The 88,939-nt window shown below is 56.3% G+C and carries 88 protein-coding genes, 1 tRNA gene and 2 rRNA genes (1 of these 91 running past the window's edge); 52 read left to right on the top strand and 39 right to left on the bottom strand.

Annotated features, from left to right (window positions below; genetic code table 11):
• From rrf (ACQUTP_RS21635) to rrf (ACQUTP_RS21625), 3 genes are all read left to right on the top strand, one after another.
• Window positions 1-103 (top strand): 5S ribosomal RNA (gene rrf, locus ACQUTP_RS21635); the annotation flags it as partial.
• Window positions 104-117: 14 nt separating this feature from the next.
• Window positions 118-193, top strand: a tRNA-Thr gene (locus tag ACQUTP_RS21630).
• A gap of 38 nt (window positions 194-231) precedes the next feature.
• Window positions 232-347, top strand: a 5S ribosomal RNA gene (rrf, locus tag ACQUTP_RS21625).
• A gap of 226 nt (window positions 348-573) precedes the next feature.
• Here rrf (ACQUTP_RS21625) and ACQUTP_RS21620 read toward each other — a convergent pair.
• From ACQUTP_RS21620 to ACQUTP_RS21610, 3 genes are all read right to left on the bottom strand, one after another.
• Window positions 574-795: a membrane protein gene (locus tag ACQUTP_RS21620; protein WP_004206262.1), complete on the bottom strand. Its 222-nt coding sequence runs from the start codon at window positions 793-795 to the stop codon at window positions 574-576.
• A 293-nt stretch (window positions 796-1,088) separates the two neighbouring features.
• Window positions 1,089-4,199 (bottom strand): efflux RND transporter permease subunit, encoded by a 3,111-nt coding sequence (locus ACQUTP_RS21615; RefSeq protein ID WP_004206260.1) that lies wholly within the window; start codon window positions 4,197-4,199, stop codon window positions 1,089-1,091.
• Between the two features lie 12 nt (window positions 4,200-4,211).
• Complete coding sequence (locus ACQUTP_RS21610; RefSeq protein WP_049093701.1) at window positions 4,212-5,351, bottom strand: efflux RND transporter periplasmic adaptor subunit; 1,140 nt, start codon at window positions 5,349-5,351, stop codon at window positions 4,212-4,214.
• Window positions 5,352-5,726: 375 nt separating this feature from the next.
• On the opposite strand from ACQUTP_RS21610, the gene envR reads away from it, so the two are divergent.
• Window positions 5,727-6,380 carry an acrEF/envCD operon transcriptional regulator gene (gene envR / locus ACQUTP_RS21605; protein ID WP_064150915.1) on the top strand — a complete coding sequence of 218 codons (654 nt, stop codon included), beginning with the start codon at window positions 5,727-5,729 and terminating at the stop codon, window positions 6,378-6,380.
• An 84-nt stretch (window positions 6,381-6,464) separates the two neighbouring features.
• Here the strand turns inward: envR and fis are convergent, their stop codons facing one another.
• From fis to msrP, 10 genes are all read right to left on the bottom strand, one after another.
• Window positions 6,465-6,761 carry a DNA-binding transcriptional regulator Fis gene (fis, locus tag ACQUTP_RS21600; RefSeq protein ID WP_000462905.1) on the bottom strand — a complete coding sequence of 99 codons (297 nt, stop codon included), beginning with the start codon at window positions 6,759-6,761 and terminating at the stop codon, window positions 6,465-6,467.
• Between the two features lie 24 nt (window positions 6,762-6,785).
• Window positions 6,786-7,751 carry a tRNA dihydrouridine synthase DusB gene (gene dusB, locus ACQUTP_RS21595; protein ID WP_004144972.1) on the bottom strand — a complete coding sequence of 322 codons (966 nt, stop codon included), beginning with the start codon at window positions 7,749-7,751 and terminating at the stop codon, window positions 6,786-6,788.
• Window positions 7,752-8,108: 357 nt separating this feature from the next.
• Window positions 8,109-8,990 (bottom strand): 50S ribosomal protein L11 methyltransferase, encoded by an 882-nt coding sequence (prmA, locus tag ACQUTP_RS21590; protein ID WP_064178170.1) that lies wholly within the window; start codon window positions 8,988-8,990, stop codon window positions 8,109-8,111.
• Between the two features lie 11 nt (window positions 8,991-9,001).
• The gene (gene panF / locus ACQUTP_RS21585; RefSeq protein ID WP_004206255.1) at window positions 9,002-10,453 is read right to left on the bottom strand and encodes a sodium/pantothenate symporter; all 1,452 of its coding nucleotides are present in this window, start codon (window positions 10,451-10,453) and stop codon (window positions 9,002-9,004) included.
• The gene (locus ACQUTP_RS21580; RefSeq protein ID WP_004206253.1) at window positions 10,443-10,685 is read right to left on the bottom strand and encodes a DUF997 family protein; all 243 of its coding nucleotides are present in this window, start codon (window positions 10,683-10,685) and stop codon (window positions 10,443-10,445) included. The genes panF and ACQUTP_RS21580 overlap by 11 nt, the downstream gene beginning before the upstream one ends.
• Before the next feature lie 110 nt (window positions 10,686-10,795).
• Window positions 10,796-12,145, bottom strand: a complete 1,350-nt coding sequence (accC, locus tag ACQUTP_RS21575) for an acetyl-CoA carboxylase biotin carboxylase subunit (protein ID WP_004174096.1) — start codon at window positions 12,143-12,145, stop codon at window positions 10,796-10,798.
• Window positions 12,146-12,155: 10 nt separating this feature from the next.
• Window positions 12,156-12,623 (bottom strand): acetyl-CoA carboxylase biotin carboxyl carrier protein, encoded by a 468-nt coding sequence (gene accB / locus ACQUTP_RS21570; RefSeq protein ID WP_004206250.1) that lies wholly within the window; start codon window positions 12,621-12,623, stop codon window positions 12,156-12,158.
• A gap of 22 nt (window positions 12,624-12,645) precedes the next feature.
• The gene (gene aroQ / locus ACQUTP_RS21565) at window positions 12,646-13,098 is read right to left on the bottom strand and encodes a type II 3-dehydroquinate dehydratase (protein WP_285755821.1); all 453 of its coding nucleotides are present in this window, start codon (window positions 13,096-13,098) and stop codon (window positions 12,646-12,648) included.
• 232 nt (window positions 13,099-13,330) lie between these two features.
• Window positions 13,331-13,930, bottom strand: a complete 600-nt coding sequence (msrQ, locus tag ACQUTP_RS21560) for a protein-methionine-sulfoxide reductase heme-binding subunit MsrQ (RefSeq protein ID WP_004206245.1) — start codon at window positions 13,928-13,930, stop codon at window positions 13,331-13,333.
• Window positions 13,930-14,931, bottom strand: coding sequence for a protein-methionine-sulfoxide reductase catalytic subunit MsrP (msrP, locus tag ACQUTP_RS21555; RefSeq protein WP_065696773.1), 1,002 nt, complete (start codon window positions 14,929-14,931; stop codon window positions 13,930-13,932). Before msrP ends, msrQ begins: the two co-directional genes overlap by 1 nt.
• 231 nt (window positions 14,932-15,162) lie before the next feature.
• Between msrP and ACQUTP_RS21550 the strand changes: the two genes are divergently transcribed.
• The 9 genes from ACQUTP_RS21550 (at window position 15,163) to tldD (ending at window position 27,704) form a co-directional block, all read left to right on the top strand.
• Window positions 15,163-15,354 (top strand): hypothetical protein, encoded by a 192-nt coding sequence (locus tag ACQUTP_RS21550; RefSeq protein ID WP_017899936.1) that lies wholly within the window; start codon window positions 15,163-15,165, stop codon window positions 15,352-15,354.
• A 79-nt stretch (window positions 15,355-15,433) separates the two neighbouring features.
• Window positions 15,434-17,374: an RNase E specificity factor CsrD gene (gene csrD, locus ACQUTP_RS21545; RefSeq protein WP_004206243.1), complete on the top strand. Its 1,941-nt coding sequence runs from the start codon at window positions 15,434-15,436 to the stop codon at window positions 17,372-17,374.
• A 305-nt stretch (window positions 17,375-17,679) separates the two neighbouring features.
• Complete coding sequence (gene mreB, locus ACQUTP_RS21540) at window positions 17,680-18,723, top strand: rod shape-determining protein MreB (RefSeq protein ID WP_002918653.1); 1,044 nt, start codon at window positions 17,680-17,682, stop codon at window positions 18,721-18,723.
• A 70-nt stretch (window positions 18,724-18,793) separates the two neighbouring features.
• The gene (mreC, locus tag ACQUTP_RS21535; protein ID WP_004206242.1) at window positions 18,794-19,786 is read left to right on the top strand and encodes a rod shape-determining protein MreC; all 993 of its coding nucleotides are present in this window, start codon (window positions 18,794-18,796) and stop codon (window positions 19,784-19,786) included.
• A complete protein-coding gene (gene mreD / locus ACQUTP_RS21530; protein WP_002918648.1) occupies window positions 19,786-20,274 on the top strand; it encodes a rod shape-determining protein MreD in 489 nt (162 codons plus the stop codon). The genes mreC and mreD overlap by 1 nt, the downstream gene beginning before the upstream one ends.
• A gap of 7 nt (window positions 20,275-20,281) precedes the next feature.
• Entirely contained in the window at window positions 20,282-20,863 is a 582-nt protein-coding gene (locus tag ACQUTP_RS21525) for a Maf family protein (protein WP_004206240.1), read from the top strand.
• A 2-nt stretch (window positions 20,864-20,865) separates the two neighbouring features.
• A complete protein-coding gene (rng, locus tag ACQUTP_RS21520; RefSeq protein WP_004206239.1) occupies window positions 20,866-22,335 on the top strand; it encodes a ribonuclease G in 1,470 nt (489 codons plus the stop codon).
• A 37-nt stretch (window positions 22,336-22,372) separates the two neighbouring features.
• Window positions 22,373-26,170, top strand: a complete 3,798-nt coding sequence (gene yhdP / locus ACQUTP_RS21515) for an AsmA2 domain-containing protein YhdP (protein ID WP_004206237.1) — start codon at window positions 22,373-22,375, stop codon at window positions 26,168-26,170.
• 88 nt (window positions 26,171-26,258) lie between these two features.
• Window positions 26,259-27,704, top strand: a complete 1,446-nt coding sequence (gene tldD, locus ACQUTP_RS21510; protein ID WP_004206236.1) for a metalloprotease TldD — start codon at window positions 26,259-26,261, stop codon at window positions 27,702-27,704.
• Window positions 27,705-27,739: 35 nt separating this feature from the next.
• Here tldD and aaeR read toward each other — a convergent pair whose 3' ends face one another.
• Entirely contained in the window at window positions 27,740-28,669 is a 930-nt protein-coding gene (aaeR, locus tag ACQUTP_RS21505; RefSeq protein WP_004206235.1) for an HTH-type transcriptional activator AaeR, read from the bottom strand.
• A gap of 131 nt (window positions 28,670-28,800) precedes the next feature.
• On the opposite strand from aaeR, the gene aaeX reads away from it, so the two are divergent.
• The 4 genes from aaeX to ACQUTP_RS21485 all read left to right on the top strand — a co-directional run bounded on the left by aaeX (window position 28,801) and on the right by ACQUTP_RS21485 (window position 32,266).
• Complete coding sequence (aaeX, locus tag ACQUTP_RS21500) at window positions 28,801-29,004, top strand: p-hydroxybenzoic acid efflux pump operon protein AaeX (protein ID WP_002918640.1); 204 nt, start codon at window positions 28,801-28,803, stop codon at window positions 29,002-29,004.
• A gap of 7 nt (window positions 29,005-29,011) precedes the next feature.
• Window positions 29,012-29,944, top strand: coding sequence for a p-hydroxybenzoic acid efflux pump subunit AaeA (gene aaeA, locus ACQUTP_RS21495; RefSeq protein WP_004206234.1), 933 nt, complete (start codon window positions 29,012-29,014; stop codon window positions 29,942-29,944).
• Window positions 29,945-29,949: 5 nt separating this feature from the next.
• Complete coding sequence (aaeB, locus tag ACQUTP_RS21490; RefSeq protein WP_032456666.1) at window positions 29,950-31,917, top strand: p-hydroxybenzoic acid efflux pump subunit AaeB; 1,968 nt, start codon at window positions 29,950-29,952, stop codon at window positions 31,915-31,917.
• A 79-nt stretch (window positions 31,918-31,996) separates the two neighbouring features.
• Window positions 31,997-32,266, top strand: a complete 270-nt coding sequence (locus tag ACQUTP_RS21485; RefSeq protein ID WP_285755824.1) for a barstar family protein — start codon at window positions 31,997-31,999, stop codon at window positions 32,264-32,266.
• 50 nt (window positions 32,267-32,316) lie between these two features.
• Here the strand turns inward: ACQUTP_RS21485 and yhcN-B are convergent, their stop codons facing one another.
• The 3 genes from yhcN-B to argR form a co-directional block, all read right to left on the bottom strand.
• Window positions 32,317-32,583 carry a DUF1471 family stress response protein YhcN-B gene (gene yhcN-B / locus ACQUTP_RS21480; RefSeq protein ID WP_002918627.1) on the bottom strand — a complete coding sequence of 89 codons (267 nt, stop codon included), beginning with the start codon at window positions 32,581-32,583 and terminating at the stop codon, window positions 32,317-32,319.
• 97 nt (window positions 32,584-32,680) lie between these two features.
• On the bottom strand, window positions 32,681-32,944 hold the full coding sequence (gene yhcN, locus ACQUTP_RS21475; protein WP_017899932.1) for a peroxide/acid stress response protein YhcN: 264 nt from the start codon (window positions 32,942-32,944) through the stop codon (window positions 32,681-32,683).
• 371 nt (window positions 32,945-33,315) lie between these two features.
• Window positions 33,316-33,786 carry a transcriptional regulator ArgR gene (argR, locus tag ACQUTP_RS21470; protein WP_002918625.1) on the bottom strand — a complete coding sequence of 157 codons (471 nt, stop codon included), beginning with the start codon at window positions 33,784-33,786 and terminating at the stop codon, window positions 33,316-33,318.
• Between the two features lie 414 nt (window positions 33,787-34,200).
• On the opposite strand from argR, the gene mdh reads away from it, so the two are divergent.
• Window positions 34,201-35,139, top strand: coding sequence for a malate dehydrogenase (mdh, locus tag ACQUTP_RS21465; RefSeq protein ID WP_004206230.1), 939 nt, complete (start codon window positions 34,201-34,203; stop codon window positions 35,137-35,139).
• Window positions 35,140-35,274: 135 nt separating this feature from the next.
• On the opposite strand, the gene degS is transcribed toward mdh, so the two are convergent.
• From degS to zapG, 3 genes are all read right to left on the bottom strand, one after another.
• The gene (gene degS / locus ACQUTP_RS21460) at window positions 35,275-36,333 is read right to left on the bottom strand and encodes an outer membrane-stress sensor serine endopeptidase DegS (RefSeq protein WP_004206229.1); all 1,059 of its coding nucleotides are present in this window, start codon (window positions 36,331-36,333) and stop codon (window positions 35,275-35,277) included.
• A gap of 87 nt (window positions 36,334-36,420) precedes the next feature.
• Window positions 36,421-37,788: a serine endoprotease DegQ gene (degQ, locus tag ACQUTP_RS21455; RefSeq protein ID WP_017899931.1), complete on the bottom strand. Its 1,368-nt coding sequence runs from the start codon at window positions 37,786-37,788 to the stop codon at window positions 36,421-36,423.
• A 174-nt stretch (window positions 37,789-37,962) separates the two neighbouring features.
• Window positions 37,963-38,361 (bottom strand): Z-ring associated protein ZapG, encoded by a 399-nt coding sequence (zapG, locus tag ACQUTP_RS21450; RefSeq protein ID WP_004206227.1) that lies wholly within the window; start codon window positions 38,359-38,361, stop codon window positions 37,963-37,965.
• Between the two features lie 190 nt (window positions 38,362-38,551).
• On the opposite strand from zapG, the gene zapE reads away from it, so the two are divergent.
• The 12 genes from zapE to nanQ all read left to right on the top strand — a co-directional run bounded on the left by zapE (window position 38,552) and on the right by nanQ (window position 47,810).
• A complete protein-coding gene (gene zapE, locus ACQUTP_RS21445; RefSeq protein WP_004206226.1) occupies window positions 38,552-39,679 on the top strand; it encodes a cell division protein ZapE in 1,128 nt (375 codons plus the stop codon).
• Between the two features lie 265 nt (window positions 39,680-39,944).
• Window positions 39,945-40,373, top strand: coding sequence for a 50S ribosomal protein L13 (rplM, locus tag ACQUTP_RS21440; RefSeq protein WP_002918559.1), 429 nt, complete (start codon window positions 39,945-39,947; stop codon window positions 40,371-40,373).
• Between the two features lie 15 nt (window positions 40,374-40,388).
• Entirely contained in the window at window positions 40,389-40,781 is a 393-nt protein-coding gene (gene rpsI / locus ACQUTP_RS21435; protein ID WP_000829818.1) for a 30S ribosomal protein S9, read from the top strand.
• Window positions 40,782-40,838: 57 nt separating this feature from the next.
• A complete protein-coding gene (locus ACQUTP_RS21430) occupies window positions 40,839-41,123 on the top strand; it encodes a hypothetical protein (protein ID WP_136023330.1) in 285 nt (94 codons plus the stop codon).
• The gene (gene sspA, locus ACQUTP_RS21425) at window positions 41,093-41,731 is read left to right on the top strand and encodes a stringent starvation protein SspA (RefSeq protein WP_002918467.1); all 639 of its coding nucleotides are present in this window, start codon (window positions 41,093-41,095) and stop codon (window positions 41,729-41,731) included. The genes ACQUTP_RS21430 and sspA overlap by 31 nt, the downstream gene beginning before the upstream one ends.
• 3 nt (window positions 41,732-41,734) lie before the next feature.
• Complete coding sequence (gene sspB, locus ACQUTP_RS21420) at window positions 41,735-42,229, top strand: ClpXP protease specificity-enhancing factor (RefSeq protein ID WP_002918465.1); 495 nt, start codon at window positions 41,735-41,737, stop codon at window positions 42,227-42,229.
• A gap of 93 nt (window positions 42,230-42,322) precedes the next feature.
• Entirely contained in the window at window positions 42,323-43,102 is a 780-nt protein-coding gene (gene nanR / locus ACQUTP_RS21415; protein ID WP_004206225.1) for a transcriptional regulator NanR, read from the top strand.
• Window positions 43,103-43,250: 148 nt separating this feature from the next.
• On the top strand, window positions 43,251-44,144 hold the full coding sequence (nanA, locus tag ACQUTP_RS21410; protein WP_004206223.1) for an N-acetylneuraminate lyase: 894 nt from the start codon (window positions 43,251-43,253) through the stop codon (window positions 44,142-44,144).
• Window positions 44,145-44,248: 104 nt separating this feature from the next.
• A complete protein-coding gene (locus ACQUTP_RS21405) occupies window positions 44,249-45,736 on the top strand; it encodes an MFS transporter (protein ID WP_285755827.1) in 1,488 nt (495 codons plus the stop codon).
• Window positions 45,737-45,785: 49 nt separating this feature from the next.
• Window positions 45,786-46,475, top strand: coding sequence for an N-acetylmannosamine-6-phosphate 2-epimerase (locus tag ACQUTP_RS21400; protein ID WP_065802882.1), 690 nt, complete (start codon window positions 45,786-45,788; stop codon window positions 46,473-46,475).
• Window positions 46,472-47,356 (top strand): N-acetylmannosamine kinase, encoded by an 885-nt coding sequence (gene nanK, locus ACQUTP_RS21395; protein WP_285755831.1) that lies wholly within the window; start codon window positions 46,472-46,474, stop codon window positions 47,354-47,356. The genes ACQUTP_RS21400 and nanK overlap by 4 nt, the downstream gene beginning before the upstream one ends.
• Complete coding sequence (gene nanQ / locus ACQUTP_RS21390; protein WP_285755832.1) at window positions 47,343-47,810, top strand: N-acetylneuraminate anomerase; 468 nt, start codon at window positions 47,343-47,345, stop codon at window positions 47,808-47,810. Before nanK ends, nanQ begins: the two co-directional genes overlap by 14 nt.
• 71 nt (window positions 47,811-47,881) lie before the next feature.
• On the opposite strand, the gene gltD is transcribed toward nanQ, so the two are convergent.
• The gene (gene gltD / locus ACQUTP_RS21385) at window positions 47,882-49,300 is read right to left on the bottom strand and encodes a glutamate synthase subunit GltD (RefSeq protein WP_004206218.1); all 1,419 of its coding nucleotides are present in this window, start codon (window positions 49,298-49,300) and stop codon (window positions 47,882-47,884) included.
• Between the two features lie 9 nt (window positions 49,301-49,309).
• Window positions 49,310-53,770, bottom strand: a complete 4,461-nt coding sequence (gene gltB / locus ACQUTP_RS21380) for a glutamate synthase large subunit (protein ID WP_428902431.1) — start codon at window positions 53,768-53,770, stop codon at window positions 49,310-49,312.
• 673 nt (window positions 53,771-54,443) lie between these two features.
• On the opposite strand from gltB, the gene ACQUTP_RS21375 reads away from it, so the two are divergent.
• Complete coding sequence (locus tag ACQUTP_RS21375) at window positions 54,444-55,379, top strand: TIGR01212 family radical SAM protein (RefSeq protein ID WP_004206216.1); 936 nt, start codon at window positions 54,444-54,446, stop codon at window positions 55,377-55,379.
• 52 nt (window positions 55,380-55,431) lie between these two features.
• Here the strand turns inward: ACQUTP_RS21375 and ACQUTP_RS21370 are convergent, their stop codons facing one another.
• Together ACQUTP_RS21370 and ACQUTP_RS21365 are read right to left on the bottom strand one after the other, a co-directional pair.
• Window positions 55,432-56,715 (bottom strand): MFS transporter, encoded by a 1,284-nt coding sequence (locus tag ACQUTP_RS21370; RefSeq protein ID WP_004206215.1) that lies wholly within the window; start codon window positions 56,713-56,715, stop codon window positions 55,432-55,434.
• 76 nt (window positions 56,716-56,791) lie between these two features.
• The gene (locus tag ACQUTP_RS21365; protein ID WP_108433410.1) at window positions 56,792-57,808 is read right to left on the bottom strand and encodes a Zn-dependent oxidoreductase; all 1,017 of its coding nucleotides are present in this window, start codon (window positions 57,806-57,808) and stop codon (window positions 56,792-56,794) included.
• Window positions 57,809-58,105: 297 nt separating this feature from the next.
• On the opposite strand from ACQUTP_RS21365, the gene uxuA reads away from it, so the two are divergent.
• The 4 genes from uxuA (at window position 58,106) to mtgA (ending at window position 63,267) form a co-directional block, all read left to right on the top strand.
• The gene (uxuA, locus tag ACQUTP_RS21360; protein WP_025999212.1) at window positions 58,106-59,170 is read left to right on the top strand and encodes a mannonate dehydratase; all 1,065 of its coding nucleotides are present in this window, start codon (window positions 58,106-58,108) and stop codon (window positions 59,168-59,170) included.
• A 148-nt stretch (window positions 59,171-59,318) separates the two neighbouring features.
• Complete coding sequence (gene arcB, locus ACQUTP_RS21355) at window positions 59,319-61,658, top strand: aerobic respiration two-component sensor histidine kinase ArcB (RefSeq protein ID WP_017899921.1); 2,340 nt, start codon at window positions 59,319-59,321, stop codon at window positions 61,656-61,658.
• Between the two features lie 233 nt (window positions 61,659-61,891).
• Window positions 61,892-62,545: an isoprenoid biosynthesis glyoxalase ElbB gene (gene elbB, locus ACQUTP_RS21350; RefSeq protein ID WP_004206211.1), complete on the top strand. Its 654-nt coding sequence runs from the start codon at window positions 61,892-61,894 to the stop codon at window positions 62,543-62,545.
• Window positions 62,542-63,267 carry a monofunctional biosynthetic peptidoglycan transglycosylase gene (gene mtgA / locus ACQUTP_RS21345; protein ID WP_017899919.1) on the top strand — a complete coding sequence of 242 codons (726 nt, stop codon included), beginning with the start codon at window positions 62,542-62,544 and terminating at the stop codon, window positions 63,265-63,267. The genes elbB and mtgA overlap by 4 nt, the downstream gene beginning before the upstream one ends.
• Before the next feature lie 62 nt (window positions 63,268-63,329).
• Here the strand turns inward: mtgA and npr are convergent, their stop codons facing one another.
• From npr to ACQUTP_RS21290, 11 genes are all read right to left on the bottom strand, one after another.
• On the bottom strand, window positions 63,330-63,602 hold the full coding sequence (gene npr / locus ACQUTP_RS21340; protein WP_002918431.1) for a PTS phosphocarrier protein NPr: 273 nt from the start codon (window positions 63,600-63,602) through the stop codon (window positions 63,330-63,332).
• Window positions 63,599-64,453 carry an RNase adapter RapZ gene (gene rapZ, locus ACQUTP_RS21335; protein WP_004206208.1) on the bottom strand — a complete coding sequence of 285 codons (855 nt, stop codon included), beginning with the start codon at window positions 64,451-64,453 and terminating at the stop codon, window positions 63,599-63,601. Before rapZ ends, npr begins: the two co-directional genes overlap by 4 nt.
• Window positions 64,454-64,498: 45 nt before the next feature.
• On the bottom strand, window positions 64,499-64,987 hold the full coding sequence (gene ptsN / locus ACQUTP_RS21330) for a PTS IIA-like nitrogen regulatory protein PtsN (protein WP_004144926.1): 489 nt from the start codon (window positions 64,985-64,987) through the stop codon (window positions 64,499-64,501).
• A gap of 70 nt (window positions 64,988-65,057) precedes the next feature.
• Window positions 65,058-65,345, bottom strand: a complete 288-nt coding sequence (gene hpf / locus ACQUTP_RS21325) for a ribosome hibernation promoting factor (RefSeq protein ID WP_004206206.1) — start codon at window positions 65,343-65,345, stop codon at window positions 65,058-65,060.
• A 22-nt stretch (window positions 65,346-65,367) separates the two neighbouring features.
• Window positions 65,368-66,801 carry an RNA polymerase factor sigma-54 gene (gene rpoN, locus ACQUTP_RS21320; protein ID WP_032456660.1) on the bottom strand — a complete coding sequence of 478 codons (1,434 nt, stop codon included), beginning with the start codon at window positions 66,799-66,801 and terminating at the stop codon, window positions 65,368-65,370.
• A 47-nt stretch (window positions 66,802-66,848) separates the two neighbouring features.
• On the bottom strand, window positions 66,849-67,574 hold the full coding sequence (gene lptB, locus ACQUTP_RS21315; protein ID WP_004206203.1) for an LPS export ABC transporter ATP-binding protein: 726 nt from the start codon (window positions 67,572-67,574) through the stop codon (window positions 66,849-66,851).
• A gap of 6 nt (window positions 67,575-67,580) precedes the next feature.
• Window positions 67,581-68,126, bottom strand: coding sequence for a lipopolysaccharide ABC transporter substrate-binding protein LptA (gene lptA / locus ACQUTP_RS21310; protein WP_002918415.1), 546 nt, complete (start codon window positions 68,124-68,126; stop codon window positions 67,581-67,583).
• On the bottom strand, window positions 68,095-68,670 hold the full coding sequence (gene lptC / locus ACQUTP_RS21305) for an LPS export ABC transporter periplasmic protein LptC (protein ID WP_069135628.1): 576 nt from the start codon (window positions 68,668-68,670) through the stop codon (window positions 68,095-68,097). Before lptC ends, lptA begins: the two co-directional genes overlap by 32 nt.
• Window positions 68,667-69,233: a 3-deoxy-manno-octulosonate-8-phosphatase KdsC gene (gene kdsC, locus ACQUTP_RS21300; RefSeq protein WP_017899917.1), complete on the bottom strand. Its 567-nt coding sequence runs from the start codon at window positions 69,231-69,233 to the stop codon at window positions 68,667-68,669. Before kdsC ends, lptC begins: the two co-directional genes overlap by 4 nt.
• A gap of 14 nt (window positions 69,234-69,247) precedes the next feature.
• Complete coding sequence (kdsD, locus tag ACQUTP_RS21295) at window positions 69,248-70,252, bottom strand: arabinose-5-phosphate isomerase KdsD (protein ID WP_075201808.1); 1,005 nt, start codon at window positions 70,250-70,252, stop codon at window positions 69,248-69,250.
• Window positions 70,249-71,226 (bottom strand): calcium/sodium antiporter, encoded by a 978-nt coding sequence (locus ACQUTP_RS21290; RefSeq protein WP_004206198.1) that lies wholly within the window; start codon window positions 71,224-71,226, stop codon window positions 70,249-70,251. The genes kdsD and ACQUTP_RS21290 overlap by 4 nt, the downstream gene beginning before the upstream one ends.
• Before the next feature lie 209 nt (window positions 71,227-71,435).
• Here ACQUTP_RS21290 and mlaF point away from each other — a divergent pair, with 209 nt between their 5' ends.
• From mlaF to murA, 7 genes are all read left to right on the top strand, one after another.
• Window positions 71,436-72,248, top strand: a complete 813-nt coding sequence (gene mlaF, locus ACQUTP_RS21285) for a phospholipid ABC transporter ATP-binding protein MlaF (RefSeq protein ID WP_004206196.1) — start codon at window positions 71,436-71,438, stop codon at window positions 72,246-72,248.
• A 7-nt stretch (window positions 72,249-72,255) separates the two neighbouring features.
• Entirely contained in the window at window positions 72,256-73,038 is a 783-nt protein-coding gene (gene mlaE, locus ACQUTP_RS21280; protein ID WP_004150949.1) for a lipid asymmetry maintenance ABC transporter permease subunit MlaE, read from the top strand.
• Between the two features lie 4 nt (window positions 73,039-73,042).
• The gene (mlaD, locus tag ACQUTP_RS21275) at window positions 73,043-73,594 is read left to right on the top strand and encodes an outer membrane lipid asymmetry maintenance protein MlaD (protein ID WP_004206195.1); all 552 of its coding nucleotides are present in this window, start codon (window positions 73,043-73,045) and stop codon (window positions 73,592-73,594) included.
• An 18-nt stretch (window positions 73,595-73,612) separates the two neighbouring features.
• Window positions 73,613-74,248 (top strand): phospholipid-binding protein MlaC, encoded by a 636-nt coding sequence (gene mlaC / locus ACQUTP_RS21270; protein WP_004206194.1) that lies wholly within the window; start codon window positions 73,613-73,615, stop codon window positions 74,246-74,248.
• Window positions 74,248-74,538, top strand: a complete 291-nt coding sequence (mlaB, locus tag ACQUTP_RS21265) for a lipid asymmetry maintenance protein MlaB (RefSeq protein WP_004206192.1) — start codon at window positions 74,248-74,250, stop codon at window positions 74,536-74,538. Before mlaC ends, mlaB begins: the two co-directional genes overlap by 1 nt.
• A 136-nt stretch (window positions 74,539-74,674) precedes the next feature.
• Window positions 74,675-74,929 carry a BolA family iron metabolism protein IbaG gene (ibaG, locus tag ACQUTP_RS21260; protein ID WP_004144910.1) on the top strand — a complete coding sequence of 85 codons (255 nt, stop codon included), beginning with the start codon at window positions 74,675-74,677 and terminating at the stop codon, window positions 74,927-74,929.
• Between the two features lie 53 nt (window positions 74,930-74,982).
• On the top strand, window positions 74,983-76,242 hold the full coding sequence (gene murA, locus ACQUTP_RS21255; protein WP_080847426.1) for a UDP-N-acetylglucosamine 1-carboxyvinyltransferase: 1,260 nt from the start codon (window positions 74,983-74,985) through the stop codon (window positions 76,240-76,242).
• A 54-nt stretch (window positions 76,243-76,296) separates the two neighbouring features.
• Here murA and sfsB read toward each other — a convergent pair whose 3' ends face one another.
• The gene (gene sfsB, locus ACQUTP_RS21250) at window positions 76,297-76,569 is read right to left on the bottom strand and encodes a DNA-binding transcriptional regulator SfsB (RefSeq protein ID WP_004206189.1); all 273 of its coding nucleotides are present in this window, start codon (window positions 76,567-76,569) and stop codon (window positions 76,297-76,299) included.
• A 197-nt stretch (window positions 76,570-76,766) separates the two neighbouring features.
• Complete coding sequence (gene ispB, locus ACQUTP_RS21245; RefSeq protein WP_004206188.1) at window positions 76,767-77,738, bottom strand: octaprenyl diphosphate synthase; 972 nt, start codon at window positions 77,736-77,738, stop codon at window positions 76,767-76,769.
• 260 nt (window positions 77,739-77,998) lie between these two features.
• Between ispB and rplU the strand changes: the two genes are divergently transcribed.
• The 4 genes from rplU to cgtA all read left to right on the top strand — a co-directional run bounded on the left by rplU (window position 77,999) and on the right by cgtA (window position 80,841).
• Complete coding sequence (rplU, locus tag ACQUTP_RS21240; RefSeq protein WP_002918379.1) at window positions 77,999-78,310, top strand: 50S ribosomal protein L21; 312 nt, start codon at window positions 77,999-78,001, stop codon at window positions 78,308-78,310.
• A 20-nt stretch (window positions 78,311-78,330) separates the two neighbouring features.
• Entirely contained in the window at window positions 78,331-78,588 is a 258-nt protein-coding gene (gene rpmA, locus ACQUTP_RS21235; RefSeq protein WP_002434222.1) for a 50S ribosomal protein L27, read from the top strand.
• A 93-nt stretch (window positions 78,589-78,681) separates the two neighbouring features.
• Entirely contained in the window at window positions 78,682-79,647 is a 966-nt protein-coding gene (locus ACQUTP_RS21230; RefSeq protein ID WP_004206187.1) for a DMT family transporter, read from the top strand.
• A 15-nt stretch (window positions 79,648-79,662) separates the two neighbouring features.
• A complete protein-coding gene (cgtA, locus tag ACQUTP_RS21225; RefSeq protein WP_004206186.1) occupies window positions 79,663-80,841 on the top strand; it encodes an Obg family GTPase CgtA in 1,179 nt (392 codons plus the stop codon).
• A gap of 52 nt (window positions 80,842-80,893) precedes the next feature.
• Here the strand turns inward: cgtA and dacB are convergent, their stop codons facing one another.
• Complete coding sequence (dacB, locus tag ACQUTP_RS21220; protein ID WP_004206185.1) at window positions 80,894-82,327, bottom strand: serine-type D-Ala-D-Ala carboxypeptidase; 1,434 nt, start codon at window positions 82,325-82,327, stop codon at window positions 80,894-80,896.
• Window positions 82,328-82,562: 235 nt separating this feature from the next.
• Between dacB and greA the strand changes: the two genes are divergently transcribed.
• On the top strand, window positions 82,563-83,039 hold the full coding sequence (gene greA / locus ACQUTP_RS21215; protein WP_002918375.1) for a transcription elongation factor GreA: 477 nt from the start codon (window positions 82,563-82,565) through the stop codon (window positions 83,037-83,039).
• A gap of 152 nt (window positions 83,040-83,191) precedes the next feature.
• Here greA and yhbY read toward each other — a convergent pair whose 3' ends face one another.
• Complete coding sequence (yhbY, locus tag ACQUTP_RS21210; protein WP_002918374.1) at window positions 83,192-83,485, bottom strand: ribosome assembly RNA-binding protein YhbY; 294 nt, start codon at window positions 83,483-83,485, stop codon at window positions 83,192-83,194.
• A gap of 123 nt (window positions 83,486-83,608) precedes the next feature.
• Between yhbY and rlmE the strand changes: the two genes are divergently transcribed.
• The 5 genes from rlmE to secG form a co-directional block, all read left to right on the top strand.
• Window positions 83,609-84,238, top strand: coding sequence for a 23S rRNA (uridine(2552)-2'-O)-methyltransferase RlmE (gene rlmE, locus ACQUTP_RS21205; protein ID WP_002918373.1), 630 nt, complete (start codon window positions 83,609-83,611; stop codon window positions 84,236-84,238).
• A 99-nt stretch (window positions 84,239-84,337) separates the two neighbouring features.
• The gene (ftsH, locus tag ACQUTP_RS21200; protein ID WP_004206183.1) at window positions 84,338-86,272 is read left to right on the top strand and encodes an ATP-dependent zinc metalloprotease FtsH; all 1,935 of its coding nucleotides are present in this window, start codon (window positions 84,338-84,340) and stop codon (window positions 86,270-86,272) included.
• Between the two features lie 96 nt (window positions 86,273-86,368).
• Window positions 86,369-87,217: a dihydropteroate synthase gene (folP, locus tag ACQUTP_RS21195; RefSeq protein ID WP_004206182.1), complete on the top strand. Its 849-nt coding sequence runs from the start codon at window positions 86,369-86,371 to the stop codon at window positions 87,215-87,217.
• Window positions 87,210-88,547, top strand: a complete 1,338-nt coding sequence (gene glmM, locus ACQUTP_RS21190) for a phosphoglucosamine mutase (protein WP_004206179.1) — start codon at window positions 87,210-87,212, stop codon at window positions 88,545-88,547. The genes folP and glmM overlap by 8 nt, the downstream gene beginning before the upstream one ends.
• A gap of 229 nt (window positions 88,548-88,776) precedes the next feature.
• Window positions 88,777-88,939: the start of a preprotein translocase subunit SecG gene (secG, locus tag ACQUTP_RS21185; RefSeq protein WP_002918369.1), read on the top strand. The gene runs 167 nt beyond the window's last position; only the first 163 of its 330 coding nucleotides appear in the window; its start codon is at window positions 88,777-88,779; the stop codon falls past the right edge of the window.

Here is an 88,939-nt window from a genome sequence, read left to right as displayed (position 1 = left end):
GCGCGGTGGTCCCACCTGACCCCATGCCGAACTCAGAAGTGAAACGCCGTAGCGCCGATGGTAGTGTGGGGTCTCCCCATGTGAGAGTAGGGAACTGCCAGGCATCAAATTTAGCGTGCTGATATGGCTCAGTTGGTAGAGCGCACCCTTGGTAAGGGTGAGGTCCCCAGTTCGACTCTGGGTATCAGCACCACTTTTTAGGTTAAAGTTCGGCACGTTGTAAAGAATTTGCCTGGCGACAATAGCGCGGCGGTCCCACCTGACCCCATGCCGAACTCAGAAGTGAAACGTCGTAGCGCCGATGGTAGTGTGGGGTCTCCCCATGTGAGAGTAGGGAATCGCCAGGCATCAAATAAAGCAGAAGGCCCAGTCGAAAGACTGGGCCTTCTGCTTTTGTGTTATCTGTTATCTGTTGATAAACAGTCCTGCCACCAGGGGAAACCCGTCAAAGTCGATTTGCTCGTAATGCAGCAAGGGACAGAGAGTTTATTTGCCCGGTTGTCATGTGGATGATGCGCAGAAGAGCAGATACAGGTTCGACGCTAGCCCCAGTATCTGCTGGTCGGGGGTGAATTAGCGGGTCAACGCAACGATCCCTAACGTGAGACCGGCTACCGCGGCGGCCCCCCCGGCGATCGCGCCTGCCGTGTCCCAATTGTCTTCTGTTGTGCCCTTCATACAGGTATTGGTGTGGACTAAGCGGCCTTGCGAGTCATAAACCGGCACGCAGGGAGAGTCATGGGCACAGCCTGCCAGCAGAGAGGCCAGCAGCGCCACGATTAAATACTTTTTCATGATATTACCTCTGGATAATCCGCAGGGTTGTACTGAGAGCCAGTGCAGAACGGAATGGCTTATTTTATCACCGCGGATTGTCCGGCCCGGATGCCGAAATCATCTCAATATATGAGCCACGTAAATATCGTGAAGATAAGCAGGGGAATATGCAGAAAAGATGGAGAGAAAGATCGTCTCCCCGCGCTGCCGCACGCGATAGAGGTTGTCAGATAGCGGGAAGCTGAGCGGGTTGCTAATATGCCAGGCGAAAAAAAAGCGCCCGCAGGGGGCGCCTTTAAAACCAGGCCGGGTTATTCAGCGTGCCGGGTAAAACGTCGTCTGACGACCACAAAGAAGACCGGAACAAAGAAGATCGCCAGCAGTGTCGCGGTTAGCATCCCGCCCATGACGCCGGTACCTACCGCATTCTGCGCCCCGCTGCCGGCACCATGGCTAATCACCAGCGGCATGACTCCGAGAATAAAAGCCAGAGAGGTCATCAGAATGGGTCGCAGGCGCATCCGCGATGCCTCCAGGGTTGCTTCAATGATCCCTTTCCCCTCTTTCTCCATCAGATCCTTGGCGAATTCGACGATCAGGATCGCGTTCTTCGCCGACAAACCGATCGTGGTCAGAAGGCCTACCTGGAAGTACACGTCATTATTCAGCCCACGCAGCGTGGCGGCTAACAGCGCGCCGATCACCCCCAGCGGAACCACTAACATGACTGAGAATGGAATCGACCAGCTCTCATACAGCGCCGCCAGGCACAGGAAGACGACAATCAGCGAGATGGCATAAAGCGCGGGAGCCTGGTTGCCGGAAAGGCGTTCCTGGTAAGACATCCCGGTCCAGTCGTAACCAATGCCGCTCGGCAGCTTACTGGCCAGCGCTTCCATCAGCGCCATGGCTTCCCCGGTACTTTTACCCGGCGAGGCTTCACCGAGGATTTCCATGGAGGGTAAACCGTTGTAGCGTTCCAGACGCGGCGAGCCATAAATCCAGCGCGAAGTGACGAAGGCGGAGAACGGGACCATTTCGCCATTGGCGCTACGAACATACATATTGTTAATGTCGCTCGGCAGCATACGGAAATGGGCATCAGCCTGGACGTACACTTTCTTGACGCGACCACGGTCAATAAAGTCATTGACGTAGTACCCGCCCAGCGCGGCTGATATCGTTTCATTGATATCGGAGAGCGATACGCCCAGCGCCTGCGCTTTTTCCTGGTCGACATCCAGTTTGAACTGCGGCGTATCTTCCAGCCCATTAGGCCGTACCCGCACCAGCTGATCCGGATGCTGTTTCACCATGCCCAGCAGTTGATTGCGCGCCTGCGTCAGGGCGGTATGACCTAGCCCGCCCTGGTCGATCAGCTCAAAGTCGAAGCCGGTGGCGGTACCCAGCTCAATAATGGCAGGCATGTTGAACGGGAAAACCATGGCGTCCTTGATCTGGCTGAAGGCCACGGTGGCTCGCTTGATGATGGACTCCACGCTGTTTTCATCACCGCTGCGCGCTTCCCAGGGTTTCAGGCTGACAAACGCCATGCCGGAGTTTTGTCCCTGACCGCTGAAGCTGAAGCCGTTAACGGTAAATACGCTGTCGACGTTAGCCTTCTCGTTATGCAGATAGTAGTCGGTCACGGTATCCAGCACTTTCTGTGTCCGCTCCTGGGTGGCGCCGGAGGGCAGCTGGATCATGGTCAGGAAGACCCCCTGGTCTTCATCGGGTAGAAAGGATGTCGGGAGACGCATAAACAGCACGGCCATTCCCACGACGATCAGCAGATAGATCACCAGGTAACGGCCGGTTCCACGCAAAATACCGCTGACGCTGTTGGTGTAGTGGTTAACGCTCTGGTCAAAGCGGGCGTTAAACCAGCCGAAGAAACCTTTTTTCTCATGGTGTTCGACCGAGGACGGCTTTAACAACGTGGCGCAGAGCGCTGGCGTCAGGACCAGGGCAACCAGCACGGAGAGCGCCATGGCGGAAACGATGGTGATCGAAAACTGGCGATAAATCGCGCCGGTGGAACCGCCGAAGAAGGCCATCGGCACGAATACCGCAGAGAGCACCATGGCGATACCCACCAGCGCCCCCTGGATCTGCGACATCGACTTTTCCGTCGCTTCTTTTGGCGAGAGTTTTTCCTCAACCATCACGCGCTCAACGTTTTCCACTACGACGATAGCGTCATCGACCAGCAGACCTATCGCCAGCACCATGCCAAACATCGTCAGGGTGTTGATGGAGTAGCCAAACATCGACAGTACGGCGAAGGTGCCCAACAGCACGACGGGCACGGCAATGGTCGGAATGAGCGTTGCGCGCATGTTCTGCAGGAACAGATACATGACAAGGAAGACGAGAATAATCGCTTCAAATAGCGTTTTGACCACTTCGTGAATAGAGATTTTAACGAAAGGGGTCGTATCGTACGGATAGACCACCTTCATTCCCTGGGGGAAGTAAGGCTGCAGTTCGGCTAGCTTCGCTTTAATCGCCGTGGCGGTATCCAGCGCGTTGGCGCCGGTCGCAAGCTTAATACCCAGACCAGAGGCGGGCTTACCGTTAATTCTGGCGACGACGTTGTAGTTCTCTCCGCCCAGCTCAATGCGGGCGACATCTTTCAGATGGACGACAGAGCCATCGGCATTGACCCGCAGCGTGACCTTGCCAAACTCCTGCGGATCTTTAAGCCGCGTCTGGGCAATGATCGACGCATTGAGCTGCTGGCCTTTTAGCGCTGGCGTACCGCCCAGCTGGCCGGCGGCGATCTGATCGTTCTGAACCTGCAGCGCATTAATGACATCCACTGGCGTCAGGTTGTATTTGTTCAACAGGTTGCCATCCAGCCAGATGCGCATGGCGTACTGTGCGCCAAACAGCTGGACATCGCCCACACCGTTGAGGCGGCTGATGGGATCTTTAACATTAGAGGCGACATAGTCGGAAATATCGTCCTGGGTAGTGACCGGGTTATCAGAGATAAAGCCGGCCACCAGCAGGAAGCTGCTGCTGGACTTTTCTACGCTAATTCCCTGCTGCTGGACTTCCTGAGGCAGCAGCGGGGTGGCCAGCTGCAGTTTGTTTTGCACCTGCACCTGGGCGATATCCGGATCGGTGCCGGACTTAAAGGTAAGCGTGATGGTTACTGAGCCGGCGGAATCGCTGGTCGACGACATATACATCAGGTTGTCGATACCGTTCATGTTCTGCTCAATAACCTGAGTGACCGTGTCCTGCACGGTCTGGGCATCCGCACCGGGATAGGTAGCGGAGATCGCCACCGCAGGGGGCGCTATCGTCGGATACTGCGCTATCGGCAACTGCAGAATGGCCAGACCTCCGGCAATCATCATGATGATCGCCAGCACCCAGGCAAAGACTGGTCGATGGATAAAAAACTTAGACATGGCTGGGTATCCTTATTGTGCGACCGGTGCCGCATGCTCCGCTTCTGCTTTCACGGTGACGCCTGGACGGACTTTCTGTAAGCCGCTGATAATCACCTTATCGCCCGGCTTCAGCCCGCTGGTGATAAGCCACTTATCGCCCACGGCCTGGGAAGCTACCACCTGACGGGTTTCAACCTGGTTTTTGTCATTCACCAGCATGACGGAGGCATCGCCCCGCGGCGTACGGGTCACCCCCTGCTGCGGCACCAGGATGGCCTGCGGATCGGTGCCTTCATCGATGCGGGCGCGAACGAACATTCCCGGCAGCAGGACATGCTGTGGGTTAGGGAAGATAGCGCGCAGGGTAATTGAGCCTGTACTTTCATCGACAGTCACGTCGGAGAACTGCAGCGAACCCTTAAGCGGATAGGCCTGACCGTTCTCCATCACCAGCTCAACGCTTTTGGTGTCGCCGCCGCGTTGCAGGCTTTCCTGCTTAAGGCGCATGAAGTCATTGCTGGATTCCGTCACGTCGACGTAGATCGGATCGAGCTGCTGGACGGTAGCCAGGGCATCCGACTGACCGTTGGTGACCAACGCTCCCTCGGTGACGCTCGATTTACCGATGCGTCCGCTAATGGGAGAAGTCACTTTGGTGTAGGCCAGGTTGATGCGGGCGCTTTCCACGGAGGCTTTGGTGGCGATGACGTCAGCGTCGGCCTGGCGGGCGGTGGCCACCGCCTGATCGTATTCCTGCTGACTGATATACTTGGTGCCCAGCAGCGGAACGTAGCGTTTCACCGTTAAGTGGGCGATGGCGGCTGCGGCTTCGGCTTTTGCCTCATCGCCCTTGGCGCTGTTCCACGCCGCCTGGTAGGTTGCCGGATCGATCTGATAGAGCGACTGGCCTGCTTCGACATCGCTTCCTTCAACAAAGTTACGCTTCAGGATGATACCGCTTACCTGAGGGCGGACTTCCGCCACGCGAAAAGCTGAAGTTCGGCCTGGCAGTTCGGTGGTGACCGACAGCGGCGCGCTGTTCACGACATGGACCGTCACCTGCGGCGCCTGGGCATGGGGTTGCGGGTTGTCCGAATTATCGCAGCCGGTAAGCAATAAGGCCGAGATAATTAAACCGGATAAAAGTGTCACTCTGGCGTGAGTTGTCATGGCGGTTCCTTATAGATTACGTGCCAAATTCGGCGGCGAATCTGTGAAAGAAAGAGGGAATTAAAAAGCAGTTTGCCATCCTACAAATAAACGCCGCTGGATGTAAGGGATACTTATTTTTGAGCAATCAGCAAGGCACGCAAAAACAAAAAAGCGCGCAGGATTTTTTTGCTATTTACCTCAATTGTAAAACTTAATAAATAGACATCAATTCAGTGAATGGGTTATTTATTAATATTCTTTTGGGTAATTTATTTGGCGGCAGCTTCAGAATTAACTTGTCTGCATTTTTGCTAAAAAATATTCCATGACAAATGTTAGGTTAAGCGATCTTCAGAAAATCCTGAATAACCTGTCTGACGGGAAGGGGCTTGTATGGCTAGAAAAACGAAAGAAGAGGCGCTACGCACGCGGCAGCTCCTGATTGAGTCCGCGATCCAGCAGTTCGCCCTGCGGGGAGTGACCAATACAACCCTGACGGATATTGCTGATGCGGCGGGAGTGACCCGCGGCGCCGTATACTGGCATTTTGCCAGTAAGACCGAGCTGTTTAATGAAATGTGGCAGCAGCAGCCACCGCTCAGGGATTTGATTCAGCATAGCCTCGTAGCAGAGAATGAACAGGAGCCGTTAAATGCATTGCGCGAGCGGTTTATTACCGGGCTCCGCTATATTGCTGCGAATCCTCGCCAGCGTGCGCTGATGCAAATTCTTTATCAGCGCTGCGAGTTTGCCAATGATATGCTTTCGGAAAACGAAATTCGCCAGCGGATTGGCTTTAATTATTCGCTGATTGGCGGCATGCTTCAGTGCTGTGTGCGTAACAATATATTGCCAGCCGAAACAAATATTGAAGTGATATTAATTGTTTTACACAGCGCCTTTTCCGGACTGATTAAAAACTGGCTGCTCGATCCGCAACGCTTCGATCTTTATCAGCAGGCGCCTGCGCTGGTGGATAATATTATGGCGGTAGTCTGTGCTGCTCATGTATCGGAGGCGCCGGTACTGCGGGCGGTGAATCAGTGATGTGTCCCGCTGTCGCAGGTAATAAAAAAGGCGCTTCCCCATGCCGAAGAGCGCCTTTTATATCAAGCAAGCAACTGACTAGTATCAGTTCATGCCGTATTTTTTCAGTTTTTTACGCAGCGTACCGCGGTTGATGCCCATCATCAGGGCAGCGCGGGTCTGGTTACCACGGGTGTATTGCATCACCATGTCCAACAGGGGCTGTTCAACTTCAGCCAGTACCAGCTCATACAGGTCATTCACATCCTGACCGTTCAGTTGAGCAAAATAGTTCTTCAGTGCCTGTTTAACCGAGTCACGCAGGGGCTTTTGAGTTACCTGATCCTGAGAGTTAACGGTAGAAACGGTCAGTACGTCAGAATTTACGCGTTGTTCGAACATAGTTCTGTCAGCTCTTTATTTCTATTACGCAAAATTTTCGAAGTATGCCTCCAACGCCTCCAGCTGTTCGCTGGCATCCTCAATGGCGTTGAATGTGCGCCGAAACTGGTCATCTGGAGCATGTTCCTGAAGATACCAGGAGACGTGTTTACGCGCGATTCGGTACCCTTTTGCCTGACCATAAAAGTCATGCAATTCCCGAACGTGCGCACAAAGCAAGCGCTTAACCTCTGCCAGCGGCAGCGGGGGCAGCAGCTCTCCAGTGTCCAGATAATGCTGGATTTCCCGAAAGATCCAGGGTCTTCCCTGAGCTGCACGGCCTATCATCAGGGCATCAGCCCCTGTATAGTCGAGCACAGCTCTGGCTTTAAGCGGGTCAGTAATGTCGCCATTCGCGATAATCGGAATGGAAACTTTCTGCTTAACTGCCCGAATACTGTCGTATTCAGCGTCTCCGTTAAACAAGCAGGCGCGGGTGCGTCCGTGAATAGTCAGAGCCTGAATGCCACACTCTTCGGCCAGTTGGGCAATCTCTACGCAGTTACGATGTTCCGGTTCCCAACCGGTGCGAATCTTGAGAGTCACAGGAACGTCCACCGCATTCACGACCGCCGTCAGGATCGACTTCACCTGGTCGGGGTACTGCAAGAGGGCTGAACCTGCAAGCTTGCGATTCACCTTTTTCGCCGGGCATCCCATATTGATATCAATAATCTGGGCGCCGCTTTCCACGTTAATCCGCGCGGCGGCAGCCATCTCTTCCGGCACGCTACCGGCGATTTGCACGGTACGAATACCGGGCTCATCAATATGCACCATCCGTAAACGGGACTTGTCGCTCTCCCACACCTGTGGGTTAGAGGACATCATCTCGGAAACGGTTAAACCCGCTCCCATCTCGTAGCACAGCGTCCGGAATGGTCTGTCAGTAATGCCAGCCATGGGCGCTGCGATCAGGCGATTTCTGAGCTGGTGGTGTCCGATGCGCATGAGTTAAGAAATGACCATACTGTGACTGCAAGGCGGCGTATATTACGCATTTTTTGCACGAGATGAAAGGCCAAACTTTGAGCAATCCTCTGTTGCAGATCAATGAATCCGGGACTAACGTAAAAGGGATGAATAAATACTTATATTAATCATTGATTTAATGGCTGATGGATAATTTGTGTCCATTTATAAAATCATAAAACTTCTCGATTTTTCTTAGACAAACTCGCTACCGGGCGATATAAAACGCTGTTTTTATAGTCAAAAAAGTGCTCTGTAGTGCGATCTGCCTCTCATTTCCTGGCATTATTTGGTGGCTACTGGAAACAAAAATGCGGCCCACAGGCCGCATTGCACTTAGTTTTTCCGGCCGGTGATCCGGCACCACTCCTCTTTCTCGACCACCGGGTCAAGGGTGAAGATATCGGCGTAGGCTTCACAGACGCTCTCCGCCTGGCTGGCAAGGATGCCGGAAAGCCCCAGCAAACCGCCTGAAACGGGCAGGACGCTGATTAACGGCGCCAGCTCACGTAACGGGCCAGCCAGGATATTGGCGACCACGACGTCGGCTTTCATCGACTCGGGCTGGTCCTGAGGAAGATAGAGCTCCAGACGCTCAGAGACGCCGTTACGCTGTGCGTTATCGCGGCTGGCCTGAATAGCCTGCGGGTCGATATCAATGCCGATCGCTTTTGCGGCTCCCAGCTTCAGCGCGGCAATCGCCAGGATGCCGGAACCGCAGCCGAAATCAATGACCGTTTTTCCGTTGAGGTCGAGTCCATCGAGCCACTGCAGGCACAGGGATGTCGTCGGGTGCGTGCCGGTACCGAAGGCCAGACCCGGATCGAGCATCACGTTGACGGCATTTTCATCCGGAACGTCGCGCCAGCTCGGGCAGATCCACAGCCGCTCACCGAAGCGCATCGGATGGAAGTTATCCATCCATTCCCGCTCCCAGTCTTTATCTTCCAGCTGCTCGATCTTATGCGCGAATCCGGCGCCCAGCAGCGGGTGCTGCTCCAGTTGGGCAACGACCGCTTTCATATCGGTTTCGGCATCGAACAGGCCGATCACGTCGGTGTCGCCCCACAGCCGGGTTTCCCCGGGTAACGGCTCAAATACCGGCGTATCGTGCGTATCCTGGAAGGTGATCGAGACCGATCCGGCCTCCATCAGCGCATCGCTAAGATCTTCAGCGTTCGCGCCGGTGGTATTTAGTTTCAGTTGGATCCATGGCATAGCAAAACTCTTTATTTATCAGTAGTCAAAATAGGTGGCTGTGGTGCGGGACGGCCGAAACGATTCCCTGCCACAAACGCCAGTAAACTCAGCAGCAGCGCGGGAACGATCGGATGGAAGCCGAGAAACTGCACTTTCAGCGTGGCAAGTACGGCATACAGTACACCACCCACGATCATCGCGCTCAGCGCGCCAGCCGCGTTGGCACGTTCCCAATACAGGCCCAGCACCAGCGGCCACAGAAAGACGGCTTCCAGGCCGCCGAAGGCCAGCAGGTTCAGCCAGATAATCATCTCTGGCGGTCGCCAGGCCGCGAGCAGCAGCAGGACACCCAACAGGAGCGTAATGCCGGCGGACATGCGTTTTAGCCGCTTTTCGTTAGTCGCCTGATCCGGACGCCAGTTCAGATACAGATCCTTGATGATCGTAGCGGAACTTTGCAGAAGTTGGGCATTGATCGTCGACATAATCGCCGCCATCGGCGCGGCCAGAAAGATCCCTGCCGCAAAGGGCGGGAGCACTTTGACCATCAGCGTCGGGATCACCAGATCCGGTACGGTGAGGTCAGGGATCACCGCCCGACCTAACGCGCCGGCCAGGTGCATGCCAAACATCAGGATCGCCACCACGATGGTGCCGATAATGATGCCGCGATGCACGGCTTTGCTGTCTTTGTAGGAGATACAGCGCACGGCGGTATGCGGGAGGCCTATCACGCCGAAGCAGACCAGCACCCAAAACGAGGCCATAAAGGTTGGCGAGAGGATATCTTCCGCCCCCTGAGGGGACACCAGCTTGACATCGATCGACTGCAGGGTCTCTACCGCATGGCCAATCCCGCCGGCGGCGTGGATCACCCCCACCAGCAGCACGATCGTGCCGATCAGCATCACCATGCCCTGCATGGTGTCGTTGAGCACGCTGGCGCGAAAGCCGCCATAAGCGGTATACAGCGCGATGCTGATGCCGAAGATCAGCAGACCGGTATCGTAGGGAATACCCGCAGCCGTCTCCAGCAGGCGGGCACCGCCGATAAACTGGACGGTCATGGCGCCAACGAAGGCTACCAGCAGACTCAGGCTGGCCAGCCAGACCAGCAGACGACTCTGGTAGCGCGCAAACAGCATGTCATTGAGGGTGACGGCGTTGTAACGGCGCGCAAGAATGGCGAATTTTTTTCCCAGTACGCCCAGCGACAGCCAGATGGCGGGAAGCTGGATCATTGCCAGCAGCACCCAGCCCAGGCCGTATTTATAGGCGGCGCCGGGTCCGCCGATAAATGAGCTGGCGCTGATATAGGTGGCGGTTAGCGTCATGGCCAGCACGAAGCCGCCCATCGAGCGGCTGCCGAGAAAGTACTCATTCAGAAAGCTTCCTGAGGCTCGTTTTCGCATGGCGTAAAGGGATAAGCCGAACACCACCACCAGATAGGCGATCAGGGGAATAATGACCTCAAACTGCATCATCGTCCTCCAGAGGAATGTCGCGAAAAACCAGTTTGACCATCGCCCAGCACAGCAGAATAAACAGCAGCGGAACCAGCAGGCAGGCCATTTCAAACCAGTGGGGCAGGCCGGTAAAACCGATAGCCACCCCCGGCAGATAGGCGGCGGCCAGCCAGGCGGCAAGATAGAGAAGGGTCAGCCACAGCGCCCAGCGCGCTTCTTTGTGGGCCTGAACAAAGCGTTTGTCCATTTTTTGTCCCTTGAGGATGAAGAAAGCGGGGATTGTACCGCATGGTATAGATGAGGAGAGAGAAAAAGAAAAAAGGCCGGAAAATCCGGCCTTTTGCTGAGAATGCAGAATTATTTTTCCTGCAAGCCGAGTTTTTTCTCCAGATAGTGGATGTTGGTGCCACCATGCTGGAAGTTCTCGTCGCTCATAATGCGCATCTGCAGATCGACGTTGGTCTTGATGCCATCGATGATCAGCTCCTGCAGCGCATTCTTCATGCGGGCAATCGCCACGTCACGGCTTTCGCCGTAGCAGATCAGTTTGCCGATCATGGAGTCATAGTACGGCGGTACGGTGTAACCGGCGTAAATATGGGACTCCCAGCGCACGCCAAAGCCGCCCGGCGCGTGGAAACGGGTAATTTTACCCGGGCTCGGCAGGAAGGTGTTCGGGTCTTCGGCGTTGATACGGCATTCCACCGCATGGCCGCGAACCACCACTTCATCCTGCTTGATGGACAGCGGCTGACCGGCTGCGATACGCAGCTGCTCTTTGATCAGGTCAACGCCGGTGATCATTTCAGTTACCGGATGCTCTACCTGGATACGGGTGTTCATTTCAATGAAGTAGAACTCGCCGTTTTCGAACAGGAACTCAAAGGTACCCGCCCCGCGGTAGCCGATATCGACACAGGCTTTCGCGCAACGCTCGCCGATGTAGCGACGCAGTTCCGGGGTGATGCCCGGCGCCGGCGCTTCTTCGACCACTTTCTGGTGACGGCGCTGCATGGAGCAGTCACGTTCAGCCAGATAGATAGCGTTACCCTGACCGTCCGCCAGCACCTGAATTTCGATGTGACGCGGGTTTTCCAGGTATTTCTCCATGTAGACCATGTCGTTGTTGAAAGCCGCTTTGGCTTCCGCTTTGGTCATGGAGATGGACTGGGCCAGTTCAGCATCGCTGCGCACAACGCGCATACCGCGACCGCCGCCGCCGCCGGAGGCCTTGATGATCACCGGATAGCCGATGCGTTTGGCATGGGCGCGGTTAGCGTCCATGTCGTCGGTCAGCGGGCCGTCAGAACCGGGTACGGTCGGGACGCCGGCTTTTTTCATGGCGGTGATCGCGGACACTTTGTCGCCCATCAGGCGGATAGTGTCGGCTTTCGGGCCGATGAAGATAAAGCCGGAGCGCTCAACCTGCTCAGCAAAGTTGGCGTTCTCAGAGAGGAAGCCATACCCCGGGTGAATTGCTACCGCGCCGGTGATCTCAGCGGCGCTGATGATAGCCGGGATGTTCAGATAGCTTTTTACGGACGGAGCCGGACCGATGCAGACCGTCTCATCCGCTAACAATACGTGTTTTAGATCGCGATCCGCGGTGGAATGCACAGCAACGGTCTTGATGCCCAGTTCTTTACAGGCACGCAGGATGCGCAGTGCGATCTCGCCACGGTTAGCGATGACAATTTTATCCAGCATGTTCGCCTCGTTACTCGATAACTACCAGCGGCTCGTCGAATTCTACCGGTTGGCCGCTTTCGATCAGAATGGCTTTCACCACGCCGGCTTTGTCGGCTTCGATCTGGTTCATCATTTTCATCGCTTCGACGATGCACAGGGTGTCGCCCACGTTAACTTTCTGGCCAACTTCCACAAACGCTTTCGCGTCCGGGCTTGGCGTACGATAGAAAGTACCAACCATCGGGGAACGTACGATGTGACCACTGATTTCCGCTTTTGCCGGCGCTTCTGCTGCTGCAGCTGGCGCGGCAGCCGCGGCGGCAGGTGCCTGAGGCTGCATCATCGGCGCAGCATAAGCCTGCTGCATAACCGGATAGCTTGCGGCCGGTGCAGAGCGGCTGATGCGAACAGACTCTTCGCCTTCAGAAATTTCCAGTTCGGAGATACCTGATTCTTCAACCAGCTCGATCAGTTTTTTAATCTTACGAATATCCATGAGTGGGTTCCGTACTCTTTGTTTAGTGTGATTGTGACAGGCGTTTTACCGCCGTCTGTAAAGCGTATGAATAGCCGTCCGCCCCCAGTCCGCAGATAACGCCAGCGGCGATATCTGACAGATACGAATGCTGGCGGAAGGGTTCGCGTGCATGCACATTGCTCAGGTGAATCTCGATAAACGGGATGTTCACGGCAAGCAACGCGTCACGGATTGCTACGCTGGTATGCGTGAACGCGGCCGGATTAATCAGGATATAGTCCACGTTGTCTTTAGCCTGATGAATTCGGTCGATTAACGCATGCTCCGCGTTGGACTGCAGGTGATCCAGGCTCACATTCAGCGCCGCTGCTTCAGATGTTAAATGGTTAACAATCTCATCCAGCATGAGAGATCCATACTTCTCTGGCTCGCGGGTACCGAGCATGTTAATGTTTGGACCATTCAAAAGCAAAATGTGAAACTTGTCTGCCATCGTGTGGCCATCTCCTGCCATTTTCGGGTAAAAAACAACATATACCTTCAATGCGCCCTTGTCACCTTTTCAGGGTCAGAAAACCCTGTCAGGAAAGCCAAAGTCGCACATTATAACGATTTCGTAGCAATTGGCAGCTAAATACTGGTCTTATCAGGGAAGATTATCAACCGCTATCTTAAAAAGAGTCGCGGTTGATAAAGGATCTGCGGGAAACTGCACATTACCGGATTCAGCGCCACCACTGGCGAAACTTCTTGTAACGCCATGCCAGGAGCGCGACTGCCAGCAGGGCATAAATGATGGGCTGCGGTGAGAGGATCTTCACTGACCACAGGTAGTGAATCGGCGCGAGGATCGCCACCAGATAGACGAAGTTGTGTAAAAGTTGCCAACGGCGGCCCAGTTTTCGCTGCATCGCCTGCGTCGACGTCGCCGCCAGCGCCAGCAGGATCGCCCAACTGACCATGCCTAACGTCAGATAGGGGCGGTTGATAATCTCCGAGCCCAGTAGCGCCAGATTGTTAATGCCCAGCTCCAGCAGGGTATAGCTGGTCAGGTGCAGGGTCGCCCAGGCGAAACACCATAAACCTAACAGGCGGCGAACGCGAATCAATAATGGCTGTTTCGCGTAGCGCGCCAGCGGGGAGACCAGCAGCGTCGCCAGCAGAAACTTCAGCGCCATCCTGCCGGTAAAATGCTGGATATCCTTGGCCGGATCGGCGCTAAAGTAGCCCTGGTGCCCGGCCCAGAATAACCAGACCAGCGGCAAAAACCCCGCCAGATGAAGTAAAACCTTCAACCAGGCGATCTGTTTGACGGTGAAACGCACTAGAAGTTCTCCCGCAGATTCATGCCGCGATACAGCGACGCCACCTCGTCGGCATAGCCGTTAAACAGCAGCGTCGGTTGACGTTTCACATCGAGCACGCCGCCGGCACCGATAAACCGCTCGCTAGCCTGTGACCAGCGGGGGTGATCGACGTGCGGATTGACGTTGGCGAAGAAGCCGTATTCGTCCGGCGCCGCGAGGTTCCAGGTGGTCGGTGGCCGCTCGCGGGTCAGTTCAATGCTGACGATGGATTTAATGCCTTTGAAACCGTACTTCCACGGCACGGTAAGGCGGACCGGCGCGCCGTTTTGCGGCGGCAGCGCTTTGCCATACACCCCGACGGTGAGCAGCGTCAGCGGGTGCAGCGCTTCATCCAGCCGCAACCCCTCCACGTAAGGGTAAGCGAGCCCGCCGCCGATAAACCGATCTTTCTGCCCGGGCATTTGATCCGGGGCATAGAGGGTTTTGAAGGCCACATAGCGCGCGTTGCTGGTGGGCTCCACCAGCGCCAACAGCTTATGCAGCGGGAAGCCGACCCAGGGGACCACCATCGACCAGGCTTCCACGCAGCGCATACGGTAAATACGCTCTTCCAGCGGGAAGCGTTTGGTCAGATCGTCATGGTCAAGGGTCAGCGGCTTCGCCACCTCACCGCCGATGGTCAACGTCCAGGGATCGGTGCGCAGGCTACCCGCGTTCGCCGCCGGATCGGCTTTATCGAGGCCGAATTCATAAAAGTTATTGTAGCCGGAGACTTTATTTTCCGGAGTAAGCGTCAGGTTAGCCTGCCATTCAGCGGGTTTAGCAAAGTCCAGGGCCTTGCCCGCCGGGGCTGGCGGACGGTCGTGGCCTTTAAACCAGTCCAGCAGGTCGGCCTGTGCGGCGGCGGGAAGCGAAAGGGCGGTCGCGCTGATGCCCAGCATTTTCAGCACCTGGCGCCGCTGGAGCATAAAAACGGATTCGGCCGTGACGTCGGCTTCCGTCAGTTTTTTTCTTTTCATGGTGTCCTCCGTCATGCGTTTCCCTAAGCATGACGGAGGCGGCGATGAATCGCGAATATGTCACGAAAAATTGCACATTAGGCGCATTCGCCACCGCCGAAGCTGGGGCGCGGTCGTCCAGGAATCATCGGAAAGTGGCGCAAGACGTTTCCTTTAACGCGCCTGACCCGGCATCTTTAGCAGGGGAAAAAAGCGGGCGGGAGGCTGGCAGGATGGAAAATTAGCAATAATGTGCGCCGCTGGCGCGGGTTTGCCATCCAGCGTCTAAAATTAAAGCGCTTCTGGCGCAGGCCGCAGGCGGGCGGCGTTTGGCAAATTTTTTCTGCCGACTATACTCGCTATCGGCATACTTTCGCCGATAATACGCATTCCATTGCCAGACTCGCCATCTTTGATAGTATGCGTCGCGCTTTAAAAGGTTAATGCTAGCGTCAAGGCGCGCGCCGGCACGGGAGCCTGATGGTTCATCGGGCAGTCATTCACTCGCGGAGTTAACACAGGGATGCGATTAACGACGAAGTTCTCAGCCTTTATCACGCTGCTAACTAGCCTGACCATCTTTGTCACGCTGATTGGCGCTTCGCTGAGTTTTTACAACGGCATTGAGAACAAGGTCGAAAACCGGGTTCAGGCGGTGGCGACCATGCTGGATAACAGGCTCATCACCACCTCTTTTGATAAGCTTGAGCCGCAGCTGGATGAGCTGATGACGCCGATAGAGATCGTGCATATCGATTTCATGCTTAACGGTAAACCGCTCTACAGCCACTCCCGAACCGACAGCTACCGCCCGCTGGGCAGTCATGAGCAATTCCGTGAGATCACGGTCCCGTCGTTGAAACATCCCGGTATCACCCTGCATCTGGTCTACGTTGACCCGATGGTGAACTATTTCCGTTCGCTGTCAATCACCGCCCCGCTGTCGATCTCCATCGGCTTCATGGTGGTGATTATTTTCTTCGCCGTCCGCTGGATACGCCGCCAGCTGGCAGGTCAGGAACTGCTTGAGCTTCGTTCCACGCGCATCCTGAGCGGCGAGCGCGGGCCGCAGGTGCGCGGGTCAGTCTATGAATGGCCTGCCAGCACCAGTAGCGCGCTGGATATGCTGCTGTCGGAGCTGCAATTCGCCAGCGATCAGCGCAGCCGGATGGATACGCTGATTCGCTCCTATGCGGCACAGGATTCCAAAACCGGGCTGAACAATCGCCTGTTTTTTGACAATCAGTTGGCCACGCTGCTCGAAGATCAGGAGAAGGTGGGGGCGTACGGCATCGTGATGATGATCCGTCTGCCGGAGTTTGATCTGCTGCGGGACAACTGGGGACGAGCGGCGGCCGAAGAACATTACTTCACGCTAATCAACCTGCTCTCTACCTTTATTATGCGTTACCCTGGCGCGCTGCTGGCCCGCTATCACCGTAGCGACTTCGCCGTGCTGCTGCCGCACCGCACGTTAAAAGAGGCGGATAGCATCGCTGGACTGTTGCTGAAGGCCATGGACGCGCTGCCTCCGACGCGCATTCTCGATCGTGACGATATGATGCATATCGGCATCTGTTCTTTCCGCAGTGGACAATCGGCGGCGCAAGTGATGGAACATGCTGAAGCAGCAACGCGCAACGCGGTGCTGCAGGGCAGCAACAGCTGGTCGGTCTATGACGATACCCTTCCGGAGAAAGGCCGCGGCAACGTTCGCTGGCGGACGCTGATCGAACAGATGCTGAGCCGCGGCGGGCCGCGGTTGTATCAGAAACCCGCCGTCACTCGCGATGGCCGGGTGCATCACCGTGAACTGATGTCGCGGATGTACGACGGTAAGGAAGAGGTGATCGCCGCCGAGTATATGCCGATGGTGCTGCAGTTTGGCCTGGCGGAGGAGTATGACCGCCTGCAGGTGACGCGCCTGCTGCCATTTTTAGGCTTCTGGCCCGAGGAGAATCTGGCGCTCCAGCTGTCGGTGGAGTCGCTGATCCGTCCGCGATTCCAGCGCTGGCTGCGTGATGCTCTGATGCAGTGTGAAAAATCGCAGCGTCAGCGGATTATTTTTGAACTTGCTGAGGCAGATGTTTGTCAATATATCGGCCGTCTGCAGCCGGTTATGCGGTTGGTTAACGCGCTTGGCGTTCGGGTGGCGGTGGTTCAGGCAGGGTTAACCCTGGTGGGAACTAGCTGGATCAAGCAGCTGGATGCGGAGCTGATCAAACTGCATCCGGGGCTGGCGCGCAATATCGAAAAGCGCAGCGAGAACCAGCTGCTGGTGCAAAGCCTGGTGGAAGCCTGTAAAGGCATGCCTATGCAAGTTTTTGCGACGGGCGTACGCAGCCGCAGCGAGTGGCTGGTACTGTCCCAATGCGGTGTCACGGGCGGGCAGGGGGAATTTTTTGCCGCCTCACAGCCACTTGACACAAATGTGAAAAAATATTCGCAAAGATACTCGGTTTGATCTGCCGTTTAGCGTGATTTCACGTAGAATAACGCGCGCCATCGTGAAGGGGGTGTGCTTGTCTACCTGCCGGATCATCGCAATGTAAATGCCAGTGACCCTCCTTTGACAGGTTACAAATTCAGGCGTGGAGCGCTGCTGAAGATTTCAGCAATGAACGGAGTCGGAAAAATTTGTAACAAAGGAAATGAACTGCACTAATTTTCACCGCAGCAGGTGATTTTTGCGCCTTGTCGCTGCTGCGTGTGGTTGGTAAAGTAAGCGGATTTTGTTTTCCGCCCCAGCTTTCAGGATTATCCCTTAGTATGTTAAAAAAATTTCGTGGCATGTTTTCCAATGACCTGTCCATTGACCTGGGTACCGCGAATACCCTTATTTACGTAAAAGGACAAGGCATCGTATTGAATGAGCCTTCCGTGGTGGCCATTCGTCAGGATCGTGCCGGATCGCCGAAAAGCGTCGCCGCCGTGGGTCATGAAGCGAAGCAGATGCTCGGCCGTACCCCGGGTAATATCGCGGCGATTCGCCCGATGAAGGACGGCGTTATCGCTGACTTCTTCGTGACGGAAAAGATGCTGCAGCACTTTATCAAACAAGTGCACAGCAACAGCTTTATGCGCCCGAGCCCGCGCGTACTGGTCTGCGTGCCGGTTGGCGCCACCCAGGTTGAGCGTCGTGCTATCCGTGAATCCGCGCAGGGCGCAGGCGCTCGCGAAGTGTTCCTGATTGAAGAACCGATGGCGGCCGCGATCGGCGCTGGCCTGCCGGTTTCTGAAGCGACCGGTTCCATGGTGGTGGATATCGGCGGCGGTACCACCGAGGTGGCGGTTATCTCCCTGAACGGCGTGGTTTACTCTTCTTCCGTGCGTATCGGCGGCGACCGTTTCGACGAAGCCGTCATCAATTACGTGCGTCGTAACTACGGCTCCCTGATCGGTGAAGCGACCGCTGAGCGTATCAAACATGAAATCGGTTCGGCTTACCCGGGCGATGAAGTGCGTGAAATTGAAGTGCGCGGCCGTAACCTGGCGGAAGGCGTGCCACGCGGTTTCACCCTGAACTCAAACGAAATTCTTGAAGCGCTGCAGGAGCCGCTGACCGGCATCGTGAGCGCGGTCATGGTTGCCCTTGAGCAGTGCCCGCCGGAACTGGCGTCTGATATCTCCGAGCGCGGGATGGTTCTCACCGGCGGTGGTGCGCTGCTGCGCAACCTGGACCGTCTGTTAATGGAAGAAACCGGTATTCCAGTCGTGGTTGCTGAAGATCCGCTGACCTGCGTAGCGCGTGGCGGCGGCAAGGCGCTGGAAATGATCGACATGCACGGCGGCGACTTGTTTAGCGAAGAGTAGTCAGCCTGAAGGTCCGGGGTGGCTTACGCGCTGCCCCAGGTCTTTACTGACACGAGAATACGCATAGCCTATGAAGCCAATTTTTAGCCGTGGCCCCTCGCTACAGATTCGCCTTATTCTGGCGGTGCTGGTGGCGCTTGGCGTGATTATCGCCGACAGCCGCCTGGGTACGTTCAGTCAAATCAGAACGTACATGGATACAGCCGTCAGCCCTTTCTACTTTGTCTCTAATGGTCCCCGGGAACTGCTCGACAGCGTATCGCAGACGCTGGCTACCCGTGACCAGCTCGAACTGGAAAACCGCGCGCTGCGTCAGGAGCTGTTGTTGAAAAACAGCGATCTGCTGATGCTGGGCCAGTACAAGCAGGAGAACGCACGCCTGCGTGAACTGCTTGGCTCGCCGCTGCGCCAGGACGAGCAAAAAATGGTGACCCAGGTCATCTCAACGGTCAACGACCCCTACAGCGATCAGGTGGTTATCGATAAGGGCAGCGTCAACGGCGTCTACGAAGGCCAGCCGGTTATCAGCGATAAAGGCGTGGTGGGGCAGGTCGTGGCGGTAGCGAAAATGACCAGCCGGGTACTGCTGATCTGTGATGCCACCCATGCGTTGCCGATCCAGGTCCTGCGTAACGACATTCGCGTCATTGCCGCCGGTAACGGCTGCACCGACGACCTCCAGCTTGAGCATCTGCCGGCCAATACCGATATTCGCGTCGGCGATGTGCTGGTGACCTCCGGTCTTGGCGGCCGTTTCCCGGAAGGGTACCCGGTTGGGGTTGTCTCTTCAGTGAAACTGGACACCCAGCGCGCCTACACGGTGATCCAGGCGCGTCCGACGGCCGGTCTGCAGCGTTTGCGCTATCTGTTGCTGCTGTGGGGCGCCGATCGCAATGGCGCTAACCCGATGACTCCGGAAGAGGTTCATCGCGTGGCTAACGAACGCCTGATGCAGATGATGCCGCAGGTGTTGCCTGCGCCGGATGCGATGGGGCCGCAGATGCCGGCGCCCGCCACCGGGCTGACGCCGTCTCAGCCGTCGCAGCCTGCAGGGGGGCAATAGTGGCAAGTTACCGTAGCCAGGGACGCTGGGTTATCTGGCTCTCGTTTCTTATCGCGCTATTGCTGCAAATTATGCCCTGGCCGGCGGACATCAGCGTTTTCCGGCCCAACTGGGTATTATTGATCCTGCTGTACTGGATCCTCGCGCTGCCGCACCGGGTGAACGTGGGGACGGGCTTCGTGATGGGGGCTATTCTTGATCTCATCAGCGGCTCGACGCTGGGCGTTCGCGCGCTGTCCTTAAGCATCGTCGCCTATCTGGTGGCGCTGAAGTATCAGCTGTTCCGTAACCTGGCGCTGTGGCAACAGGCGCTGGTGGTCATGCTGTTATCCCTCGCCGTGGATATCATTGTTTTCTGGGCAGAGTTTTTAGTGATCAACGTCTCTTTCCGTCCGGAAGTATTCTGGAGTAGTGTAGTAAACGGTATCCTCTGGCCATGGCTCTTCCTGCTGATGCGTAAAGTGCGTCAGCAATTTGCAGTGCAATAAGGTTGATATGACAACTCTGTATCTTGCTTCTGGTTCCCCGCGTCGGCAGGAACTGCTGACTCAGCTTGGTCTCGCGTTCGAGCGTCTGGTTCCTGGTATCGAGGAGCAGCGCCAGCCGCAGGAGAGCGCACAGCACTATGTCGTCCGTCTGGCGCGTGAAAAGGCGCAGGCCGGAGTGGCGCTGGCATCGCGGGATTTGCCGGTGTTGGGAGCGGATACGATTGTTATTTTGAACGGCGAAGTGCTGGAAAAACCGCGCGACGCCGAACACGCTGCAGCGATGCTGCGCCTGCTTTCCGGCCAAACCCATCAGGTCATGACCGCGGTGGCGCTGGCGGATAAGCAGCAGACGTTGGATTGTCTGGTGGTCACGGAAGTGACCTTCCGAACGCTCAGCGAGCAGGATATCGCCGATTATGTGGCCAGCGGCGAGCCTTTAGATAAAGCAGGTGCATACGGTATTCAAGGGTTGGGTGGCTGCTTCGTCAGGAAGATTAATGGCAGCTATCACGCCGTAGTCGGCTTACCGCTGGTGGAAACGTATGAGTTGCTCAGTAACTTTAACTCACTGCGTAAAGAAAAGGGATAAAGATGACGGCTGAATTATTAGTGAACGTAACGCCATCCGAAACGCGCGTTGCGTATATTGATGGCGGTATTCTGCAGGAAATCCATATTGAGCGTGAAGCGCGACGCGGAATAGTAGGCAATATCTACAAAGGTCGTGTTAGCCGAGTGCTGCCGGGAATGCAGGCGGCTTTTGTAGATATTGGTCTGGATAAGGCGGCGTTCCTCCACGCCTCCGATATCATGCCGCATACCGAATGCGTTGCCGGTGAGGAGCAAAAGCAGTTTACCGTGCGCGATATTTCGGAGCTGGTGCGTCAGGGCCAGGACCTGATGGTTCAGGTGGTTAAAGATCCGCTCGGTACCAAAGGCGCGCGTCTGACCACCGATATTACCCTGCCTTCCCGCTATCTGGTTTTTATGCCAGGCGCCTCCCACGTGGGGGTCTCTCAGCGGATTGAAAGCGAAGCCGAGCGCGAGCGGCTGAAAAAGGTCGTGGCAGAGTACTGCGACGAGCAGGGCGGGTTTATCATTCGCACCGCCGCGGAAGGGGTCCACGAGCAGGAGATGGCCGCCGATGCCGCCTATCTTAAGCGCGTATGGACCAAAGTGATGGAGCGCAAAAAGCGCAACCAGACCCGCTATCAGCTGTACGGCGAGCTGGCCCTGGCTCAGCGCGTGCTGCGGGATTTTGCCGATGCGCATCTCGATCGTATTCGCGTCGACTCGCGGCTGACCTATGAGGCGCTGCTGGAATTTACCGCCGAATATATTCCGGAAATGACCAGCAAGCTGGAACACTACAGCGGCCGTCAGCCGATATTCGATCTCTTTGACGTTGAGAACGAAATTCAGCGCGCGCTGGAGCGTAAAGTCGAGCTCAAGTCCGGGGGCTATCTGATCATCGACCAGACCGAGGCGATGACCACCATCGATATCAACACCGGGGCGTTTGTTGGGCACCGCAATCTTGACGATACTATCTTCAATACCAATATCGAAGCCACCCAGGCGATAGCCCGCCAGCTGCGTTTGCGTAACCTCGGCGGCATTATCATCATTGATTTCATCGACATGAACAATGAAGACCATCGCCGGCGGGTGTTGCACTCCCTGGAGCAGGCCCTCAGCAAAGACCGGGTGAAGACCAGCATCAACGGTTTCTCCCAGCTGGGTCTGGTGGAGATGACGCGGAAACGCACCCGCGAAAGCGTGGAGCATGTGCTGTGCAACGAATGCCCGACCTGCCACGGACGCGGAACGGTAAAGTCCGTGGAAACGGTATGCTATGAGATTATGCGTGAGATCGTTCGCGTGCATCATGCTTATGATTCCGATCGCTTCCTGGTCTATGCTTCCCCTGCGGTGGCGGAAACCCTGAAAGGGGAAGAGTCGCATGCGCTGGCGGAAGTGGAGATCTTTGTCGGCAAGCAGGTGAAGGTACAAATTGAGCCGCTCTATAATCAAGAGCAGTTCGATGTGGTTATGATGTAATACACCGCGTCATTGTGCGGCTGACAAGGAGAGAGGCGTGAGGCGACTGCCCGGGATTTTATTGCTCACCGTGGCAACATTGATTGTTATCGTCGCGCTGCTGGTGAGTGGCTTGCGTCTCGTGTTGCCGCAGCTCGACGCCTGGCGTCCGCAGCTGCTGGAGAAAATCTCCGCCCTCACCGGCACGCCGGTGGATGCCTCGCAGATCGCCGCCAGCTGGCAAACTTTTGGCCCAACATTAGATGTCCGCGATATTCATGTTGGGCTGAAGGATGGCGGGACAATGGCGGTCAAGCGCGTGACCCTGGCGCTGGACGTCTGGCAAAGTCTGCTGCATATGCGCTGGCAGTTTCGCGATCTCACCTTCTGGCAGCTGCAGGTCCATACCAATACCCCGATTCAGACCAATGACGGCGGCGAAAGTCTGAAAACCGACCGCATCAGCGATCTCTTTTTACGTCAGTTCGACCACTTTACTCTGCGCGACAGCCATCTGAGCTTCCTGACCATTTCTGGTCAGCGGGCGGAGCTGGCGGTCCCGCAGCTGACCTGGCTTAACGGCAGGAACCGTCACCGCGCCGAGGGGCAGCTCAGCCTTTCCAGTCTCACCGGCCAGCATGGCGTCATGCAGGTGCGGATGGATCTCCGCGATGAGGATGGCCTGCTGAATAAAGGCCGGGTCTGGCTGCAGGCTGACGATATTGACGTCAAACCCTGGCTGGGCCGCTGGATGCAGGACAATATCGCGCTGAAAAGCGCCCGCTTCAGCCTCGAAGGCTGGATGACTATTGAAAAAGGCGATGTAGCCAGCGGCGACGTATGGCTGAAAAAAGGGGGCGCCAGCTGGCAAGGGGATAGCGAGGTTCATCATCTGTCAGTGGATAACCTGACGGCGCATCTCTCTCACGACAAGCAGAGCTGGGGCTTCTATATTCCCGATACGCGGATCGCGATCGACGATAAACCGTGGCCAAGCGGCGCGCTGGCGATGGCGTGGATCCCGGGGCAGGATGTCGGTGGCGACGGTCATCAGCGTAGCGATGAATTACGTATTCGCGCCAGCAATTTAGCGCTCAGTGGCCTGAGCGGATTGCAGCCGTTTGCCGATAAGCTGGCGCCTTCTTTGGGCGAACTCTGGCGCACCACGCAGCCCAGCGGCAAAATTAATCTGCTGGCTCTCGATATTCCCCTGCAGGCGACGGAGAAAACGCGCTTTCAGGCGCAGTGGAGCGATCTGGCGTGGAAGCAGTGGAAACTCCTGCCGGGAGCGGAACACTTTTCCGGCAGCCTGAATGGCAGCGTGGAGCACGGGGAACTGCGCGCCCGCATGACGAAGGCGCAGATGCCGTATGCCGGAGTTTTCCGGGCCCCGCTGGAGATCGCCGCTGGCGAAGCCACCCTCAGCTGGGTGAAAAATGACAAAGGCTTTATGCTTGATGGCCGCGATATTGACGTGCAGGCGACGGGGGTACGCGCCCGCGGCGGCTTCCGCTATCTGCAACCGCAGGGGGACGATCCGTGGCTGGGCATTCTGGCGGGGATCAGCACCAACGATGGCGGCCAGGCGTGGCGTTACTTCCCGGAAAACCTGATGGGCAAAGCGCTGGTGGACTATCTCAGCGGCGCGATTAAAGCCGGGCAGGCCCGCGATGCGACGCTGGTATATGGCGGTAACCCACATCTGTTCCCGTATCCGCACAATGAAGGCCAGTTCCAGGTTTACGTCCCGCTGAAGAATGCCACTTTCGCTTTTCAACCGGACTGGCCGGCGCTGACCGGGCTGAATATCGACCTCAATTTTATCAACAGCGGCCTGTGGATGCGGGCGGATAAAGCGATGCTCGGCAATGTGACCGCCAGCAATCTCGATGCCGTGATCCCGGATTATGCGCAGGAAAAACTGCTGATTGATGCTGACATCAAAGGCCCGGGCAAAGAGGTGGGCCCTTATTTCAACACCACGCCATTGAAAGCGTCGCTCGGGGCAGCGCTGGATTCCCTGCAACTGGATGGGGATGTGAGCGCTCGCTTACATCTGAATATCCCCCTCGACGGCGAGATGACCACCGCGAAAGGCGATGTACGGCTGCAGAATAATACCTTGTTTATCAAACCGCTAGATACTACGTTGCAGAACCTGAGCGGTAATTTCAGCTTCGTGAATGGCGATCTTAATAGTCAAACGTTGAGCGCGACCTGGTTTAATCAGCCGCTGAACCTCAATTTTTCCACCCGCGAAGGCGAAAAAGCGTTTCTGGTGGATGTCGGGATGAATGCCACCTGGCAGCCGTCGCGCACCGGGCTGCTGCCGAAAGCGGTTAATGAGACGCTGAGCGGTAGCGTTCCGTGGGAGGGCAAGGTCGCTATCGAGCTGCCGTACCATGGCAATCCCAGCTATAAGGTTGATATCAATGGCGATCTGAAGAATGTGAGCAGTCACTTACCTTCACCGGTCAACAAGTCCGCTGGCGAACCCCTGCCGGTCAAAATTAACGTCGCCGGCGGTCTGAGCAGCTTCGACCTGACCGGATCCGTTGGCGCGAAGAATCATATCAACAGCCGCTGGTTGCTGAACCGTAAGCTGACGCTGGACAGAGCGATCCTCACGACGGATAGCAAAGGCCTCTCTCCGCTGCCCGACCAGCCCGGCGTTGAACTCAATCTGCCGCCGATGGATGGCGCGCAGTGGCTGGCGCTGTTCCAGAAGGGCGCGGCGAATGAAGTCAGCAGCAGCGTCCTCTTTCCACCGCGCATTGTGCTGCGTACGCCGTCGCTGGCGCTGGCCGGCCAGCAATGGAACAACGTCAGCCTGATGTCGCAGCCGGTCGCCGGCGGCTCGCAGGTTGAGGCGCAGGGGCGTGAGATCAACGCCACCCTGACGATGCGCGACAATGCCCCGTGGCTGGCAAATGTGCGTTATCTCTATTTCAACCCGGCCAGCGCCAGCGGCAAGGGCGGAACGGAGAACGTGACTTCTCAGGCGGAGACGCGGCTGGATTTCCACGGCTGGCCCGATCTGCAACTGCGCTGCGCGGAATGCTGGCTGTGGGGGCAAAAATATGGCCGCATCGACGGCGATGTGACGATCAAGGGCGATACCTTAACGCTCTCCAACGGCCTGGTGGATACCGGGTTTGGCCGGCTGACGACCGACGGCGTGTGGGTTAACGCCCCTTCCGGGGTGCGCACCTCGCTGAAAGGCAGACTGCATGGCAATAAAACGGATGAATTTGCGGATTTCTTTGGCGTTTCCACACCGGTGAAGGATTCGCCGTTTGATATCGACTACGATCTCCACTGGCGCGCGCCGCCCTGGTCACCCGATGTCGCCTCGCTCAATGGGATCATTAAAAGCCACCTCGGCAAGGGGCAGTTTACCGACCTGAGTACCGGACATGCAGGCCAGCTGCTGCGTTTGCTGAGCGTCGATGCCCTATTGCGCAAACTGCGCTTCGACTTCAGCGATACCTTCAGCGAAGGTTTTTACTTTGACTCGATTAACAGTACGGCATGGATTAAGGATGGCGTACTGCATACCGATGATACGCTGGTGGATGGTCTGGAGGCGGACATTGCCATGAAAGGGTCGGTCGATCTGGTGCGTCGCCAGCTGGATCTGCAGGCGGTGGTCGCGCCGGAGATCTCCGCGACCGTCGGCGTGGCGGCGGCTTTTGCTGTCAACCCGATTGTCGGCGCGGCGGTGTTTGCCGCCAGCAAGGTGCTGGGGCCGCTGTGGAATAAAGTCTCGATACTGCGCTATCGCATCACCGGCCCGATTGACCAGCCGCAGATCAATGAAGTGCTGCGCCAGGCGCGCAGCAACAAAAAGCAATGATTTGACGATTGCCGGGAATTGCCGCAATCTCAATAGATAGCCTTCTGTATTTCCGCCTGTCAGGCGGCAACAAACGAGTAGCATAACGATGAGTCTGAACCTGGTAAGTGAACAATTACTGTCGGCAAATGGCCTGAATCATCAGGACCTGTTTGCCATTCTTGGTCAACTGACCGAGCGCCGCCTCGATTACGGCGATCTTTATTTTCAGTCGAGCTATCACGAATCCTGGGTTCTGGAAGACAGCATCATTAAAGATGGGTCGTACAATATCGACCAGGGCGTAGGCGTGCGCGCCGTCAGCGGCGAAAAAACGGGCTTTGCCTACGCTGACCAGATCAGCAAGCTGGCGCTGGAGCAGAGCGCCCAGGCGGCGCGGACCATTGTGCGCGAGACCGGCAATGGCAAAGTACAGACGCTCGGCGCCGTAGAGCACAGCGCCCTCTATACCAGCATCGACCCGCTGCAGAGTATGAGCCGGGAAGAGAAGCTGGATATTCTCCGCCGGGTCGACAAAGTCGCTCGCGCGGCGGATCAGCGTGTGCAGGAGGTTTCGGCCAGCCTGAGCGGCGTCTATGAACTGATTCTGGTGGCCGCCACCGACGGCACTCTGGCCGCGGACGTTCGTCCGCTGGTGCGCCTCTCGGTCAGCGTACTGGTGGAAGAGGACGGCAAACGCGAGCGCGGCAGCAGCGGCGGCGGCGGGCGTTTTGGCTATGACTATTTCCTCGCCTCTCAGGAGGGCGAAGTGCGGGCCGACGCCTGGGCGAAAGAAGCGGTGCGCATGGCGCTGGTTAACCTCTCGGCGGTCGCCGCCCCGGCGGGAATGCTGCCGGTGGTGCTCGGCGCCGGCTGGCCTGGCGTCCTGCTGCACGAAGCGGTCGGTCATGGCCTGGAAGGCGATTTCAACCGTCGCGGCACCTCGGTCTTCAGCGGCCATATGGGGGAATTAGTCGCGTCTGAACTGTGCACCGTCGTGGACGACGGCACCATCGTCGACCGTCGTGGCTCGGTGGCTATCGATGATGAAGGCACGCCGGGTCAATACAATGTGCTGATCGAAAATGGCATCCTGAAAGGCTACATGCAGGATAAACTCAATGCGCGTCTGATGGGCGTCGCGCCGACCGGCAACGGCCGCCGTGAATCCTATGCCCATCTGCCGATGCCGCGTATGACCAACACCTATATGCTGGCGGGCCAGTCCACGCCGCAGGAGATTATCGAGTCGGTGGACTATGGTATCTTCGCGCCTAACTTCGGCGGCGGGCAGGTGGATATCACCTCCGGTAAGTTTGTCTTCTCCACCTCCGAGGCCTATCTGATCGAAAAAGGCAAGGTCACGAAGGCGGTGAAAGGGGCTACCCTGATCGGCTCCGGGATTGAGACCATGCAGCAGATTTCGATGGTGGGTAACGATCTGCGTCTGGATAACGGCGTCGGCGTCTGTGGCAAAGAGGGCCAGAGCGTGCCGGTGGGCGTTGGCCAGCCGACCCTGAAGGTCGATAATCTTACCGTCGGCGGCACCGCCTGATCCTGACCGGGTTCCCGGCGTCGCCGGGAACCGCTTCAGCGGGCGATCCCTCTCCCGTGCATCCCCTGATAGATCTTCGCCACGTCGACAAAATATTCCGTCAGATAGTTGATACAGACCTGCACTTTCAGCGGCAGTTTATCCTTTTCGGTGTACAGGGCGTAAACCGGCCGCGGATCGGACTGGTAGCTCGGCAGCAGGATCTCAAGCTCACCACGATTGATCTCTTCGATCGCCCACATCAACGGCACATAGGCGATACCCACCCCGGCGGTCAGCCAGCGCACCAGCGTCATGGGGTCGTTGGTCACAAAGCGCCCCTGTGGGGTCAGGCGGGTTGAGATCCCTTCCGGCGCGATAATGACAAACTCATTGTCCGGCCGCACGCTATATTCCAGCCAGGCATGCCCGGTAAGATCGGCCGGTTTCTCCGGATTGCCAGCCTGCGCCAGATAGCTTTTCGCGGCGCATAATACCATCGGCATTGATCCCAGGCGGCGGGAAAAAAGGCTGGAATCCTGCAGGGCACCCACGCGGATCACCACGTCAAGACCGTCGGCGATCAGGTCCGGCGCAGGTATGCCGGTGACCAGATTGACGGAGAGCCCGGGGTATTCTTTCAGCATTTTCGCCGTTATGCGCGCCAGAACATTCTGTGCCATAGTTGAAGAGCAGCCGATACGCAGCGTCCCGATGGGGGTGTTGTTAAATGCGTATAATTGCTCATGGACATCCTGCGCTTCAAACAGCATCCTACGGCAGCCCTGATAGTAAATTTTACCCGCTTCCGTTAAGCCAAGGCTGCGGGTGCTGCGGTTGAGCAGCTTCACCTGCAGTTCATCTTCCAGTTTGGCGACGGTCTGACTGATTGAGGAAACGCTCATCTGAAGCTGGCGGGCCGCTGCGGTGAAGGAACCTAATTCGACCACTTTGGCGAAAACGGACATGCGCTTTAATCGTTCCATTATTCACTCTGGCTTAAAAGTGATTTAGATCACACATTGTAGATAATGCGGCAATCGTTACGTTAATATATTGTTAGCTACATAATAAACGCATCTGCTCACTACCTGTACGCTTCTTATTCAAGGTCATCATGAGTCTGTTTCCTGTCATCGTGATTTTCGGCTTATCGTTTCCGCCGATCTTCTTCGAGTTGCTGTTGTCGCTGGCCATCTTCTGGCTGGTGCACCGATTGCTGGTTCCGACCGGCATTTACGATTTTGTCTGGCACCCTGCACTGTTTAATACGGCGCTATATTGCTGCCTTTTTTATTTGATATCGCGCTTGTTCGTTTGAGGTTGATGTGAAAACACTAACAAGAAATATCCTCCGTACTGCTATTACCGTGATACTGGTCATTTTGGCCTTCGTAGCGATTTTCCGCGCCTGGGTTTACTACACCGCCTCGCCGTGGACGCGGGATGCGCGCTTTAGCGCCGACATTGTGGCCATTGCCCCCGACGTCTCCGGGCTGATCTCCCAGGTAAACGTCAAGGATAACCAACTGGTTAAGAAAGACCAGGTATTGTTCGTTATTGACCAGCCTCGTTACCAAAAAGCGCTGGCGCAGGCGGAAGCCGATGTCGCCTACTACCAGACGTTAGCCCAGGAAAAACGTGTCGAAGCCGGTCGGCGTAATAAGCTTGGCGTCCAGGCGATGTCGCGGGAAGAGATTGACCAGGCGAACAATGTGCTGCAGACGGTTGAGCATCAGCTGGCGAAAGCGGTGGCCAGCCGCGACCTGGCCAGACTGGACCTGGAGCGCACGGAGATTCGCGCCCCTGCGGATGGTTGGGTAACCAACCTTAACGTCTATACCGGGGAATTTATCACTCGCGGCTCCACGGCGGTGGCGCTGGTGAAAGAGAATACATTTTACGTCATGGCCTATCTGGAAGAGACCAAACTGGAAGGCGTCCGTCCTGGCTATCGGGCGGAAATTACCCCGCTTGGCAGCAGCAAAACCATTAAAGGCACGGTGGACAGTATCGCTGCGGGGGTAACCAACGCCAGCAGCAGCAGCGACTCGAAAGGGATGGCCTCGGTGGATTCCAACCTTGAATGGGTGCGTCTGGCGCAGCGTGTGCCGGTACGTATTCGTCTTGACCACCAGCAGGGGAATCTGTGGCCATCGGGCACCACGGCGACGGTGGTGATCACCGGTAAAGAAGACCGTGATACCAGCCAGGCCAACTTCTTCCAGAAACTGGCTATGCGCCTGCGCGAATTCGGTTAATCGCTATGGGGACATATACTATTGCTCCCCAGCATCTCCGCTTTGCCATTAAGCTTGCATGCGCGGTGGTGCTGGCGCTGTTCGTCGGCTTCCATTTTCAGCTCGAAACGCCACGCTGGGCGGTGCTGACCGCGGCAATCGTCGCCGCTGGCCCGGCCTTTGCCGCCGGGGGAGAGCCGTACTCCGGCGCGATCCGCTATCGCGGCATGTTGCGTATTGCCGGGACCTTTATCGGCTGTATTGCGGCGCTGGTTATCATCATCCTGATGATCCGCGCCCCTCTGCTGATGATGCTGGTATGCTGCCTGTGGGCAGGGTTTTGTACCTGGGTTTCGTCGCTGGTCAAGGTCGAAAACTCCTATGCCTGGGGGCTGGCCGGCTACACCGCGCTGATTATCATTATTACCATCCACACCAATCCGATGCTGGCGCCGCAGTTTGCCGTTGAGCGCTGCAGCGAAATTGTCATCGGGATTGTCAGCGCCATCGTCGCCGATCTGCTTTTCTCCCCGCGTTCGATTAAAAAAGAGATCGACCTTGAGCTGGATAACCTGCTGATTGCACAGTATAAGCTGATGCAGTTATGCGTTGCGCACGGCGAAAAAGAGGAAGTGGATCAGGCCTGGGGTGCGCTGGTGCGTCGCACCACCGCGCTGGAAGGCATGCGCAGTAACCTGATTATGGAATCCTCTCGCTGGGCTAAGGCGAATCAACGCCTGAAGGCGATCAATACCCTCTCGCTAACGCTTATCACCCAGGCTTGCGAAACCTACCTGATTCAGAACTCGCGACCGGAAATGGTGACGGACGACTACCGCGAGCTGTTTGCTGAGCCGGTTGAGACAGTGCAGGATGTTCACCAGCAGCTGAAGCGTATGCGTCGCTTCCTGACCTGGAAAGGCGAGCATAATACGCCGGTCACCATCTACAGCTGGGTAGGCGCAGCCACCCGTTACCTGCTGCTTAAGCGTGGCGTGGTGGGCAATACCAAAATCAGCCGTATCGAAGACGGTGTATTGCGCGGCGAAACGGTGGTTAAAGTGGAGTCCGCCGAGCGTCACCACGCGATGGTGAACTTCTGGCGCACCTCCGTCTCCTGTATCCTCGGGACGCTGTTCTGGCTGTGGACGGGCTGGACCTCAGGCAGCGGGGCGATGGTAATGATTGCCGTGGTTACCGCGCTGGCGATGCGTCTACCTAACCCGAGAATGGTGGCGATAGACTTCCTCTACGGTACTCTGGCGGCGTTACCGCTGGGTACCCTGTACTTTCTGGTGATCATGCCGGCGACGCAGCAGAGTATGCTGCTGCTCTGTATCAGCCTGGCGGCGATGGCGTTTTTTATCGGTATCGAAGTGCAGAAAAGGCGCCTCGGATCGCTGGGAGCGCTGGCGAGCACCATCAACATTCTGGTGCTGGATAACCCGATGCAGTTCCAGTTCAGCCAGTTCCTCGATAGCGCGCTGGGGCAGATCGTCGGCTGTTTCCTCGCTCTGATGGTTATTCTGATTGTCAGGGATAACTCCCGGGCCAGAACCGGTCGGGTGCTGCTGAACCAGTTTGTCTCCGCGGCGGTCTCTTCGCTGACCACCAACTCGGCGCGTCGCAAAGAGAATCATCTGCCCGCGCTCTATCAGCAGCTGTTTTTGTTGCTCAACAAATTTCCCGGCGATGTCGCCCGTTTCCGTCTGGCGTTGACGTTAATCATTGCCCACCAGCGCCTGCGCGATGCGCCCGTGCCGGTGAACGAGGATTTGTCGGCGTTCCATCGCCAGCTGCGACGTACTGCGGATCATGTCATCTCCGCCGGGAGCGATGATAAGCGTCGGCGCTACTTTACCCGGCTGCTGGCGGAGCTTGATGTTTATCAGGAGAAGCTGCGGGTCTGGGAGGCTTCGCCGCAGGTGACCGAGCCGGTACGGCGACTGGTTGAGATGTTGCACAAGTACCAGCATGTGCTGACCAGCAGTTAACCCATAAACCGACGCCCAGGCGTCGGTTTTTTTATCGCTATACTTAACGGCGACAGGAAGAGAAGCGGGAGGGGCTGTCATGACCACCTATACGTTTGATTTTGACGAAATCGCCGAGCAACAGGATTTCTACCGGGAGTTCTCCCGGACCTTCGACCTGGCTCAGGATAAGGTCAACAACCTTGATTCGCTATGGGACGCGGTGACCGGTGGGCCGCTGCCGCTGGACATTGAGTTCATCCATTTAAATGACAAGCAGCGTCGGCGCTTTGGGGCATTAATTTTATTATTTGATGAAGCAGAGGAAGAGCTGGAGGGGGAGTTACGTTTTAACGCCCGGCAGGCATAAAAAAGCCCCCGGCAGGCGGGGGCAAGTCGTCGAAATAAGACGACGAGGGTTTATTTGTACAGCTCAGCGGTGGCGTGCCAGCTATCGCCGGTACGTGCTTCAATAATACGGTAGCTGCTGGCGCCTTCTTTCTCGGCTTTAGCGGCCAGTTCCTGACGCATGTCCATTGGCGCACTACCTACCTGGGAAACCGAGATGGTGCCCATGGACTGCAGGTTTTGTGCTTGTTCAGCGTTCACTTGTTGAACGGCCGCACTTGCGCCGAAAGAGAGAAGGGAAGCCAGGCCAAGGGATGCGATGATCATTGCGCGTTTCATAATCTTTACTCCAGTCTTTGTTTCGCCGCGGCGGGCGATGAATGGGGCCGGGCCGCGGTAGAGAATTTTTGTCGGTTAATCGTTGACGATCTAAAACTTATTTATACAGCTCAGCAGTGGCATGCCAGTGGTCGCCAGTGCGGGCTTCGATAATGCGGTAAGAAGAAGCTCCTTCTTCCTGCGCTTTTTTGTTCAGCATTTCATGCATATCCATCGGGGATGATGCTACCGCGCCGACGGATACTGTGCCGATGGCCTCGCGGCCCTGGGCCTGCTCGCTGTTGATAACGTCAGCGGCGAAAGCGCCAAACGACATGACGGACAGGATGCTGAGAGCTGCTACAGTGGTTTTGATTTTCATGATGTTCACCTCGTCGAATCTTTTTGTTGAGGGTCTTTGTTTCGTGACCCTCATCACAAAAACAAGTATACACTAATCACCAAAAATATTAATACCGTGCTAATTGTTTTGTGCGTTAATAGTCACAATGGATTGCGCTTTTTATAACCGATAAGAATTAAAAATGACAAGTCGTAGACGGAGATAAGTTTTATTTCTAATAAAATCATAAAGGTATACGATTTTGATCTTTTGTGCGTTTTAGGCGTTTGCCTTACGTAAAAGAACGTATAGACAGGCTAAATCACACAAAATGTTAAATTTTTGTTGAGTTGAAAGGGGGGAGAGAAGAGGGAGTAATCCACCCTCTGACGGTTGCCAGAGGGGAATGCTCAGAGTTCCTGTTCGAACAGTACCAGGATAGCGTCGTGCAGATCTTTTACTGTGAAACCACGCGCTGGCGTGGTGAAGATGGTGTCATCCCCGGCGATGCTGCCAAGAATACCTTCCGCCTTGCCCAGCGAGTCGAGAAGACGGGCGATCAGCTGCGCTGCACCGGGGCTGGTATGGATCACCACGACGGCATCGTTATAGTCGATATCCAGCACCAGATTTTTCAGCGGGCTGGAGGTGGTCGGCACGCCAAGCTCGGCAGGCAGGCAATAGACCATTTCCATTTTGGCGTTACGGGTACGAACCGCGCCAAATTTGGTGAGCATGCGGGAAACCTTCGATTGGTTGATATTCTCGAAGCCCTCTTCCTGCAGCGCCTGAACGATCTCTCCCTGCGAGCTGAATTTCTCTTCTTTAAGCAGCGCTTTAAACGCTTTAACCAGTTCTTCTTGTTTTGCCGAACTTCGCATAAGTCACCCAGATTATGGTGGTAAAATCAACATCATTATGCATAACCGTGAATTTTTATGCAAATAATCCGCGAAGGGATAGGTCAATAATGTTATGAAGGGGGCATATTTTAGCAAAAAAACCGTATAAGGAACATGTTCTCATCACAACGCTTAAAGCCATGTAAAAGTAAATGAAATGTTATTGAGTTGGTGTTGTTTTGCGCAACTGGCTGGGTGTATTGTAACCAATAGTCGATCCGGTACTTCGCTTTGCTGGATGGTCAGTCAGGAAGCATAACGTGCGCCGCTGTTCTATTGCTACGCACAATCATGCATTCTTCAGCCATAATCATTGTAATTGTTCATCTTGTGAATTAAGGTCCAGGCGACGGAATAACGAAAGACTAAATTAACCATAATAAGGAGTTTAGGATGAAAGTTGCAGTCCTTGGCGCTGCCGGTGGTATCGGCCAGGCGCTTGCCCTACTACTTAAGACCCAACTGCCTTCAGGTTCAGAGCTCTCGTTGTACGACATCGCTCCGGTTACGCCGGGCGTGGCGGTAGATCTAAGTCATATCCCCACAGATGTAAAAATTAAAGGATTTTCCGGTGAAGATGCTACCCCAGCGCTGGAAGGCGCTGATGTGGTGCTGATCTCCGCGGGCGTAGCGCGTAAGCCCGGCATGGATCGTTCAGACCTGTTTAATGTGAATGCGGGTATCGTTAAGAACCTCGTGCAGCAGATTGCCAAAACCTGCCCGCAGGCCTGCATCGGCATTATCACCAACCCGGTGAATACCACCGTGGCTATCGCCGCCGAAGTGCTGAAAAAAGCTGGCGTGTACGATAAAAACAAACTGTTCGGCGTGACTACGCTGGACATCATCCGCTCCAATACCTTTGTGGCGGAGCTGAAAGGTAAATCGGCAACCGAGGTGGAAGTCCCGGTTATTGGCGGTCACTCCGGGGTCACCATTCTGCCTTTACTGTCGCAGATCCCGGGCGTCAGCTTTAGCGATCAGGAAGTGGCCGATCTGACTAAACGCATTCAAAACGCCGGTACCGAGGTCGTGGAAGCGAAAGCGGGCGGCGGGTCGGCGACTTTGTCGATGGGTCAGGCGGCTGCGCGCTTTGGTCTCTCTCTGGTTCGCGCCATGCAGGGAGAAAAAGGTGTAGTGGAGTGTGCCTACGTGGAAGGCGACGGCGAGTATGCGCGTTTCTTCTCCCAGCCGCTGCTGCTGGGGAAAAACGGCGTGGAAGAGCGTCAATCTATCGGCAAACTCAGCGCCTTTGAGCAACAGGCGCTGGAAGGCATGCTGGACACCCTGAAGAAAGATATCGCGCTCGGCGAAGACTTCGTTAACAAGTAACCTCGCACGTGCAAAAAAGCCGGAACCGTTGTTCCGGCTTTTTATTGCCTTGCATTCATGGTGACCGGGTTTCTGGTCAGATTCCCGGCCGATCCGGCATCTAGCAAATAACGTAGCCCCCAGCCGGAGAGCCGCTTAGTTGGTGGCCGGGTATTCCTGGACGGCGATATGGAGCGTGATTTTCTTATCATCACGCATGATGACTACCGGAATTTCCGATCCCGGACGGATCTCGGCCACCTGATCCATCGTTTCCAGTGCAGAGACCGCAGGTTTGTCATTCACGGAGATGATCACGTCGTTGGCGCGGATCCCCGCCTGTGCGGCCGGTCCGTCCGGCGCGACATCGTTAACCACGATCCCCTGGATCTGATCGATCCCGCCGCCCTGCGCGTGTAGCGGGGCGATCTCCCGGCCGCTAATGCCGATATAGCCGCGGATCACCCGGCCATCCCGGATCAGCTTATCCATAATTTTGGTCGCTAACTGGAACGGGATCGCAAAGCCAATGCCTTCCGGCGTTTCGCCGTCATTGCTTTTGTCAAAGGAGAGGGTGTTAATGCCCATCAGCTCGCCGAGGGAGTTCACCAGCGCCCCGCCGGAGTTACCGTGGTTGATCGACGCGTCAGTCTGCAGGAAATTCTGGCGCCCGGTGGGGTTGAGGCCAATGCGCCCTGTGGCGCTGATGATCCCCTGAGTGATGGTCTGCCCCAGGTTATAGGGGTTGCCAATCGCCAGGACGACATCGCCAATATGCGGCGTGCGTTTCGGGTTGATCGGGATCACCGGCAGCCCGCCGGTGGCGTTGATCTTAAGCACGGCGAGGTCAGTCAGGGTGTCGGATCCGACCAGCAGCGCTTCGAAGACGCGGCCGTCCTGCAGTGCGACAATGATCTGATCGGCATCATTGATAACATGCTTGTTGGTCAGGATATAGCCGCGCTGATCCATGATCACCCCGGAGCCAAGCGTCAGCTGATTATGGCTGGTGCTGTTCAGGGCGCGGTTATAGACGTTCACTACGGCGGGCGCCGCGCGGCGTACGGCGGCGTTATAGCTCGCAGGGGAGTCGTCTGCCGTATCGTTCTGAGTGGTCGGCGCCAGCTGCCACTGGCGCAGCGAAGGCATCAAGGCCAACAGCAGGCCCCCGACAAGCAAACCGATGAGTACTGAACGTAATAACTTTCCAGGCATGATGCAGATATCGTTAATGAATGGTCAGGCGCAGCATAGCATGAGTTGTCCGGACATCGCACATGGCGGCGATGTCCGGGGAGACAATCAGCGCAGCAGCAGATAGATGCTTTCGTTGCCGCGGATCACGTTCAGGGCGATGACCGGCGGTTTGCCTTCGAGCACTTTGCGTAGTTCGGCAATCGAATGAATACGCTCCCGGTTAAGGCCAATGATAATGTCATCCTTATGCAGGCCGACCTGGGCGGCGGCGCTGCCTTTATCGACATTATCGATCACCACCCCTTTGGTACCATCTTTCATCTGACCGTCGCTAAACGAGGCACCCTGCAGAGCCGGGATAATCAGCTCAGCGCTGGCGGTGGAGGAGGTGCTCTTATCCAGCGTCACTTCGACATCGACCGGTTTTCCGTCGCGCAGCAGGCCCAGTTTGACTTTGGTCCCCGGCTCGGTAGTGGCAATGCGCGAGCGCAGCTCGGCAAAACTGTTCAGCGGTTTGCCGTTCAGGCTAACGATGACGTCGCCGGATTTGATCCCCGCTTTGGCGGAGCCGGAGTTTGGCAGCACTTCACTGACGAAGGCGCCGCGCTGAACGTTGAGGTTCATCGCCTTGGCGATATCGGCGCTCATTTCCATGCCTTTAATGCCCAGCAGGCCGCGCTTGATTTCGCCAAACTGAATGAGCTGGTCGGCGAGGGTTTTCGCCATGTTGCTCGGGATGGCGAAGCCGATGCCGATGCTGCCGCCGCCCGGCGCCAGGATCGCGGTGTTGATCCCGATAAGCTCGCCGTTGAGGTTCAACAGCGCGCCGCCGGAGTTGCCGCGGTTGATGGAGGCATCGGTCTGGATGAAATTCTCCAGCCCTTCAAGGTTCAGGCCGCTGCGGCCAAGGGCAGAGATAATGCCGGAGGTGGCGGTCTGGCCAAGGCCGAACGGGTTGCCGACGGCGACGGCGAAGTCGCCGACGCGCAGTTTATCGGAGTCAGCAATGGCGATTTGCGTCAGGTTTGACGGCTTAATCAGCTGCAGTAGCGCAATATCGCTCTGTTCATCGCTGCCGACCAGTTTGGCATCAAATTCACGGCCATCGTTCAGCTGGACGCTGATCTTCTGCGCCTGATTGATGACGTGATTATTGGTCAGCACGTAGCCTTTCGCTGCGTCGATGATGACGCCGGACCCGAGCCCTTCGAACGGCTGCGCCTGTTCTTGCGGGGCGTTATCGCCAAAATATTTCTTCAGCTCTTCCGGCATATTGAGCGTCGGCGAGGCAGTGCCTTCCACCTGCACGCTGACTACCGCCGGCAGGACCTTTTCCAGCATCGGCGCCAGGCTTGGTAACGCGCCCTGGCCGGGCACCTGAGTCGGTAAGGATGCTGCTGCCGGAGGCAGAACCGACAACGATAACCCAATGCTTAACGCTAACGCACTCAACAGCAAAGTCTGTTTCTTCATTAGATGCTGGCTCTCGTAACCTGAGGTGTATGGAAAAATGTCCTGAATAACCTGATGTTATTGAATTTTTGCGCAGGTAACAATGTGGGGACTGGTTTAAATTGTAGCCGGGAAGTGGGGGAAGGAGCGGGCGCGATGGGCGCGCCCGGAGAATATTTTAGCAGAGGCGATCGATTAATCGCGTTTTGCGCCACCGCGCAGTAAACCGGATGCGCCTTCGGAGTAGTCGCGCGGCATCTGGACCGGCGCCTGATCGTTGCTGGCTTCAGACTCTGCCAGGCGGTTGCGGAACGGGTTGGCGTCTGCCATGGAGTCCGGCAGCAGGTTGTTAGAGCTTTTCGCCATATGCTGATACAGCTGACGGTAGTCGTGCGCCATGTTATCCAGCAGCTCGGCGCTGCGCGCAAAATGGCTGACCAGCTCTTCACGGTACTCTTCAAGCTCGGCTTTATTCTTTTCCAGTTCGAACTGCAGCGCCTGCTGCTGGCGCAGTTTGCGGTTGCCGAAACGCATGGCGACGGCACCAATGATGATACCGACGACTAACCCAATTAGCGCGTATTCCCAGGTCATGAACATCTCCCGTTGTATTGTGGTTCCGTAGGGTGGCTCTTAGGCTCTCCGCCTGCGCCCGATAGTGCCACTATAACCGCTAATTCCACAGAAGTGGAATCCTGGCGTATCATCGCGTAGTGTAGAACGGCCTTTTTTTCGTCAATCGTGAGCTTCGACATCACGGTTTTCAAGGAATAACAATTAGATCATGCAAAGCCTGTCTCCAACATCGCGTTACCTTTCAGCCCTGAAAGAGGGCAGCCATCAACCCGACGACGTCCAACAAGAAGCGGTGAGCCGCCTTGATACCATTTACCAGGAGCTGCAGACTCAGCCCGCGCCCGTCGCGTCAGGCGGCGGTTTGCGCGCGAAATTCGGCAAACTGCTGGGTAAGCGCGAACCAGCAGCCGAGGCGACGCCTGTCCGCGGCCTGTATATGTGGGGCGGCGTGGGGCGAGGGAAAACCTGGCTGATGGACCTGTTTTACCAGAGCCTGCCGGGCGAGCGTAAGCAGCGCCTGCATTTCCATCGCTTTATGCTGCGGGTGCATGAAGAGCTGACCACCCTGCAGGGCCATAGCGACCCGCTGGAGATTGTCGCCGACCGCTTTAAAGCGGAAACTGACGTGCTCTGTTTCGACGAGTTTTTTGTCTCCGATATTACTGACGCCATGCTGTTGGGCGGTCTGATGAAAGCCCTGTTCGCCCGCGGCATCACGCTGGTGGCGACCTCCAATATTCCGCCGGATGAGCTCTATCGCAATGGTCTACAGCGCGCCCGTTTTCTGCCCGCTATCGACGCCATCAAGCAGCATTGCGATATTATGAACGTTGATGCCGGCATCGATTATCGCTTGCGTACCCTGACCCAAGCGCACCTGTGGTTGTCGCCGCTGAATAACGACACCCGCGAACAGATGGATAAACTGTGGCTGGCGCTGGCCGGCGCGCCGCGCGCTGCCGGGCCGACGCTGGAGATCAACCATCGCGAGCTGCCGACCCTCGGCGTGGAAAACCAGACGCTGGCGGCGTCGTTCGCCACGCTGTGCGTGGATGCCCGCAGCCAGCATGACTATATTGCGCTCTCCCGCCTGTTCCACACCGTGATGCTGTTCGACGTGCCGGTGATGACCGCGCAGCTGGAGAGCGAAGCCCGGCGCTTTATCGCCCTGGTGGATGAGTTCTATGAGCGCCACGTGAAGCTGGTGGTCAGCGCGGCGGTGCCGCTGTACGACATTTATCAGGGAGAGCGGCTGAAGTTTGAGTTCCAGCGCTGTCTGTCGCGCCTGCAGGAGATGCAGAGCGAAGAGTACCTCAAGCGCCCGCATATGCCCTGACAGGACACTTTTCCCGGCGAATTCAGGGCCGCAGGGCCGCCCCGGGAGCTGCCTGAAAAATCTCATAAAGGGGTCGATCTTTGACCCCGACTTCTCTATAATCTTGCGACCCCACGTTACGAGAAGGTTTTTTTCCCGAAACTTTCTATGTGCCGGCATAGGCTATTCGAAGGGGTAGGTTTGCTGGACAATGTCGTGTGAACCTCAACTGACTAAACGTTTGGGTGTTCACCAACGTGTAACTTATTATTTGGGTAAGCTTTTAATGAAAACTTTTACAGCTAAACCAGAAACCGTAAAACGCGACTGGTATGTTGTTGACGCGACCGGTAAAACTCTGGGCCGTCTGGCTACTGAACTGGCTCGTCGCCTGCGCGGTAAGCACAAAGCGGAATACACTCCGCACGTTGATACCGGTGATTACATCATCGTTCTGAACGCAGAAAAAGTTGCTGTTACCGGCAACAAGCGCGAAGACAAAATGTACTACCACCACACCGGCCACATCGGTGGTATCAAAGAAGCGACCTTTGAAGAGATGATTGCCCGCCGTCCTGAGCGTGTGATTGAAATCGCGGTTAAAGGCATGCTGCCAAAAGGCCCGCTGGGTCGTGCTATGTACCGTAAACTGAAAGTTTACGCGGGTAACGAGCACAACCACGCGGCACAGCAACCGCAAGTTCTTGACATCTAATCGGGATTATAGGCAATGGCTGAAAATCAATACTACGGCACTGGTCGCCGCAAAAGTTCCGCAGCTCGCGTTTTCATCAAACCGGGCAACGGCAAAATCGTTATCAACCAGCGTTCTCTGGAACAGTACTTCGGTCGTGAAACTGCCCGCATGGTAGTTCGTCAGCCGCTGGAACTGGTTGACATGGTTGAGAAACTGGATCTGTACATCACTGTTAAAGGTGGTGGTATCTCTGGTCAGGCTGGTGCGATCCGTCACGGTATCACCCGCGCTCTGATGGAGTACGACGAGTCCCTGCGTTCTGAACTGCGTAAAGCTGGCTTCGTCACTCGTGACGCTCGTCAGGTTGAACGTAAGAAAGTCGGTCTGCGTAAAGCACGTCGTCGTCCGCAGTTCTCCAAACGTTAATTGTTTTCTGCTCACGCAGAACAATTTGCGAAAAAACCCGCTTCGGCGGGTTTTTTTATGGATAAAACGACTGTTATCCACAAGCTTACCGCCGGTTCTCGCCACTTTTTCAGCATTTCCAGAATCCCCTCACCACAACGTCTTCAAAATCTGGTAAACTATCATCCAATTTTCTGCCCAAATGCTGGTGATTGTTCATTTTTTGTTTTATTCGTGAACGAAGGTGACATCGCGCTAATGGGGTTTTTACATCTGGCTGGCCATGAGTGGCTGGCAGCAGTACAAAATTCTGAATATACCTGGAGGTTTTCATGGCTGTCGCTGCCAACAAACGTTCGGTAATGACGCTGTTTTCTGGTCCTACTGACATCTATAGCCATCAGGTCCGCATTGTGCTGGCCGAGAAGGGTGTCAGTTTTGAGATAGAGCACGTGGAGAAGGACAACCCGCCTCAGGATCTGATTGACCTCAACCCGAATCAAAGCGTACCGACGCTGGTGGATCGTGAGCTCACTCTGTGGGAATCCCGCATCATTATGGAATACCTGGATGAGCGTTTCCCGCACCCGCCGTTAATGCCGGTTTATCCGGTGGCGCGTGGCGAAAGCCGTCTGTATATGCAACGTATCGAGAAGGACTGGTATTCGCTGATGAACACCATCCAGAGCGGTACCGCAGCGCAAGCTGATGCTGCGCGTAAGCAGCTGCGTGAAGAACTGCTGGCCATCGCGCCGGTCTTCACCCAGAAACCTTACTTCCTGAGCGATGAGTTCAGCCTGGTGGATTGCTACCTGGCGCCGCTGCTGTGGCGTTTGCCGGTTCTCGGTGTGGAGCTGGTTGGCGCAGGCGCGAAAGAGCTCAAAGGCTATATGACTCGCGTATTTGAGCGTGATTCCTTCCTCGCTTCTTTAACTGAAGCCGAGCGTGAAATGCGCCTCGGTCGGGGCTAAATAATGGATGTATCACAGCTGACGCCGCGTCGCCCGTATCTGCTGCGGGCGTTTTATGACTGGCTGCTGGATAACCAGCTGACGCCGCACCTGGTGGTGGATGTCACACTGCCGGGCGTGCTCGTGCCGATGGAGTACGCGCGCGACGGGCAAATCGTTCTCAATATTGCTCCGCGTGCGGTAGGTAATCTTGAGCTGGCGAACGACGAAGTGCGCTTCAACGCGCGCTTTGGCGGCGTGCCGCGCAACGTGTCTGTCCCGCTGGCTGCGGTACTCGCCATCTATGCCCGTGAGAACGGCGCTGGCACGATGTTTGAACCGGAAGCGGCCTATGACGAAGACGTCAGCAGCCTCAACGATGATGACGTCGCGCCTGAGAGTGAAAGCGAAACGGTGATGTCGGTGATTGATGGCGATAAGCCGGACAATCACGACGACGATCCTGACGACACGCCGCCGCCGCGCGGTGGCCGCCCGGCGCTGCGCGTCGTGAAGTAATCCTTACCAGGCCCTTCGGGGCCTGTTTTATGCTCTCTGCAAAATTCTTGTGTTAAGATGGAACAGCCGTCACATGCTGTCACAAATCACGCAATGGTCCCTATGAGCGCATTTGATCCACAAGCCGAAGATACCCCGTCCTCCATTGGCAACAGCCTTGGCCGCCGTCCTCTGGCGCGCAAAAAACTGTCTGAAATGGTGGAAGAAGAGCTGGAGCAGATGATCCGGCGCCGGGAGTTTGCGGAGGGTGAACAGCTGCCGTCCGAACGTGAGCTAATGACCTTTTTTAACGTCGGACGTCCTTCGGTTCGTGAAGCGCTGGCGGCGCTGAAGCGTAAGGGACTGGTGCAGATCAGCAACGGCGAACGCGCTCGCGTTTCCCGGCCTTCAGCGGACACCATCATTGGCGAGCTTTCCGGCATGGCGAAAGACTTTTTGTCTCACCCTGGCGGTATCGCGCATTTTGAACAGCTGCGTCTGTTTTTTGAGTCCAGTCTGGTTCGCTATGCCGCAGAACACGCCAGCAATGAGCAGTTGGAAAAGCTGACGCAAGCGCTAAAGATCAACAGTCAATCGCTGGATGACAATGCGCTGTTTATCCGCTCTGACGTTGAATTTCACCGCGTGCTTGCGGAAATCCCCGGTAATCCAATCTTTATGGCTATCCATGTGGCCCTGCTGGACTGGCTAATCGCCGCCCGGCCAACGGTGCCCGAGCGCGAACTGCACGAACATAACAGCGTCAGCTATCAACAGCATATCGCTATTGTTGATGCTATTCGTCGTCGCGATCCTGACGAAGCCGATCGCGCCCTCCAGACCCACCTCAATAGCGTATCCGCCACCTGGCACGCCTTAGGTCAGAAAGCCTGATCTCATAGTTTACCCTCACGATCCTGAGGATCGTTTAGTGAAATAGATCGCATTATAAGCGTTCTCTATTACTCTGCTGCTTATTTGATCTGGTATAACAGGTATAAAGGTACATAGTTAATCATTAAAAATTCACAAAGAGGTAGATATGGCGGTCAATTTACGTGGGGTTATGGCGGCGTTGCTTACGCCGTTCGATGGGCAGCAAAAACTGGATAAAGAGAGCCTGCGTCGACTGGTGCGATTTAATCTGCGCCAGGGTGTTGATGGACTATATGTTGGAGGATCTACCGGTGAAGCCTTTGTCCAGAGCGGCACAGAGCGTCAGGAAGTGCTGGAGATCGTAGCGGAAGAGGCGAAAGGCAAAATGACTCTTATCGCCCATGTCGGCTGCGTGAGTACCCTCGAAAGCCAGCAACTGGCAAGGGCTGCGGTAGGTTATGGCTACGATGCTGTCTCCGCCGTCACGCCGTTCTATTATCCGTTTAGTTTCGAAGAACACTGCGCGCATTATCAGGCCATTATTGAGTCGGCTGATGGCTTGCCGATGGTGGTGTACAACATCCCGGCGCTAAGCGGCGTGAAGCTGACCCTCGATCAAATCAATACCCTGGTGACGCTGCCTGGCGTCGGTGCGCTAAAGCAGACTTCAGGCGATCTATTCCAGATGGAACAGATCCGACGGGCTCATCCGGATCTGGTGTTGTACAACGGTTACGATGAGATATTTGCCTCAGGCCTGTTGGCAGGAGCTGATGGCGGTATTGGGAGTACTTACAACATCATGGGCTGGCGTTACCAGGGAATGGTCGCGGCGCTGAAAGTGGGTGATGTTGCCAAAGCACAGCAGCTGCAATGTGAGTGCAATAAGGTAATCGACCTGTTGATTAAAACCGGCGTATTCCGTGGTTTGAAAACCGTATTGCACTATATGGATGTGGTCTCTGTGCCGCTGTGCCGTAAGCCGTTTGCACCGGTAGACGAAAAATTCTTGCCGGAGCTGAAAGCGCTGGCGCAGCAGCTAATGCAGGAACACGGCTGATCGGTAGCCGGGTGGCGACAGTGCTTTACGGCCTGCGGTTGCTCTTTCCTGGCCGGGCAAGCGAAGCCCCCTGGCGCGACAACAAACATCGTCGGGAGAGTAAAATGAGTACACTGCCCCAGAACATCCCGTGGTACCGCCATCTTAGCCGTCCCCAGTGGCGGGCTTTTTCCGCCGCCTGGCTCGGGTATTTGCTTGATGGTTTTGATTTTGTATTAATCGCCCTGGTGCTCACCGAAGTGCAGGGGGATTTTGGCCTGACGACCGTTCAGGCTGCAAGTCTCATCTCAGCGGCTTTCATTTCTCGCTGGTTTGGCGGTCTGATGCTTGGCGCGATGGGCGATCGCTATGGTCGACGCCTGGCGATGGTGACCAGCATTATTCTGTTCTCTCTCGGTACGCTGGCCTGCGGTTTTGCGCCGGGTTACACAACAATGTTTATCGCGCGTCTGGTTATCGGTATGGGAATGGCTGGAGAGTACGGCTCCAGCGCCACTTACGTTATCGAAAGCTGGCCAAGGCATTTACGCAATAAGGCCAGCGGTTTTCTGATTTCCGGGTTTTCCGTTGGCGCAGTTATCGCCGCGCAGGTTTATAGCCTGGTGGTACCCGTCTGGGGCTGGCGCGCGCTTTTTTTCATCGGCATTGTTCCCATCGTATTTGCCCTCTGGCTGCGGAAAAATATTCCGGAAGCCGAAGACTGGAAAGAGAATCATGAAGGCAAAGAACCGGTACAGACTATGGTCGATCTGCTTTATCGCGGCAAGCATCGGGTTATTAACATCCTGATGACCATCGTGGCGGCGACTGCCCTATGGTTCTGTTTTGCCGGTGGCTTACAAAATGCAGGTATCGTTCTGCTGCTGGGCGTAATGTGCGCGGTGATATTTATCAGCTTTATGGTGCAGAGCAGCGGTAAACGCTGGCCTACGGGCGTGATGCTGATGGTGGTGGTACTTTTCGCCTTCCTTTATTCATGGCCAATTCAGGCGCTGCTGCCGACTTATCTGAAAACCGAGCTGGCCTATGACCCGACGACGGTGGCAAAGATTTTGTTTTTCAGCGGGTTTGGCGCGGCGGTTGGCTGCTGTGTGGGCGGATTTCTCGGGGACTGGCTGGGCACCCGCAAGGCCTATGTTTACAGCCTGCTGGCTTCACAGTTGTTGATTATTCCGGTCTTTGCAATTGGCGGCACAAACATCTGGGTTCTTGGCCTGCTTCTGTTTTTCCAGCAGATGTTAGGGCAGGGGATCTCCGGGATCTTGCCAAAACTGATTGGCGGCTATTTCGATACCGATCAGCGGGCGGCTGGACTTGGTTTTACCTACAACGTGGGGGCGCTGGGAGGCGCGATTGCGCCGGTGCTGGGTGCCTTAATTGCCCAGCGTTTGGATTTGGGTACCGCGTTGGGATCGCTCTCTTTTGGTCTGACCTTCGTTGTAATCCTGCTGATTGCGCTGGATATGCCGTCCCGCGTACAGCGCTGGATTCGGCCGGAAGCGATACGAACTCATGATGCGATCGATGGTAAACCTCTAATCGGAGCGGTGCCTTTTGGTGGTAACAAAAGCGGCTTAGTTAAGACCAGATAACAACAGCCCGGCTGCGGTGCCGGGTATTCATATTTATCAGGGAGCGAGTATGTCTTTGCTTAAAGAATTGGATTTACGCATTAGCGCTAACGGCGGTCTTATTGTTTCCTGTCAACCGGTACCCGGCAGCCCATTGGATAAGCCGGAGATCGTTGCCGCGATGGCGCTGGCGGCGGAGCAGGCCGGGGCGGTCGCGTTGCGCATTGAAGGCGTAGAGAATCTGCGCGCGGTACGCGCGCAGGTAAAGGTGCCGATTATCGGCATTATTAAACGCGATCTGGATGATTCGCCGGTAAGGATCACGCCCTATCTGGAAGATATCGATGCATTGATGCAGGCTGGCGCCGATATTATCGCCGTTGATGGCACAGAGCGAGCGCGCCCTGTTCCAGTGGCAACGCTACTGGCGCGTATCCACCAGCACAAGCTGGTGGCGATGGCCGACTGCTCCTCTCTTGAGGATGGCCTGACCTGTCAGGCTCTTGGCGCGGAAATCATCGGCACTACGCTGTCGGGCTATACCATGGCGTATACCCCGGATGAACCAGATCTGGAGCTGGTGAAAGCGCTGGCGGAGGCCGGCTGCAGGGTGAATGCGGAAGGGCGCTACAACACACCGGCTCAGGCAGCGGAAGCCATACGCCACGGTGCGTGGGCGGTGACCGTTGGTTCTGCGATTACCCGCCTGGAACATATTTGCCAGTGGTATAACACGGCGTTAAAAGAGACGAAGTCATGACGACGCTGGCGATAGATATTGGCGGTACGAAGCTTGCTGCGGCGCTGGTAACGGATGACCTGCTGCTCTGCGATCGTCGCGAGCTACCCACTCCTGCCAGCAAAACAGCGGATGCTCTGAACACGGCGCTGGAGGCGCTTGTCAGGCCTCTGTGCATGCGGGCAAAGCGCGTCGCGATAGCCTCGACCGGGATTATTCGTGAAGGAAACCTGATTGCAATTAATCCACAGAATCTTGGCGGACTCATGCACTTCCCGCTGGTAAAAACGTTACGAGAAATAACCGGTCTGCCAACGCTGGCGATAAATGATGCTCAGGCGGCAGCCTGGGCGGAATACCAGGCGATGGCTGATAAGGTCAGCGATATGGCGTTTATTACCGTTTCTACCGGGGTTGGCGGCGGCGTGGTGAGCAACGGTACTTTACTTACCGGGGCCGGAGGCCTGGCCGGACACCTGGGGCACTCGTTAGCCGATCCTGACGGACCGCTTTGCGGCTGCGGTCGCGTCGGCTGCGTAGAGGCTATTGCTTCCGGACGGGGAATCGCCGCGGCGGCAACTGACGATCTCTGCGGACTGGATGCGAAATCTATTTTTACTTTTGCGGCGCAAGGCCACCCGCAGGCGCGTTTACTCATTCAGCGCTCGGCACAAACTTTGGCGCGGATGATTGCCGATGTTAAAGCGTTGACCGATTGCCAGTGCGTGGTCGTTGGCGGCAGTATTGGCCTGGCGGATGGGTACTTACCGTTGGTGAGGGACTATCTGGCGCAAGAACCGGCTATTTACCAGGTTCCATTATGCGCAGCACACTATCGCCATGATGCTGGCCTGCTGGGAGCGGCGCTATGGGGCAAGGAGAGAAGCCATGATAATCGGTGATGTAAACAATCCATTGTTGGCTGGCGTGTCGTCGGGGCTACAAAAGGCGATATCCCTCGCCCTGGATCATGATTTATTGAGTCTTTCTCCCGGAAGCGTTGAACTTCAAGGGGATAATGTCTTTATGAATGTGATGCAGTTTATGACGGAGTTTCCGGCAGATAAAAAGGCTGAACTACATACGAAGTTTATCGATATCCAGATATTACTGGCGGGCGAAGAGCAGATTTTTTTCGGCGTAGCCGGCTCCTCAATGCAGTGCGAGGAGATGCACGTTGAGGAGGATTATCAGCTGTGCAACGCGATTGATGGCGAACAGTCGGTCATTCTGACGCCAGGTATGTTCGCGATCTTTATGCCGGGTGAACCGCATAAGCCAGGATGCGTAATAACCGAGCCCGCAGAGATAAAAAAAGTGGTGATTAAAGTCAGCGCAAATTTGTTAAGCGCATAAATAAGCCCGATGGGATTAACCATCGGGCCTGAGTCCCATACCCGGATAAAACCGCTATCCGGGTATTCGCATTACACTTCCAGGTAATTCAGGATCCCGTCCGCCGCTTTACGTCCTTCGGCAATCGCGGTGACTACCAGGTCGGAACCGCGCACGATATCGCCACCGGCGAAGATTTTCGGGTTGCTGGTCTGGAAGGCGTTCTCGCTGCCTTCCGGGGCAATGATGCGGCCCTGGGAGTCCAGCTCGACGCTGTGCTTCGCCAGCCACTCCATGCTGTGGGGACGGAAGCCAAACGCCATGACGACGGCGTCTGCCGGCACCACGTGCTCAGAGCCGGGAACGATCTCCGCGCGACGGCGGCCTTTTGCATCCGGCTGGCCCATCTCGGTGCGCGCCATCTTCACGCCGCACACTTTGCCGTTGGCATTCACTTCCACACCCAGCGGCTGGACGTTGAACTGGAACTCCACGCCTTCTTCACGCGCGTTTTTCACTTCGCGTTTTGAACCCGGCATGTTCTCTTCGTCACGACGATAGGCGCAGATCACGTGAGCCGCATTCTGACGGACGGAGGTGCGTACGCAGTCCATCGCGGTGTCGCCACCGCCGAGAACCACCACGCGTTTGCCTTCCATGCTGACGTAGGGCTCATCGGCGGTTTCGCCAAAGCCCATGATCTGCTTGGTATTGGCGATCAGGAACGGCAGCGCGTCGTAGACGCCCTGGGCGTCTTCGTTGTCCAGCCCGCCGCGCATTGACTGATAGGTGCCAACGCCGAGGAACACCGCATCGTACTCTTTCAGCAGGTCGTCAAGCTGCACGTCACGGCCCACTTCGGTATTGAGTTTGAACTCAATGCCCATGCCGGTGAAGATCTCCCGGCGGCGGGTCATCACCTCTTTTTCCAGCTTGAACGCCGGGATACCGAAGGTCAGCAGGCCGCCGATTTCCGGATGGCGGTCAAACACCACCGCCTTGACGCCGTTACGGGTCAGGACGTCGGCACAGGCGAGGCCCGCCGGGCCAGCGCCGATGATAGCGACGGTTTTACCGGTCGGTTTCACGCCGGAGAGATCCGGACGCCAGCCCATCTCGAATGCTTTATCGTTGATATAGCGTTCGATGTTGCCGATGGTCACCGCGCCGAACTCATCGTTCAGCGTACAGGAGCCTTCACACAGGCGGTCCTGCGGGCAAACGCGCCCGCAGACTTCCGGCAGGGTGTTGGTCTGGTGCGACAGCTCAGCCGCCTCAAAAATACGTCCCTCGTTGGCCAGCTTCAGCCAGTTCGGGATGTAGTTATGCACCGGGCACTTCCATTCGCAGTACGGGTTGCCGCAGGACAGGCAGCGATCTGCCTGCGCCTTGGCCTGGCCTTCTGAAAACGGCTCGTAAATTTCCACAAATTCAATTTTACGGATCTTCAGCGGTTTCTTTGGCGGATCAACGCGCTGCAGGTCGATAAATTGATAAACGTTCTGACTCATCTTAACCCCTTACTGCGCCTGCACCCGCAGCTCAGCTGCGGAACGACTACGGTGACCCAACAGTGCTTTAACATCGCTGGACTTCGGTTTAACCAGCGCAAACTTCGCGGAGAAGGCCGGCCAGTTGGCGAGGATCTCTTCGCCGCGTTGCGAACCGGTAAGCTGTACGTGCTCGGTGATTAAACCGCGCAGGTGCTCTTCATGGATGGCCAGAGAGTCAACGTCCAGCACTTCCACCAGCTCCGGATTCACGCGCTTGCGGAAGTCGCCATCTTCATCCAGGACATAGGCAAAGCCGCCGGTCATCCCTGCGCCAAAGTTGACGCCGGTTTTACCGAGCACGCAGACGATGCCGCCGGTCATATATTCACAGCCGTTGTCGCCGATGCCTTCCACCACGGTAATGGCGCCGGAGTTACGCACCGCGAAACGCTCACCTGCGCGGCCTGCGGCGTACAGACGACCACCGGTCGCGCCGTACAGGCAGGTGTTGCCGATAATGCTGGCTTCGTGACTGCGGAAAGCGGAGCCCACCGGAGGACGAATGGCCAGCAGACCGCCCGCCATGCCTTTGCCGACATAGTCGTTGGCGTCGCCCGTCAGATGCAGTTCCACGCCGCCGGCGTTCCACACGCCGAAGCTCTGGCCCGCGGTGCCGCTAAAGTGAGCGACGATCGGGTCGCCCGCCAGTCCCTGGTCGCCATGGGTCTGGGCGATATACCCGGACAGCGAGGCCCCCACGGAGCGGTCGGTATTGCGGATATCGAACCAGAACGTTTTGCTCTGCTTTTCATCCACGTACGGTTTCGCCTGCTGCAGCAGCTGGGCGTTGAGCACGCCGTTATCGAACGGCGGGTTATTTTCGGTGCAGTACAGCGCTTTGCCAGGATGCGGCTCTGCGGTCTCCAGCAGTTTACCCAGATCCAGTTTCTGCTGCTTGGCGGTGAACCCATCCAGCTCTTTGAGCAGATCGGTGCGGCCAATCAGATCCACCAGTCGCTTGACGCCCAGCTGGGCCATCAGCTCGCGGGTTTCACGGGCGATAAATTCAAAGTAGTTGGTCACTTTGAACGGCAGACCGTGATAGTGGTTCTTACGCAGTTTGTCATCCTGGGTCGCCACGCCGGTCGCGCAGTTGTTCAGGTGACAAATACGCAGGTATTTACAGCCCAGCGCCACCATCGGGCCGGTGCCGAAGCCGAAGCTTTCCGCGCCAAGGATCGCCGCTTTGATGATATCGAGGCCGGTTTTCAGGCCGCCATCCACCTGCAGACGGATCTTGTGACGCAGACCGTTAGCGACCAGCGCCTGCTGGGTTTCCACCAGACCAAGCTCCCACGGACAGCCGGCATATTTCACTGAAGTGAGCGGGCTTGCTCCGGTGCCGCCGTCGTAGCCGGCGATGGTGATCAGATCGGCATAAGCCTTGGCTACGCCGGTGGCGATGGTGCCCACGCCCGGTTCAGAAACCAGCTTGACCGAGATCATCGCTTTCGGGTTGACCTGCTTGAGGTCGAAAATCAGCTGCGCCAGATCCTCGATAGAGTAGATATCGTGGTGCGGCGGCGGGGAGATCAGCGTCACGCCCGGTACCGAATAGCGTAGTTTGGCGATGTACGGGGTGACTTTATCACCCGGCAGCTGACCGCCTTCACCCGGCTTCGCGCCCTGGGCGACTTTGATCTGGATAACGTCGGCATTGACCAGATAGGCTGGGGTGACGCCGAAGCGGCCGGATGCCACCTGCTTGATGCGCGACACTTTGTTGGTGCCGTAGCGCGCCGGGTCTTCACCGCCTTCACCGGAGTTGGAGAAGCCGCCGATGCTGTTCATCGCTTCCGCCAGCGATTCGTGCGCTTCCGGACTCAGGGCGCCGATCGACATCGCTGCGGTATCGAAGCGTTTAAACAGCTCCTTCGCCGGCTCCACGTCGTCGATGCTGATGGCATCTTCGCCCGGGTTGAGCGCCAGCAGATCGCGCAGCGTGGCCGCCGGGCGTTCGTTAACCAGCTTCGCGTATTGTTGATAATCGCTGTACTCACCGCTCTGCACAGCCTGCTGCAGGGTGCGCACCACGTCCGGGTTGTAGGCGTGATATTCGCCGCCGTGAACGTACTTCAGCAGACCGCCCTGAGCCAGCGGCTTGCGCGCCAGCCATGCGCGTTTCGACAGATTCAGCAGATCCTGCTGGAAATCGTCGAAGCCGGCGCCGCCGATGCGGCTGACCACGCCCTGGAAGCAGAGGTCGGAGACATCGCGATGCAGACCGACCGCTTCGAACAGCTTCGAGCAGCGGTAGGAGGCGATGGTCGAGATCCCCATCTTGGACATGATCTTATACAGACCTTTGTTGATACCGTTGCGATAGTTCAGCATCACCGCACGGTACGGTTTATTGATGGCTTTGCTGTCGACCAGCTTCGCCAGCGTTTCATAGGCGAGGTACGGATAGATAGCTGTCGCGCCGAAGCCCAGCAGCACGGCGAAGTGGTGCGGATCGCGGGCGCTGGCGGTTTCAACGATGATGTTGGCATCGCAGCGCAGACTTTTATCGACCAGACGGGTCTGGATCGCGCCAACGGCCATCGGCGCCGGCACCGGCAGGCGGTCTTTGGCGATGTTACGGTCGGAGAGGACCAGCAGCACGGTACCATCGCGTACCATCTGCTCCGCTTTGTCGCACAGGGCCTTCACCGTCTCGCTGAGGGAAGCCTCTGCTGGGTTGAAGGTGATGTCGAGGACGTCGGCACGATAGTGCTCTTCTTCCATCGTCGTCAGCTGTTTGAAATCGGAGTACAGCAGGATCGGCGATTTGAAGCTCAGACGATGCGCCTGGCCTTCCGCTTCGCAGAAGACGTTCATTTCGCGACCGATGCTGGTGGCCAGCGACATGACGTGCGCTTCACGCAGCGGATCGATAGGTGGGTTCGTCACCTGGGCGAACTGCTGACGGAAGTAATCGTAGATAATGCGCGGCTGGCTGGAAAGGACGGCAAACGGCGTGTCATCGCCCATAGAGCCGACCGCCTCCTGGCCATTTTCGCCGAGCACGCGCAGAACCGAGTCCAGCTCTTCCGCGCTGTAGTTAAACTGTTTCTGGTAGCTGGCCAGCAGATCGTCGTCCAGCTGGCGGCTGCCAACCTCTTCGTCCGGCAGATCTTCAAACGGCACCAGGCGACGAACGTTTTTCTCCATCCACTCTTTATACGGATGGCGGCTCTTCAGATCGTCATCGGTTTCCGCCGAGTGCAGAATGCGTCCGGCACGGGTATCGATAACCATCAGCTCGCCCGGGCCCACGCGGCCTTTTTCAACCACTTCGTCCGGCTGGTAGTCCCAGATGCCGACTTCAGAGGCGCAGGTGATGAGCTTATCTTTGGTAATGACGTAGCGCGCCGGGCGCAGGCCATTACGGTCGAGGTTACAGGCCGCGTAGCGACCGTCGGACATGACGATGCCCGCCGGGCCGTCCCATGGCTCCATATGCATGGAGTTAAAGTCGAAGAACGAACGCAGCTCCGGATCCATATCCGGGTTGTTCTGCCAGGCTGGCGGCACCAGCAGACGCATGGCGCGCACGATGTCCATCCCGCCGGCCAGCAGCAGCTCCAGCATGTTGTCCATTGAACTGGAGTCGGAGCCGGTTTCGTTAACGAACGGCGCGGCGTCGTGCAGGTCCGGGATCAGCGGGGTCTGGAACTTATAGGTACGGGCGCGAGCCCACTGGCGGTTGCCGGTGATGGTGTTGATTTCACCGTTGTGCGCCAGGTAGCGGAACGGCTGTGCCAGCGGCCAGCGTGGTACGGTGTTGGTGGAGAAGCGCTGGTGGAACAGGCAGATAGCCGACTCCAGGCGCAGGTCCGCGAGGTCCAGGTAGAAGCGCGGCAAATCCGCCGGCATACACAGACCTTTATAGATGTTGACCAGGTTGGACAAGCTACAAACGTAGAAATCTTTGTCTTCCTGCAGGCGTTTTTCAATGCGACGACGCGCAATAAACAGACGGCGCTCCATATCGCGCGGGCGCCAGCCGGCCGGGGCGTTAACAAAGATTTGCTCAATACGGGGCAGCGAGGAGAGGGCGATTTCACCGAGCACGCCTTCGTTGGTCGGCACATCGCGCCAGCCGACGATCGACAGGGTCTCAAGCTGAAGTTCTTCTTCAACGATGCGGCGCGCCGCTTTCGCCAGTTCAGGATCTTTATTCAGGAACAGCATCCCAACGGCGTAGTTTTTGGCTAAACGCCAGCCGCGCTCTTCGGCAACGATGCGGAAGAAACGATCGGGTTTTTGCAGCAGCAGACCGCAACCGTCGCCGGTTTTACCATCGGCAAGGATTGCGCCACGGTGCTGCATGCGGGCCAGTGCGTGTATCGCGGTTCGCACTACCTTGTGGCTAGGTTCGCCTTCTATGTGGGCGATCAGGCCGAAACCACAGTTATCCCTCTCAAGGGATTTGTCGTACAACATATCAGTGAACCTCCCCAGGCTCTACGGACCCCCTCCGATACCGATTGCGCACAGGCACAGAAAGAGCATGGCGACGGGGTTTGCACCTCGCATTCGCCCTCTTTAAATCCTTTTCGCATCGGTACACAAGTTTGAGGACTTGCTGTTAAGAGGGAATCTCAATTACTGCATAAATATGATGAGCAGAGTGCTCATCCAGAAAGCTTCCAGCGGATTCCCAACTTATCGGGAATCCACACTTACGTCAAATGGCAATCTTATTAATACAAAAATGTGCTATGCAGGTATTAACTTGTTGTTTTTAAAATAAATAATGCCATTTTTTATGCTTTGGATACGCCTGCAGAGGGTAAGGCTAGTGTGATCTGTCTCACTGTGCGCGCGGCTTTGCATTACCGATCTACGCTGAAATACATTTCATTATTAGCACATTTGACTGCTGTAAATGTGTGTGATGGACATTAATACTGTTTTTTACCATAAAGCAGATTAGGGCCGCGCGATGATGAAATATAAGGAAAACTCATTACCCTGCGTGTGAATGAAATTGCAGTAATCATGATTGTTTATGCAATGGGATGATTCGCCGCGCTGACGATTGATCCAGGTCATCGCCGTCGGTGACGAAAAGTGGCAGGCTTGGCCCCCTTTGTTGAGGCCGGTCTATCAGATTATGCAGTTACAGAAATTAGTCAATATGTTTGGTGGGGATCTTCTGCGCCGCTATGGCGAAAAGGTCCATAAGCTAACGCTGCACGGCGGTTTTAGCTGCCCGAACCGCGACGGCACGCTGGGCCGTGGCGGTTGCACATTCTGTAACGTGGCCTCGTTTGCGGATGAAGCGCAGCAGCATCGATCCATCGCCGAACAGCTCGCCCATCAGGCGCAGCTTGTTAACCGGGCAAAGCGTTATCTGGCCTACTTTCAGGCCTATACCAGCACCTTTGCTGAAGTGCAGGTGCTCCGCTCGATGTATCGTCAGGCCGTCAGCGAGGCGAATATCGTTGGCCTCTGCGTTGGCACCCGCCCGGACTGCGTGCCGGAGGCGGTTCTCGACCTGCTCAGTGAATACCACCAGCAGGGGTATGAGGTTTGGCTGGAGCTGGGGCTGCAGACCGCCCATGATAAGACCCTGCATCGCATTAACCGCGGGCATGATTTCGCCTGTTACCAGCGCACCGCGCGTCTGGCGCGTGAGCGCGGACTGAAGGTATGCGCGCATCTGATCGTCGGCCTGCCCGGGGAGAGCCAGGAGCATGGCCTCGAGACGGTGGAGCGGGTCGTGACCACCGGCGTGGATGGGATAAAGCTGCATCCGCTGCATATTGTGAAAGGCAGCATTATGGCAAAAGCATGGCAGGCCGGTCGTCTCGATGGCATCGAACTGGAGGCGTATACCGTCACCGCCGGGGAGATGATCCGCCATACCCCGCCGGAGGTAATCTACCATCGCATATCGGCCAGCGCCCGTCGGCCGACGCTGCTCGCGCCGCTGTGGTGCGAAAATCGCTGGACCGGAATGGTTGAACTGGATCGCTATCTGAATGAGCAGGGCGCTCAGGGTTCGGCGCTGGGCCGCAGCTGGGTCGCGCCCCAGTCGGCGAAATAGTCTAAGAGGATGCCCGGCGTGATGGCTGCGCCGGGCATGGCTTTCCTGTCAACTAAGCCTGACTGGCTTTCATCGTCACACGCGGCGTTTTGATCACGAACAGCACCAGCAGGGCGCCGAGCGCGGCGATAGTGCCGGCGAGGACAAAGGCGCTGTCGAATTTACCGGTAGACTGCACGATATAGCCGGTGACAATCGGTCCCACGATGCCGGAGACGCTGCCGATAAGGTGGATAAAGCCGCTGGTGCCGCCAACGCGGGATTTATGCACCACGTCCTGGATAATCGCCCAGTAGATCGCTCCGGTGACATAGAGGAAAAAGATGGAGACCGACATCAGCAGAACGGCAGGAACGACGCTGCTGACGGTACCGGCAAGCCCCACACAGATGGCGGCCATCAGCAGACATACCACCAGCACAATTTTGCGTGACAGCAGCAGGCGTCCGGTGAGTTTAAAAATTTTATCGGAAATATAGCCCCCCAGCGCCAGACCGACAAAGCCGACTATCCATGGGATCATGGTGGTGAGGCTCATCTGTTTAATATCGAGATGGTGCTGCTGAACCAGATAGGACGGAAACCAGCTGAGAAAGAAAAACAGAATATAGTTGTAGCAAAAGAAGGCAAAGGCCGTCACCAGTATAATAGGTTGTTTGAGATAATAACCCAGCGAGTGGGCGGTTTGATTTTCAGTTGATTCCAGCGCAGACTCCTCTTGCTTCATATTATTAATGAGCATGAGCTCTTCCCGGCTGACATGTTTATGTTTTTCCGGCGAGTTAGCGGCAATAAAAAACCACACTATCATCCACACAATGCCGATGGCGAAAATAATCATAAACGCCGGGCGCCAGCCGAATGCCAGGGCCAGATAACCGACGATGGGGCCGGCAACCGCGCCGCCCAGCGGAGAGCCGGCGCTGAGCAGCCCCACGGCGGTGGCCGCTTGCTTCTTGGGAAACCAGCCGTTGATCATCTTGTTCGCCGACGCGCAAATCGGGCCCTCAGCCATCCCGAAGAGGACTCGCAGCATCAGCATGGAATAAAAGCCGGTGGCAAAGGCAGTTAAGCCGCAAAACAGCGACCACATCCCCACCGCCAGCCCCAGGACTAGCGTTGCGCCAAACTTATCTACGGCCAGACCGCCAATAAAATTAAATACCGCATAGCCGAAGAAAAAACTGCCGAAAATAATACCAAATTGTTCAGCGTTTAGCGCCAGATCCTTTTCAATCATTGGTACCGTAATGGATAACGCCACCCGGTCCAGATAATTAATCATATATACTAAAAATAATAACAGGACGATAATCCAGCGGATATTTTTTCCCATGATGACACCATGATGATTATATTATTGAGCTCTGGCGCGACGGATATCAATATTCACGTCGCCCGTTATTTAGCATTTAACCCAGCTGCAGCAATACCTTGCAGCAAGTTTTCCGATCGTTGGCGAAAATCTCCATCGCCTCTTTTACCTGCTCCAGCGGCATGCAGTGGGTGATTAACGCCTCAGGCTGGATAAGGCCTTTCTCCATCCAGTCGATAACCAGCGGAAAACGCCCGCTGTTTAGCCGGGAGGAGAAAATGGAGATCTCTTTACTGGTGATGCTTTGCTGGGTCAGGGTGGACGGCTCGCCGGAGAAGCCGAGTATGCCGATGCGTGCGGCGGGAGAGGCGAGGAGAATGGCCTCCTGAAGGATCGCCGGATGGCAGGCGGCATCGATGATCAGCGTGGGGGCTATCTGCCGCTGCGCCAGCTGTTCCGCCAGCGGCTGGTGAGTGTTATCCAGCGTCAAATCGGCGCCGTTGTCCCGCGCCATCTGCAGACGTTCGGCAATGCGGTCCACTACGATCACCTGCTTAACGCCATACACCCCTTTCAGCGCCTGGATCGCCGTCAGACCCATCGGACCTGCGCCGTAGATCAAGGCGATATCCTGCACCGTGGGCTGCAGCTGGGCGGTAATGTTTGCCGCAATGGTAAAAGGCTCAACCATCGTCGCCTGACGATCGCTGATGGCCTCCGGAATGCGCCAGGCGTTTTTCGCCGGCACGCAGGCGTAGTCGCTGAATCCGCCGTCGCGGTGAACCCCGATGACCTGGAGCCGCGCACAGACATTCGGCCGCCCCACCGAGCAGGGATAACAATGGCCGCAGCTGACGACAGGGTCGACCGCGACGCGCTCGCCGATGCGTGCCGAAGAGACCTGCTCGCCGACGGCATCAATGATGCCGAAGAATTCATGGCCGATAACGCGGGGATATTTCGCGAAGGGGTTATGGCCTTGATAGATATGCACATCGGACCCGCAGATCCCGGCAAAGGCGATTTTCACCCGGACTTCGTGGGCGCCCGGAGCGGGAACCGGACGGGATTCGATGTTCAGTTGGCCTGGCTCTTTGACAACGACGCTTCTCATTTCTGTTCCTTCCCTTGTCTGTTTTCTGAACAAATAGCGTTATTTTTATTACCATACAAGTATGCAATTGATCATAAATAGCTCTGGATCACATTTGGCGAAGGTCGTCAGAAAAAGCCCGGGAATGATTAATCTATTGAAATAAATTGAGAAAAATTATGAATGCCGCGAAAGCGACCTTACCGACGAGCCGGTAAGCAGGAATGTGATCGTCATCACGACAGTTAAGGCTCAATCAATTATGATTACTGGTATGGTAGTAGGGTGAAATTAAACTATGTTGAGCAGGTGATGACGATGCAGATGACAATGCGCTGGTTTGGACCAGAGGAAGATAAGGTTTCATTAGAGCATATACGCCAGGTGCCCGGCGTGGAGGGAGTGGTCGGCGCGCTCTATGACGTCGCGGTCGGCGAGGTATGGCCGGAGGATAAAATTGAGCGTCTGGTCAGCCAGGCCCATGCCGCAGGCCTGAAAATGGAGGTGATAGAGAGCGTCAACATCCATGACGACATCAAAATCGGCCTCCCTTCCCGTGACCGCTATATTGCCAACTATCAGCAGACCATTCGCCACCTTGCCCGCTTCGGCGTCAAAGTCATCTGCTATAACTTCATGCCGGTGTTTGACTGGATGAAGACGGATATGAACTACGTCCTGCCGGATGGCTCGTTAACGATGGCTTTTGAGAAGAAAGATATCGATAAGCGGCTGGAAGACGTGGTGAAGGAGGTCCTGGAGAATTCAAACGGCTTCGCGTTGCCGGGCTGGGAGCCGGAACGGCTGGCGGAGGTGCAGACCCTGTTTGCCAAATATAGCGCGGTGGATGACCACAAGCTGCGGGAGAACCTGGTCTATTTTCTGCAGGCGGTGATCCCGGTTTGCGAAGAGGTGGGCGTGAAAATGGCGATCCATCCTGACGATCCGCCGTACTCGATATTTGGCCTGCCGCGGGTGGTCAAAAACCGCGACGATCTGGACTGGATCTGCCGGGCTGTCGATTCACCCGCCAACGGCATTACCCTCTGCACCGGCTCGATTGCCGAAGATCCGGATAACGACGTATACGCTATTCTGGCTGAGTTTACCCGCCGCAAGCGGATCCATTTTGCCCACGTCCGCAATATTAAACTGATGCAGGATAAAGACTTTTACGAGTGCGCCCATCCGTCAGAATACGGCTCCCTGGATATGTACAAGGTGATGCAAGCGTTGCACGATAACGGCTTCGACGGCTATATACGCCCGGATCATGGCCGCTTTATCTGGGGAGAGACCGGACGCCCGGGCTATGGTTTATACGATCGCGCACTCGGGGTGACCTACCTCAAAGGTCTCTGGGAGGCGCTAAGCAAGCGCTAGCCTCCTCCTGACCATGCCTCTTTTTAGCGGCTGGTTCGCCTTGGCGGCCAGCCGTCATATCGGCTCCTTCCCGCATTTTTTGCACAACTTACAGCGCATTGCTCAGAATTGAGTATTATTGTGCGGAGTTGTCGTGAAGGAATCCCCTATGAAGCAAATTCGTATGCTGGCGCAGTATTATGTCGACCTGATGATGAAGCTGGGTCTGGTCCGCTTTTCAATGCTGTTGGCTCTTGCGCTGGTGGTGCTGGCCATCGTGGTACAGATGGCGGTCACCATGGTGCTGCATGGCCAGGTTGAAAGCATCGACGTTATCCGCTCTATCTTCTTCGGTCTGCTCATCACCCCGTGGGCGGTCTACTTTCTCTCGGTGGTGGTGGAGCAACTCGAAGAGTCCCGCCAGCGTCTGTCGCGGCTGGTGGAGAAGCTGGAGGAGATGCGCGAGCGCGATCTGAAGCTGAATGTGCAGCTGAAAGACAATATCGCGCAGTTGAATCAGGAGATTGGCGAACGTGAAAAGGCGGAAGCCGAGCGTGAGACCACCCTTGAGCAGCTGAAGATCGAGATGAAAGAGCGTGAAGAGACGCAGATCCAGCTCGAACAGCAATCCTCCTTTTTGCGCTCTTTCCTCGACGCCTCCCCGGACCTGGTCTTTTACCGCAATGAGGATAAAGAGTTTTCCGGCTGTAACCGGGCGATGGAGCTGCTGACCGGCAAAAGCGAGAAACAGCTGATCCACCTCAAACCACAGGACGTCTATAGCGAAGAAGCAGCGGAAAAGGTGCTGGAAACCGATGAGAAGGTGTTCCGCCACAATGTATCGCTGACCTATGAGCAGTGGCTGGACTATCCCGATGGCCGTAAAGCGTGCTTCGAAATCCGCAAGGTCCCGTACTACGATCGCGTCGGTAAGCGTCGCGGCCTGATGGGCTTCGGGCGCGATATCACCGAACGAAAACGCTATCAGGACGCACTCGAACGCGCCAGCCGGGATAAAACCACCTTCATCTCCACCATCAGCCATGAGCTGCGTACCCCGCTGAACGGGATCGTCGGGCTGAGCCGAATTTTGCTGGATACCGAACTGACCAGCGAGCAGGAAAAATACCTGAAAACCATCCATGTCTCGGCGGTGACGCTGGGGAATATCTTCAATGATATTATCGACATGGATAAAATGGAGCGCCGTAAGGTACAGCTCGATAACCAGCCGGTGGACTTCACCAGCTTCCTTGCCGACCTTGAAAACCTTTCCGGTCTGCAGGCGCAGCAGAAGGGACTGCGCTTTGTGCTGGAGCCGAGCCTGCCGCTGCCGCACAAGGTGATCACCGACGGCACCCGCCTGCGGCAGATCCTGTGGAATCTTATCAGCAACGCCGTGAAATTTACCCCACAGGGCGGTGGGGTGAACGTCCGCGTGCGCTATGACGAAGGCGATATCCTGCACTTCGAAGTGGAAGACTCCGGGATTGGTATTCCTGAAGCGGAACAGGACAAAATATTCGCCATGTATTACCAGGTCAAAGACAGCCACGGCGGCAAACCAGCCACCGGCACCGGGATTGGCCTCGCCGTATCGCGCCGCCTGGCGCGCAATATGGGCGGCGATATCAGCGTCACCAGCCAGCCGGGTAAAGGAGCGACCTTTACGCTCACCGTCCATGCGCCTGCCATTGCGGAAGAAGTGGAAGATACCCTGGCGGAAGACGACATGCCATTACCGGCGCTCAACGTGCTGCTGGTAGAAGATATTGAGCTCAACGTCATCGTGGCGCGCTCGGTGCTGGAAAAGCTGGGCAACAGCGTGGATGTCGCGATGACCGGTAAAGCCGCGCTGGAGATGTTTGAGCCTGGCGAGTACGACCTGGTGCTGCTGGATATCCAGCTGCCGGATATGACGGGTCTGGATATCTCTCGTCAGCTAAAACAGAATTTTGCCGCGGATGAGCTGCCGCCGCTGGTAGCCCTGACCGCCAACGTGCTGAAGAATAAGAAAGAGTATCTTGATGCCGGCATGGACGATGTGCTGAGCAAGCCGCTATCGGTGCCGGCGCTGACGGCCATGATCAAAAAATTCTGGGATGCGCCGGAAGAGGAGGCGCAGGAAGCGCCGGCGGCCGATCTGCATAAAGCCGACGCGGTGCTGGATACCGATATGCTGGAGCAATACATCGAACTGGTGGGACCGAAGCTTATCAACGATGGTCTCGCGGTGTTTGAGAAGATGATGCCGGGCTATATGTCCGTCCTTGAGTCTAATCTCACCGCCCGCGATCAAAAAGGGATCGTCGAAGAGGGGCATAAGATCAAAGGGGCTGCGGGTTCTATTGGCCTGCGCCACATCCAGCAGCTGGGTCAGCAGATCCAGACGCCGGACCTGCCTGCCTGGTCTGATAATGTCGCTGAATGGGTTGAAGAGATGAAATCCGAGTGGCAAAACGACGTGGCGATTCTGAAGGCATGGGTGGCGAAGACCGGGAAAAAATGACCCCGGACAGACCGGGGTGCGCGAATACTGCGCCAACACCAGGGAACTGGTGGTTGAGCCAGTGTGATTTGAGTGATGTTGTTACGTGGCGCAACCTGAGAAGTGGATTGCTCGCTCATTAAGATAGCAAAGCTTAACTAATTTGTTACATGAATCAGTAAAATATGTGAAGCATAGCGAGTAAATCGACATTTTTGACTGGTTTCAGTGAGTTGCATGGAGGAGCGAAGGCGATGAAAAAAATTGGTGTGGTACTGAGCGGCTGCGGCGTGTACGACGGCAGTGAAATTCATGAGGCAGTGATTACCCTGCTGGCGATCGCGCGCAACGGCGCGCAGGCGGTCTGCTTTGCGCCCGATAAACCGCAGCGCGACGTCATCAACCATCTGACGGGTGAACCGTTGACGGAGCAGCGCAACGTGCTGGTGGAAGCGGCGCGCATCGCCCGCGGCGACATCCTGCCGCTGGCGCAAGCGCGTGAGGAGACGCTGGACGCGCTGATCGTCCCCGGCGGCTTCGGCGCGGCGAAAAACTTAAGCAGCTTCGCTGCCGAGGGCAGCAAATGCGAGGTGGACCACGATCTGCGGGCCCTGGCGCTGGCGATGCATCAGGCCGGCAAGCCGCTGGGCTTTATGTGCATCGCTCCGGCGCTGCTGCCGAAGATCTTTGCGTTTCCGCTGCGGATGACTATCGGGACCGATCTCGACACCGCCGATGTGGTGGAGGAGATGGGGGCGGAGCATGTGCCTTGCCCGGTCGACGACATCGTGGTGGATGAAGAGAATAAAGTGGTCACCACCCCGGCGTATATGCTGGCGGAGAATATTGTGCAAGCCGCCACTGGGATCGAAAAACTGGTCGCCCGCGTGCTGGCGCTGAGCGCATGAAGCTCCGCATTGCGCCCTTCGCGCTGCTCAAACGACTGGCGCTGCGTCTGCTGCTGATCGCCGCCGTCTTCTGGGGCGGGGGGATCGCGCTGTTTAGCGTGCTGCCGGTGCCCTTTTCGGCAGTCATGCTTGAGCGGCAGATAAGCGCCTGGCTGTCCGGCGATGTCCACTATCTGGCGCACTCCGACTGGGTCGCCATGGATAAGATCTCCCCGTGGATGGGGCTGGCGGTGATTGCCGCCGAAGATCAGAAGTTCCCGGAACACTGGGGGTTTGACGTCTCGGCAATCGAAAAGGCGCTGGCGCACAATGAGCGTCACGATACCCGCATCCGCGGCGCGTCAACGCTGTCGCAGCAGACGGCGAAAAACCTGTTTTTGTGGGATGGTCGTAGCTGGCTGCGCAAGGGGCTGGAGGCCGGATTGACCGTCGGCATGGAAACCGTGTGGAGTAAAAAGCGGATCCTGACCGTCTACCTGAATATTGCCGAGTTTGGCGAGGGGATTTTTGGTGTGGAAGCGGCCGCCCAGCGCTATTTTCATAAGCCCGCCAGCCAGTTGACGCCGGGGGAAGCGGCTCTGCTGGCCGCGGTGCTGCCAAACCCGATCCGCTATCGCGCCGACGCGCCTTCGGGCTATGTGCGCAACCGCCAGGCCTGGATCTTACGCCAGATGCGACAACTGGGTGGGGAAGGGTTCATGCGTGAGCATAAGCTCTATTAGCGGGTAAATCCGGCGCCGGGGCTGGTACCGTCGCCAGTCTCCGTCGCCGGGAAGCGTCACCTTTAGTCTTCGTCAAACCCGGCATTAAACAGGGCAATCACCGCGGCGAGGGCTTCCACTTCCTGCGGACCGCTGGCCTCCACCTCTATCTGCCGTCCTTTCGCCGAGTCCAGCATCAGCAGGGCAATGACGCTGTTGGCTTCCGCCTCCGTGCCTTCATCGTTGCGCAGCAACACCTCGGCATCGAAATTCTGCATCAGTTCGAACAGCTTCATCGCCGGGCGGGCGTGCATGCCCAGCTTATTGGTGATTTCAACGGTCTGCTTTACGGTCATGATTTACGTTTTTCCAGCGTCCGATGACGAGACTGCACGTTTTTGCCGCGCGAGCGGAAGTAGTCAGCCAGTTGTTCAGCAATATAAACCGAACGATGTTTACCGCCGGTGCAGCCAATGGCCACCGTCAGATAGCTGCGATTGTTGGTCTCCAGCATCGGTAACCATAGCTCAAGATAGCTCCGGGTCTGGTAAATAAAGTTGTGCACTTCGGTGTGCCGATCGAGGAAGGCGGCCACCGGCTTATCCAGACCGGTCATGGGACGCAGCTTCGGATCCCAGTGCGGGTTTGGCAGAAAGCGCACGTCAAAGACGTAATCGGCATCGATCGGGATACCGTGCTTAAAGCCGAAGGATTCGAAGACCATGGTCAGTTCGCGTTCTCGTTTACCCAGCAGCCGGGTGCGTAACATTTCCGCCAGCTCGTGAACCGACATCTCCGAGGTATCGACAATCAGATCGGCCCGCGAGCGCAGGGGCTCCAGCAGATCGCTCTCTTCATCGATGGCGCTTTCCAGCGACAAATTCTTGCTCGACAGCGGATGCAGACGACGGGTGTCGCTGTATCGACGGATCAGCGTGTTGCGATCGGCATCGAGAAACAGCAGCTGCGGCGAAAAGCACTCCGGCAGGTTTTTCATCGCCTGCTCGAAGATCTCCGGTGATTCCGGCATGTTCCGCACGTCGATGCTGACGGCCGCCGAAATATTGCGGTCAGCCAGCGACCGTGCCAGATCGGGCAGCAGCACGACCGGCAGGTTATCCACGCAGTAAAAGCCCATATCTTCCAGCGCTCGCAGAGCGACGGATTTACCCGAGCCCGAGCGGCCGCTGACGATCATCAGTACCATGTACCGTTTCTCCTCAGTACGATAAAGGATAAGGTGCGACTGCCGTTATGCGTCATCGCTGCTTCCTGCTTCGGTGATGATCTCATACAACTCTTCATCGCTCTGCGCCGCGCGCAGGCGACGACAAATCGCTTTGTCGGCCAGCCGTTTGGCCACCAGGGAGAGCGTATGCAGGTGGGTTTTTGTCTGATCGGCCGGCACCAGCAGCGCGAACAGCAGGTCGACAGGCTGATTGTCGATCGCGTCGAAGGCGATGGGGGTTTCCAGCTGGACAAAAACGCCGACAGCACGCAGCGTATCCTCTTCCAGTTTTCCGTGGGGAATGGCGATACCATTGCCAATCCCGGTACTGCCCATTTTTTCGCGGGTGAGGATCGCTTCGAACACCACCTGCGGCGGCAAACTTAACTGTTTGGCGGCCAGTTCGCTAATGATTTCCAGAGCACGCTTCTTACTCTGGCAGTGAACCTGGCTACGGGTACATTCCTGGTTCAGGACGTTGCTCAGTTGTAGAGCCGAATCGTTGTTCATCATAATTTCACCTGAGCGCCCCCGCGCCCGTCGCCGATGTTACCTGGCGGCTGACGCAGGGGGGCCCGGACAATTAGTGTTGTTTTAGTTTATCTTTATGCTTCGTTAACTGTCTTGCCAGCTTGTCGATAAGACCATCGACAGCTGCATACATATCCTGCCCTTCCGCACTGGCATGGATTTCGCCACCGTTGACATGCAGATTCGCGTCCGCAATTTGCGTCACTTTCTCTACTTTTAACACAATATAGACCTGATTGATCCGGTCGAAAAATTGTTCCAGCTTGCTGAACTTCGCCGTGACGAAGTCGCGCATCGCGGGAGTGATCTCGACGTTGTGTCCTGTAATGTTGAGCTGCATAGTGTCTTCCTTATCGGTTGTGTCAGACCAGTTGTTTACGCTGGTTTGACGGCGGGATGGATAAAGACTCTCTGTACTTCGCGACAGTGCGGCGCGCGACCATGATACCCTGCTCGGACAGCATGGAGGTGAGCTTACTGTCGCTCAACGGCTTCGCGGGATTTTCCGCGGCGATGAGTTTCTTCACCAGCGCGCGAATCGCCGTCGACGAGGCTTCGCCGCCGCCTTCGGTATTGACATGGCTGGAGAAGAAATACTTCAGTTCAAAAATACCGCGCGGACTGTGCAGATATTTTTGCGTGGTGACACGGGAAATCGTCGATTCATGCATCTCGACGGCCTGGGCGATATCGGCCAGCACCATCGGCTTCATATACTCTTCACCCTGTTCGAAAAAAGCCTGCTGTTGTTCTACGATGCAGCGGCTCACGCGCAGCAGGGTATCGTTGCGGCTTTCCAGACTTTTAATCAGCCAGCGGGCTTCCTGCAGATTGCTGCGAATGAACTGGCCGTCGGCGTCATTGCGGGCGCTGTTGCCCATTGCCGCATACTGCTGATTAATTTTCAGCCGTGGAATGCTGTCGGCGTTGAGCTCCACGGTCCAGCGGCCGCTGACCTTGCGCACCAGCACGTCTGGAATGACATATTCCGGTTCGCTGGTTTGAATGGACTGGCCGGGACGGGGATCCAGGGACTGGATCAGGTTCACCGCCTCTTTCAGCACCTCTTCTTTCAGCCGGGTCACCCGCATCAGGGTGCGGAAATCATGGTTGGCCAGAAGATCGAGATGATTGCTGATAATCAGCCGGGCCTCTTCCAGCCAAGGCGTCTCTTTGGCGAATTGCGAGAGCTGGATCAGCAGACAGTCGCGCAGATCTTTCGCCGCGACGCCAACCGGATCAAAACGCTGGATGCGCTTCAGGACGGCTTCCACTTCTTCGAGGCCGATCTCCTCATCGCCGATGCTGTCGACGATATCTTCAATCTGAACGGTGAGGTAGCCCGTATCGTCGACGGCGTCGACAATGGAGGTGGCGATGGCGCGGTCGGTATCGGTGAAGGGCGTCAGCTCGACCTGCCACATCAGGTAATCCTGCAGCGTCTGGGTGGTCTCGCCTTGATAAACGGGGAGTTCGTCGTCCTGGTAGTCCACGCCGTTGCCTGACGGCGTACCGGCGGTATAGATTTCATCCCAGCTGGCATCGAGAGGAAGCTCGTCGGGCATCTCTTTTTGCTCAAGTGCGTCGACGGTATCGAGAGACTCGCGGTCCTCCACCTCTTTCGCCTCTACCTCGTCGTGAAGATCGGTTTGCTCAAGCAACGGGTTACTTTCCAGCGCTTGCTGGAGCTCTTGCTGGAGTTCTAACGTGGACAACTGCAGCAAACGAATCGCCTGCTGCAGCTGCGGCGTCATGGCAAGCTGTTGGCTAAGCCTTAATTGCAAACCTTGCTTCATGTTCAGGGTAAATATCTCCGGCTAAAACGTCTGTAACCTCTACCCTATCAGAGTCTGAAGTCTTCCCCAAGATACACGCGCTTAACCTGCTCATCTTCGAGGATCTGCTGCGGTGTACCATGAGCGATAAGGTGTCCCTGACTGACAATATACGCGCGTTCGCAGACCGCGAGAGTCTCTCTGACGTTATGGTCGGTAATCAGTACGCCGAGGCCGCTGTCGCGCAAATGCTCAATGATGCGTTTGATGTCGATAACCGAGATCGGATCCACGCCGGCAAAGGGTTCATCCAGAAGAATAAATTTCGGGTTGGCCGCCAGCGCGCGGGCGATTTCGACGCGGCGGCGTTCACCACCGGAGAGCGCCTGACCGAGGCTGTCGCGCAGGTGCTCAATATGAAACTCTTCCATCAGCTCTTTGGCGCGATCTTCCCGCTGCTCGCTGCTCAAATCGTCACGGATCTGCAGGACCGCCATCAGGTTGTCATAAACGCTCAGGCGACGAAAAATCGAGGCTTCCTGCGGCAGATAGCCGATCCCCCGGCGCGCGCGCGCGTGCAGCGGCAGCAGGCTGATGTCTTCGTCATCAATGATAATATTGCCCGCGTCGCGCGGCACAATCCCGACCACCATATAGAAGGTGGTGGTTTTACCGGCGCCGTTGGGGCCAAGCAAGCCGACAATCTCCCCCGAGTTAACGGTGAGACTGACATCTTCCACCACGCGGCGGCCTTTATACGCTTTAGCGAGATTCTTCGCAGTTAAGGTTGCCATAACGGATTAGTTACTCTTCTTTTGCTGGTTGCCGCTTTTGTCCTGCAGCTCGGACGGCACCAGAACGGTGGTGACGCGTCGACCTTTGTCGCTGAAGGCCTGCATTTTTTGCTCTTTCACCAGATAGGTGATCTTGTCGCCCTTGATGTTGCTGTCGAGCTGTTCAAGGTACGCGTTGCCGGTCAGCACGACGTAATCGTTCTGCAGCTCATAGCGCATTTTCGACGCCCGGCCTTTTACCGGTTTGCCGTTATCCTGCATCTGGTAGAAGGTGGCCGGGTTACCGAAACCTTCGATCACCTCTTTGCCTTTTTCATTGCCCGGACGGGTGACCACCACTTTATCAGCGTTAATTTTGATCGTCCCCTGAGTCACGACCACGTTACCGGTGAAGGTGACGACATTGCCCTGCATATCCAGCGACTGCTGATCGGATTCGATATGGATCGGCTGATCGGTATCGCCCGTCTTGGCGAGGGCCGGCAGGCTGGCGGCCAGTAACGCGCCGGCGAGCGCAATCTTAAGGCTGAGTTTGTTTGTTCTGAATTTCATAAGAGGTTCTCACCTTTTCAATCAGCTCGGCATTTTTGCTGCGAAGGTTTCCACGCATTTTCAGGCCGCTGGAATTAAATGTGGTGCCGTATAACGTCACCATGTCATCAGAGGTAACGTCCTGCGTTACCAGATTTATCTGGGCGTTATCCGTCGTAATTTTGCGCAGTTGAGAGTCAGGCGCGAGCGCATTCACCTCAACGTGCCCGTAAAGATAGAGCATCCGGTCATTTGTCAGCTTCGCTTTATCTGCTCTGACTGACCAGGTCGGCACCTTATTGGTATCAAAGGTGGTCATCACCGGTTTGGTAAACCAGGAGACCTCCTGATCGGAAAAATACTCCACATGCTCGGCAATCAGCCGATAGCTCAGGGCGCCTTCCGGACTGTACACCACGGTGTCAGTGTGTTCGCTTTTATACGTCGGGTCGTTGGGATTGACCTCCTGCTGGGCCGCGTCGTCCGTATTCGCCAGATTCAGGCCGATGAGGATCAGCGCGAGCAGCGACAGTAAAATGATAACCCAACGTCTGGTTTTACTCATATTGATTGCCCTTTGGCCTCATCCAGCTTGCCCTGCGCCAATAGTAACAAATCGCAGACTTCGCGTACCGCGCCGCGTCCGCCATTAATCCGGGTGATGTAATCGGCGCGCGGCAGCAGCAGCGGATGCGCATCCGCGACGGCGACGCTAAGCCCCACTTCGGCCATCACCGGCCAGTCAATCAGATCGTCGCCGATGTAGGCGACTTCCTCTGGCCGCACGCCCAGTTTGTCAGTGAGATCGCGGAACGCCAGCAGCTTGTCCGACTGCCCCTGATACAAATGCGTGATGCCCAACGTCTGACAGCGATCTTCTACCAGTTTAGCTTTTCGTCCGGTAATAATCGCCACTTCAATGCCAGAGGTCAGCGCGCAGCGGATACCATAGCCATCGCGGACGTTGAACGCTTTCAGCTCCTCGCCGTGATTACCCATATAGATAAGCCCGTCGGATAATACACCGTCGACATCGAGGATCAGTAAACGGATCTTAGCCGCGCGATCGAGAAACGTCTGGCTTACCGGCCCATAGCAGGTCGCTAACGGAGCATCAGCATTATTCATTATTTTTTCCTTACTTACACTACGCCCGCGCGCAGGAGATCGTGCATATGTACCACACCCAGCAGATGGTCGCCATCGGCAACCAGCACGCAGGTGATATGACGGGATTGCATCAGGTTTAGCGCATCCACCGCCAGGGTGCCGGGACGGATACGGATCCCTCCCCGGGTCATGACGTCGGCAATGCTGGCATCGCGCATATCAACGCCGGTGTCGAAGACCCGGCGCAGGTCACCGTCGGTAAAGATACCGATGATGTTCATGTCGTCATCGCAGATAGCGGTCATACCTAAATTTTTACGGGTGATTTCCAGCAGCGCATCGCGCAGGGTGGCCTGCAGGCCGACGTGCGGGATCTCATCACCGGTATGCATAATATCATTGACGCGCAGCAACAGCTTACGACCGAGTGCGCCACCCGGATGCGAGAGAGCGAAATCCTCAGCGGTAAAGCCGCGGGCTTCCAGCAGGGCGACGGCGAGGGCATCGCCCATCACCAGCGCGGCGGTGGTGCTGGAGGTGGGCGCCAGCCCTAACGGACAGGCCTCCTTCGGCACTTTCACGCACAGATGGATATCCGCCGCGCGCGCCATGCTGCTTTCAGGCCGGCTGGTGATGCAGATAAGCTTCACCTGCTGACGTTTCAGGACCGGGATCAGCGCGAGGATTTCGTTCGATTCGCCGGAGTTCGACAACGCAATCACCACGTCCTGCGGCGTAACCATGCCCAAATCGCCGTGCGCGGCTTCGCCTGGGTGGACAAAAAATGCCGACGTGCCGGTACTGGCGAAGGTTGCCGCCATTTTGCGGCCGATATGGCCGGATTTGCCCATCCCCATCACCACGACCTTCCCGCCGCAGCGGAAAATCGTTTCGCAGGCGCGGGTGAAATCGTCATTTATATACTGATCGAGCTGGGCCAGACCTTCACGTTCAATTTCCAGCACCTGACGGCCTGCCTGTTGAAAGTCAAAATCCGTGGGCAAATCTATTTGCGACATGATGTTATCCCGAGTCATTCAACGAAGAGCGGCGCTGTCCAGAACAGCATCGCCAACCAAACCACAAAACCGCCGACCAGCAGCGCGCCAACCAGTCGTCCCGGCTGCTGCTGGCGGCGCCAGCACAGCACGGCGAAGATCAGGCTGACCAGCAACATCACGCCATAGTCGCGGGTAAAGGCTTCCGCCGCAAAGGCTCCCGGCGCGATCAGCGCCGGCAAACCCAGCACCAGCGCAATATTGAGGATATTTGCGCCGATGATATTGCCGATGGCAATGTCATCTTCCCCTTTGCGCGCCCCGGCGATGGCGGTGGCCAGCTCCGGCAGGCTGGTGCCTATCGCCACTACCGTCAGGCCGACGGTCAGTTCACTGATGGCAAAATAGTTTGCCAGCACCGTACTGTTATCTACCACCATGCGGGTGGCCATCGGCATGACGATCATCGCCACCCCTAACCACAGCAGAGCGACCGGCAGCGACCCTTCACGCGGCAGTTCGGCCAGCTGTTCGCGGGTCAGGCTATCGCTTCCCTGGCGTTCCGCCAGACGGGCGATTTTGATGGTGAACAGCAGCCATAGCAGCGCCAGCGCCAGTAAAAACAGGCCGTCGAGACGGGACAGTTGACCATCATAGAGCACCAGCCCTGCCAGTACGCTGACCAGCAACATTAGCGGTAATTCGCGGCGCAGAATATCAGAATGCACGGTAAATGGCCTGAGTAAGGCAGCCAGACCGAGGATCAGGAGAATATTAGTAATGTTGGAGCCGAGCGCGGTGCCCACCGCCAGATCGGTCTGTCCATGCAGCGAGGCCGCGGTGGAAACCATGATCTCTGGCAGGCAAGTGCCAATACTCACCACCGTCATACCGATGATCAGCGGCGGGATCCCCAACATGCGACAGAGGATGGAGGCGGCATAGACCAGACGATCGGCGCTGTAGACAACCAGCAATAAACCAATAATTAACAGAGCCGTCGCTAAGAGCATCTAAAGTCCTTTCTTCAGGTATAATCGTCGCCTCGCTGGGTTATCCCTACGCAGCGTAACGAATTCTTAATTTTGACTTTATGCGTGCCAAAAGTAAAACAAATGCCAGCTTTCGCTAACCTGTGCAGGTAAGATTCTGTAAAAATGTTGTGATTGTGGCGTAAGAAAGGGCGATGCTTGCCCATCAGGTGCTTAGTAAGGATGATTTTATGAGCCAAACTCAGGCGAATTTAGTTGAAGTGCGCGGTATCCGCTTTTCTCGCGGCGATCGCGTGATCTTCGACGACATCTCGCTGTCGGTGCCGCGCGGTAAAATTACTGCGATTATGGGACCTTCGGGGATCGGCAAGACTACCCTGTTACGCCTGATCGGCGGACAGATCCCGCCGGACAGGGGAGAGATCCTGTTCGATGGCGAGAACGTGCCGCAGATGACCCGTTCGCGTCTGTACACGGTGCGTAAGCGGATGAGCATGCTGTTCCAGTCCGGGGCGCTGTTCACCGACCTCAATGTCTTTGACAACGTCGCCTACCCGCTGCGCGAACATACGCATCTGCCGCCTGCGCTGCTGCATACGACGGTGATGATGAAGCTGGAGGCGGTAGGGCTGCGCGGTGCGGCGAAGTTAATGCCCTCTGAGCTTTCCGGCGGCATGGCGCGCCGCGCCGCCCTGGCGAGGGCCATTGCCCTGGAGCCGGATCTCATTATGTTCGACGAACCGTTCGTCGGGCAGGATCCCATCACCATGGGCGTGCTGGTGAAGCTGATTTCTGAACTCAACAGCACGCTGGGTGTCACCTGCATCGTGGTTTCGCACGATGTGCCTGAGGTGCTGAGCATTGCGGACTATGCGTATATCGTGGCGGATAAAAAGATTGTCGCCCACGGCAGCGCCCAGTCGCTACGTGAGAATGCTGACCCTCGGGTTCGTCAGTTCATTGATGGTATTGCCGACGGCCCGGTGCCGTTCCGTTATCCGGCTGGCGACTATCACCATGATTTATTAGGCATAGGGAGTTGAGCGACTGATGCTGTTTAATGCGCTGGCCGCGCTAGGCCATCGCGGTATTAAAACCACCGCGACCTTTGGACGCGCCGGATTAATGCTGTTCAACGCCGTTGTCGGCAAGCCAGAGTTTCGCAAGCACGCGCCGCTGCTGGTTCGTCAGCTCTACAACGTCGGCGTTCTGTCGATGCTGATTATCATTGTATCGGGCCTGTTTATCGGTATGGTGCTCGGGCTGCAGGGGTATCTGGTCTTAACCACCTACAGCGCAGAGACCAGTCTTGGCATGCTGGTGGCGCTGTCGCTGCTGCGCGAGCTGGGGCCGGTGGTCGCCGCGCTGCTGTTTGCCGGTCGCGCCGGGTCGGCGCTGACCGCCGAGATTGGCCTGATGCGGGCCACGGAACAGCTCTCCAGTATGGAGATGATGGCGGTGGATCCGCTGCGCCGCGTCATTTCTCCCCGTTTCTGGGCCGGCGTCATTTCGCTGCCGCTGCTGACGATTATCTTCGTTGCGGTGGGGATCTGGGGTGGAGCGCTGGTGGGTGTGAGCTGGAAAGGCATTGATGGTGGTTTTTTCTGGACCGCGATGCAAAATGCCGTCGACTGGCGAATGGATCTGGTGAACTGCCTGATTAAGAGCCTGGTATTCGCCATTACGGTAACCTGGATTGCGTTATTCAATGGTTATGACGCTATCCCCACTTCCGCCGGGATTAGCCGGGCGACTACGCGCACCGTGGTGCATGCGTCGCTGGCGGTTCTGGGGCTGGATTTTGTGCTGACTGCGCTGATGTTTGGGAATTGAGTTCATGCAAACGAAAAAAAATGAAATCTGGGTAGGGGTGTTCTTACTGGTGGCGCTGCTGGCGGCGCTGTTTGTCTGCCTGAAGGCGGCGAACGTCACCTCGCTACGTACCGAGCCGACTTACCGTCTTTACGCGACCTTCGATAATATCGGCGGCCTGAAAGCACGCTCGCCGGTGCGCATCGGCGGTGTGGTTGTTGGCCGCGTGGCGGACATCACCCTCGACCCGAAAACCTATCTGCCGCGCGTGGAGCTCGATATCGATGAGCGCTACAACCATATCCCGGATACCAGTTCGCTGGCGATCCGCACCTCTGGCCTGCTGGGCGAGCAGTATCTGGCGCTGAACGTCGGTTTTGAAGACCCGGACCTCGGGACGACTATTCTTAAAGACGGCGGTACTATCCAGGACACCAAGTCCGCTATGGTGCTGGAAGATCTGATTGGTCAGTTCCTTTATAACAGTAAGGGCGGCGACAATCAGAATTCTGGCAATGATAAGGCCGAGGCAGAAGGTCATACTGACGCGACGCCGGCAGCCGGCACGACGCATTAATTTCAGGAGAAACACGATATGTTTAAACGCTTACTCATGGTCGCCATGCTGGTGATTGCCCCGCTGACCGCCGCCCAGGCGGCAGACCAGTCCAATCCGTATAAGCTGATGAATGAAGCGGCGCAGAAAACCTTCGATCGCCTGAAGAATGAACAGCCGAAGATCAAGGCCAACCCTAACTATCTGCGCGACATCGTCGACCAGGAGCTTCTGCCTTATGTGCAGGTGAAGTATGCCGGCGCGCTGGTGCTGGGCCGCTATTACAAAGAAGCAACCCCGGCGCAGCGTGAAGCCTATTTTGCCGCCTTCCGTGAATACCTGAAGCAGGCCTATGGCCAGGCGTTGGCAATGTACCATGGTCAGACCTATCAGATTGCCCCGGAACAGCCGCTGGGCAGCGCGACCATCATTCCGATCCGCGTCACTATCATCGACCCGAACGGCCGTCCGCCGGTACGTCTCGACTTCCAGTGGCGTAAAAATACCCAGACCGGCAACTGGCAGGCCTACGATATGATTGCGGAAGGGGTCAGCATGATCACCACCAAACAAAACGAGTGGAGCGACCTGCTGCGTACCAAGGGTGTTGATGGCCTGACCGCGCAGCTGAAAGCGATCTCCGCTCAGCCGATCACCCTGGAACAGAAAAAATAATGAGCGGGCAGCTGAGCTGGACTCGTGATGGCGAGACGCTGGCGCTGCACGGAGAGCTGGACCAGGATCTGCTGGTCCCGCTCTGGGAGGCACGCGCCCAGGCGACGGCGGGGACAGCGATCATCGATCTCAGTCAGACCACGCGCGTGGACACAGCGGGCCTGGCGCTGTTAATGCATTTTGTGGCGCTGATTCGCCGCCAGGGCCGGGAAGCGCAGCTGATCGGCAAGAGCGAAAATCTGCAAACGCTGGTCGGTCTTTACAACCTGCCTGTCGATATGATCCCATAATCTTTTCAGTGACTTAGCGCTGAAGCTATTCCGAAAGCCCCGGCAATCTTTTCGCCGGGGCTTTTTGCTTGTTTAAGACCGCGCCACTTTCCTCTAAGATGTTGGGCTGTTTTCACTATCAGATAAATTTGAGCCCATGGAAAATCATGAAATTCAGACCGTGCTGATGAACGCACTCCCCCTCCAGGAAGTCCACGTCTCTGGCGATGGCAGCCACTTTCAGGTTATTGCTGTGGGTGAGATGTTCGATGGCATGAGTCGGGTTAAAAAGCAGCAGAGCGTCTACGCGCCGCTGATGGAATATATTGCTGACAACCGCATCCATGCGCTGTCGATCAAGGCCTTTACTCCGCAGGAGTGGGCGCGAGACCGCAAACTAAATGGCTTCTAAGCTGTGGGGGATCCCCTGCAGCGTATGTGAATTTTTAATAGAGAACAGAATCAATGGATAAATTCCGTGTTCAGGGGCCGACTCGCCTTCAGGGCGAAGTCACCATCTCCGGTGCAAAAAACGCCGCCCTGCCAATCCTCTTTTCCGCGCTGCTTGCCGAAGAGCCGGTAGAGATCCAGAACGTACCTAAGCTGAAAGACATCGATACCACCATGAAGCTGCTGAGTCAGCTGGGCGCGAAGGTAGAGCGCAATGGTTCGGTGTGGATTGACGCCGGCCCGGTCGATGTATTCTGTGCTCCGTACGATCTGGTGAAAACCATGCGCGCCTCTATCTGGGCGCTGGGGCCGCTGGTGGCGCGTTTCGGTCAGGGACAAGTCTCTCTGCCTGGCGGCTGCGCCATCGGCGCGCGTCCGGTCGATCTGCATATTAGCGGCCTGGAACAGCTGGGCGCCGAGATCAAACTGGAAGAAGGTTATGTAAAAGCTTCGGTCAATGGTCGTCTGAAAGGCGCGCATATCGTGATGGATAAAGTGAGCGTCGGCGCCACCGTCACTATCATGAGCGCAGCGACCCTCGCCGAGGGTACGACGATTATCGAAAACGCCGCTCGCGAGCCGGAGATCGTCGATACCGCGAACTTCCTTAACGCGCTGGGCGCAAAAATCAGCGGCCAGGGTACCGATCGCATCACTATCGAAGGCGTGCAGCGTCTGGGCGGCGGCGTTTACCGTGTGCTGCCGGACCGTATTGAAACCGGGACCTTCCTGGTGGCCGCAGCCATTTCCGGCGGCAAGATCCTCTGCCGTAACGCGCAACCAGATACCCTCGATGCCGTACTGGCAAAGCTGCGCGACGCCGGAGCGCACATCGAAACGGGCGAAGACTGGATCAGCCTTGATATGCATGGCAACCGTCCGAAAGCGGTTAACGTGCGTACCGCGCCGCATCCGGGCTTCCCGACCGATATGCAGGCCCAGTTCACGCTGCTCAACCTGGTCGCGGAAGGGACCGGCGTGATCACCGAAACGATCTTTGAAAACCGCTTTATGCACATTCCGGAACTGATCCGTATGGGTGCTCACGCGGAGATCGAGAGCAATACCGCGATCTGTCATGGCGTGAAGCAGCTTTCGGGCGCGCAGGTGATGGCGACCGATTTGCGTGCTTCGGCGAGCCTCGTGCTGGCAGGTTGTATCGCTGAGGGAACCACCATCGTCGATCGCATCTATCATATCGATCGTGGCTATGAGCGTATCGAAGATAAACTGCAGGCGCTGGGTGCCAATATTCAGCGCGTGAAAGGCGAGTAATCGCGTCCTGACAGGGCCCGGGTGTCTCTCCCGGGTCCTTGTCGCATAATCCCATCACTTGTCCATCTTCTTCTGACGCATCATCTGCGTTCTGTCGATAAACTCATGCGTTACCGGATCATGGTAGCGTGACGGCCAGATGACCCATGGCTGTGTATCCAGCGCCGTGGCGATGATTAATTCGCCTTTCGGCCAGGGGCGGGTCAGGGCGTTCGCCAGCGTTGAAGAACTCAGACCGTGCCGTCGCGACTCTGCCGCCAGCGATGTTCCCCGTTTACGTAATCCAGCAACAATATCTGCGGGATGCCAGTCGATGAACTTATCCATAAATTCTCCTGGTGATAAAGATCCTGAACGGCCCATATGGGCAACGGAGACACTATACCCGCGCACCAGGTAAGGTTCTAACAAGTTCTGTTAAAGCGTCGGAATATTCAGAATGTATCAAGATATCGGGAAATTTACGGTAGGGAATGGATTTTTACTGGAACTTTCCCGCGCACTGCGCGGGAAGGGAGAGGGGATTAATGATCGCGCTGAACCGCGATATGCGCCAGCCCGATCAAGGCTTCACGCCAGGGGGTGTCCGGGAGAATCTGCAGCGCGGCAATCGCTTTGTCAGCTTCTTCTTCAGCACGTTTCTGCGTCCACTCCAGCGAACCGCAGGCAGCCATCGTTTCCAGGACGGCATCCAGCAGATGGCGGCCGTTGCCCTGCTCGATAGCCCCGCGGATCATCGCCGATTGATCGGCGGTACCATGGTGCATGGCGTGCAGCAGCGGTAGCGTCGGTTTGCCTTCGTTGAGGTCGTCACCGACGTTTTTACCGAGCCGCTCTCCGTCGGAGCTGTAATCGAGTAAATCGTCGATCAGCTGGAAAGCGGTGCCGAGATAGCGGCCATAATCCTGCAACGCGCGCTCTTCTTCCGCAGTGCAGTCGGCCAGCAGTCCCGCACACTGCGAGGCTGCCTCAAACAGACGCGCCGTCTTGCTGTAGATGACGCGCATGTAGTTCTCTTCCGTGATATCCGGGTCATTGACGTTCATCAGCTGCAGCACTTCGCCTTCGGCAATGACGTTCACCGCTTCCGACATGACCTCGAGGATCTTCAGCGAGCCCAGCTGGGTCATCATCTGAAAGGCGCGGGTATAGATAAAATCGCCGACCAGCACGCTGGCGGCATTGCCAAACGCCGCATTTGCCGTGGCTTTGCCGCGACGCATATCAGACTCATCGACGACGTCGTCATGCAGCAGGGTGGCGGTATGAATAAATTCAATCAGCGCAGCAATGGTGACATGCGCGCTCCCCTGATAACCCACCGCGCGCGCGGCGAGCACAGCAATCATCGGGCGAATGCGTTTGCCGCCGCCGCTGACGATGTAATAGCCTAACTGATTGATAAGCTGAACATCGGAGTTGAGTTGCTCAAGAATCGTCGCATTGACACCCGCCATATCTTGCGCGGTTAACTCATTGATTTTTTCTAAATTCATCGCAAAAGCCGGGCCAAATGTCCTGTTACCATGAATCCAGGTGGGATCACAGAAGGATTAAGACAGAATTAAAAGAAGATATGATTGTACTGAAAAATTGCCGTAGATAAACGTTGTCGTGAAAGTTGTGTTTTTTTTCTGCATTGATCGCTAATCGCTCTTGTCAAAGGCTCGCGTTTTGCGTAATATTCGCGCCCTATTGTGAATATTTATAGCGCACTCTGAATCACACGAAGAGGTGCGCGGAAGCGGAGTTTTATATGTACGCGGTTTTCCAAAGTGGTGGTAAACAACACCGAGTAAGCGAAGGTCAGACCGTTCGCCTGGAAAAGCTGGACATCGCAACTGGCGAAGCTGTTGAGTTCGCTGAAGTGCTGATGATCGCAAACGGTGAAGAAATCAAGATCGGCGTTCCTTTCGTTGAGGGCGGCGTAATCAAAGCTGAAGTTGTTGCTCACGGTCGTGGCGAGAAAGTTAAAATCGTTAAGTTTCGTCGTCGTAAACACTATCGTAAGCAGCAGGGCCATCGTCAGTGGTTCACTGATGTGAAAATCACTGGCATCAGCGCCTAAGACCTGAGGAGTAGATTTAAATGGCACATAAAAAGGCTGGCGGCTCGACTCGTAACGGTCGCGATTCAGAAGCTAAACGTCTGGGCGTAAAACGTTTCGGCGGTGAAGCAGTTCTGGCAGGTAGCATCATCGTTCGTCAACGTGGTACCAAATTCCACGCTGGCACCAACGTTGGTTGCGGCCGTGACCACACTCTGTTCGCTTTGACTGACGGTAAAGTCAAGTTCGAAGTTAAAGGCCCGAAAAACCGTAAATTCATCAGCATCGTTGCTGAATAAGTTTTTCGCGTCCCGGTAACGGATGAAAGCCCCGCAACACGTTGCGGGGCTTTTTACATTCGTCTACCGGAAAATTTTTGCAGGGAAACAGGCATGAAGCAGCAGGCTGGGATTGGCATTATTCTGGCGCTTACCACCGCGATGTGTTGGGGAGCGTTGCCGATTGCAATGAAGCAGGTTCTTGAGGTGATGGCGCCGCCAACGGTGGTGTTTTATCGCTTCCTGATGGCCAGTATTGGCCTTGGCGCGATCCTCGCGATCAAAGGCAAACTGCCGCCGCTGCGGATTTTTCGCAAGCCGCGCTGGCTGGTCTTATTAGCGATTGCCACCGGCGGTCTGTTCGGTAACTTCATTCTGTTCAGTTCTTCCCTGCAGTATCTCAGCCCCACGGCTTCTCAGGTCATCGGCCAGCTATCGCCGGTGGGCATGATGGTGGCTAGCGTCGTGATTCTGAAAGAGCGCATGCGCGGCACCCAGGTGGTGGGCGCGTTGATGCTGCTCAGCGGGCTGGTGATGTTCTTCAACACCAGCCTGATTGAAATCTTTACCCGCCTGACGGACTACACGTGGGGGGTAATTTTCGGCGTTGCTGCCGCCACGGTGTGGGTAAGCTACGGCGTCGCGCAAAAGGTGTTATTGCGCCGTCTGGCATCGCAGCAGATACTATTTTTGCTGTACACTTTATGTACGATTGCATTACTGCCGCTCGCTGAGCCTGGGGTGATATCCCGGTTAAGCAGCTGGCAACTGGCATGCCTGATTTTTTGCGGGCTAAATACCCTGGTCGGCTACGGCGCGCTGGCGGAAGCCATGGCGCGCTGGCAGGCGGCGCAGGTCAGCGCGTTAATCACCTTGACGCCACTGTTTACGCTACTGTTTTCTGATTTATTATCAATGGCCTGGCCCGATGTTTTCGCCAGACCGATGTTAAACCTGATTGGTTATCTCGGTGCGTTTGTCGTGGTTGCGGGCGCGATGTATTCCGCCATCGGTCATCGTCTTTGGGGACGTTGGCGTAAGCGAGAGGCGGTAGTACCGCTGCCCCGCTCAGGCGAATGATTTACGGAGAGTAAAATGAAGTTTGTAGATGAAGCAACGATCCTGGTCGTAGCAGGTGACGGCGGCAATGGTTGCGTAAGCTTCCGCCGCGAGAAATATATTCCGAAAGGCGGCCCGGACGGCGGCGATGGCGGTGACGGCGGCGATGTCTGGCTGGAAGCGGACGAGAACCTGAATACCCTGATCGACTACCGTTTTGAAAAATCTTTCCGCGCCGAACGCGGGCAGAATGGCCAGAGCCGCGACTGTACCGGTAAGCGTGGTAAAGACGTGACGGTAAAAGTGCCGGTCGGGACCCGGGTTATCGACCAGGGCACCGGCGAGACCATGGGCGATATGACCAAACACGGTCAGCGTCTGATGGTGGCGAAGGGCGGCTGGCACGGTCTGGGCAACACCCGTTTTAAATCATCCGTTAACCGTACCCCGCGTCAGAAGACCATGGGTACGCCGGGTGATAAGCGCGACCTGCAGCTGGAGCTGATGCTGCTGGCGGACGTCGGAATGCTGGGGATGCCGAACGCCGGTAAATCCACCTTCATCCGTGCGGTCTCCGCCGCCAAGCCAAAAGTGGCTGACTATCCGTTTACCACCCTGGTACCAAGCCTGGGCGTGGTGCGTATGGACAACGAGAAGAGCTTTGTGGTCGCCGATATCCCGGGGCTGATTGAAGGCGCAGCGGAAGGCGCAGGCCTCGGTATCCGCTTCCTCAAGCACCTTGAGCGCTGCCGCGTATTGCTGCACTTGATCGACATCGAGCCTATCGACGGTTCCGATCCGGTTGAGAACGCGCGCATCATCATCGGCGAACTGGAGAAATACAGCGAGAAGCTGGCCTCCAAACCGCGCTGGTTAGTCTTTAACAAGATTGACCTGATGGACAAAGCGGAAGCCGAAGCTAAAGCGAAGGCGATTGCTGAAGCGCTTGGTTGGGAAGAGAAATTCTACCTGATCTCCGCCGCCAGCCAGCAGGGCGTGAAAGATCTGTGCTGGGACGTGATGACCTTCATCATCGAAAACCCCATCGTGCAGGCGGAAGAAGAGCAGAAGCCGGAGAAAGTCGAGTTTATGTGGGACGACTATCACCGTCAGCAGCTTGAAGAGGCCGAAGCCGAAGTGGAAGATGACGAAGACTGGGATGACGACTGGGACGAAGACGACGAAGAAGGCGTCGAATTCATCTACAAACGCTAATCCTGACTTCTTTGGATCAAAAAGGGCCGCATCTGATGCGGCCCTTTTGTTTTTAGTTGTTCTGGTACAGATCCTTATAAAGCCGGCTTTCAAAGCGCACCAACGGTATGCGGCGATTACGCTGATCGGCTGGCTCCACGGCGTAGCCGGAGAGGTATTGCACGAAGGCCACCTTTTGCCCGCTGGCGGTAGTGATGAAGCCCGCAAGGTTATAAACCCCCTGCAGTGACCCAGTTTTCGCCGAGACTTTGCCATCGACGCCCGCCTGATGGAGGCCGGCGCGATACTGCAGCGAGCCGTCATGGCCCGCCAGCGGCAGCATAGAGATGAAGTTGAGCTCGGTGTCGTGCTGGGCGATATACTGCAACACCTGCATCATGGTCGCCGGGGCGATCAGGTTGTGGCGCGACAGGCCAGAGCCGTCGGCGATGATGGTGTTGCCAAGATCAACACCAGCCTGTTGACGCAGGATCTGACGTACGGCATCGGATCCTGCCCGCCAGGTCCCTGGTACGCCGAACCGGGCATGACCGATGGTACGAAAAACGGTATCCGCAATCATGTTGTCGGATTTCTTCAGCATGATCCGCAGCAGATCGTGCAGCGGCGCCGACTGGGTGGTGGCTAATACCGTACCGGGCTCATTGGCCAGCGTCTGACGCAGCAGCGTGCCGCTATAGGCGATCCCCGCCTGCTTCAGCTCCGCTTTAAGGATCGCCCCGGCATAGCTGGCACCATCCTGTATCGCAAAGGCCAGCGGCAGCGGTTCGCTACGCTGCGGCAGGCAGCCGGTGAGGGTATAGCGGTTGAGGTCGCCCGGCACCACGTCCAGTTCGCAATACTGGGCTTCCGATGAGCCGCGCGCCAGGGTGCGAACCTGACTGAACATGGTGACCGGATAATAGGAGGCGACGCGAATGAAGGCGAGATCGCCCGGCTTCTGCGCGCTATACAGCGAGACCGAGAAGCAGTTGCGGTCGACAATCGCCGCCGCAGGCGGAGCGCTGAAGCATTGCGTCATGTCGTTCCACGGCCACCCCGGCGCTTTATCATGGCTGGCGAAGACCGAGGTATCGATAAGCACATTGCCGTCGATACGCTGCACGCCAGCTTTTTTTAGCGTCGCCACCATGTTGCGAATATCCTGCCGCTTCAGCGTTGGGTCGCCGCCGAAGCGGGCGATCAGATCGCCTTTCAGCACGCCGCCGTCCAGTGAGCCTTTGGTTTCCAGCGTGGTGGTGAAGCGAAAATCGGGCCCCAGTTGCAGCAGCGCCGCCAGCGCGGTGATGACCTTTTGCGTACTGGCTGGAAGTGCCATTTGCTGGCTGTGATAGTCGATTTCCGGCGTCGACGCGCCGACCTTTTGCGCCATAAAGGCAAGGTTCGCACCGGCGGGAAGCTGGGTGATGTACTCGTCAATATTCGCCGCCTGAGCGCTAAGCGCTATACCGGCAGTCAATCCGATGATAAATCTGGGAAATCGCATAATCTCGCGCTAACAACCTGAAGCCAGGCCGTCATACTACGGTGCAACGCCCAGTAAAGTAAACGATGACCCATAATGAACTTCGGGTTAAAATACCTATCAAATGAAAAATTGCTGCTGACCTGGGGAGTGTTTCCCGGGTCGGTTTCTTTTTGCTCGTGTCCTGCCCGTGTACAGGACAGGTGGCGGAGCGGGGCTATCCGTTCCCTGAAGGAATGATAAAGAGGTATAACTAATGCAAGCGATTCCGATGACCTTACGTGGCGCTGAAAAACTGCGCGAAGAACTGGATTATCTGAAGTCTGTGCGTCGTCCTGAAATCATTGCCGCGATTGCTGAGGCCCGTGAACACGGCGATCTGAAAGAGAATGCCGAGTATCACGCCGCGCGTGAACAGCAGGGCTTCTGCGAAGGGCGTATCAAGGACATCGAAGCGAAACTGTCCAACGCGCAGGTTATCGATATCACCAAAATGCCGAACAATGGCCGGGTGATTTTTGGTTCAACCGTCAGTGTGCTGAACCTCGATACTGACGAGGAGCAGACCTACCGTATCGTGGGCGATGACGAAGCTGATTTTAAGCAGAATCTGATCTCCGTGAACTCGCCGATTGCCCGTGGTCTGATCGGTAAAGAGCAGGATGACGTCGTGACTATCCGCACACCAGGTGGGGAAGTGGAATACGAAATTACCAAGGTTGAATACCTGTAAGGCGTATTTCCCGCTACGATGTTTATAGATTGTAAAGAAAGGAAAAAGGCCGCATAGCGGCCTTTTATCAACGTCACGAGCATGGCATTTTGCTCGCCTGGCCACAGAAATCCCTCGTTTTACACAAAGTTGTGTCGGGATTGAGGATATTCTTAGCGTGGCAGCGAGATTTTACGCTCTGGCGTTGGGCGGTACAGAACCAGCGTTTTACCGATGACCTGTACGTTACAGGCGCCGGTTTCGCGCACGATGGCTTCCACGATCAAGGCTTTAGTTTCGCGATCTTCTGAGGCGATCTTCACCTTGATGAGTTCATGGTGCCCTAACGCTTGTTCGATCTCGGCCAGTACCCCTTCGGTCAAACCATTGTTGCCAAGCATAACTACCGGCTTGAGCGGATGTGCCAGACCTTTCAGGTGCTGTTTTTGTTTAGTACTCAGATTCATCGTATTTTTTTGCTTACGTTGGGATTGAAAACGGGTCATTCTACCGCCATCTCCCATATATCGCCAAACTACCGCGTCGATTTTTACGCAGTAAAGTACGATGAACCCGAACGGGAATGTTAAATGACAGGTAAAAAGCGTTCTGCCAGCTCAAGCCGCTGGCTTCAGGAACACTTTAGCGATAAATATGTTCAACAGGCACAGAAAAAGGGGTTACGTTCCCGTGCCTGGTTTAAACTTGATGAAATACAGCAAAGTGACAAAATTTTTAAGCCGGGGATGACGGTAGTTGACCTCGGTGCTGCTCCCGGTGGCTGGTCGCAGTATGCGGTCACGCAGATCGGCAACAGCGGCCGCATCATCGCTTGCGATCTTTTACCAATGGATCCAATTGTTGGTGTGGACTTCCTTCAGGGCGATTTTCGTGATGAATTAGTCCTGAAAGCGTTACTTGAGCGAGTGGGCGACAGTAAAGTACAAGTGGTCATGTCCGATATGGCGCCGAATATGTGCGGAACACCGGCGGTGGATATTCCCCGGGCTATGTATCTGGTAGAACTGGCGCTTGAAATGTCTCGTGATGTATTAGCGCCAGGTGGTAGTTTTGTAGTGAAGGTGTTCCAGGGCGAAGGCTTCGATGAGTATCTTCGAGAAATTCGCTCCCTGTTTACGAAGGTCAAAGTTCGTAAGCCGGACTCTTCCCGCGCTCGTTCGCGTGAAGTGTATATTGTAGCGACCGGGCGTAAACCATAACCGGCAGATTTCAAACGAAAGTTTGAAAGAAACTGGATATAGAGTATCCTGACGCTGTTTTTAACACAGTTGTAATAAGAGGTTAATCCCTTGAGTGACATGGCGAAAAACCTAATACTCTGGCTGGTCATTGCCGTTGTGCTGATGTCAGTATTCCAGAGCTTTGGGCCCAGCGAGTCGAATGGCCGCAAGGTGGATTATTCTACCTTCCTGCAAGAGGTCAATCAGGACCAGGTTCGCGAAGCGCGTATCAACGGACGTGAGATCAACGTTACCAAGAAAGATAGTAACCGTTACACGACTTACATTCCGGTTAACGATCCGAAGCTGCTCGATAACCTGTTGACTAAAAACGTCAAAGTGGTTGGTGAACCACCAGAAGAGCCAAGCCTGCTGGCTTCCATCTTCATCTCCTGGTTCCCTATGCTGCTGTTGATCGGCGTCTGGATCTTTTTTATGCGGCAAATGCAGGGCGGCGGCGGGAAGGGCGCGATGTCCTTCGGCAAAAGCAAAGCCCGTATGCTGACGGAAGATCAGATCAAAACCACTTTTGCTGACGTTGCCGGGTGTGACGAAGCGAAAGAGGAAGTCGGCGAACTGGTGGAATACCTGCGTGAGCCGAGCCGCTTCCAGAAACTGGGCGGTAAGATCCCGAAAGGCGTCCTGATGGTCGGTCCTCCGGGTACCGGTAAAACGTTGCTGGCGAAAGCGATCGCTGGCGAAGCAAAAGTGCCGTTCTTTACTATTTCCGGTTCTGACTTCGTAGAAATGTTCGTCGGTGTTGGTGCATCTCGTGTGCGTGACATGTTCGAACAGGCTAAGAAAGCAGCGCCTTGCATCATCTTCATCGATGAAATCGACGCCGTCGGCCGCCAGCGTGGCGCCGGTCTTGGCGGTGGCCACGATGAACGTGAGCAGACCCTGAACCAGATGCTGGTTGAGATGGACGGCTTTGAAGGTAACGAAGGCATTATCGTTATCGCGGCGACTAACCGTCCGGACGTTCTTGACCCCGCGCTGTTGCGTCCGGGCCGTTTTGACCGCCAGGTGGTGGTTGGCCTGCCGGATGTTCGCGGTCGTGAGCAGATCCTGAAAGTGCATATGCGTCGCGTTCCGCTGGCGCCGGATATCGATGCGGCAATCATTGCTCGCGGTACCCCTGGCTTCTCCGGTGCCGACCTGGCCAACCTGGTCAACGAAGCGGCCCTGTTTGCTGCCCGCGGCAACAAACGCGTCGTCTCGATGGTTGAGTTCGAAAAAGCGAAAGACAAAATCATGATGGGTGCGGAACGCCGCTCCATGGTGATGACGGAAGCGCAGAAAGAGTCTACCGCTTACCACGAAGCGGGCCACGCGATTATCGGTCGCCTGGTGCCGGAGCACGATCCGGTACACAAAGTGACGATTATCCCGCGCGGTCGTGCGCTGGGTGTGACCTTCTTCCTGCCGGAAGGCGATGCGATCAGCGCCAGCCGTCAGAAACTGGAAAGTCAGATCTCCACCTTGTACGGCGGTCGTCTGGCGGAAGAGATTATCTACGGTCCGGAACATGTTTCTACCGGCGCGTCCAACGACATTAAAGTGGCGACGAACCTGGCGCGTAACATGGTGACCCAGTGGGGCTTCTCCGACAAACTCGGTCCGCTGCTGTATGCGGAAGAAGAGGGTGAAGTGTTCCTCGGCCGCAGCGTCGCGAAAGCGAAGCATATGTCCGATGAAACCGCGCGTATCATCGACCAGGAAGTGAAATCGCTGATTGAGCGTAACTATGGTCGTGCTCGCCAGTTGCTGAACGACAACATGGATATTCTGCACGCGATGAAAGATGCGCTCATGAAGTATGAGACCATCGATGCGCCGCAGATTGACGACCTGATGGCTCGTCGCGATGTTCGTCCGCCAGCGGGTTGGGAAGAACCAGGTTCTTCTAACAACTCTGACAACAATGGCACGCCTCGTGCGCCGCGTCCGGTTGATGAACCGCGTACGCCGAACCCGGGCAATACCATGTCAGAGCAGCTGGGCGACAAATAAGCTGCCGCTGTTGATGTCTTGTTTTAACCTTAAAACCCCGGGGCGCCCGCTCCGGGGTTTTTCTTTTTTAACCTCTTCTGTCTCAGGGATTTTGTGATGAAACTTGTAGCCCAGGGCTCAACCCTCGATCTCTCTCACCCCCACGTGATGGGTATTCTTAATGTGACGCCTGACTCCTTCTCTGATGGCGGCGCCCATAATTCGCTGATTGAGGCGGTGAAGCATGCCAATCTGATGATCAACGCCGGGGCGACCATCATTGATATCGGCGGTGAATCGACGCGGCCAGGGGCGGCTGAGGTTAGCGTGGAAGAGGAGCTTGCGCGGGTGATCCCGGTGGTGGAGGCTATCGCCCAGCGCTTTGAGGTGTGGATCTCAGTGGACACCTCCAAAGCGGAGGTTATCCGCGAATCGGCCCGAGCGGGGGCGCATATCATTAACGATATTCGTTCGCTGACCGAACCCGGCGCGCTGCAGGCTGCGGCGGAAACCGGGTTGCCGGTGTGTCTGATGCATATGCAGGGACAGCCGAAAACCATGCAGGAGGCACCGAAGTATGAGGATGTCTTCGCCGATGTAGAGCGCTTTTTTAATGAACACATCGTGCGCTGCGAACAGGCGGGGATCGCAAAAGAAAAATTGCTGCTCGACCCGGGATTCGGTTTCGGTAAAAATCTCACCCACAATTATCAGTTGCTGGCCAGGCTGGGAGAGTTTCATCACTTTGGTCTGCCGCTGCTGGTCGGTATGTCGCGTAAGTCGATGGTAGGTCAGTTGCTGAACGTTGGGCCGTCGGAACGGCTGAACGGCAGCCTGGCGTGTGCCGTCATAGCAGCAATGCAGGGCGCGCAGATTATCCGCGTCCATGATGTCAAAGAAACGGTAGAAGCGCTGCGCGTGGTGGAAGCCACCCTCGCCGCTAAGGGAAAAAAACGTTATGAGTAACCGCAAGTATTTTGGCACCGATGGTATTCGTGGCCGCGTCGGCGATGCGCCGATCACTCCGGAATTTGTGCTTAAGCTCGGCTGGGCGGCGGGTAAAGTGTTAGCGCGCCACGGCTCGCGTAAAATTATCATCGGCAAGGATACCCGTATTTCGGGCTATATGCTGGAATCGGCGCTGGAAGCCGGGCTGGCGGCAGCGGGACTCTCTGCATCGTTCACCGGGCCAATGCCGACGCCGGCGATTGCCTACCTGACGCGCGCCTTTCGCGCCGAGGCGGGGATCGTCATCTCCGCTTCACATAACCCTTTCTACGACAACGGCATCAAGTTCTTCTCCATTGAGGGCACCAAGCTGCCTGATGATGTGGAAGAGGCGATTGAAGCCGAAATGGAGAAAGAACTCACCTGTGTGGATTCGGCTGAGCTGGGTAAAGCCAGCCGTATCGTCGATGCCGCGGGGCGCTACATTGAGTTTTGTAAAGGCACCTTTCCCAATGAACTGAGCCTCTCCACGCTGAAAGTGGTGGTGGACTGTGCGCATGGCGCAACCTACCACATCGCTCCTAATGTATTCCGCGAGCTGGGCGCCCAGGTTATCGCGATGGGCTGTGAGCCTGACGGCCTCAACATCAACGAAGAGGTCGGGGCTACCGACGTGCGGGCGCTGCAGGCGCGCGTGCTGGCGGAAAAAGCCGATCTGGGCATTGCCTACGACGGCGATGGCGATCGGGTGATCATGGTTGACCATGAAGGCAATAAAGTCGATGGTGACCAAATCCTCTACATCATCGCCCGGGAAGGGCTGCGTCAGGGACAGCTGCGCGGCGGCGCCGTCGGTACGCTGATGAGCAATATGGGCCTGGAGCTGGCGCTCAAGCAGCTAGGCATCCCGTTTGCCCGCGCGAAGGTGGGCGACCGCTATGTGCTGGAGATGCTGCAGGAAAAAGGCTGGCGCATCGGTGCGGAAAACTCCGGCCATGTGATCCTGCTGGATAAAACCACCACCGGCGATGGCATCGTCGCCAGTCTGCAGGTGGTCGCGGCGATGGTACGCAACCACATGAGCCTGCATGACCTGTGCAGCGGCATGAAGATGTTCCCTCAGCTGCTGGTGAATGTGCGCTTTACCGAGGGCAGCGGCAACCCTCTGGAGAATGAGCATGTCAAAGCGGTGACCGCAGAAGTAGAAGCGGCATTAGGTAAGCGTGGCCGCGTCCTGCTGCGTAAATCGGGTACGGAGCCGCTGATCCGCGTCATGGTGGAAGGCGAGCATGAAGATCAGGTGCACGAGTTTGCGCATCGCATCGCCGAAGCGGTAAAAAGCGTCTAAGCTTGCTGGCTAAGTGGTTAAAAAGGCGGCGCTTGCCGCCTTTTTTATGATCGAATACCGGCTTTTTGCTGTTTTTTTCTGCAGTTGATACAATGTGTCGAAATTGCCCTTGCGAAGGTCATTCGCTTTGGTTAGTATTCACACCCGCTTCAGTGGGAAACGTTAAAACGCCCCGCTTTATTGGTCGAAGCACTTGGTATGCGGCGAATCCGCAAGGAACAGGTTGATTATGTACGAAGCTCTTTTGGTTGTTTTCCTTATTGTAGCGATTGGCCTCGTAGGTCTGGTTATGCTGCAGCAAGGTAAAGGCGCTGATATGGGAGCCTCCTTCGGTGCAGGCGCTTCCGGCACACTGTTTGGGTCCAGCGGTTCTGGTAACTTCATGACCCGTA

Source organism: Klebsiella sp. 2-CIP_Kleb. (assembly GCF_050378715.1).
Classification (GTDB): Bacteria; Pseudomonadota; Gammaproteobacteria; order Enterobacterales; family Enterobacteriaceae; genus Klebsiella; species Klebsiella quasipneumoniae.
This window is presented reverse-complemented; position numbering and strand designations above follow the sequence as displayed.

Excerpts from the sequence above, each read along its gene's own strand:
- ACQUTP_RS21620 (WP_004206262.1), bottom strand. The coding sequence starts at position 795 with ATGAAAAAGTATTTAATCGTGGCGCTGCTGGCCTCTCTGCTGGCAGGC.
- ACQUTP_RS21615 (WP_004206260.1), bottom strand. The coding sequence starts at position 4,199 with ATGTCTAAGTTTTTTATCCATCGACCAGTCTTTGCCTGGGTGCTGGCG.
- ACQUTP_RS21610 (WP_049093701.1), bottom strand. The coding sequence starts at position 5,351 with ATGACAACTCACGCCAGAGTGACACTTTTATCCGGTTTAATTATCTCG.
- envR (WP_064150915.1), top strand. The coding sequence starts at position 5,727 with ATGGCTAGAAAAACGAAAGAAGAGGCGCTACGCACGCGGCAGCTCCTG.
- fis (WP_000462905.1), bottom strand. The coding sequence starts at position 6,761 with ATGTTCGAACAACGCGTAAATTCTGACGTACTGACCGTTTCTACCGTT.
- dusB (WP_004144972.1), bottom strand. The coding sequence starts at position 7,751 with ATGCGCATCGGACACCACCAGCTCAGAAATCGCCTGATCGCAGCGCCC.
- prmA (WP_064178170.1), bottom strand. The coding sequence starts at position 8,990 with ATGCCATGGATCCAACTGAAACTAAATACCACCGGCGCGAACGCTGAA.
- panF (WP_004206255.1), bottom strand. The coding sequence starts at position 10,453 with ATGCAGTTTGAGGTCATTATTCCCCTGATCGCCTATCTGGTGGTGGTG.
- ACQUTP_RS21580 (WP_004206253.1), bottom strand. The coding sequence starts at position 10,685 with ATGGACAAACGCTTTGTTCAGGCCCACAAAGAAGCGCGCTGGGCGCTG.
- accC (WP_004174096.1), bottom strand. The coding sequence starts at position 12,145 with ATGCTGGATAAAATTGTCATCGCTAACCGTGGCGAGATCGCACTGCGC.
- accB (WP_004206250.1), bottom strand. The coding sequence starts at position 12,623 with ATGGATATTCGTAAGATTAAAAAACTGATCGAGCTGGTTGAAGAATCA.
- aroQ (WP_285755821.1), bottom strand. The coding sequence starts at position 13,098 with ATGGCAGACAAGTTTCACATTTTGCTTTTGAATGGTCCAAACATTAAC.
- msrP (WP_065696773.1), bottom strand. The coding sequence starts at position 14,931 with ATGAAAAGAAAAAAACTGACGGAAGCCGACGTCACGGCCGAATCCGTT.
- csrD (WP_004206243.1), top strand. The coding sequence starts at position 15,434 with ATGCGATTAACGACGAAGTTCTCAGCCTTTATCACGCTGCTAACTAGC.
- mreB (WP_002918653.1), top strand. The coding sequence starts at position 17,680 with ATGTTAAAAAAATTTCGTGGCATGTTTTCCAATGACCTGTCCATTGAC.
- mreC (WP_004206242.1), top strand. The coding sequence starts at position 18,794 with ATGAAGCCAATTTTTAGCCGTGGCCCCTCGCTACAGATTCGCCTTATT.
- ACQUTP_RS21525 (WP_004206240.1), top strand. The coding sequence starts at position 20,282 with ATGACAACTCTGTATCTTGCTTCTGGTTCCCCGCGTCGGCAGGAACTG.
- rng (WP_004206239.1), top strand. The coding sequence starts at position 20,866 with ATGACGGCTGAATTATTAGTGAACGTAACGCCATCCGAAACGCGCGTT.
- tldD (WP_004206236.1), top strand. The coding sequence starts at position 26,259 with ATGAGTCTGAACCTGGTAAGTGAACAATTACTGTCGGCAAATGGCCTG.
- aaeR (WP_004206235.1), bottom strand. The coding sequence starts at position 28,669 with ATGGAACGATTAAAGCGCATGTCCGTTTTCGCCAAAGTGGTCGAATTA.
- aaeX (WP_002918640.1), top strand. The coding sequence starts at position 28,801 with ATGAGTCTGTTTCCTGTCATCGTGATTTTCGGCTTATCGTTTCCGCCG.
- aaeB (WP_032456666.1), top strand. The coding sequence starts at position 29,950 with ATGGGGACATATACTATTGCTCCCCAGCATCTCCGCTTTGCCATTAAG.
- ACQUTP_RS21485 (WP_285755824.1), top strand. The coding sequence starts at position 31,997 with ATGACCACCTATACGTTTGATTTTGACGAAATCGCCGAGCAACAGGAT.
- yhcN-B (WP_002918627.1), bottom strand. The coding sequence starts at position 32,583 with ATGAAACGCGCAATGATCATCGCATCCCTTGGCCTGGCTTCCCTTCTC.
- yhcN (WP_017899932.1), bottom strand. The coding sequence starts at position 32,944 with ATGAAAATCAAAACCACTGTAGCAGCTCTCAGCATCCTGTCCGTCATG.
- argR (WP_002918625.1), bottom strand. The coding sequence starts at position 33,786 with ATGCGAAGTTCGGCAAAACAAGAAGAACTGGTTAAAGCGTTTAAAGCG.
- mdh (WP_004206230.1), top strand. The coding sequence starts at position 34,201 with ATGAAAGTTGCAGTCCTTGGCGCTGCCGGTGGTATCGGCCAGGCGCTT.
- degS (WP_004206229.1), bottom strand. The coding sequence starts at position 36,333 with ATGCCTGGAAAGTTATTACGTTCAGTACTCATCGGTTTGCTTGTCGGG.
- degQ (WP_017899931.1), bottom strand. The coding sequence starts at position 37,788 with ATGAAGAAACAGACTTTGCTGTTGAGTGCGTTAGCGTTAAGCATTGGG.
- zapG (WP_004206227.1), bottom strand. The coding sequence starts at position 38,361 with ATGACCTGGGAATACGCGCTAATTGGGTTAGTCGTCGGTATCATCATT.
- zapE (WP_004206226.1), top strand. The coding sequence starts at position 38,552 with ATGCAAAGCCTGTCTCCAACATCGCGTTACCTTTCAGCCCTGAAAGAG.
- rplM (WP_002918559.1), top strand. The coding sequence starts at position 39,945 with ATGAAAACTTTTACAGCTAAACCAGAAACCGTAAAACGCGACTGGTAT.
- rpsI (WP_000829818.1), top strand. The coding sequence starts at position 40,389 with ATGGCTGAAAATCAATACTACGGCACTGGTCGCCGCAAAAGTTCCGCA.
- ACQUTP_RS21430 (WP_136023330.1), top strand. The coding sequence starts at position 40,839 with ATGGATAAAACGACTGTTATCCACAAGCTTACCGCCGGTTCTCGCCAC.
- sspA (WP_002918467.1), top strand. The coding sequence starts at position 41,093 with ATGGCTGTCGCTGCCAACAAACGTTCGGTAATGACGCTGTTTTCTGGT.
- sspB (WP_002918465.1), top strand. The coding sequence starts at position 41,735 with ATGGATGTATCACAGCTGACGCCGCGTCGCCCGTATCTGCTGCGGGCG.
- nanR (WP_004206225.1), top strand. The coding sequence starts at position 42,323 with ATGGTCCCTATGAGCGCATTTGATCCACAAGCCGAAGATACCCCGTCC.
- nanA (WP_004206223.1), top strand. The coding sequence starts at position 43,251 with ATGGCGGTCAATTTACGTGGGGTTATGGCGGCGTTGCTTACGCCGTTC.
- ACQUTP_RS21405 (WP_285755827.1), top strand. The coding sequence starts at position 44,249 with ATGAGTACACTGCCCCAGAACATCCCGTGGTACCGCCATCTTAGCCGT.
- ACQUTP_RS21400 (WP_065802882.1), top strand. The coding sequence starts at position 45,786 with ATGTCTTTGCTTAAAGAATTGGATTTACGCATTAGCGCTAACGGCGGT.
- nanK (WP_285755831.1), top strand. The coding sequence starts at position 46,472 with ATGACGACGCTGGCGATAGATATTGGCGGTACGAAGCTTGCTGCGGCG.
- nanQ (WP_285755832.1), top strand. The coding sequence starts at position 47,343 with ATGATAATCGGTGATGTAAACAATCCATTGTTGGCTGGCGTGTCGTCG.
- gltD (WP_004206218.1), bottom strand. The coding sequence starts at position 49,300 with ATGAGTCAGAACGTTTATCAATTTATCGACCTGCAGCGCGTTGATCCG.
- gltB (WP_428902431.1), bottom strand. The coding sequence starts at position 53,770 with ATGTTGTACGACAAATCCCTTGAGAGGGATAACTGTGGTTTCGGCCTG.
- ACQUTP_RS21375 (WP_004206216.1), top strand. The coding sequence starts at position 54,444 with ATGCAGTTACAGAAATTAGTCAATATGTTTGGTGGGGATCTTCTGCGC.
- ACQUTP_RS21370 (WP_004206215.1), bottom strand. The coding sequence starts at position 56,715 with ATGGGAAAAAATATCCGCTGGATTATCGTCCTGTTATTATTTTTAGTA.
- ACQUTP_RS21365 (WP_108433410.1), bottom strand. The coding sequence starts at position 57,808 with ATGAGAAGCGTCGTTGTCAAAGAGCCAGGCCAACTGAACATCGAATCC.
- uxuA (WP_025999212.1), top strand. The coding sequence starts at position 58,106 with ATGCAGATGACAATGCGCTGGTTTGGACCAGAGGAAGATAAGGTTTCA.
- arcB (WP_017899921.1), top strand. The coding sequence starts at position 59,319 with ATGAAGCAAATTCGTATGCTGGCGCAGTATTATGTCGACCTGATGATG.
- elbB (WP_004206211.1), top strand. The coding sequence starts at position 61,892 with ATGAAAAAAATTGGTGTGGTACTGAGCGGCTGCGGCGTGTACGACGGC.
- mtgA (WP_017899919.1), top strand. The coding sequence starts at position 62,542 with ATGAAGCTCCGCATTGCGCCCTTCGCGCTGCTCAAACGACTGGCGCTG.
- npr (WP_002918431.1), bottom strand. The coding sequence starts at position 63,602 with ATGACCGTAAAGCAGACCGTTGAAATCACCAATAAGCTGGGCATGCAC.
- rapZ (WP_004206208.1), bottom strand. The coding sequence starts at position 64,453 with ATGGTACTGATGATCGTCAGCGGCCGCTCGGGCTCGGGTAAATCCGTC.
- ptsN (WP_004144926.1), bottom strand. The coding sequence starts at position 64,987 with ATGATGAACAACGATTCGGCTCTACAACTGAGCAACGTCCTGAACCAG.
- hpf (WP_004206206.1), bottom strand. The coding sequence starts at position 65,345 with ATGCAGCTCAACATTACAGGACACAACGTCGAGATCACTCCCGCGATG.
- rpoN (WP_032456660.1), bottom strand. The coding sequence starts at position 66,801 with ATGAAGCAAGGTTTGCAATTAAGGCTTAGCCAACAGCTTGCCATGACG.
- lptB (WP_004206203.1), bottom strand. The coding sequence starts at position 67,574 with ATGGCAACCTTAACTGCGAAGAATCTCGCTAAAGCGTATAAAGGCCGC.
- lptA (WP_002918415.1), bottom strand. The coding sequence starts at position 68,126 with ATGAAATTCAGAACAAACAAACTCAGCCTTAAGATTGCGCTCGCCGGC.
- lptC (WP_069135628.1), bottom strand. The coding sequence starts at position 68,670 with ATGAGTAAAACCAGACGTTGGGTTATCATTTTACTGTCGCTGCTCGCG.
- kdsC (WP_017899917.1), bottom strand. The coding sequence starts at position 69,233 with ATGAATAATGCTGATGCTCCGTTAGCGACCTGCTATGGGCCGGTAAGC.
- kdsD (WP_075201808.1), bottom strand. The coding sequence starts at position 70,252 with ATGACTCGGGATAACATCATGTCGCAAATAGATTTGCCCACGGATTTT.
- ACQUTP_RS21290 (WP_004206198.1), bottom strand. The coding sequence starts at position 71,226 with ATGCTCTTAGCGACGGCTCTGTTAATTATTGGTTTATTGCTGGTTGTC.
- mlaF (WP_004206196.1), top strand. The coding sequence starts at position 71,436 with ATGAGCCAAACTCAGGCGAATTTAGTTGAAGTGCGCGGTATCCGCTTT.
- mlaE (WP_004150949.1), top strand. The coding sequence starts at position 72,256 with ATGCTGTTTAATGCGCTGGCCGCGCTAGGCCATCGCGGTATTAAAACC.
- mlaD (WP_004206195.1), top strand. The coding sequence starts at position 73,043 with ATGCAAACGAAAAAAAATGAAATCTGGGTAGGGGTGTTCTTACTGGTG.
- mlaC (WP_004206194.1), top strand. The coding sequence starts at position 73,613 with ATGTTTAAACGCTTACTCATGGTCGCCATGCTGGTGATTGCCCCGCTG.
- mlaB (WP_004206192.1), top strand. The coding sequence starts at position 74,248 with ATGAGCGGGCAGCTGAGCTGGACTCGTGATGGCGAGACGCTGGCGCTG.
- ibaG (WP_004144910.1), top strand. The coding sequence starts at position 74,675 with ATGGAAAATCATGAAATTCAGACCGTGCTGATGAACGCACTCCCCCTC.
- murA (WP_080847426.1), top strand. The coding sequence starts at position 74,983 with ATGGATAAATTCCGTGTTCAGGGGCCGACTCGCCTTCAGGGCGAAGTC.
- sfsB (WP_004206189.1), bottom strand. The coding sequence starts at position 76,569 with ATGGATAAGTTCATCGACTGGCATCCCGCAGATATTGTTGCTGGATTA.
- ispB (WP_004206188.1), bottom strand. The coding sequence starts at position 77,738 with ATGAATTTAGAAAAAATCAATGAGTTAACCGCGCAAGATATGGCGGGT.
- rplU (WP_002918379.1), top strand. The coding sequence starts at position 77,999 with ATGTACGCGGTTTTCCAAAGTGGTGGTAAACAACACCGAGTAAGCGAA.
- rpmA (WP_002434222.1), top strand. The coding sequence starts at position 78,331 with ATGGCACATAAAAAGGCTGGCGGCTCGACTCGTAACGGTCGCGATTCA.
- ACQUTP_RS21230 (WP_004206187.1), top strand. The coding sequence starts at position 78,682 with ATGAAGCAGCAGGCTGGGATTGGCATTATTCTGGCGCTTACCACCGCG.
- cgtA (WP_004206186.1), top strand. The coding sequence starts at position 79,663 with ATGAAGTTTGTAGATGAAGCAACGATCCTGGTCGTAGCAGGTGACGGC.
- dacB (WP_004206185.1), bottom strand. The coding sequence starts at position 82,327 with ATGCGATTTCCCAGATTTATCATCGGATTGACTGCCGGTATAGCGCTT.
- greA (WP_002918375.1), top strand. The coding sequence starts at position 82,563 with ATGCAAGCGATTCCGATGACCTTACGTGGCGCTGAAAAACTGCGCGAA.
- yhbY (WP_002918374.1), bottom strand. The coding sequence starts at position 83,485 with ATGAATCTGAGTACTAAACAAAAACAGCACCTGAAAGGTCTGGCACAT.
- rlmE (WP_002918373.1), top strand. The coding sequence starts at position 83,609 with ATGACAGGTAAAAAGCGTTCTGCCAGCTCAAGCCGCTGGCTTCAGGAA.
- ftsH (WP_004206183.1), top strand. The coding sequence starts at position 84,338 with ATGGCGAAAAACCTAATACTCTGGCTGGTCATTGCCGTTGTGCTGATG.
- folP (WP_004206182.1), top strand. The coding sequence starts at position 86,369 with ATGAAACTTGTAGCCCAGGGCTCAACCCTCGATCTCTCTCACCCCCAC.
- glmM (WP_004206179.1), top strand. The coding sequence starts at position 87,210 with ATGAGTAACCGCAAGTATTTTGGCACCGATGGTATTCGTGGCCGCGTC.